Origin of the sequence: Amycolatopsis keratiniphila subsp. keratiniphila (genome assembly GCF_001620365.2) — a bacterium.
GTDB classification, from domain to species: Bacteria; Actinomycetota; Actinomycetes; order Mycobacteriales; family Pseudonocardiaceae; genus Amycolatopsis; species Amycolatopsis keratiniphila.
The window spans coordinates 1-113,440 of the sequence record NZ_LQMT02000019.1 but is presented as its reverse complement, the minus strand read 5'-3'; the positions used below and the strand labels follow the sequence as shown (position 1 = coordinate 113,440).

At 69.3% G+C, this 113,440-nt stretch carries 105 protein-coding genes and 1 pseudogene; 53 read left to right on the top strand and 53 right to left on the bottom strand.

Translation table 11 applies throughout. The features are described 5' to 3' along the window. Positions 1-351: 351 nt before the first annotated feature. Positions 352-1,584 (bottom strand): acetyl-CoA hydrolase/transferase family protein, encoded by a 1,233-nt coding sequence (locus AVR91_RS18575; RefSeq protein ID WP_063273920.1) that lies wholly within the window; start codon positions 1,582-1,584, stop codon positions 352-354. A 257-nt stretch (positions 1,585-1,841) separates the two neighbouring features. Here AVR91_RS18575 and AVR91_RS18570 point away from each other — a divergent pair, with 257 nt between their 5' ends. The 5 genes from AVR91_RS18570 to AVR91_RS18550 all read left to right on the top strand — a co-directional run bounded on the left by AVR91_RS18570 (position 1,842) and on the right by AVR91_RS18550 (position 8,353). Further along, positions 1,842-4,712 carry a type 2 lanthipeptide synthetase LanM family protein gene (locus AVR91_RS18570; protein ID WP_063273919.1) on the top strand — a complete coding sequence of 957 codons (2,871 nt, stop codon included), beginning with the start codon at positions 1,842-1,844 and terminating at the stop codon, positions 4,710-4,712. A 13-nt stretch (positions 4,713-4,725) separates the two neighbouring features. Next, entirely contained in the window at positions 4,726-4,920 is a 195-nt protein-coding gene (locus AVR91_RS18565; RefSeq protein WP_016334466.1) for a hypothetical protein, read from the top strand. 89 nt (positions 4,921-5,009) lie between these two features. Beyond that, the gene (locus tag AVR91_RS18560; protein WP_063273918.1) at positions 5,010-7,898 is read left to right on the top strand and encodes a helix-turn-helix transcriptional regulator; all 2,889 of its coding nucleotides are present in this window, start codon (positions 5,010-5,012) and stop codon (positions 7,896-7,898) included. Between the two features lie 3 nt (positions 7,899-7,901). Further along, positions 7,902-8,141, top strand: coding sequence for a glutaredoxin family protein (locus tag AVR91_RS18555; protein WP_037338316.1), 240 nt, complete (start codon positions 7,902-7,904; stop codon positions 8,139-8,141). Then, a complete protein-coding gene (locus AVR91_RS18550; protein WP_063273917.1) occupies positions 8,138-8,353 on the top strand; it encodes a putative acetyltransferase in 216 nt (71 codons plus the stop codon). The genes AVR91_RS18555 and AVR91_RS18550 overlap by 4 nt, the downstream gene beginning before the upstream one ends. 297 nt (positions 8,354-8,650) lie before the next feature. On the opposite strand, the gene AVR91_RS18545 is transcribed toward AVR91_RS18550, so the two are convergent. Both AVR91_RS18545 and AVR91_RS18540 read right to left on the bottom strand, forming a co-directional pair. Continuing rightward, complete coding sequence (locus AVR91_RS18545) at positions 8,651-9,532, bottom strand: manganese catalase family protein (protein ID WP_063273916.1); 882 nt, start codon at positions 9,530-9,532, stop codon at positions 8,651-8,653. A 32-nt stretch (positions 9,533-9,564) separates the two neighbouring features. Continuing rightward, a complete protein-coding gene (locus AVR91_RS18540; protein ID WP_063273915.1) occupies positions 9,565-10,020 on the bottom strand; it encodes a DUF4383 domain-containing protein in 456 nt (151 codons plus the stop codon). A 166-nt stretch (positions 10,021-10,186) separates the two neighbouring features. Between AVR91_RS18540 and AVR91_RS18535 the strand changes: the two genes are divergently transcribed. After that, the gene (locus tag AVR91_RS18535; protein WP_063273914.1) at positions 10,187-10,855 is read left to right on the top strand and encodes a catalase family protein; all 669 of its coding nucleotides are present in this window, start codon (positions 10,187-10,189) and stop codon (positions 10,853-10,855) included. A gap of 1 nt (position 10,856) precedes the next feature. Here the strand turns inward: AVR91_RS18535 and AVR91_RS18530 are convergent, their stop codons facing one another. From AVR91_RS18530 to AVR91_RS18520, 3 genes are all read right to left on the bottom strand, one after another. Beyond that, the gene (locus AVR91_RS18530; RefSeq protein ID WP_076857371.1) at positions 10,857-12,182 is read right to left on the bottom strand and encodes an aldehyde dehydrogenase family protein; all 1,326 of its coding nucleotides are present in this window, start codon (positions 12,180-12,182) and stop codon (positions 10,857-10,859) included. Between the two features lie 182 nt (positions 12,183-12,364). Beyond that, the gene (locus AVR91_RS18525; protein ID WP_063273899.1) at positions 12,365-14,698 is read right to left on the bottom strand and encodes a chitobiase/beta-hexosaminidase C-terminal domain-containing protein; all 2,334 of its coding nucleotides are present in this window, start codon (positions 14,696-14,698) and stop codon (positions 12,365-12,367) included. Positions 14,699-14,889: 191 nt separating this feature from the next. Beyond that, entirely contained in the window at positions 14,890-15,345 is a 456-nt protein-coding gene (locus tag AVR91_RS18520; protein WP_063273900.1) for a hypothetical protein, read from the bottom strand. Positions 15,346-15,515: 170 nt separating this feature from the next. Here AVR91_RS18520 and AVR91_RS18515 point away from each other — a divergent pair, with 170 nt between their 5' ends. The 3 genes from AVR91_RS18515 to AVR91_RS18505 all read left to right on the top strand — a co-directional run bounded on the left by AVR91_RS18515 (position 15,516) and on the right by AVR91_RS18505 (position 17,915). Further along, complete coding sequence (locus tag AVR91_RS18515; RefSeq protein WP_063273910.1) at positions 15,516-16,340, top strand: hypothetical protein; 825 nt, start codon at positions 15,516-15,518, stop codon at positions 16,338-16,340. 121 nt (positions 16,341-16,461) lie between these two features. Further along, entirely contained in the window at positions 16,462-17,085 is a 624-nt protein-coding gene (locus AVR91_RS18510) for a cyclodeaminase/cyclohydrolase family protein (RefSeq protein WP_063273901.1), read from the top strand. After that, positions 17,082-17,915 (top strand): bifunctional 5,10-methylenetetrahydrofolate dehydrogenase/5,10-methenyltetrahydrofolate cyclohydrolase, encoded by an 834-nt coding sequence (locus AVR91_RS18505; protein WP_063273902.1) that lies wholly within the window; start codon positions 17,082-17,084, stop codon positions 17,913-17,915. Before AVR91_RS18510 ends, AVR91_RS18505 begins: the two co-directional genes overlap by 4 nt. Positions 17,916-18,079: 164 nt before the next feature. Here AVR91_RS18505 and AVR91_RS18500 read toward each other — a convergent pair whose 3' ends face one another. Further along, positions 18,080-18,652: a TetR/AcrR family transcriptional regulator gene (locus AVR91_RS18500; protein WP_063273903.1), complete on the bottom strand. Its 573-nt coding sequence runs from the start codon at positions 18,650-18,652 to the stop codon at positions 18,080-18,082. 113 nt (positions 18,653-18,765) lie between these two features. On the opposite strand from AVR91_RS18500, the gene AVR91_RS18495 reads away from it, so the two are divergent. After that, positions 18,766-19,506, top strand: a complete 741-nt coding sequence (locus tag AVR91_RS18495; RefSeq protein WP_063273904.1) for a class I SAM-dependent methyltransferase — start codon at positions 18,766-18,768, stop codon at positions 19,504-19,506. Between the two features lie 44 nt (positions 19,507-19,550). On the opposite strand, the gene AVR91_RS18490 is transcribed toward AVR91_RS18495, so the two are convergent. Together AVR91_RS18490 and AVR91_RS18485 are read right to left on the bottom strand one after the other, a co-directional pair. Then, a complete protein-coding gene (locus tag AVR91_RS18490) occupies positions 19,551-21,002 on the bottom strand; it encodes a cellulose binding domain-containing protein (protein ID WP_083737633.1) in 1,452 nt (483 codons plus the stop codon). Beyond that, entirely contained in the window at positions 20,999-23,323 is a 2,325-nt protein-coding gene (locus tag AVR91_RS18485; protein WP_228709233.1) for a cellulose binding domain-containing protein, read from the bottom strand. Before AVR91_RS18485 ends, AVR91_RS18490 begins: the two co-directional genes overlap by 4 nt. Positions 23,324-23,501: 178 nt before the next feature. On the opposite strand from AVR91_RS18485, the gene AVR91_RS18480 reads away from it, so the two are divergent. Continuing rightward, entirely contained in the window at positions 23,502-24,527 is a 1,026-nt protein-coding gene (locus tag AVR91_RS18480) for an ArsR/SmtB family transcription factor (RefSeq protein ID WP_228709232.1), read from the top strand. Here AVR91_RS18480 and AVR91_RS18475 read toward each other — a convergent pair. Further along, positions 24,513-24,878 carry an RNA-binding S4 domain-containing protein gene (locus tag AVR91_RS18475; protein ID WP_007029562.1) on the bottom strand — a complete coding sequence of 122 codons (366 nt, stop codon included), beginning with the start codon at positions 24,876-24,878 and terminating at the stop codon, positions 24,513-24,515. The genes AVR91_RS18480 and AVR91_RS18475 overlap by 15 nt on opposite strands. A gap of 110 nt (positions 24,879-24,988) precedes the next feature. On the opposite strand from AVR91_RS18475, the gene AVR91_RS18470 reads away from it, so the two are divergent. After that, positions 24,989-26,593: a GMC oxidoreductase gene (locus tag AVR91_RS18470; protein WP_455577838.1), complete on the top strand. Its 1,605-nt coding sequence runs from the start codon at positions 24,989-24,991 to the stop codon at positions 26,591-26,593. A gap of 42 nt (positions 26,594-26,635) precedes the next feature. Here the strand turns inward: AVR91_RS18470 and AVR91_RS18465 are convergent, their stop codons facing one another. Then, positions 26,636-27,115, bottom strand: a complete 480-nt coding sequence (locus AVR91_RS18465; protein ID WP_038513161.1) for a carboxymuconolactone decarboxylase family protein — start codon at positions 27,113-27,115, stop codon at positions 26,636-26,638. Beyond that, positions 27,112-28,191, bottom strand: coding sequence for an NAD(P)H-dependent amine dehydrogenase family protein (locus AVR91_RS18460; protein ID WP_063273912.1), 1,080 nt, complete (start codon positions 28,189-28,191; stop codon positions 27,112-27,114). The genes AVR91_RS18465 and AVR91_RS18460 overlap by 4 nt, the downstream gene beginning before the upstream one ends. Before the next feature lie 373 nt (positions 28,192-28,564). Here AVR91_RS18460 and AVR91_RS18455 point away from each other — a divergent pair, with 373 nt between their 5' ends. The 3 genes from AVR91_RS18455 to AVR91_RS18445 all read left to right on the top strand — a co-directional run bounded on the left by AVR91_RS18455 (position 28,565) and on the right by AVR91_RS18445 (position 30,658). After that, positions 28,565-29,722, top strand: coding sequence for a Cmx/CmrA family chloramphenicol efflux MFS transporter (locus AVR91_RS18455; protein WP_063273908.1), 1,158 nt, complete (start codon positions 28,565-28,567; stop codon positions 29,720-29,722). Next, positions 29,713-30,312: a formylglycine-generating enzyme family protein gene (locus AVR91_RS18450; RefSeq protein WP_063273909.1), complete on the top strand. Its 600-nt coding sequence runs from the start codon at positions 29,713-29,715 to the stop codon at positions 30,310-30,312. The genes AVR91_RS18455 and AVR91_RS18450 overlap by 10 nt, the downstream gene beginning before the upstream one ends. An 82-nt stretch (positions 30,313-30,394) precedes the next feature. Next, on the top strand, positions 30,395-30,658 hold the full coding sequence (locus tag AVR91_RS18445) for an amphi-Trp domain-containing protein (RefSeq protein WP_016334492.1): 264 nt from the start codon (positions 30,395-30,397) through the stop codon (positions 30,656-30,658). A gap of 136 nt (positions 30,659-30,794) precedes the next feature. On the opposite strand, the gene AVR91_RS18440 is transcribed toward AVR91_RS18445, so the two are convergent. Continuing rightward, entirely contained in the window at positions 30,795-31,520 is a 726-nt protein-coding gene (locus tag AVR91_RS18440; RefSeq protein ID WP_063272548.1) for an SDR family oxidoreductase, read from the bottom strand. A 92-nt stretch (positions 31,521-31,612) separates the two neighbouring features. Here AVR91_RS18440 and AVR91_RS18435 point away from each other — a divergent pair, with 92 nt between their 5' ends. Then, positions 31,613-32,281, top strand: coding sequence for a TetR/AcrR family transcriptional regulator (locus AVR91_RS18435; RefSeq protein WP_063272547.1), 669 nt, complete (start codon positions 31,613-31,615; stop codon positions 32,279-32,281). 1 nt (position 32,282) lies between these two features. On the opposite strand, the gene AVR91_RS18430 is transcribed toward AVR91_RS18435, so the two are convergent. Both AVR91_RS18430 and AVR91_RS18425 read right to left on the bottom strand, forming a co-directional pair. Beyond that, a complete protein-coding gene (locus AVR91_RS18430) occupies positions 32,283-33,128 on the bottom strand; it encodes a fructosamine kinase family protein (RefSeq protein ID WP_063272546.1) in 846 nt (281 codons plus the stop codon). Then, positions 33,125-33,961: a helix-turn-helix domain-containing protein gene (locus tag AVR91_RS18425; RefSeq protein ID WP_063272545.1), complete on the bottom strand. Its 837-nt coding sequence runs from the start codon at positions 33,959-33,961 to the stop codon at positions 33,125-33,127. Before AVR91_RS18425 ends, AVR91_RS18430 begins: the two co-directional genes overlap by 4 nt. 57 nt (positions 33,962-34,018) lie before the next feature. Between AVR91_RS18425 and AVR91_RS18420 the strand changes: the two genes are divergently transcribed. Further along, positions 34,019-34,882: an alpha/beta fold hydrolase gene (locus tag AVR91_RS18420; protein WP_063272544.1), complete on the top strand. Its 864-nt coding sequence runs from the start codon at positions 34,019-34,021 to the stop codon at positions 34,880-34,882. Here AVR91_RS18420 and AVR91_RS18415 read toward each other — a convergent pair. Beyond that, positions 34,879-35,256 carry a hypothetical protein gene (locus AVR91_RS18415; RefSeq protein ID WP_063272543.1) on the bottom strand — a complete coding sequence of 126 codons (378 nt, stop codon included), beginning with the start codon at positions 35,254-35,256 and terminating at the stop codon, positions 34,879-34,881. The two genes, AVR91_RS18420 and AVR91_RS18415, sit on opposite strands and share 4 nt — an antisense overlap. 161 nt (positions 35,257-35,417) lie before the next feature. Here AVR91_RS18415 and AVR91_RS18410 point away from each other — a divergent pair, with 161 nt between their 5' ends. Together AVR91_RS18410 and AVR91_RS18405 are read left to right on the top strand one after the other, a co-directional pair. Further along, entirely contained in the window at positions 35,418-36,173 is a 756-nt protein-coding gene (locus tag AVR91_RS18410) for a thioesterase II family protein (RefSeq protein WP_063272552.1), read from the top strand. A gap of 96 nt (positions 36,174-36,269) precedes the next feature. Next, positions 36,270-37,286, top strand: coding sequence for an alpha/beta fold hydrolase (locus tag AVR91_RS18405; RefSeq protein ID WP_063272542.1), 1,017 nt, complete (start codon positions 36,270-36,272; stop codon positions 37,284-37,286). On the opposite strand, the gene xylA is transcribed toward AVR91_RS18405, so the two are convergent. Continuing rightward, positions 37,283-38,452 (bottom strand): xylose isomerase, encoded by a 1,170-nt coding sequence (xylA, locus tag AVR91_RS18400; protein ID WP_063272541.1) that lies wholly within the window; start codon positions 38,450-38,452, stop codon positions 37,283-37,285. The two genes, AVR91_RS18405 and xylA, sit on opposite strands and share 4 nt — an antisense overlap. A 93-nt stretch (positions 38,453-38,545) precedes the next feature. On the opposite strand from xylA, the gene AVR91_RS18395 reads away from it, so the two are divergent. After that, on the top strand, positions 38,546-39,721 hold the full coding sequence (locus AVR91_RS18395) for an ROK family transcriptional regulator (protein WP_063272540.1): 1,176 nt from the start codon (positions 38,546-38,548) through the stop codon (positions 39,719-39,721). On the opposite strand, the gene AVR91_RS18390 is transcribed toward AVR91_RS18395, so the two are convergent. The 4 genes from AVR91_RS18390 to AVR91_RS18375 all read right to left on the bottom strand — a co-directional run bounded on the left by AVR91_RS18390 (position 39,678) and on the right by AVR91_RS18375 (position 42,334). Further along, entirely contained in the window at positions 39,678-40,139 is a 462-nt protein-coding gene (locus tag AVR91_RS18390) for a hypothetical protein (protein WP_016334506.1), read from the bottom strand. The two genes, AVR91_RS18395 and AVR91_RS18390, sit on opposite strands and share 44 nt — an antisense overlap. Positions 40,140-40,242: 103 nt before the next feature. Then, complete coding sequence (locus AVR91_RS18385; RefSeq protein ID WP_143254029.1) at positions 40,243-40,647, bottom strand: hypothetical protein; 405 nt, start codon at positions 40,645-40,647, stop codon at positions 40,243-40,245. A gap of 64 nt (positions 40,648-40,711) precedes the next feature. Further along, entirely contained in the window at positions 40,712-41,629 is a 918-nt protein-coding gene (locus tag AVR91_RS18380) for a hypothetical protein (RefSeq protein WP_063272538.1), read from the bottom strand. A 99-nt stretch (positions 41,630-41,728) separates the two neighbouring features. Beyond that, on the bottom strand, positions 41,729-42,334 hold the full coding sequence (locus tag AVR91_RS18375) for a LysE family translocator (protein ID WP_063272537.1): 606 nt from the start codon (positions 42,332-42,334) through the stop codon (positions 41,729-41,731). A gap of 82 nt (positions 42,335-42,416) precedes the next feature. Here AVR91_RS18375 and AVR91_RS18370 point away from each other — a divergent pair, with 82 nt between their 5' ends. After that, complete coding sequence (locus AVR91_RS18370) at positions 42,417-42,881, top strand: Lrp/AsnC family transcriptional regulator (RefSeq protein WP_063272536.1); 465 nt, start codon at positions 42,417-42,419, stop codon at positions 42,879-42,881. A 140-nt stretch (positions 42,882-43,021) separates the two neighbouring features. Here the strand turns inward: AVR91_RS18370 and AVR91_RS18365 are convergent, their stop codons facing one another. Continuing rightward, positions 43,022-43,504 (bottom strand): Lrp/AsnC family transcriptional regulator, encoded by a 483-nt coding sequence (locus AVR91_RS18365; protein ID WP_063272535.1) that lies wholly within the window; start codon positions 43,502-43,504, stop codon positions 43,022-43,024. 135 nt (positions 43,505-43,639) lie between these two features. Here AVR91_RS18365 and pdhA point away from each other — a divergent pair, with 135 nt between their 5' ends. From pdhA to AVR91_RS18335, 6 genes and pseudogenes are all read left to right on the top strand, one after another. Continuing rightward, the gene (gene pdhA / locus AVR91_RS18360; RefSeq protein WP_063272534.1) at positions 43,640-44,728 is read left to right on the top strand and encodes a pyruvate dehydrogenase (acetyl-transferring) E1 component subunit alpha; all 1,089 of its coding nucleotides are present in this window, start codon (positions 43,640-43,642) and stop codon (positions 44,726-44,728) included. Next, positions 44,728-45,726, top strand: coding sequence for an alpha-ketoacid dehydrogenase subunit beta (locus tag AVR91_RS18355; protein WP_063272533.1), 999 nt, complete (start codon positions 44,728-44,730; stop codon positions 45,724-45,726). Before pdhA ends, AVR91_RS18355 begins: the two co-directional genes overlap by 1 nt. Next, the gene (locus AVR91_RS18350) at positions 45,719-46,912 is read left to right on the top strand and encodes a dihydrolipoamide acetyltransferase family protein (protein ID WP_063272532.1); all 1,194 of its coding nucleotides are present in this window, start codon (positions 45,719-45,721) and stop codon (positions 46,910-46,912) included. Before AVR91_RS18355 ends, AVR91_RS18350 begins: the two co-directional genes overlap by 8 nt. 81 nt (positions 46,913-46,993) lie before the next feature. Beyond that, positions 46,994-48,382, top strand: a complete 1,389-nt coding sequence (locus tag AVR91_RS18345; RefSeq protein ID WP_083737630.1) for an MFS transporter — start codon at positions 46,994-46,996, stop codon at positions 48,380-48,382. Beyond that, positions 48,291-48,566: pseudogene (locus AVR91_RS18340) on the top strand (VOC family protein); the annotation flags it as partial. The gene AVR91_RS18345 and the pseudogene AVR91_RS18340, both read left to right, overlap by 92 nt. 78 nt (positions 48,567-48,644) lie before the next feature. After that, positions 48,645-49,418: a PE-PPE domain-containing protein gene (locus tag AVR91_RS18335; protein WP_016334513.1), complete on the top strand. Its 774-nt coding sequence runs from the start codon at positions 48,645-48,647 to the stop codon at positions 49,416-49,418. Positions 49,419-49,530: 112 nt separating this feature from the next. On the opposite strand, the gene fusA is transcribed toward AVR91_RS18335, so the two are convergent. Together fusA and AVR91_RS18325 are read right to left on the bottom strand one after the other, a co-directional pair. Continuing rightward, positions 49,531-51,570, bottom strand: coding sequence for an elongation factor G (gene fusA, locus AVR91_RS18330; protein ID WP_063272530.1), 2,040 nt, complete (start codon positions 51,568-51,570; stop codon positions 49,531-49,533). 481 nt (positions 51,571-52,051) lie between these two features. Next, complete coding sequence (locus AVR91_RS18325) at positions 52,052-53,188, bottom strand: serine hydrolase domain-containing protein (protein WP_063272529.1); 1,137 nt, start codon at positions 53,186-53,188, stop codon at positions 52,052-52,054. A 211-nt stretch (positions 53,189-53,399) separates the two neighbouring features. Between AVR91_RS18325 and AVR91_RS18320 the strand changes: the two genes are divergently transcribed. Continuing rightward, positions 53,400-53,894, top strand: coding sequence for a hypothetical protein (locus AVR91_RS18320; protein ID WP_063272528.1), 495 nt, complete (start codon positions 53,400-53,402; stop codon positions 53,892-53,894). Here AVR91_RS18320 and AVR91_RS18315 read toward each other — a convergent pair. Continuing rightward, positions 53,891-54,241 (bottom strand): hypothetical protein, encoded by a 351-nt coding sequence (locus AVR91_RS18315; RefSeq protein ID WP_063272551.1) that lies wholly within the window; start codon positions 54,239-54,241, stop codon positions 53,891-53,893. The two genes, AVR91_RS18320 and AVR91_RS18315, sit on opposite strands and share 4 nt — an antisense overlap. A gap of 70 nt (positions 54,242-54,311) precedes the next feature. Here AVR91_RS18315 and AVR91_RS18310 point away from each other — a divergent pair, with 70 nt between their 5' ends. From AVR91_RS18310 to AVR91_RS18300, 3 genes are read left to right on the top strand one after another with little or no spacing between them, the layout of a single operon-like run. Beyond that, positions 54,312-54,707 carry a GntR family transcriptional regulator gene (locus AVR91_RS18310; RefSeq protein WP_063272527.1) on the top strand — a complete coding sequence of 132 codons (396 nt, stop codon included), beginning with the start codon at positions 54,312-54,314 and terminating at the stop codon, positions 54,705-54,707. Then, on the top strand, positions 54,704-55,720 hold the full coding sequence (locus tag AVR91_RS18305; RefSeq protein WP_063272526.1) for a DUF1648 domain-containing protein: 1,017 nt from the start codon (positions 54,704-54,706) through the stop codon (positions 55,718-55,720). The genes AVR91_RS18310 and AVR91_RS18305 overlap by 4 nt, the downstream gene beginning before the upstream one ends. A 23-nt stretch (positions 55,721-55,743) precedes the next feature. Further along, entirely contained in the window at positions 55,744-56,121 is a 378-nt protein-coding gene (locus tag AVR91_RS18300) for a DUF5997 family protein (RefSeq protein ID WP_063272525.1), read from the top strand. Between the two features lie 172 nt (positions 56,122-56,293). On the opposite strand, the gene AVR91_RS18295 is transcribed toward AVR91_RS18300, so the two are convergent. From AVR91_RS18295 to AVR91_RS18270, 6 genes are all read right to left on the bottom strand, one after another. Then, the gene (locus tag AVR91_RS18295) at positions 56,294-57,046 is read right to left on the bottom strand and encodes a LysR family substrate-binding domain-containing protein (RefSeq protein WP_063272524.1); all 753 of its coding nucleotides are present in this window, start codon (positions 57,044-57,046) and stop codon (positions 56,294-56,296) included. A 453-nt stretch (positions 57,047-57,499) separates the two neighbouring features. Beyond that, positions 57,500-60,223 (bottom strand): AbfB domain-containing protein, encoded by a 2,724-nt coding sequence (locus AVR91_RS18290; protein ID WP_063272523.1) that lies wholly within the window; start codon positions 60,221-60,223, stop codon positions 57,500-57,502. Between the two features lie 10 nt (positions 60,224-60,233). Beyond that, complete coding sequence (locus AVR91_RS18285) at positions 60,234-61,226, bottom strand: ABC transporter permease (RefSeq protein WP_063272522.1); 993 nt, start codon at positions 61,224-61,226, stop codon at positions 60,234-60,236. Next, entirely contained in the window at positions 61,223-62,179 is a 957-nt protein-coding gene (locus AVR91_RS18280; RefSeq protein WP_063272521.1) for an ABC transporter permease, read from the bottom strand. The genes AVR91_RS18285 and AVR91_RS18280 overlap by 4 nt, the downstream gene beginning before the upstream one ends. Before the next feature lie 34 nt (positions 62,180-62,213). After that, positions 62,214-63,689, bottom strand: a complete 1,476-nt coding sequence (locus tag AVR91_RS18275; RefSeq protein WP_063272520.1) for a sugar ABC transporter ATP-binding protein — start codon at positions 63,687-63,689, stop codon at positions 62,214-62,216. A gap of 2 nt (positions 63,690-63,691) precedes the next feature. Then, the gene (locus AVR91_RS18270) at positions 63,692-64,759 is read right to left on the bottom strand and encodes an ABC transporter substrate-binding protein (RefSeq protein ID WP_063272550.1); all 1,068 of its coding nucleotides are present in this window, start codon (positions 64,757-64,759) and stop codon (positions 63,692-63,694) included. 161 nt (positions 64,760-64,920) lie between these two features. Between AVR91_RS18270 and AVR91_RS18265 the strand changes: the two genes are divergently transcribed. From AVR91_RS18265 to AVR91_RS18245, 5 genes are all read left to right on the top strand, one after another. After that, positions 64,921-65,919, top strand: a complete 999-nt coding sequence (locus AVR91_RS18265; RefSeq protein ID WP_063272519.1) for a LacI family DNA-binding transcriptional regulator — start codon at positions 64,921-64,923, stop codon at positions 65,917-65,919. Between the two features lie 48 nt (positions 65,920-65,967). After that, entirely contained in the window at positions 65,968-67,071 is a 1,104-nt protein-coding gene (locus AVR91_RS18260; protein WP_063272549.1) for a sensor histidine kinase, read from the top strand. After that, a complete protein-coding gene (locus AVR91_RS18255; protein WP_063272518.1) occupies positions 67,068-67,709 on the top strand; it encodes a response regulator in 642 nt (213 codons plus the stop codon). Before AVR91_RS18260 ends, AVR91_RS18255 begins: the two co-directional genes overlap by 4 nt. Positions 67,710-67,975: 266 nt before the next feature. Then, positions 67,976-68,374 carry a hypothetical protein gene (locus AVR91_RS18250; protein WP_063276548.1) on the top strand — a complete coding sequence of 133 codons (399 nt, stop codon included), beginning with the start codon at positions 67,976-67,978 and terminating at the stop codon, positions 68,372-68,374. A gap of 2 nt (positions 68,375-68,376) precedes the next feature. Next, the gene (locus tag AVR91_RS18245; RefSeq protein WP_063276547.1) at positions 68,377-69,774 is read left to right on the top strand and encodes a DJ-1/PfpI family protein; all 1,398 of its coding nucleotides are present in this window, start codon (positions 68,377-68,379) and stop codon (positions 69,772-69,774) included. Here the strand turns inward: AVR91_RS18245 and AVR91_RS18240 are convergent. The 3 genes from AVR91_RS18240 to AVR91_RS18230 are packed head-to-tail and all read right to left on the bottom strand — an operon-like array spanning position 69,726 to position 72,040. After that, positions 69,726-70,085: an antibiotic biosynthesis monooxygenase family protein gene (locus AVR91_RS18240; RefSeq protein WP_063276546.1), complete on the bottom strand. Its 360-nt coding sequence runs from the start codon at positions 70,083-70,085 to the stop codon at positions 69,726-69,728. The genes AVR91_RS18245 and AVR91_RS18240 overlap by 49 nt on opposite strands. A 57-nt stretch (positions 70,086-70,142) precedes the next feature. Beyond that, positions 70,143-70,793, bottom strand: coding sequence for a response regulator transcription factor (locus AVR91_RS18235; RefSeq protein ID WP_063276552.1), 651 nt, complete (start codon positions 70,791-70,793; stop codon positions 70,143-70,145). Beyond that, positions 70,790-72,040 carry a sensor histidine kinase gene (locus AVR91_RS18230; RefSeq protein WP_158077408.1) on the bottom strand — a complete coding sequence of 417 codons (1,251 nt, stop codon included), beginning with the start codon at positions 72,038-72,040 and terminating at the stop codon, positions 70,790-70,792. The genes AVR91_RS18235 and AVR91_RS18230 overlap by 4 nt, the downstream gene beginning before the upstream one ends. A gap of 119 nt (positions 72,041-72,159) precedes the next feature. On the opposite strand from AVR91_RS18230, the gene AVR91_RS18225 reads away from it, so the two are divergent. The 4 genes from AVR91_RS18225 (at position 72,160) to AVR91_RS18210 (ending at position 76,725) form a co-directional block, all read left to right on the top strand. Beyond that, complete coding sequence (locus AVR91_RS18225; protein WP_063276544.1) at positions 72,160-72,933, top strand: ABC transporter ATP-binding protein; 774 nt, start codon at positions 72,160-72,162, stop codon at positions 72,931-72,933. Continuing rightward, positions 72,918-74,495: a hypothetical protein gene (locus AVR91_RS18220; RefSeq protein WP_063276543.1), complete on the top strand. Its 1,578-nt coding sequence runs from the start codon at positions 72,918-72,920 to the stop codon at positions 74,493-74,495. The genes AVR91_RS18225 and AVR91_RS18220 overlap by 16 nt, the downstream gene beginning before the upstream one ends. Positions 74,496-74,556: 61 nt before the next feature. Continuing rightward, positions 74,557-75,324: a DUF1206 domain-containing protein gene (locus AVR91_RS18215; protein ID WP_228709230.1), complete on the top strand. Its 768-nt coding sequence runs from the start codon at positions 74,557-74,559 to the stop codon at positions 75,322-75,324. Positions 75,325-75,375: 51 nt separating this feature from the next. After that, the gene (locus AVR91_RS18210; protein WP_063276541.1) at positions 75,376-76,725 is read left to right on the top strand and encodes a DUF2252 domain-containing protein; all 1,350 of its coding nucleotides are present in this window, start codon (positions 75,376-75,378) and stop codon (positions 76,723-76,725) included. 18 nt (positions 76,726-76,743) lie between these two features. On the opposite strand, the gene AVR91_RS18205 is transcribed toward AVR91_RS18210, so the two are convergent. The 3 genes from AVR91_RS18205 to AVR91_RS18195 form a co-directional block, all read right to left on the bottom strand. Further along, the gene (locus tag AVR91_RS18205; protein WP_083737626.1) at positions 76,744-79,311 is read right to left on the bottom strand and encodes an ABC transporter permease; all 2,568 of its coding nucleotides are present in this window, start codon (positions 79,309-79,311) and stop codon (positions 76,744-76,746) included. Positions 79,312-79,315: 4 nt separating this feature from the next. Beyond that, positions 79,316-80,056: an ABC transporter ATP-binding protein gene (locus AVR91_RS18200; RefSeq protein ID WP_063276540.1), complete on the bottom strand. Its 741-nt coding sequence runs from the start codon at positions 80,054-80,056 to the stop codon at positions 79,316-79,318. A 112-nt stretch (positions 80,057-80,168) separates the two neighbouring features. Then, positions 80,169-81,575: an amidase gene (locus AVR91_RS18195; protein WP_063276539.1), complete on the bottom strand. Its 1,407-nt coding sequence runs from the start codon at positions 81,573-81,575 to the stop codon at positions 80,169-80,171. Between the two features lie 160 nt (positions 81,576-81,735). Between AVR91_RS18195 and AVR91_RS18190 the strand changes: the two genes are divergently transcribed. Together AVR91_RS18190 and AVR91_RS18185 are read left to right on the top strand one after the other, a co-directional pair. Next, entirely contained in the window at positions 81,736-83,058 is a 1,323-nt protein-coding gene (locus AVR91_RS18190; protein WP_063276538.1) for an MFS transporter, read from the top strand. Next, positions 83,055-83,603, top strand: coding sequence for a nuclear transport factor 2 family protein (locus tag AVR91_RS18185; RefSeq protein WP_063276537.1), 549 nt, complete (start codon positions 83,055-83,057; stop codon positions 83,601-83,603). The genes AVR91_RS18190 and AVR91_RS18185 overlap by 4 nt, the downstream gene beginning before the upstream one ends. A gap of 71 nt (positions 83,604-83,674) precedes the next feature. Here the strand turns inward: AVR91_RS18185 and AVR91_RS18180 are convergent, their stop codons facing one another. The 5 genes from AVR91_RS18180 to AVR91_RS18160 form a co-directional block, all read right to left on the bottom strand. Beyond that, a complete protein-coding gene (locus AVR91_RS18180; protein ID WP_063276536.1) occupies positions 83,675-84,316 on the bottom strand; it encodes a response regulator transcription factor in 642 nt (213 codons plus the stop codon). A gap of 13 nt (positions 84,317-84,329) precedes the next feature. After that, a complete protein-coding gene (locus tag AVR91_RS18175) occupies positions 84,330-85,541 on the bottom strand; it encodes an amidase family protein (protein ID WP_063276550.1) in 1,212 nt (403 codons plus the stop codon). Positions 85,542-85,546: 5 nt separating this feature from the next. Beyond that, positions 85,547-85,807 carry a hypothetical protein gene (locus AVR91_RS18170; protein WP_063276535.1) on the bottom strand — a complete coding sequence of 87 codons (261 nt, stop codon included), beginning with the start codon at positions 85,805-85,807 and terminating at the stop codon, positions 85,547-85,549. Continuing rightward, positions 85,804-86,304: a flavin reductase gene (locus AVR91_RS18165; protein WP_063276534.1), complete on the bottom strand. Its 501-nt coding sequence runs from the start codon at positions 86,302-86,304 to the stop codon at positions 85,804-85,806. Before AVR91_RS18165 ends, AVR91_RS18170 begins: the two co-directional genes overlap by 4 nt. A gap of 70 nt (positions 86,305-86,374) precedes the next feature. After that, on the bottom strand, positions 86,375-87,862 hold the full coding sequence (locus tag AVR91_RS18160) for a PAS domain-containing sensor histidine kinase (protein WP_063276533.1): 1,488 nt from the start codon (positions 87,860-87,862) through the stop codon (positions 86,375-86,377). A gap of 159 nt (positions 87,863-88,021) precedes the next feature. Between AVR91_RS18160 and AVR91_RS18155 the strand changes: the two genes are divergently transcribed. The 7 genes from AVR91_RS18155 to AVR91_RS18125 all read left to right on the top strand — a co-directional run bounded on the left by AVR91_RS18155 (position 88,022) and on the right by AVR91_RS18125 (position 94,384). Beyond that, a complete protein-coding gene (locus AVR91_RS18155; protein ID WP_063276532.1) occupies positions 88,022-89,161 on the top strand; it encodes an acyl-CoA dehydrogenase family protein in 1,140 nt (379 codons plus the stop codon). A gap of 38 nt (positions 89,162-89,199) precedes the next feature. Continuing rightward, on the top strand, positions 89,200-89,571 hold the full coding sequence (locus AVR91_RS18150) for a hypothetical protein (protein WP_016334550.1): 372 nt from the start codon (positions 89,200-89,202) through the stop codon (positions 89,569-89,571). A gap of 5 nt (positions 89,572-89,576) precedes the next feature. Further along, a complete protein-coding gene (locus AVR91_RS18145; RefSeq protein ID WP_063276531.1) occupies positions 89,577-90,872 on the top strand; it encodes an aromatic ring-hydroxylating oxygenase subunit alpha in 1,296 nt (431 codons plus the stop codon). Further along, positions 90,865-91,359, top strand: coding sequence for an aromatic-ring-hydroxylating dioxygenase subunit beta (locus tag AVR91_RS18140; RefSeq protein ID WP_063276530.1), 495 nt, complete (start codon positions 90,865-90,867; stop codon positions 91,357-91,359). The genes AVR91_RS18145 and AVR91_RS18140 overlap by 8 nt, the downstream gene beginning before the upstream one ends. Then, positions 91,356-92,105 (top strand): SDR family NAD(P)-dependent oxidoreductase, encoded by a 750-nt coding sequence (locus AVR91_RS18135; protein ID WP_063276529.1) that lies wholly within the window; start codon positions 91,356-91,358, stop codon positions 92,103-92,105. The genes AVR91_RS18140 and AVR91_RS18135 overlap by 4 nt, the downstream gene beginning before the upstream one ends. Positions 92,106-92,120: 15 nt before the next feature. Next, complete coding sequence (locus AVR91_RS18130; RefSeq protein WP_063276528.1) at positions 92,121-93,074, top strand: PDR/VanB family oxidoreductase; 954 nt, start codon at positions 92,121-92,123, stop codon at positions 93,072-93,074. 86 nt (positions 93,075-93,160) lie between these two features. Continuing rightward, a complete protein-coding gene (locus AVR91_RS18125; protein WP_063276527.1) occupies positions 93,161-94,384 on the top strand; it encodes a cytochrome P450 family protein in 1,224 nt (407 codons plus the stop codon). Positions 94,385-94,810: 426 nt separating this feature from the next. Here AVR91_RS18125 and AVR91_RS18120 read toward each other — a convergent pair whose 3' ends face one another. Next, a complete protein-coding gene (locus AVR91_RS18120; protein WP_063276526.1) occupies positions 94,811-96,316 on the bottom strand; it encodes an FAD-dependent oxidoreductase in 1,506 nt (501 codons plus the stop codon). Position 96,317: 1 nt separating this feature from the next. After that, on the bottom strand, positions 96,318-97,226 hold the full coding sequence (locus AVR91_RS18115; protein WP_063276525.1) for an AurF N-oxygenase family protein: 909 nt from the start codon (positions 97,224-97,226) through the stop codon (positions 96,318-96,320). Positions 97,227-97,335: 109 nt separating this feature from the next. Here AVR91_RS18115 and AVR91_RS18110 point away from each other — a divergent pair, with 109 nt between their 5' ends. Continuing rightward, positions 97,336-98,199, top strand: coding sequence for an alpha/beta fold hydrolase (locus AVR91_RS18110; protein ID WP_083737622.1), 864 nt, complete (start codon positions 97,336-97,338; stop codon positions 98,197-98,199). On the opposite strand, the gene AVR91_RS18105 is transcribed toward AVR91_RS18110, so the two are convergent. Continuing rightward, positions 98,183-98,509 carry a putative quinol monooxygenase gene (locus tag AVR91_RS18105; protein ID WP_063276524.1) on the bottom strand — a complete coding sequence of 109 codons (327 nt, stop codon included), beginning with the start codon at positions 98,507-98,509 and terminating at the stop codon, positions 98,183-98,185. The two genes, AVR91_RS18110 and AVR91_RS18105, sit on opposite strands and share 17 nt — an antisense overlap. 75 nt (positions 98,510-98,584) lie before the next feature. Here AVR91_RS18105 and AVR91_RS18100 point away from each other — a divergent pair, with 75 nt between their 5' ends. The 3 genes from AVR91_RS18100 to AVR91_RS18090 all read left to right on the top strand — a co-directional run bounded on the left by AVR91_RS18100 (position 98,585) and on the right by AVR91_RS18090 (position 101,061). Then, positions 98,585-99,784 carry a sensor histidine kinase gene (locus AVR91_RS18100; RefSeq protein WP_063276523.1) on the top strand — a complete coding sequence of 400 codons (1,200 nt, stop codon included), beginning with the start codon at positions 98,585-98,587 and terminating at the stop codon, positions 99,782-99,784. Then, complete coding sequence (locus tag AVR91_RS18095; RefSeq protein WP_016334561.1) at positions 99,772-100,419, top strand: response regulator transcription factor; 648 nt, start codon at positions 99,772-99,774, stop codon at positions 100,417-100,419. Before AVR91_RS18100 ends, AVR91_RS18095 begins: the two co-directional genes overlap by 13 nt. A 447-nt stretch (positions 100,420-100,866) precedes the next feature. Next, positions 100,867-101,061, top strand: coding sequence for a hypothetical protein (locus tag AVR91_RS18090; protein WP_063276522.1), 195 nt, complete (start codon positions 100,867-100,869; stop codon positions 101,059-101,061). Positions 101,062-101,102: 41 nt separating this feature from the next. Here AVR91_RS18090 and AVR91_RS18085 read toward each other — a convergent pair whose 3' ends face one another. From AVR91_RS18085 to AVR91_RS18050, 8 genes are all read right to left on the bottom strand, one after another. After that, positions 101,103-104,414, bottom strand: coding sequence for a serine hydrolase (locus AVR91_RS18085; protein ID WP_063276521.1), 3,312 nt, complete (start codon positions 104,412-104,414; stop codon positions 101,103-101,105). Then, positions 104,411-105,394, bottom strand: a complete 984-nt coding sequence (locus AVR91_RS18080) for an ABC transporter ATP-binding protein (protein ID WP_063276520.1) — start codon at positions 105,392-105,394, stop codon at positions 104,411-104,413. Before AVR91_RS18080 ends, AVR91_RS18085 begins: the two co-directional genes overlap by 4 nt. Continuing rightward, the gene (locus AVR91_RS18075; protein WP_063276519.1) at positions 105,391-107,277 is read right to left on the bottom strand and encodes a dipeptide/oligopeptide/nickel ABC transporter permease/ATP-binding protein; all 1,887 of its coding nucleotides are present in this window, start codon (positions 107,275-107,277) and stop codon (positions 105,391-105,393) included. Before AVR91_RS18075 ends, AVR91_RS18080 begins: the two co-directional genes overlap by 4 nt. 1 nt (position 107,278) lies before the next feature. Next, entirely contained in the window at positions 107,279-108,259 is a 981-nt protein-coding gene (locus AVR91_RS18070) for an ABC transporter permease (RefSeq protein WP_063276518.1), read from the bottom strand. Next, positions 108,259-109,857 carry an ABC transporter substrate-binding protein gene (locus AVR91_RS18065; RefSeq protein WP_063276517.1) on the bottom strand — a complete coding sequence of 533 codons (1,599 nt, stop codon included), beginning with the start codon at positions 109,855-109,857 and terminating at the stop codon, positions 108,259-108,261. The genes AVR91_RS18070 and AVR91_RS18065 overlap by 1 nt, the downstream gene beginning before the upstream one ends. A 195-nt stretch (positions 109,858-110,052) precedes the next feature. Next, the gene (locus AVR91_RS18060; protein ID WP_063276516.1) at positions 110,053-110,955 is read right to left on the bottom strand and encodes a serine hydrolase; all 903 of its coding nucleotides are present in this window, start codon (positions 110,953-110,955) and stop codon (positions 110,053-110,055) included. Further along, positions 110,952-112,340: a serine hydrolase domain-containing protein gene (locus AVR91_RS18055; RefSeq protein ID WP_063276515.1), complete on the bottom strand. Its 1,389-nt coding sequence runs from the start codon at positions 112,338-112,340 to the stop codon at positions 110,952-110,954. The genes AVR91_RS18060 and AVR91_RS18055 overlap by 4 nt, the downstream gene beginning before the upstream one ends. Before the next feature lie 121 nt (positions 112,341-112,461). Next, the gene (locus AVR91_RS18050; RefSeq protein WP_063276514.1) at positions 112,462-113,373 is read right to left on the bottom strand and encodes a serine hydrolase; all 912 of its coding nucleotides are present in this window, start codon (positions 113,371-113,373) and stop codon (positions 112,462-112,464) included. Between the last annotated feature and the right edge of the window lie 67 nt (positions 113,374-113,440).

Genomic DNA, 113,440 nt, shown 5'->3' with positions numbered 1-113,440 from the left:
AGGAAGATTCACGACCCGACGAAAGCCCGGGAAATCGTTTTTTGACAGGGTGCCAATGTGGTGAAAATCTTCGATCGCTCCTCGCGAGAGCACAACCGAACACGAAATCCGAACAAGGAGCCCCTCAATGCAGATGTTCACCCAGCACGTGCACCACGGTCACGACCTCATTTCGGGTCTGCTCGCGCACCTGGCCCACGTGCTCGGATGGCTGGTCTGACGCTCTAAGCACAGGGATTGACGGGGGCCAATCTGTTGGCGCGGGTCGGCCCCTCGTGTTTGCGACCCGGTAAAGGGGCACGTTCGTGTCCCTTTACCGGGTTCCGGTTTTCACGCCGGAATGGAATACCGCTAAAGCGCGAACCCCAGTTCCCGGCCCCGCGCCACGAGTTCTTCCCTGGCCGACGGATGCGCGACCTGGCCGACGATCTGCCGCGCCTGCTCGCTCGCGTCGTTGCCCCAGATCGTCGCGACACCGTGCTCGCTGACCACGAAACTGTGCTGGAACGAGGTCACCGGACCGGTCAGCCGGGGCACGACCGTCGAAACGTCGGCCTTCGGATGCCACGACGGCAGCGCGATGATCGCCCGGCCCCCGGGTGAATGCAACGCCCCGACCACGAAGTCGGTCTGCCCGCCGAATCCGGAATAGATCGCCCCTCTCACCCGGCTCGCGTTGGCCTGGGCGTACAGGTCGACCTCGAGGGCGCTGTTGACCGACACCAGACCGCGCTGGCGGGCGATCACCGCGGGATCGTTCGTCTTTTCCGTGCGGAGCAAGCGAATCCGCGGATTGCGGTCGAGCCAGCGGTACAGGTCCGCACTGCCGAACACGAACGACGCCGTCACCGGTTCCGCCGGATCGAGTGCCCCTGCGCGGTCGAGCGCGAGCACACCGTCGCTGAACATCTCCGACCAGATCGCGAGCCCACGCCGTCCGGTCACCGCTGCCAGGGTCGCGTCGGGGATCCCGCCGATGCCCAGCTGCAGGGTCGCGCCGTCCTCGACCAGCCCGGCCACCCGCTCACCGATGGTCCGCGCCGTCTCCCCCACCGGCCGCGGGACCGGCGACAGCAGCGCTTCCACGACCTCGATGCCGTAGTCGATCTCGTCGACCGGCACGAGACCGTCGCCGTAGGTGAACGGCATCTCGGGATTGAGCTGCGCGATGACCAGGCCGCCGCGGGCCCGCACCGCCTCGATGGCCGCGGGCAGGATGTTCACCTCCGTACCCAGCGACACCACGCCGTCCACCGGGGCCGAGGTGTGCAGCAGGACGACGTCCGGCGGCAGCGAGTGTTTGAGCAGCTGCGGCACCAGCGACAGCCGGGACGGGAAGTACCGCAGCCCGGGACGGCCGCGCATCCCCGCGCCCACGAACGGCGTCTCCAGCAGAACACCCTCGCGGTCCGGCATGCCCGCCTGGGCGTTCAACGCGAACAAGCGGTACTCCGCCAGCGCCGCGTCCAGCACCTTCAGCGCCCGCATCGGCGTGGCGAAATTGCCGCTCACCACCACTCGCGGGCACGTAGCGGGCACGCCCGCGAGAACGGAACCGAGCTGGCTTTCCGACAAGACGCGCATGATCCGATCATGCCCGAGGAGCCCCTTGCCGGCGCGGGCCGGACCCCCAGGGAAACCGGCCCGCGCCCGGCACCTCCTCACCATGGTGCGACGGGGCCGGTGCCCGCACATGGGTACCGGGACCCCATATTCCGGTGCGGCACCGGACGGCCACCGTCCGTGCCCGGTGGTCACTCTCCGGACATCTTCGTGCGTGCGCTGAATGTGGGGGTGCCGCCCCCATGTGCGTACCGCGCCGAGCTGAAAGCATTACCGCCGTGACGCCCCAACCATCGGCGACGTCCCTGCCGCCGAGGTGGTGGGAGCACGGCCGGACCCCGCGCGAACGGTCAGCGGACAAGCCTCTCTGGGCCGACTTCGCCGAACACGCCATCACCACGCTTCTGCCGGAGCGCCCCCCAGTCGGTGACTGGCGTGCGGCGTTCGCCGGGGTCTTCAGGTCTCTCGTCGACGCCGCCTCGCGCGACGCGGTCCCGGACGATCTCCCCGGCGCCGACGTCGATGCGCTTCGTCAGGGTTTCGCGGCCAATCTCGACCAGCACCTGCTCAACCTTTCGGTCCGCACGCTGGTCCTCGAACTCCACCGTGCCCGCAAGGCCGGAACCCTCGAGGGCGCGACACCCGAAGAACGCTTCTCGGATTTCGTGCGGCGTCAATCGACGCCGGCCGGGCTCACCCGGTTGTTCGGCGAATACCCGGTGCTGGCCAGGCTCCTCGCCCAGGCCTGCCTGTACGCCGCCGAAGCCCACGCCGAAACGCTCGCCCGGTTCTCGGCCGACGCGGCCTTGCTGCCCTGCACGGTCGTCGACGGCGAACTCGGCACGCTCGTCGAGGTCGCGGGCGGATTCGGTGACTCGCACGCAGGTGGACGTTCGGTCAAACTGCTCCGCTTTTCCAGCGGCGCCAAGGTGATCTACAAACCCCGCCCGCTGATCCTGCACGAGCGTTTCACCGACGTCGTCGAACAGCTCAACAAGCGGCTGCCGGGCCTTGAACTGCGGACCGCCGACGCGCTGCCGCGTGACGGCTACGGCTGGCTCCGGTTCGTCGAGCACCGGCCGTGCGCCGACCTCGGCGACGTCGACCGCTTCTACCGCAGGCAGGGCATCCTCCTGGCGCTCCTCCACGCGCTCGACGCCACCGACGTCCACTACGAAAACATCATCGCCTGCGGCGACCAGCCGGTGCTGATCGACATCGAGACCCTGTTCCAGCCGTCCCCACCCGTTCCGCCGGAGGGCGACCCCGCGGCGGCGATGCTGGCGCGTTCGGTACAGCGCACGCTGCTGCTCCCCCAGCTCTTCGCCGGCGAGCACGGTGCCGTCGACATCTCCGGTCTCGCCGGCCGCGGCGGCAAGCTGCCCACCGACCGGGTCGATTGGGCCGACGCGGGGACCGACCGCATGCGCCTGGTCCGAGTGCCCGGAGAACTCGCCGGAAGCCACAACCTGCCGCGCCTCGACGGCCGCGACGTCGCTCCCGCCGAACACAGCGCGGCGCTGCTGGCCGGGTTCCGGCTCGGCTACGACGCGATATCCTCCGGACGGGACGAGCTCGCCGAGCTCCTCCGGCGCTGCGCCGAGGATCCCATCCGGGTGCTCATCCGGCCGACGAACTTCTACTCCCGCCTCCTGGACGAGACCACCCACCCCGACCTGCTTCGCGACGCCGCCGACCGCGACCACGCGTTCGACCTGCTCGAAGAGGACTCGGTGCGGGAGGAGAAGCTGCTCCGGCTGGTGCCGCACGAGCGGGACGACCTGTGGGCGGGCGACGTGCCGATGTTCACCTCGAACCCCGGCTCGACGTCGCTGCTGGACTCGCGTGGCGACAGCGTCGAAGGGGTCGTCGAGCGGCCGTCGCTGGACACCGTGCTGGCGAAGGTCGCCGACATGGATCCGCTCGATCAGCGGGATCAGGAGTGGCTGATCACCGCCACCCTCGCCATCAGCACGGCGGCCGACGGCCACCACGGCGACGGCGAGACCGCGGAGACGGCGGTGCCGAATCAGGCGCCCGACGCGGAGCGGCTACTGGTCACCGCGTGCGGGATCGCCGACCAGATCGTCGCCAGCGCCTTCTCCGACGAGCACCGCTCCAACTGGCTCGGCATCGAGCTCGTCGACGACCGCTACTGGACCGTTCTCCCGATGGGCGCCGGGCTCGGCGAGGGCTACTGCGGTGTGGCGTTGTTCCTCGCCCAGCTCGCCGAGCTGACCGGGATCGCGCGCTACCGCGATCTGGCCGCGTACGCGATCAGCCCGCTCCCCGGCCTTTTCGCCACCCTCCGCGCCGACCGCGAATTGGCCGCCACCGCCGGCTGCGGCGGGCTGCTCGGGCTCGGCGGCGTCGCGTACACGATCGCCCGGCTCAGCACGCTGGTCGGGCTTCCCGCGGGCGATCTCATCGAGCAGGCCGTCGACCTGATGCCCGAGGCCACCGCCGAAACACCCTCCGGTTTCACGACCGGACTCGCGGGTGGCGTCGCCTCGATGCGTTCGGTGTATGTCCAAACAGGACTGGAGACGGCGCTGGCACGGGCGGACCGCTACGCGGCACAGCTGTTCGAACGCGAACGTCCCGTGGAGAAGTCCTTCGCCCGCGGTTCGGCCGGGATCGACTGGGTCCTGCGGGCACACGAACGTCCCGGCGAAGAACCGCCCGGAAAGGCGGACGATCGGACGGAAAGCACCGGCGGGTGGTGTGACGGCCTCGCGGGCGACGCCCTCGGAACGGCCGCGCACCTGCCGGATCCCGAGTACGCCAGGGATCTGGACCGGACGATCGGACGGCTGACCGACAGGGCACCGCTGAAGGATCTCAGCCTCTGCCACGGCGAGTCCGGAGTGCTGGACGTGTTGTGCGTGCTGGCGGAGAACGGGCACACTGGCGCCGCGGCCGCGGTACGCCGCCGGACCGGTCATCTGCTCGCCGCCATCGACCAGCGCGGTGCCCGCTGCGGCACACCCGGCGCGGTTCCCTCGCCAGGGCTGCTGAGCGGCCTGGCGGGGATCGGCTACGGCCTGCTGCGGCTGGGATTCGGCGACCGGGTCCCCTCCGCGCTCCTGCTACGCCCCGACCGGCCGCATCCCGCGGCCACCGTTTTTCCGCCGGTAAACCGAGTATGAGGAGAAGAACCACATGTACGAAAGAGATCTGCCCGCCACCGAAGACGTCCTCGGCGCCGTGAACCTGCCGCGTGCCCTCGAGGTCGGCTCGCGCAACCACGCGCTGGCGGGCAGCAAGCCGCGGCTGAGTGCCAACCCGCTCGCCACCCTGTCCACGGACACCGGTTCTCCGTCCGTCGTCAGCGTCTTCACCGGCGGCTGGATCTGAGTAACGCTCACGAAGGCGGGTTCGCGCCGCCCGCCTTCGTGATCGACTTTTGGCCGTGACAGCGGAATCCGCTCGCTATAGTCACGGCGGTGGGTATCCGTTCGTCGCGGATGATCGGCCGCGACGCCGAACTGGCCGAGCTCTCCGGAGCTCTCGATCGCGCCATCGCGGGTCGCGGCGGCGCGATCTTTCTCGTGGGCGAGGGTGGCGTCGGCAAATCGCGGCTCGCCATCGAAGCCGCATCGCGAGCGGTCGCCGCCGACGTCCCGGTGTTGCAGGGCAGGGCCAGTTCGATCGGCCCGCTCGTCCCGTTCCGGCCGCTCACCCAGGCACTGCTGTCGCATTTTCGCGGCGGAGGCCCGCCGGAGGCGACCGAACTCGACCCGTTCGTCCCCGTGCTCGCCCAGCTCATCCCCGATTGGAGCCGAGGAGACCGGCCTCGCGAGTCCGGCTCCCTGATGGTGCTCGCCGAAGCGGTGTTCCGGCTGCTGGCCGTCACCAGCCGCGACCGCGGTGCGCTGCTGGTGCTCGACGATCTCCAGGACGCCGACGCCGAGACGCTGTTCATCCTCGAATACCTCGTCGACAACCTGCCCGCGGCGCACACCTTGTTCGTCGGCACGCTCCGCAGCGAACCCTCCGACGCGCTGCGCCTGGCGACCTCCGGAGCACAACGGATGAGCTGCGCCGTCGTCGAACTCGGCAGGCTCGGCCTCGCCGACACCCACGCGCTCGCCGCCGCCTGCCTCGAGACCGAGCCGGAGCGGCTGCCGTCGGCCGCGACGGAACTGTTGTGGCGCAACAGCGCCGGCCTTCCGTTCATCGTCGAGGAACTGCTTCACGGCATGGTGAACGACGGCCTGCTGGTCGAGGGCCGCGACGGCTGGCGCGTCATCGGTGAACTCCGCGCCCGCGTCCCCGCCGCGCTGGTCACCAGTATCGGCGTCCGGATGGAGCAACTCGGCGAGCAGGCGGGTGAACTGCTTTCGGTCGCGGCGATCATCGGCCGTCGCTTCCCGCTGACGGTGGTGCAGAAGGTCACCGGGACCAACGACCGGACGCTGCACAATCACCTTGGCGCCGCGGTCTCCGCCAACCTGGTGACCACCGACGAGATGACACCCGGCTGGTACGCCTTCCGTCATCCGCTGACCGCGGAAGCGTTGCTGGCCCGCCAGTCACCGGCGCGAAAGGCGGAACTCGCCCGTCAAACCGCCGACGCGGTCGAGGAACTGTACCCAGGCCTGCCGGGCGACCTGTGCGCGCTCGTCGCGTCGCTCCGGCTGACCGCCCTGGACGAGCGGGCTGCGGGCCGCTTGTTCGCGGAGACGGGTCGTCGCGCGCTCGACGCCGGAGCCGCGGACTCCGCCGTCACGATGCTCACGAAGGCCCTCGACCTGCTCGCCGGTGCCGACGCGGGTGATCGGGCCGAGGTGCTGGAGACCCTGGTGCACGCGCTCGGGCAGACCGGTCAGTTCGACCGCGCCGTCGAACTTTCCGCCGCGTTCGGCGAGATCGGCACGCTCGAACGGGCCGCGAAACTGCGCACCCAGCTCGCCTGGGCGGCCTACATCGCGGGACGGCACGACGAATGCCTCGGCCAGATCGAACGCGCCCGCGCTCCACTGGGGTCGGCGATCTCACCCGCCCAGCAGGCGGCGCTCGACGCCGTCGAGGCGAACCTCTGGCTCGACGTCCCCGGCCGGACCGGGACCGCCGAGCGGCTCGCGCGTCAGGCGTGGAAGGTGGCCGAGGCGACCGAGCAGCCGTTCGTCGTCTGCCAGGCGTTGCAGGTGCTCGGGATGCTCGCGCTGTCACGGGACCTCAGCGAATCCGAGCACTACATGCAACTCGCGCGGCGGACCGCCGAGGACAACCATCTGCACCATCTCCGCACCCAGGCGCTGGTCCGGCTCGGCGGACATCGCGTGCTCATGAACGGCGACGAGCAGACTCTGTTGCTGGCCCGTGCCGACGCCCAGCGGACCGGGTCGATCACGCTGCACTGCGCGGTCGATTCCGTGCGCACCATGCACGCGATCCTGCGCTGCGATTTCGGCACCGCGCACACGCTGCTCGCGGAGAACCTCGCCGTGCTCGGCAGGCTCCGGTTGACCGCGTTGCTGCAGTACGCGCATATGACCAGGGCGATGTCGGCCGGGCACCGGGCGGACCGTCCGGCGATGGAGCAGGCACTCGACGACTTCCGCGAAAGCGGCGGCGAGAACGCGCAGGAGATGGTGCTCAGCATCGGGCTGGCACGCGTCTTCTGTTCGCTGCTCGAAGAGGACTTCGACCGGGCCCGCCGCGAACTCGGCCAGGTCATCGAGCTGGAGGACCGGCGGCCCAGCCGGTTCCACCTCGCAGGCCAGCACGGGCTCAGGACGCTCGTCGACACCCTCGGCGGAGCGCCTTGCCCGGACGGCGGATCCGCGGTGAGCGGAATGCGCTGGAACCGCCAGTTCGTCGAATTCGCACAAGCAGTCGAGCACGGCAGACGTGGCGACGCGGCCGAAGCCGAACGAGCGCTGGCCTCCGCGCTGGAGACGTCGGCGCCCTATCCCCTTGCCCGCCATCTCGGGCTCCGGTTGATCGCCGAACCGGCCGCCGCCGACGGCTGGGGCGATCCGGCCGGCTGGCTCAAGGAGGCCGAAGAGTACTTCCACGGCAGGGACATCCAGGCGGTGGCGGCCGCCTGCCGGACGCTGCTCCGCAAGCTCGGAGCCCCCGTGCGGCAGCGGCGGTCCGGCGTCGACCGGGTCCCCGGCGACCTGCGCGCGGCCGGGGTCACCGTGCGTGAATACGAGGTGCTCGTACTGCTCGCGGAGCGGATGGGGAACAAGGACATCGGCACCCGCCTGCACATCTCGCCCCGGACGGTCGAGAAGCATGTCGCGAGCCTGCTCGCCAAGACCGGGTTCGCCGACCGCGCCGCCCTCGCCGAACACGCCGCCGGACCGCGACCTGGCATGCTGTGAGCCATGAGCGACCTGATCGTGTACGGCGCCGGCTGGTGCCCCGACGTCAAACGCAGCCGGGCCCTGCTGGACTCGAAGGGCGTCGAGTACGACTACATCGACGTCGAAGCGGACTCCGGCGCGGAGGAGACGGTGCGCGCACTGCAGAACGGTGAGCGGCGGATCCCGACCATCGTCTGGCCGGACGGCACCCACCTGGTCGAGCCGAGCGACGACGAGCTCACCGCGCACCTGAACCGGTGACCCTCCCGGACGTCCCGGTCGGCACGAGGGTCGTCGTGCGGTACCGGATCGAAGGCGGGTTCACCGACGCCCTCGGCTACCTGCGCTCCCGTGACGAGACCGAATGCACGGTGGAGACCAAACGCGGCCTCGCGACGATCCGGCTGGCGGACATCGTCCTGGCGAAGACGGTCCCGCCGCCTCCGGCTCCGCGCAGGCCTCGTGAGTGGTAAGGACGGTTAGAGCCAACCGTGTCCTGGTACCTACTGGCGATCTCGCGTGATCGGGCGGACGACACGCGTGATCAGACGGACGGCTCACGGCGAAAGCTCCGCCGCGAGCGTGTCGTCCGCCTGATCACGCGTGGCCCGCTCTGGGCTAGGCGACTCGCCGGTCCCGCTGGGTGCCGGCCTTGACCCGAGGGGTTGCGAAAGCCACTTTCGCAACCTTCAACGTTGCGAAAGTGGCTTTCGCAACGTCGGTCGTGGCCGGGCCCGGTGGGTAGCCAAGACACCCACTCACGAGTCGGGCTAGCTCTTCCGTGACTTCGTGGCCTTCTTCTTCGCGTCCTTCGCCTTCCCCTTGATCGTCCCGACGGCGTCCTGCAGCGGCGCGTACGTGCCGTACAGCGCGGGATCGGGTTTCGGAGCGGTGCCCGGACCGCCGAGTGCCTCCGGCTCCATCAGGTACTCGATCCCGTCTTCGCCGAAGCTCCAGCCGCCCTTCGCGCCGTCCGGCCCGTCGGACAGATGCCACACGGTGTTGTTGTGGTCCTGGTTCTCCTCGTCGAACAACGCCGTCGGCGCGATGTCGCTTTCCAGGCCGTCCGCCTTGAGTTCCTCGATCGCGGCGAGCCACTGCTTCTGGTGCACCGTGTCGCGGGCGAGGTTGAACTGCAGCATCGCCTTCACACCAGGGTCGTCGGTCATGTTGTACAGCCGGGCCGTCTGCAACCGGCCCTGTGCCTCGGCCGCGGCGTTCGCCCGGAAATCGGCCAGCAGGTTGCCCGACGCCACGACGTAGCGGCCGTTCCAGGGGTAGCCCTGACTGTCGCTCGGCGTCGCGCCGCCGCCGGAGATGATCGCCTGCTGGGGATCCATCCCGCCCAGGATCGCCGCGGTGGCCGGATCCTTCGCCGCCTCTGCCACCGTGGTGGCGGGTGCCCCTTCCAGTAGGCGGGCGACCATGGTCGCGAGCATCTCGACGTGCCCGATCTCCTCGGTCGCCGTATCCATGATCAAATCCTTGTACTTGCCCTCGATCCGGCAATTCCAGCCCTGGAAGAGGTACTGCATGGTGACGGTCATTTCCCCGTAGGCGCCGCCGATGAGTTCCTGGAGCTTACGGGCGTACAAGGCGTCCGGCTTTTCCGGTTTGGCCTCGAACTGGAGAGATTTGGTGTGACGGAACACTGATTACCTCCGAATAATGGGGAACGAACGGATCAGCGCGAGTCGGCTATCGGCGCCTTCGAGCCGGAGAGCGGAATGAGCCCGAGCGCGATCATCCCGACGGCGAGCCCGAGGTGCAGCCAGTTGTCGGCGCTGTTGACCGGCACGAAATTCGCCGCCGACCCGTGGTCGATCAGCAGTCCGTACAGCCACAGCACGAGATACACCACCCCACCGCCGACGAGGAACGCCTTCGCGCCGCTCACCGTCCGGGCCAGCAGGATGCCCGCCACACCGAACGCGAGATGGACGATGTTGTGCAGGATCGACACCTGGAACACGCCCAGCAGCAGCGCGCCGGACTCGTGCCCGGCACCGCTCAGCTGCTCGTAGTTCGTGGTGATGCCGGGGATGAAGCCGAGAATGCCGACGAGCAGGAAGACCGCGCCCACGCCGAGGGCGATGAGCTGGCGCGGAGCCCGCCGAACGGTGGCCGGCGATGCAGTCATGATTTCCTCCGATCCAGGTGGAATGAGCTTCCGGAAGGTCGAGTACCCGCGCCGGAGCCGGTCACACCGGGGAATCGGCGATTTCGAATTCGTGGGAATTCCCGTGTAATCCGGTGCTGCCGGGGTAGCCAGCGCGGAGCACTCACATGACGAGGAGGCGGAAATCGTGGCCGAGCGCGACGCACCGCAGGCAGGGCCGACCGGCAGGCTTTTCCGGGCCGGTTTCCACGCCCTCTCCGCGCTCCGTGGCGCGCGAGCGTTCCACCCGAACGGCCTACTGCTCAAAGGTGAACTTCACGCCTTGAGGAGCGACGAGATCGCACTTCCGCCGGAGCCGGTGCGCGTCACCGTGCGCATGTCCAAAGGGGCCGGTCTTCCCGGGCGCGTGCCGGACGCGCTTGGACTCGCCGTCCGGATCCCCGCCGTGGACGGCGCCCCGTGGGACCTCACCCTGACCACTTCCGCCGGCCGCGTGCTGCCGCGGCCGGCGCGATCCTGGACCGCAGGCCGTTACAGCTCATTGCTGCCTTACCGCACGAACGACGAACTGGTTTGGCTGTCGGCCCGCGCGGAAACACCACGGCACGCCGAAGCGTCGCTGGACGCCCTGAGCCGGCTGGTCAAGGAAGGGCCGGTGACCTATCTCCTCGAAACCGTCCGCGCGAACGGGCATCGGAAGTCCTGCGCGACGCTGACCCTCCACGAGGTGGACGAAGACGCCTCACGACCGGCCTTCGATCCGATGCTGAACGCTCCGCCGGGCTGGGAACTGCGGCCCCGCTGGCTCACCGGCCTACGCGAGCGCGCCTACGAGGGCAGCCGCGAGGGCCGCTGACTCATCCCGCGAGCGGCTTGTCCAACACCGCCTTCACGTGGCTGAAGTTCTCGATCGAGTAGCGCCCGTGATAGCGGCCCATCCCGCTCTCCCCCACGCCGCCGAACGGCAGTTCCGGCGCCACGAGGTGGATGATCGCCGCGCCGAACACCAGCCCGCCCGACGAGGTCTCCGTCTCGATCCTGCGCTTCGTTTCCTCCGATTCGGTGAAGGCGTACAGCGCCAGAGGCTTGTCGCGTTCGTTGACGAACTCCAGGGCCGCGTCGACGTCGGGGACGTCGATGATCGGCAGGATCGGGCCGAAGATCTCGTCCCGCATCACCGGTGCGTCCGGCGAAACGTCCGTGAGCACGGTGGGCGCGATGTACTTCTCGTCGCGGTCGGCCTGGCCGCCGACGACCACGGTTCCGTTGTCCAGCAAGGCGGTGAGCCGGTCGTGGTGCCGGGTCGAGATGATGCGGCCGTAGGACTCGCTGGTGGCCGGGTCGTCGCCGAACATCGCTTTGACGGTCTCGGCCAGGTGTTCCGCCAGTTTCGGGCCGGTGTCGCCGATCGCGAGGACGTAGTCGGGCGCGACGCAGGTCTGGCCGGCGTTGGCGAACTTGCCGTAGGCCAGCCGCTGGGCGGTCATGGCGAGATCCGCCCCCGGCTCGACGATCGCCGGGCTCTTCCCGCCCAGTTCCAGCGTGACCGGCGTGAGATGCTTCGCCGCCGCAGCCATGACGATCCGGCCGACCGTCCCGTTGCCGGTGTAGAAGATGGTGTCGAACTTCTGCTCCAGCAACGCCGTCGTCTCGGGGACCGCGCCTTCGACGACACGGACACCCTCGACGTAGTTCGGCAGATGCTCTGCGATCGCGGCCGAGGTGTTCGGGGACAGCTCACTCGGCTTCACGACCGCGCAGTTGCCCGCCGCCAGCGCCCCGACCAGCGGTGCGAGCACCAGCTGCAGCGGGTAGTTCCACGGCCCGATGATCAGCGCGACCCCGAGCGGCTCACGAACGACACGGCCGTCGGCCGGTCGCAGCGGGTACGGCAGGCCGGCGGGCTCCGGGCTCAGCCAGGAGTCGAGGTTCTCCAGCGTGTGGTCGATTTCGTTCCGTACGAGCGCGATCTCCGCGCGCTTCGCCTCGGCGGTGTTCTTGCGCAGATCGGCGTAGAGCGCCTTGAGGAAGACGTCGGCCTGCTCGGACAGGAGCTTCCGCAGGCCGGTGAGCTGCGTTCGCCGCCACTCCACCGGCTTCGTGACGCCGGAACGGAAGAGCATGCGTAGTTCGTCGACGACGGCGGAGGCATCGCTGCTGGTCATGGATTCGAGCCTAGCCATGGTCCGCGGCGGATGCCCAACGTTGCGCGGTATAGAGCGTTATACAAGAAGCTGAAGGCTCCCTTCGTCGCATTAGACGCAGCGAAAGGAGCCTTCAGCCCGGCTGGATACGGGTCGTGAGTGGCGATTCGGGTTAGACACCCGAATCGCCACTCACGAGCAGCTGTACCGACAGCCCGCCGTTACGGGTAGCTCACCAGGTTGCTCGGCCGCGTGTCCGGCGGCGTCACCGCCCCGGCGTCGTTGATCACGTGGGTGATGGTCCCCTTGTAGTTCAACGAGACGGTCACCAGATTGTGGAACCGGACGCCGGAGCGGTTCGGCACCTCGAACGCGTGATACAGGTTCACCGACGGGTTGTCGTTGAAGAAGCAGTAGCTGCCCAGGCCCCACGCCTCGTGCGTGGTCACGTTGTCCCCCACCTTGTAGGCGGCGTAGCCGTTGAGCCCGTTGGGACTCCTCCAGCCCGCCTGGTCCGGGACGTCGTACGGGATCTCGTTCTGGAAGAAGATCGTCCTGCCGTTCTGGCCGTTCCAGATCACCTGGTACTTCTGGTAGTGCTCGACGAACAGGCCGGTCGCCAGCACGTTGTCGCCGTTGACGACCACGCCGGTGTCGCCGGTGTTGATCGTCCAGCCATAGGTACCCGCGTTGCCGTGGTCGGCCCGCCAGGCCCAGATGTGGTCGATGATCGTGTCACGGCTGTTGACGATCAGGCTGTTCGTCGCCTTCCCCGCGATCTGACCGCCGATCCGGAAGAACACGTCCTGCAAGGTCGTCGGGTTCGCCGCGTGGTTCGCGGTCGAGCCCGCCTGGCCGACTGTGAGCAGCGACTGCGAATTGGTCGTTCCGGCATCGAACAGCAGGCCCTTCAGCCGGACGCCGTCCACGTCTGCCACCTTCATGGCGTCGACACCGTTGTCCGGCACCAGCGTCGGGTAGCCGACACCGAGCACGACGGTGTTCGCCCTGGTCACGTTCAGCGTCTGGTTCAGGTGATAGACGCCCGGCGTGAAGAACAGGTTGCAGCCCTGGGAGAGGGCGTTGTTGATCGACGACGCCGTGTCCCCCGCCTTCACGACGTAGAACTGGCTCATCGGCAGCGAGGAACCCTGGGTGCCGCCGTTGGCCCAGCTCGGCCCGGAGGCGTTGGTGCGCAGGGAAGGCAGGAACACGCGGTACTTGCCGGAGCCGTCGAGGTAGAGATACGGGACGTCGCGGGACACCGGCGTGGTGCCGAGCGTCGTCTCCGGCGGGTTCGGGAAGGTGTTCGCGGGAGCGCCGCTCGTCCCGGAGAAGACCATGTTCCAGACGCCGCCGTCCCAGCTGCCGTAGCTGCTGTCCCGGGTGTACCACTGCTGCTGCGAGATCGACGCGGCCTGACCGGAGACCTTGGTGTCGGCGGTGTAGCCGCCGCTCGCGAACCCGTAGCTGGCCGGATAGAGCTGGAGCCCGCCACGGATGTCCATCCGGCGGAACGGCGCGGCCTGCGCGACGGCCCAGCGGGTCGAGCCGCTGCTCGGGACGACGGCGAGGTTCTCCGCCGAGCGCCAGAAGTTCTGCAGCGCCACGCCCTTGTCCGACTCGTTGAACGCGTCGACGGTGACGTCACCGTTGATCACCACGTCGCCCGGGTTCTGCCCGAGTCCTGCGACCGACGTGTAGTAGCCGACGTTGTCGTGGATGCCGTTGTACACACCGGGCTTGAACAGGTGCGCGTACCGGCGCTCGGTGAACTGCGCGGTCAGGGTGTCCTTCTGCGCGTTGAAGTCCGCGTCGAGCCGCGACTGGATCGACGCCGCGGACATCCCGGGGTCGAAGATCCGCACGTTCGGGCCGAAGTCCGGGACCTCGGCCTGAGCCGGGCAGGTCCCCTGTGTCGATCCGATCGTGTAGGTCGCCGAGGACACCGGGGAATTCGCCGAGCCGGCCTTCAGCGCGATCGCGGAGATCGTCGAGGACGCGGAGACCGTGATCGGCCCGGTGTACACAGTGGACGACGCCGTCGGCGTGGAACCGTCCACTGTGTACCGGATGGTCGCGCCGGCGGTCGCGCTCGACAGGGTCACCGAACGGGCGCTCGGGTAACTGCCGCCTGGCGGATCGAAGGTCGGCGACGCGACGGTCGTACCGCTGCCGCCGTGGGTGTACGTGAAGTGCGGGGTGTCGTATTGCGGCCCGTTCTTCTCGTAGGTGAACCAATAGTCGAGCACCGTGCCCGCCGACAGCGAGCCGACGGTGTGCCGCCACGTGCCGCCGTTGTCGGTCATGCGGACGTTTTGCTGCCCCACGCCCGGAACGCCGGTGTAGTGGATGTCGACGTAACGCGCCGGGGTCGCCGGCGTGAAGGAGAACTGCGCCTGGGTCGCGTTCAAGGACGCGGCGCTCTGGCTGTAGTCGGCTGCCGCGGCGGTGGCACCGCCGAACCCGGCCGCGATCAGCAGTGCGGAAAGGCCGAGGGCGAGCGCGCCCCGGACCCCTTTCCGGCGCTTGGGCTGCACAAAGATCCGATTCACGTCGTGACACCTCCGGCGTTGGAAATCCACGGGCGAAGCAATTCGTTGCGCGCCACAACAAAGTAGCCGTCCGTGCGATATGTCCAGATCACGCTTCGGTAACACTGGTGGTCCAAACCACTGACTACGCCGGGCAGACCACGACGACAGGGCCATTCGGCACCACCGGACGGGGCGTTCGGTGGTGCCGATCAGCGGTCCGGGACGACGTAGAGCGTCGACGCTTCCCCACCGTGCATCGCGCTCAGGCTGGTCCGGCACGCGCGGAGGACCTCACGGTTCGCGACCGAGTCCGGTGGGACGCCACAGCCGTCGCAGAAGAGCTCGACCGTTCCCGGGAAGGTCTCGTCGACCCGGACTTCGACCGTGCGATCGCAGCGGCGGCACCACCGATGCCCGGTGACGATCAGGATGTGCATCGGATCCGAGATGCACTGATGCACCCAGCGGCGGTGTACGTAACAGGTCGTCCGGATGTGCGCGCTCAGGCCGTGTTCCTCCGCCACGTCCTCGGCGGCGAGGATCGCGGCCAGCCGCCGGTCGGCGATCTCGCCGTACCGGTCCCGGCGCCGGGCGGGAGGGGACGTGTCCGCCGCCGCGAGCAGTCTGAGATGAGCCCTTGAGGGTGGCGGAGTACGTAGCACCATGTGGGTCTCGACCTTTCGGCGTCCACCGGAAGTCTTATCAGCTCACCCCCGGTTTCGCCGGAGTGACACCCGACCGGGCGACAACGGCCTGAGAAAGGTTCGTTTGTACGGCCCTTGTATTCCCGCTGCTCATGCTGCCCGGACAACCGGATCCGTTCAGGAGGCAGGAATTGTTGACCAAGGTAGCCGTGCTCGCGACAGCGACCGCGCTCTCCTTCGGCGTGGCCGCACCGGCCGGCGCCGAAGTGGCCGCGTTGCCCGCGGCCAGCATGGAAGCGGTGCTCAAGGCCGCGCAGATCGACCCGCGCCGCGCCGACAGCGCGTTGACCCCCGGGGCCAAGGACAGTGTGCTGCTGGTGGAGCAGGCACTGGCCGCCAAGGGGCTGCTCGACCAGCAATACGTCGACGGCCACTTCGGTACCTCGACGATCACGGCGTACTCCAGCTACCAGAAGTCGCTGGGCTACACCGGGATCGACGCATCGGGCCTGCCAGGGAAGACGTCGCTCGAGAAGCTGGGCGAGAACCGCTACACCGTCACCGCGGTGGTCTCGGCGGGTAGCCGCCTGACCTACCACGGCAAGACGATGAACACCCGGACCAAGGCGATGCTGGTGAAGGCCGAAGGTCTGCTCGGCAGGCAGCTGACCATCACGCAGGGCTCGTACAACCCCGGCGGCGTCGGTGCTTCGGCCGGGACGCACGACGGCGGCGGCGCGCTCGACATCGGCGTCGAGGGCATGTCCTCGACCACGCGGACCGACGTCGCGCGGAAGCTGCGCCAGGTTGGCTTCGCGGCTTGGGTCCGCACTCCGGCCCAGGGCTTCGCCTACCACATCCACGCCATCGCACTGTCCGATCCGGACCTGTCGTCCGGCGCGCAGCACCAGGCAGGCGACTACTACCTCGGCTACAACGGTCTCGCCGGCCGCGGTGCCGACGACGGCCCCGCCGTCACGCCGAAGCTCACTTGGGAGGAATACCTGCGCTCCTGAACACGCTTTCCGAAGGCCGCCTTCACCGACGTCGATCGTCGCGAAGGTGGCCTTCGGGCTGTCTCGGAACCCCCGGGTAGGCTTCGGCGCGACGGTGAAATCAGCGGGAAGGGAACATCGCGTGGAGGCTCAACCGGTCGGTCAGTGGCTCGACGAGCTGGCATCGAAGGCCTCGACGCCCGGTGGCGGCGCGGGTGCCGCGATGAACGCCGCGGTCGGTGCCGCCCTGGTCTCCATGGTGTGCAACCTGACCATCGGCAAGCCGAAGTACGCCGAGCACGAGGCCACCATGACCGAGGCGCTCGCCAAGGCCGAAGACCTCCGTGCGCGTGCGCTCGGCCTCGCCGCCGACGACGCCGCCGCGTTCGACGCCGTGGTCGCCGCGTACAAGCTCCCCAAGGCCACCGACGAGGAGAAGCAGGCCCGCACGGCCGCGATCCAGTCCGCGCTGGTCGGCGCCGCCGAGGTGCCGCTGCGCACGGCCGCCCTCGCCGCCGAGGTCATCGACGTCGCCGCCTCGATTCTCGAGGGCGCCAACACCAACGTCATCTCCGACATCGCGGTCGCGGCCTCGTCCGCGAAGTCCGCGCTCGAGTCGGGCGTGGTCAACGTCGAGGTCAACCTCGCGTCCATGGCGGACGAGCAGCTCCGCAAGGAGACCGAGGCCCGGCTCACCGAGTTCACCCCCGCGGCCGGGCGCGCCGACGCCCTGATCGCCCAGGTTCGCGAAAGGCTCGCCCGATGACCCTGATCGACGGGCGCGCGATCGCCGCCGCCATCACCGCCGAGGTCACCGAGACCGCCGCCAAGCTCCGCGAATCGGGCACCGCACCGACGCTGGCCGTGCTCGTGCCGACCGACGACGACGCCACCGCCTGGTACGTACGCTCCATCGAGCGCGCCGCGAAGAAGGTCGGCGTCGACTGCCGGGTGGTCCAGCTCGAGAAGCCGACCGGCGCGGACGTCACCCGCGAGCTCGACAAGCTGTCCGCGGACCCGTCGGTGCACGGCATCATCTGCCAGACCCCGCTGCCCGAAGGCGTGACGCTCGACGACGTCGGCGCGCACATCGACCCGCGCAAGGACGTCGACGGCGCGAACCCCGTCAGCCTCGGCCGCCTCACCGCCGGCCTCCCGACTTACGCGCCCGCCACCGCCGCCGCGGTGCTGGAGATCCTGAAGCGCGAGCAGGTCGCCCTGTCCGGCGCCCAGGTCGCCGTCGTGGGCCGCTCGACGATCGTCGGCAAACCCGTCGCGCTGCTGCTGCTCGGCGAGCACGCGACGGTGACCATCTGCCACTCGCGCACCAAGGATCTCGCGGCGGTCACCAAGGCCGCGGACGTCCTGGTCGTGGCCGTCGGCCGCGCGCACTTCATCGGCGCGGACCACGTCAAGCCCGGTGCCGTGGTGATCGACGTCGGCACGAACCCGACTCCCGAAGGCGGGCTCGTCGGCGACGTCGACCAGGCCGCGGTCGAGGAGATCGCGGGTTCGATCACGCCGGTCCCCGGCGGCGTCGGCCCCGTGACGACTTCGCTGCTGCTGCGGCACACCGTCACCGCCGCGCAGTCCTGAGGCACTGAAGGAGGCGGCGAGTCCACTGAGGACTCGCCGCGCACGGGCCCGGCCCCGTGATCAGACTCCGCACTCACGTGATTGAAGGCGGAACTCGCGTGATCAGAGGCGGAACTCGTGAGTTCCGGCTTCAATCACGCGAGATACGTCTCTGATCACGCGAGTCACGTCCCGATCACCGTCTCCACCACCTTCCGCACCTGCGCGATCTCCGGTGCGGGAGCGGTGCGGTCCGCGTACAGCAGATGCGCGGCGCCGATGAGCGTGGCGGCCAAAGTCTCGACGTCGGCGTTTTCGGCGATCCGGCCCTGGTCCCGTTCCGCCTTGAGATAGCCGCCGATCATGACGGCGGCCTGCGTCAGCACCGGAACCCCGGCGGGCCATTCGCGACGTAGCCGCGCCCGAAGCTCGTCGCGGAAGATCACGAGCGGGACGATCGCGACCGCGACCGACTCGAAGACCGCCGCCAGCGCCGCGGTGAGGTTGTCCACGACCGTCCCGGTGCCGACGGCGTCCCGCAGGCCCTTCTCGTCGAGCTTCTCGATCCGGTCCAGCACGAACTCGGCGAGGAAACCGTCGAAGTCGTCGAAATGCCGGTGCAGCACGCCTTTCGCGCAGTCCGCCTCCGTGGTCACCGCCCGGCTGGTGAGCCCGCTCGGGCCGTCCCGCAGCAGTACCCGCTCGGCGGCGTCGAACAACTGCGCGCGGACGGCCCGCAAAGCCACTCCTGTCGGCATCCGACTCCCTTACGTTGACGAGTGGGCAAGCGCCCACTTAAGGTGGGCGCATGCCCACTCTACCTTCACGGCAGGAGCCTCATCGCTATCGACAGGCCGCGGAATCCTTCGGCGTGGACGTCGAACGCTACGACCGGACCCGCCCCGCCTATCCCCCGGAACTAGTCGGCCACCTCATCGCCGCCGCTCCCGGCCGCGAGACCCTCGACGTCGGCGTCGGTACCGGCATCGAAGCACGCCAGTTCCAAGCCTCGGGCTGTCGCGTACTGGGCGTCGAGCCGGACGCGAGGATGGCCGAATTCGCCCGGCAGAGCGGGATCGCCGTCGAAGTCGCGAAGTTCGAGGATTGGGAGCCCGCCGGACGCCGGTTCGACCTGCTCGTTTCCGGGCAGGCCTGGCATTGGGTCGACCCGGTGGCGGGCGCCGTCAAGGCCGCCGAAGTCCTACGGCCCGGTGGGCTCTTCGCCGCGTTCTGGCACGTACCCGAACCGCCGGAAGAGGTCGCGGACGCCTTGGCGGAGGCTTACCGGCGGCTCGTGCCGGACGCCCCGATCGACCTCAAGAGCGTGCCGAAACAGTCCGCGGACCCGTACGGGCCACTCATCGTGAAGGTCGCCGACGGTCTGCGCGAAGCGGGCGGGTTCGGCGAGCCGGAACGAAGCCGTTACGACTGGGACCGGGTCTACACCCGGGACGAATGGCTGGACCAGCTCCCGACGTTCGGTTCGCTGACCTGGGTCGAATCCACAGTGCGACAAGAGATCCTCGCTGAAGTCGGGGCGGCGATCGACAGGATGGGCGGCCGGTTCACCACGCGCTACGCCACCGTCGCGATCACCGCGGTCCGCGACTGACCCGCCGGTGACGGGAGCCGCGCCGCTCCCGTCACCGGCGCCCGTCAAGGCGTGACGGGGACGTTGGTCAGCCCGTTCACCGCCCTGGACACGGTGTTGGACGCGTAGACGACGTTCGGCCGTTCCGAGCATTTCGACGTCGACGTGATCTTGATGGCGTACTGGCCGACGCCGCCGAGATCGGACTTGTTGTCCCGCCACACGTTTCCGCAGCCGTTCGGGAACGACGGCGTGGTACCGGGATTGTGCGTCTCGTAACCGTTCGCGAAGGTCCCCGGCGAGGCGAAGGTGCCGGTGTTCCCCTCGATGACGTATCCGAATCCCTTGACGTCGACCCAGGAATCGGCCGAGTTCTGCCCGGAAACCCCTTGACCGTCGAAGGTGTTGCCCCGGATCACGCCGCCTTCGGTGCCCTCCTTGACGTCGATACCCTCCGCGGCCACGTACGGTCCGATGTGGTTGTTGAGCACCTGGATCCGGTCGCTTCGGTCGACCCCGCCGGAGTTCCCGTGGCAGGCCCAGTTCGAGTTCGCCGAGCCGAGGTAGACACCCTCGCCGTAACCGGCCTGCACGAGCCCGGTGTGGCTGATCGTCGAATCACGGATGACGCTGTCGGCCGAGGAACGGCGGAAGTGCACGGCCTCCTCGTCGATCCGGTGCACCCGCACACCTTCGATCACCGTGTGGTGCGAGTCGTCCGCGACGATCCCCTTCTTCGACTCCTGCACGGTGAAGCCCTTGAGATGCCAGTACGGCGCCCCATAGAGCCAAAACCCGTACCCGGAGTCCCAACCCGCCGTCGGAGCCGGACAGGAAGGCGCCTCACCGGACGGTCCGTCGTTGATCAGGACCGCCGTCGACGGTCCGGTCACCGTGATCGGCGCCGCCGCCGTGCCGGGTTTCGTCGCGACGAACGAGCCCCGGTACGTTCCCGCGGCCAGCCGGATGGTCCGGCCGGGGCTCGCCGCGGCCAGCGCGGCCCGCAGTTCCGCCGCGGTGGCCACGTCGACGACGTCGCCGGACGGCACGCTGGTGGTCGTCGTCGGCGAAGTGGTCGTGCTGGTCGGCGACGGCGGAGTGGTGGCCGTGGTCGGCGCCCCTCCCCCGCACGGGCTGCCGTTGATCGTGCACCCGGTCGGCAGGCCCAGTCCCGTGGTGTTGAAGCCGAAGGACGCCGTGCCGCCGGGTTTGATCGTGCCGTTGAAGGCGGCGTTGGTGACCTTGTAGTGCTGCCCGGTCCTGGTGAGCACCGAGCTCCACGACGTGGTGATCGCGGTGCCCTCGGGGAGATCGAACTCGATCGTCCACTGTGTACTGTTCGCGTTCCCCGCGTTGGTCAGCGTGTACTTCCCGCCGTAACCGCTGTCCCAGACCGAGCCTTGCGTGAACGTCGCGGTCAGGCTCGGCGCGGCGGCCTCCGCCGTGACGACGGCACCGAACAGTCCCGCCGCCGATGCCGTGGCCGCGATCGCGGCGAGCAGTCGTTTCCTGGTCATTCCGTGCCTCCGCATTTCGTTCCGGCGATCGAGCAGGCGAACGGCAGTCCCTGGCCGGCGGCGTTGAAGCCGAACGTCGCCGTGCCGCCGGGTTCGACGCTCCCGTTGTGGGTGGCGTTCCCGAATCGGTAGTGCTGTCCGGTCCTGGTCAGCACCGAACTCCAGGAACCGGTGATCGTCGTGCCGGCGGGCAGGTCGAACTCGACGGCCCACGAGCCCACGGAGGCCGAACACGTGTTGCTGATCGTGAAGCCGGCGCCGTAGCCGCTGTCCCACACCGACTTGCGGGTGAAGGTCGCGTTCAGGCAGGCACTGGGGTTCTGCGTCGTCGTGGTGGACGTCGGCGTGGTCGTGGTCGGGCTCTGGCTGGTCGGGGACGACGGCGGAGTCCCGTCGACGGACTTCAGGAACAGCGACGACGAGGCGTCGGTCTTGGAGGCGTCCACCCCGTGCCCGCCGGTGTAGTCCCGCTGCTCGTTCTTCGCCCAGTCGGCGATCGGGGTGCCGCCGATGTCGAGGTGCTTGTAGGCGGTGCCGTCCCACCCGAAGGAGTAGACGCGGCGCCGGTCGGCGTAGAAGTCGTTATACGGCCCGTTGTCCGCGAGCTGTTTGGTCATGGCGTTGTTGAAGAACACGTTGCGGTAGCCCGAGGCACCCGACCACTTGACGGCCTTCTTGCCCGCACCCCACCAGATCGGGAACCAGTTCGAGTCGTCGGGACCGCCGCCGCCTTCCTCACCGCAGTTGGCGCGGCAGTTCCCGGAACGGTGCGCGTACGGAATCTTGACCGTGTTGAGCTCGAAGAGGTTGTTGCGTTCCCAGCCGCCGTGGAGGTTCAGGTCGGAGTCGAACGAGTTGCCGATCACCACGTTGCCCGCGGCGGACCACTGGAAGGTGAAATGCCGCAGCAGGGTCGAGGTGTTACCCGCGTAGAGCGAATCCCAGACCCGGGAGCCGCGGAAGTAACCGTTGCCGCCCTTGCCCTTGTTCCACGAACCGTTGAGCTCGTTGTCGACGATCTGGAGGTTCTTCGCCTCCTCGGTGACGATCGGGTGCGAACCGGTCATGTCCGCGCGGATACCGCGGACCCAGGAGTTCGCCGCCCACTTGAACACGATCCCGTGCATCTCCGCGGCGGGTGCCATGTTCCCGTAGTTGTTGTTCGCCTCCGCGGGGTTCAGGCCCGGCATGTCCTGGGTGAAGCCGAGGTTCTCGAATCCGACGCCGAGCACCGGGTCGACCAGCGGTGCCGCCTTCGAGTCGTAGGTGGCGCCGTCGATCGGGGCCGAACCGTCCGAAGTGGAGTTCACCGGGACGTCGTACTCGAGCGGCTTGTCGAGGGTGATCGTGCGTGCCGTGGTGTCGAGCGCCGCGATCGTGAAGATCTGCTGGCGCATGTGCATGTTCAGCAAGGGGAACGTCGTCGGCGTCGCTTGTTGCTGCTCGTAGAACTTCCGCGAGTTGGCCGCTCGGATGTTGACCAGGTTCCCGGCGGCGAGGGCGGTCAGGGCACCGCTGCTCGCCAGGTGGACGACCTTGTCCCCCGTCCGCGCGGCGAACGCGGTGTCGCCCGGCTTGCCCCGCAGCTTCACCCCGGCCTTCCAGTGGACGTTGACCGTGCCCTCGAAGATGTCCTTGCGATTCGCGGGCGCGGCGGCGTAGTCACTCGCGTAGGACGTGTGCACTCCCCTGGACTGGACGCGGAACAGCCCGCGGCCCGGCCATAGCCAGCCACCCTTGCCCGCGCCCGAGGTCATCCCGTCCTCGTCCCAGTCGGAACCGTCCGGGGTGAGGGTGTCGTAAAGGGTGTTCGCGTCCGGCTTGTAGACGAACTTCGTGGCGTCCTTGCCCGCGCCGCGCAGGATCAGGTAGTCGGCGTCGACGTGGATCTCGTGCGTGACGTCGAACCGGCCCGCCGGGAAGGTGATCGTGCTCAGCTTCGTGTAGCTCCCGGACGGCGAGCACGCGCTCTTGATCCCGTCGATCGCCGCCTGGATCCCGTTCGTGTCGTCGGCGCCGTCGTCGGGCTTGACGTTGTACTGGCTCGCCAGTTCGGCCGCGGTGACCTGGCAGGTGGCGTTCGGATTCACTTCGCCCGAGCCGGGTAGCACGGCACCACCGCGATACCCGGCTTTGGACCAGTCGTAGAGGCCCGCGACCGGCGCGCGGCGATTGGCCGCGCCGAGGTCGAGGCCGGTCAGCGCGCCTGGTCCCGGCGCCGCGTCCGCCGCTGTGGGCGGTACCTGCAGGAGTGCGGCGGTGGCGACCACGGCGGCGACCGCCGGTAGGACGGCACGACGAAGAGGACTTTTTCGGGACACCCGAAACCTCCGTGACGGACTGACGGAAGGTGTTGCGGCGTGTACACCCGGACCCCGTCTTTATAGTTCACGTCCCTGGCGTCCGTCAACGGATGTGAATCACGTCCATGTATGTGAACGACTGACCGTCTAGATGTGGGCATGGAAGGCCTCGAGATAACGGCGGAGGAACGCTTCGGTGCCCTCGTCCGCCACCTTGCCGTTGTCCGTGATCAGCCCGTCGGTGTATCAGTCCGGCGACGCGCCGATCACCGCGGCGGGCTTCCCGTCGAGCGAGTTCGCCAGGCTGCGGTTCGCGTTCTCCCCCGCTTCCGAGGCGATCACGAGCCTGCGGCTACTGCAGGATCCCGGGCGCTGCTGCGCGAACTCGACCTGCGCCTGCTTCTTCGCACTGGTCCCGCTCGGCGCCTATTTCGCGGAATTCCTGACCCCGCCACCGGCCAGCCCGGTCCCCGACCTCGACGCCGAGCTCGACCGGATCGCCCGCGCAGACCTCGACGAAGCCGTCGCGGAAGCCTCCCCGGTGCCCGCCGCCGAGAGCGACGTCGTGCAGCGGTTCCTCGCCGACCCCGCCGCCGGGGTCGCGCGGGCGGCCGACGAACTCCGGCTCTATTGGGACACGGCGCTGGCCAGATTCTGGCCGCAGATCCGGGGCCTGTTCGAAGCGGAGATCGTCCGGCGCTCGCGCCAGCTGGCCCGCGACGGGGCTGGGGCGCTGTTCAACGATCTGCACCCGAACATCTCCTGGGACGACGGGCGCCTGAAAGTGCGCACCCGCGCGTGGAAACGCCGCGGGCCGCTCGGCGTAGACGGCCTGATCCTGATCCCCAGCGTCTTCCACTGGCCCGACACCGCGGTGATGGCCGAGCCGTACCAGCCGATCCTCGTCTACCCCGCTCCCGGGGTCGCCACCGTCTGGGCACACGACATCATCCCGACCACCGGCGCCCTCGACGCCCTGATCGGACGGACCCGTGCCCGCGTCCTCGTGGCACTCTCCGAGAGTGTGACGACGACCGCGCTGGGCAGGCGGCTGTCGATGGCGCCCAGGCGGCTGTCGATGGCGCCCGGCGCGGTCAGCCAGCATCTGAAGGTCTTGCACGACAACGGACTGATCACCCGGCATCGCAGCGGGCGAGAGGTCTTCTCCGCGCGCTCGGCGCTCGGTGACACCTTGTGCGCCAACGGGTCAGCGCTCTCCTGAACGGAACCGGTCGAGCACGCGGCGTTCCCGTTTGGTCGGACGCCCCGCGCCCCGCTCCCGCCGCGCGACCGGCACGGCGGCCTCGGGCGGCGGCGCCGGTGTCCGGTCGATGAAACACGTGGCCGCGTCGGCGGCACCGACCCGCTTCTGGATCACCCGCGTCACTTCCAGGATCCGCGTCGTGTCGTGCACCCGCGCACGGACCTCGTCACCCGCCACGACGGTGGTCGCGGGTTTGGCCGGTTTGCCGTTCACGCGGACATGGCCGCCACGGCACGCCGCTGCGGCGTCCGGACGCGTCTTGGTCAGCCGGACGGCCCACAGCCAGCGATCAACTCGAGTGGACTCCACAGCAGTACATAGTGGCCTATCCGCCGTCTTTATTGCCACTCGGTATAGACGCAGGTATAACTTGTTCTAAATCCCTCAACGGTGAGGAAGATCACGTGAGCGACGAAACCATGCGGAGAAGCGCTTCCGGACAGTTATCCCGCCGCCTCTTTATTGCTGGAACTGGTTCTATCTTGGGAGCCGCCGCCCTCGGCGGGACCGCTTCCGCGAAAAGTTCGATCGCCGACGCCGCCCGAATCCCGGCGCTCGTCATCGGTTCCGGATACGGCGGCTGTGTCGCCGCGCTGCGGCTCGCCGAAGCCGGTGTCGACGTCCACCTCGTCGAACTCGGCATGGCATGGGACACCCCGGGCACGGACGGCAAGATCTTCGCCAACACCACCAAGCCCGACTATCGCTCCTTCTGGCTGCGGACGAGGACCAAGCAGCCGCTGAGCAACTTTCTCGGCTTCCCGCTCGACAAGGACGTGCCACGGCACACCGGGATCCTCGACGCCGAAGAGTTCGGCGGCATCACCGTCTACCAGGGCCGCGGTGTCGGTGGCGGCTCACTGGTGAACGGCGGGATGGCCGTCACGCCGAAGCGCGAGAACTTCGGGTCCGTCCTGCCCACGGTCGACGCGGACGAGATGTACGGCGTCTACTACCCGCGCGCCAACGCCGGCCTCGGCGTCGCCACCATCGACCCGGACTGGTTCGAGACCGCCGAGTGCTACCAGTACGCGCGAGTCGGCCGGAAACACGCGCAGCGGTCCGGTTTCCCGTTCCTGTTCGTCCCGGACGTGTACGACTGGGACTACATGAAGAAGGAACAGGCTGGCACGGTGCCGAGGTCCGCACTTGCCGGGGAGATCCTCTACGGCAACAACGCGGGCAAGAAGTCGTTGCAGCAGACCTATCTCCCGCGGATCAAGGCGACAGGGCGGGTGACGATCTCGGCGCTGCACCGCGTCACGTCGGTCACGCCCGCGTCCGGTGGCGGCTACACCGTGACGATGGAGCAACTCGATACAAGCGGCACCGTGACGGCGACGAAGGCGGTCACCGCGGACAAGGTGTTCTTCGCGGCCGGCAGCGTCGGCACGAGCAAGTTGCTGGTCAAGCTCAAGGCGACCGGCGCCCTCCCCAACCTCGGCAACGAGGTGGGAAAAGGCTGGGGCGACAACGGAAACGTCATGTGCGGCCGCGCGAACCACATGTGGGACGCCACCGGCGCGCTGCAGTCGTCCATCCCCACCGCGGGTATCGACAACTGGGCGGCGGGTGGCGCGTTCGCCGAGGTCGCGCCGCTGCCGACCGGCATCGAGACCTACGCGTCGTTCTACCTGTCGATCACCAAGAACCCCAATCGCGCGACGTTCTCCTGGAACCCGAGCGCGAACAAGGTCGACCTGAACTGGCAGACCGCCTGGAAACAACCGTCGATCGAGATGGCGAAGACGATCTTCGACAAGATCAACTCCAAGGAGGGCACGATCTACCGGACCGACCTCTTCGGCGCGTACAAGATCTGGGGCGACCATCTCACCTACCACCCGCTCGGCGGCGCGGTGCTCGGCAAGGCGACCGACAATTACGGCAGGCTCCACGGCTATCCGGGCCTTTATGTCATCGACGGCGCGCTGATTCCGGGTAATACCTCGGTGAACCCGTTCGTCACCATTACCGCGCTCGCGGAAAGGAACATCGAAAAGATCGTCGCCACCGATCTGTGACGACGATCCGAAATAGGCCGGGGCCGCCACCCCGGCCTATTCTCATATCTTCGGAAGAACGCAGACGGTGTCGATGCCCAGGACGTGGTTCAGCCGTCCGAAGGCGAGCCACGAACCGATGCTCATGCTCAGTTCGACGATCTCCTTCTGACTGTAGTGCTCGGCCATCCGCTTCCAGAAATCGTCGTCGATGCCGTGGTGGTCGAGCGCGTAGCGTTCGGCGTACTCGGCGGCCAGCCGGGTCCGCTCGTCGAACGCGTCGGTGGTGCGCCACTCGGTCACCGCGTCGGCGAACTCCTCCTCGACCTTCACCCCGTCGCGTTCGGTCCGCCAGTCCAGGCAGAAGACGCAGCCGTTGATCTGCGCGATCCGCAGCCGGGCCGCCTCGAACTCGCGGAGCCCCAGCGTGGTGTGCGAGTACACCGCGAGCGAGAGATTCGATGCCGCGACACCGATCCCGGGCACCATCTCGCCCCAGACGTAGCCGATCGGGTCCTTGCCCTCGGGAATGTCGATGTTCATCGCGCGCTCCTTCCGAGCTTGCCGGTGGCCGGTCGCAACGGGACGTCGAGTGCGTCGTAGAGGCCCGGTTCGGCGTCGACGAGCCAGTCGATGGCCCCGACCAGCCTGCCGACCGCGGTCGCGTTGCCGCCGGCGGACCGGTTCTCGCCCTCGTCGGTGGCCTCGACCGAGACCTCTATGCGGGGACGGCCTTCGATGATCACCTTGTGCGCCCCGTCGCCGCTGGGCGGCATCGGCCAGTCCAGCGCGCACGAGGCGTGGATCCGGGTGACGTGCTCGACGACGATGCGGGGTTCGCCGTCCACGATCCCCTGCACTTCGAACCGGACGGCGCCCTGCGTGCCCGCTTCGAACTCGCCCATCGCCCGCGTGGTCACGGTTTCCTCGAGCGGGCGGCGGTCGAGCGTCTCGCGGATCTCGTCCAGTTCGACGCCGAGGCCGCGGGCGATGAGCCGCACCTGCCCGCCCCACACCATCGTGGGTACCGACGGGGCCAGCATCGGCGGCTGGTAATCCATCGGCTGCCCCATCCCGACCAGATAGCGGACGGAATCCGGCTGGTCGTAGGTGGAGTAGTCGAAGATCTCCTGGCAGCGGACCGCGTCCACGGTGGTGCCGAGCCCGCTGATCAGCAACGGCAGGATGTCGTTGCCCCAGCCGGGATCCACACCGGAGACGAACAGCGAGCCGCCGCCCTCCGCGATCGCCGCGAGCACCGGCTCACGGAGTTCGTCCGGCGCGTTTCGCTGGTCGTACAGCGCGTAGAGCGCGGGCGTCACCACCACCGCCCCGGCCCGGACCGCGCGGACGATGTCGGCCAGCGCTTCGGCGGGCCGGATGTCGCCGGACGCCGCGTACACCACCGCCCGCGGACCGGCCGCCAGAACCGTTTCGACGTCATCGGTCGCCGCCACACCCAGTTCGCCGTCGATCCCCGCGAGCGTCGCCGCGTCACGGCCGACCTTCGCGGGATCGTGCACGAGTACGCCGGTGAGTTCCAGCGCCGGATGCGCGTCGACGGCCCGGATGGAGGCACGACCGATGTTGCCCGTACCCCAGACGACCGTGGGAATCATGAAGTCGAGGTTAACCGAATCCGAGTTCGGTTCCCAGTACCGAAACAATCACGAAAACGCAGGTCAGAGCGCATTACTCGGGTTCATTCGAGTGGGCAACGAAAGCGTTCCGGTACGCGGAACGAGCGTCGTTTTCCCGGTGTCCGGCAATACCCGTTGGACCGTTCGCGCGGCGTCTGTGTAGTGTGCGCTCTCGTGACGAGCCCCGAGTCGGACAGAACCCCGCCGCCGGTCATCCGGCGGCGAGTCTTCCTCTCCTGCCGTTAGGTCCTCTCGCCTCCCGGTGACCGGAGCGCTGTTCCGTGCGTCCGGCCGGGTTTCCTCCTGTCCAGCGCACGGCTCCTCCTGTTCACTTTCTCTTGGGAGTCGTCCGTTGCCCCTGTTCGTCTATGTCCTCGGCCTTGCCGTGTTCGCGCAAGGCACCTCCGAATTCATGGCCTCCGGTCTAGTGCCAGGGATCGCCGGTGAACTGTCCGTCCCGGTGGGCGCGGCCGCCGCGCTGACGTCGGCCTACGCCGTCGGAATGATCTTCGGCGCCCCCGCGATGGCCGTGCTCAGCGCGCGCTGGCCTCGACGGCGAGCGTTGGCCGGGTTCCTGACCGCCTTCGTCGTCGTGCACGTCATCGGCGCCGTCACGACGAGCTTCCCGGTGCTGTTCGGCACCCGGATCGTCGCCGCGGTGGTCAACGCCGGCTTCCTCGCCGTGGCGATGCCGGTCGCGGTCGCGCTGGCGCCACAAGGGAAACAGGCGCGGGCGACCGCGATCCTGTTGTCGGGTATCACGCTGTCGTGTGTCGCCGGAGTGCCCGCGGGCGCCGTTCTCGGTGATCTCGCGGGCTGGCGGTCCGCGTTCTGGGCGGTCGCCGCGCTCTGCCTTCCCGCACTGGTGCTGGTGTTCCGTTCGGCACCGGCCGGCGCGGCGAGTCCGTCCGAAGTCTCGATCAAGCGCGAAATGTGCGAGCTGAAATCACCACCCGTGCGGCAGGCGATGCTCCTCGGCGCGCTGGTCAACGGCGCGACCTTCACGACGTTCGCCTTTCTCGCCGTCATCGCGACGGACGTCGCCCACCTTCCCGCCGAAGCGGTTTCCGGCCTGCTGGCGGCGTTCGGCGTCGGCGCTTTCCTCGGTGTCACGGTGGCGGGCCGCAAGGGGAACGGCGAACTCCGGCGCGGTCTGGTCCTCGGGTTGTGCGCCCTGCCGGTCGGCTGGGCGGCGCTGGCCATGACCGGGACTCAGCCGGTCGCGTTGTTCGTCCTGGCGACCGTCCAAGGTGGACTGTCGTTCGGCTGCGGTTCCGCGCTCATCGCGCGGGTCATGCACGTGGCTCCCGGAGCCCCGGCCCTGGGTGGTTCGTTCGCGACGGTCGCGTTCAACGTCGGCGCGTTCGTGGGACCGGTGCTCGCCGGTTTCGTCACGGAGTCGACCGGTGACTACCGCGACGCCGTCTGGATCAGCGCGGCGATCGCCGTCGTCGCGCTTCCGCTCGTGCTGTGGCGGGGCTCGGTAACATCGGCCGGACCATGGAAATGATCACCGTCCCGGCGGGCCCGGTGAGGCTGACCGACCGCCGGACGCAGCGGAGCTGGACCGTCGACGTCGCGTCCTTCCTGCTCGCCCCCGTTCCGGTCACCCAGGAGGAGACCGGGACGCTTCCTCTCGTCGACGTCTCCTGGCAGGACGCCCTCCGCTTCTGCAACACGCTGTCCGCGCGTGAGGGGCTGACTCCCGTCTATGAGCTGGAGTCCTCGACGTGGGACCGGTCCGCGAACGGCTACCGCCTGCCCACCGAAGCGGAATGGGAACACGCCTGCCGCGCCGGCACGACCGGTCCCCGCTACGGGCCGCTCGACGAGATCGCCTGGTACCGCGAGAACTCGGCGGAGTCCCGGCACGACGTCGGCGGGAAGACTCCCAACACGTGGGGCCTGCACGACATGCTCGGCAACGTCTGGGAGTGGTGCTGGGACGTGTACGACGCCGAGGTGTACGGCGAGTACCGGGTCCTGAAGGGCGGTGGCTGGTTCGACGAGCACTGGAGCTGCCGGGCCTCGGTGCGGCGGCGCAGCCACCCGACCTTCCGGGTCGACGACGTCGGCTTCCGCCTCGCCAGGTCACTGTGACCCCGGCCTCTCGTGCGTGTTGATCACCCGATTGAATGACGCCAGGACACCCGGCCAGGGTGTCGGACCTCTGGAGGAAACCGTGACCGGAACCGCTCCCCGAGACGTCGAACGCGTCTACTCCACCGCCGACGTCGTCGCGAAACTGCGCCGGCTCGCCGACGCGCTCGAGTCCGAGACCTCGTTCCGCATCCAGATCGCCGGGGAACGGTTCCGCGTCCCCGCCCGCGCGCAGTTCTCGATCGAGCACGAGCGCGGCGACGGTGAGGAAGAGGTCGAGTTCCAGCTGAAGTGGAAGATCGAAGAGACCGATTCGGACGACGACGCCGAAGGCACCGTGGTCTGATCTTTCCGTCCACAAAGGACAGGCGGGCGTCGGCGGCGTAACCTCCGCTGACGTTGCGAAAGCCACTTTCGCAACCTTCAACGTTGCGAAAGTGGCTTTCGCAACCCGCCCCTTTCGCCTTACCAAGCGGGCAGTCTCAAACGATGCCGCCGTTGGCGCGAAGCACCTGCCCGTTGACCCATCGCGCCGGACCGGCGAGGAACGAGACGACCTCGGCGATGTCGGACGGGGTGCCGAGGCGTTCGAGCGGGGGCTGCGCCGCCATGCTCGCGATGGTCGCCTCGTCCTTGCCGTCGAGGAACAGCGCCGTCGCGGTCGGACCGGGAGCGACCGCGTTCACGGTGATGTCGCGGCCGCGCAGTTCGCGGGCGAGGACCAGGGTGACGGCCTCGACCGCCCCCTTCGTGGCCGCATAGGCCGCGTATCCCGGCAGGGCGAGGCCGAGCACCGACGTGGAGAAGTTGATGATCGCGCCGCCGTCGCGCACGCGGCGGGCGGCCTGCTGGTCGACCACGAAGGTGCCGCGGATGTTGGTGCGGTGCAACCGGTCCAGCCGGTCGAGATCGAGTTCTGCGACCGGCGCGAGATACATGATGCCCGCCGCGTGGACCACGACGTCGACCCCACCGAAGGTCTTCTCCGCGGTGTCGAACACGGCCTCGACGGCCTGCTCGTCGGCGACGTCGGCCTGGGCCGCGATCGCCTGGCCACCGGCGGCGGTGATCGCGTCGACCGCGGCCTGCGCCTCGTCCTTGTTGCCGCCGTACACGACGACGACCGCGAACCCATCCGACGCGAGCCGCTCGGCGGACGCCCTGCCGATGCCCCTCGATCCGCCGGTGACGATCGCTACGCGTGCCATGAGATGCTCCCATCAGGCGTTTCCATTGGTAACAAACTAACCGTATCACCGATATCGAACCAGTGCTACCAGCTGGGTGTTATCGTCGATACATGACGACGAAAGACCGGTTGGTCCGCGCGGCGGCCGAGCTTCTGCGGGAGGGCGGGCGCGAGGCGTTGTCGACACGTGCGGTCAGCGCCGCCGCCGGCGTCCAGGCACCGACGCTCTACCGGACCTTCGGCGACAAGGACGGCCTGCTCGACGCCGTCGCCACGTATGGCTTCAAGAGCTACCTGGAGGGGAAACACGCCCTCGGCGAGACCGACGACCCGGTGGGTGATCTGCGGCGAGGCTGGGACCTGCACGTCGAGTTCGGGCTGCAGCAGCCCGCCTTCTACATGCTCATGTACGGCGAGCCCCGCGTCCGCGAAGCCCGCCGTGAAGCGGACGCCATCCTCCGCCGGATCGTCGGACGCATCGCCGAGGCCGGCAGGCTGCGCGTCCCGGTCGAACAGGCCGCGCAACTGGTGCACGCGACCGGGATGGGTGTGATCCTCTCGTTCCTCTCCAGTCCGCCCGAGCAACGCGACCCGGACCTGATCGACGCCGCGCGCGAACACGTCATCGCGGCCATCACCACCGACAGCGCGGACGACGCGTCGAACATCCCCAGCCGTGCGATCGCGCTCAAAGCCGCGCTGGAAAAGGAACCTGGCGACGCACTGACCGCGGCCGAGCACACCATGCTGGCCGAATGGCTCGACCGCCTCGCGCGGTGACCTACCGGCCGACGGCCTTCGCCGCCGCGACCGCCTGTCCGGCGTAGGACCGTCCGAAAAGGACGGTGTGGACCAGGAGCGGGAACAGCTGGTGCGCGCCGATCCGGTCGGTCCAGCCGTCGGCGAGCGGGGCGACCTCCTGGTAGGCGGCGAGCACCCGGTCCAGCAATGGGCAGCCGAACAACTGCAGCATGGCGAGATCGGTTTCGCGATGGCCGCCGTGCGCCGCCGGATCGATGAGCGAGGCTTCGACGGGTCCCCACAGCACATTGCCGTTCCACAGATCGCCATGCAGGCGCGCCGGAGGTTCGGCCACTTCCGGGAGCCGCACGCAGGCGCGCTCGATGACGGCGGCTTCGTCAGCGGTCAAAGTGCCCTCGTCGACGGCGCGGCGGACATAGGGCAGGACTCGGTGCTCGGCGTACCACCGCGGCCAGTCTTCCCCTGGCGTGTTCTTCATCGGGGCCAGGCCGATCCACGCGTCGACAGGACCGTCCGGCGGTGCCGCGCCGAACGCGGGTGCGCCCGCCGCGTGCAGTGCCGCGAGCCCTCGCCCCAACCGCTCCGCCGCGTGATGCGTCGGCCGTCCTGCGCCGACCAGGTCCGTGACCAGCCACTCGTCGTCGTGACCGCGAACCTCGGGCACCCGCACGGCGCCGGGCTCTCCCAGCCATCGCAGGCCCGCCGCCTCCGCGGGTGTCGCGTTCCGCGCATGGCCCCGTTTGACGACCACCGTGTCGCCGCTGTCCAGCACTACTTCGGTCACCCCGCTGGAGAGGCTTCTCTGCTCGGAAACCGAGCGTCCGGTGATCCTCGTGGCAGCCTCTGCAGGCGAAACCTGGGTCATGTCCGCAACCTACCTCCGATCGGGTGAATGAACAGCCCCGCCGGTTTCCCGACTTCGGTCGGGCTGCATCCGGTCAACGCCCGGAACTCACGGACGAGATGCGCCTGATCGCTGTATCCACCCAGGTGCGCGACGTCGGCCCACGAGAGGGACGACGCCCGGTCCAGCAGTCTCAGTACGCGATTGAGCCGCGCGATCCGCCCGGCCGTGCGGGGACTCAGCCCGATCTGCTCGCGAAACCGGGCGTTGAGATGCTGCCTGCTCCAGCCGATCTCGCCGGCGAGGGCGTCGACACGGACCGGGCCCGCCGAAAGCCGGTCCCACGCGTGCCGGACCGGATCCGCCAGTACAGGGCCGCGAGCCAGCTTCGCCGCGAGATAGTAGTCCAGCAGCCGGAATCGCTCCGACCAGTCCGCCGCCTCTGCCAGCCGTTCGGTCAACGGCCCGGCCGTCAGCAGATCGGACGCCGCGACCACGGAATTTGTCAGCTCCCTCAACGGAATCCCGAACAACGCGTACGAACCGAGCGGGGTCAGGGTGACGACGATCCCGCGCGAAGCCCCGGCCTGTTCGACGCGCAACGGCCGGTCCCGCAGCCCCAGCACCGGCGAATCGGGGATCCCGGCACCGCGAGCCGGAGCGTCGAGGTCGATCACCCAGGTGAGCACGGACAACGGAGTGATCTGCCAGGAATTCGCGCCCGCGTCGGGAAGATCGTGCGCCACGTAGCTCGCCACATGGGCGGCCAGCGCGGGATGCGGCCACCTGAGCATCCGCTCGCCGGGCGAACGGGTGATGTCCCGCCGCGGCACCACGAGACCCCACCCGCCCATGCCTCCACTTTACTTTCGTTCAAGACCGGGACCGTGGCTCCGCCTAGCGTTCGGCGCATGCGGAAAATCGGGGGATTCAGAAATCCGGCGGCCGAGAAGCGCTATTTCGCCGCCTATGACCGAGCCATGGCCGAGTGCCCGGAGCCGGGTGCGGTCTTCGACGTCGAAACGCGTCACGGCACCACACGGGTCTACCGCTACGGCGACGGCGGCACGCCGATCGCCCTTCTGCCAGGGCTCATGGCCACCTCAGCCTGTTTCGCGGCGCTGATTCCCGCCTTGGCCGAGCGGCACGCGGTCTACGCGATCGACACTCTCGGCGAAGCGGGCCGAAGCGTGCACAAGGTTCCTTTCAAAGACCTTCGTGACCGCGCGAGTGATCTCGACGCCGTCTTCGAGAGCCTCGGGTTGACGAATGTCCATCTCGTGGGCGGTTCGACCGGCGGCTGGCACGCGGTCAACCAGGCCATCCACGCGCCCGGCAGACTCGCGTCCATCGGCTTGCTCGACGCCACCACCGTTTCGGCGCCGTTCTCTCGGCGCGTGGTCTGGTACGGCCTGCCCGCGGCCGTGCTCGACAGCGATCGCCTGTGGCGGCGGTTCACGGCGTGGTCCGCCGGGGAGGACGTTCTCGACCAGCCCGCCGCCCGGCTCGTTCTCGCCGGGATCCGGTGCTATCGCGCCCGGATTCCGTTCCAGGTCCGCCCGGGCGAGGACGCGCTGCGGTCCATCGAAGTGCCCACGCTCGCCCTGTTCGGCGGGCGCAGTGTCGTGCACGACCCGGTCGCCGCCGCCGCACGACTCGAAAGCCTGCTCCCCCATGCCGACGTCGAGATCCTCCCGGACGCCGGGCACTACCTCTATCTACGCCCGCGGGATCGCGACCGGATCATCGAGCGTGTCCTCGCGTGGGCAGGCTAGGCCGCCAGCGCACGGGAACGGCGGCGCGCGGCGGCCAGGCTGGCCCGGCACGCGGCGATCAGCCGGGCGGAGGCGGCGCTTTCGCCGTGGCCGCACCGAGGGCAGAACATCGTGACGTCACCGGACAGTTCGTCGATGGAGACGGTCAACGCGGTCGCGCACGAACGGCACCAGCGATGCCGTGTGACGGGGTTGACGTGCAGCGGCGAGGCCACGCACTGGTGGATCCAGCGGCCGTGCACGTGGCAGGTCAGGCGGTCGTCCGGGGACAGGCGGCCGACGTCTTCCGCGTCGTCCTCCATCGCCAGCAGAACCGGCAGGGTGCGGCTCACCGGGTTCAGCCGCGTGGTCGAGGCCAGTGTCGTGGTGTTCATCGCTTTCTCCTTCCGGCTCTTATCAAGACGTCGAACGGGGAGTGCCAGATACGACACGGCCGGGCATCTTTTCCCGAAGAGCTCCCCCTCGCGGGTGAATTGATCTTGGTCGAATCCGAACCGTTACCCCATTCGGGTTAATGGCGCGTATCTTTCGGATCATGACGGCCACACTCGTTTCACTGTCCACATCAGACAGTCGTGGCCGCGGCTACCTGCTGTTTCCGCCCGCCGGCGGCACGCTCCAGGCATTCGAGCCACTCGCCGGCGCGGCGGACGCGGACGTTCGAGGCATCGAATACGCCGGGCACGGGGGAAGGCTCGCGGAGCCACCGGCTTCCTCCGTCGAAGAACTCGCCGCGCACTCGGCGGCCGCGATGCCGACGGCCTGGTTCTCCCGTTCCGTGACGATCGCCTTCGGCATGGGCGCTTTCGTCGCTTTGGAAACGACTCAACGGCTGGGTGTGTCGCCCCGCGCGCTGATCGTCGTGGACGCGTGCGCGCCGCAACGGCGTTCACCGGACAAGAACGCCAAAGCGGGCGCCTCGGCGATGGGGCGGGTGTTCGGCCGTACCGGGCTCACCCCCGTCGCGGGCTACCGCGCTTCGCCCGAAAGCTGGGAGTACGCCCTGGACCTGCTGCTCGGCGATCTCCAGCTCCTGAACGCGTACCGGGGGCCTGCCAGGGCCCAGCTCTCGTGCCCGATCGCGGCGATCCGCGGCGCCGACGATCCCGCGTCCGCTTCGGGCGACGACGCCACGGGCGGCTGGCGGGTGTGGACGTCCGGCCCGTTCGTGGGCCGCGTCGTCCCCGGCGGTTACCTGGGCGTTCTCGAATCCGGCCGGGAGGCCGAGTTCTGGGCGCGGATCCACCGGCTGGAAGAGGCCTTCGTGGCCGCCCACCCCGAGGTGGCCTAGGGCGACTTACACCGGTGACGTCGTCCGACGGTCGCCGCGTCCGGAGCCGCCCGCCTAATTTCGTCCCGTACCAGGCGTTTCGCGGGAGGAATCAGGATGCTCAGCAGGAGAAGGTTCGCGCAGGCCGTCGTCGCCGCGACAGCGGGTGCCACCGTCGTGGGCTGCTCGGCCCCACCCGCGGCGGCCCCGGCAGCGGCGCCCGCCACGACCGGCGGGAACACCTCGTTCGGCCCGCTCAAGCAGATCGACGCCGGGGAACTGAGCATCGGTTACGCCGAAGCCGGCCCCGCCGACGGACCGGTGGTGGTCCTCCTGCACGGCTGGCCCTACGACATCCACAGCTACGTCGACGTCACCCCGCGCCTGGTCGCGGCCGGCTACCGGGTGATCGTGCCGTTCCTGCGCGGCTACGGGCCGACGCGGTTCCTGTCGAAGGACACGTTCCGCAACGGCCAGCAGTCCGCGATCGCCGCCGACATCGTCGCGCTGCTGGACGCGCTCAAGATCGAGAAGGCCGTCTTCGGCGGCTTCGACTGGGGCGCCCGCACCGCCGTGATCATCGCCGCGCTGTGGCCGGAGCGGTGCAAGGCGCTCGTGTCGGTGAGCGGCTACCTGGTGACCAACCGGGAGACGAACAAGCAGCCGCTCTCCCCGACCGCCGAGCTCGGTTGGTGGTACCAGTACTACTTCGCCACCGAGCGCGGCATCCTCGGCTACACGAAGAACCGGCACGACTTCAACAAGCTGATCTGGAAGATCGCGTCGCCGAAGTGGTCCTTCGACGACGCGACCTACGACCGTTCGGCGGCCTGCTTCGACAACCCGGACCACGTGGCCATCGTGATCCACAACTACCGGTGGCGGCTGAGCCTCGCCGAGGGCGACCCGAAACTCGACGCGCTCGAACAGAAGCTCGCGCAGGGACCGGCGGTTTCGGTGCCCACCATCACGATCGGCAGCGACTTCGACGGCCCGAACACCGACGGCAAGGCGTACCGGTCGAAGTTCTCCGGCAAGTACGAGCACCGCGTCCTCGACGGGATCGGCCACAACGTGCCGCAGGAGGCGCCGGAGGCGTTCGCCAAGGCCGTCATCGACGTCGACCGGTTCTAGCGGGCTCCGGTGAGGTGTTCGAGGGCCAGCTGGGACAGGCGGATGAAGCCGTAACCGCGTTCCGCCGCCTTGTCCGGGTCGAAGTCCTCGAACGCCGACCGGTCAGCCAGCAGATCCGCCACCGTCTCGCCTTCGTTCAGGGTCGGCGTCGCGAGCTCGGGGACCAGAGCGGCGTCCAGCGCGGCCCGTACCTCGGGATCGGCACGGAAGGTGCGGGCACGTTCGGCGAACAGCAGATAGCTGGCCATGTTGGCCTCGGCGCTGGCCCACACGCCGTCCATGTTCTCCGTGCGCAGCGGTTTGTAGTCGAAGTGGCGCGGCCCGTCGTAGCCGCCGTGCTCCAGCAGGTCGACCAGGAAGAACGACGACAGCACGTCGCCGTGGCCGAACACGAGGTCCTGGTCGAACCGCGGGCCCCGCTGGCCGTTGAGGTCGATGTGGAACAGCTTGCCCTGCCACAGGGCCTGCCCGATGCCGTGGACGATGTTGAGCCCGGCCATCTGCTCGTGCCCGACCTCGGGGTTCACCCCGACGATCTCGTGGTTGTCGAGCGTGGAGATGAAGGCGAGCGCGTGGCCGATGGTCGGCAGCAGGATGTCGCCGCGAGGTTCGTTCGGCTTCGGTTCGAGCGCGAGCCGGAGGCCGTAGCCCTGGTCGAGGACGTACTGGGCGAGGAAGTCGATGCCCTCGCGGTAGCGGTCCATCGCCGCGCGGACGTCCTTCGCGGCGTCCGTCTCGCTGCCTTCGCGGCCGCCCCAGAGCACGAACGTCGACGCGCCGAGCTCGGCGGCGAGGTCGAGGTTCCGAAGCACCTTCCGCAGCGCGTAGCGGCGGACGTCGCGGTCGTTGCTGGTCAGGCCGCCGTCCTTGAAAACGGGGTGGCTGAACAGGTTCGTGGTCACCATCGGGACCACGAGGCCGGTCTCGGCGAGCGCGCCCTGGAAGCGCTTCAGCTGCCGCGCGCGGTCCGCGTCGGCCGAACCGAACGGAACGAGGTCGTCGTCGTGGAAGGTGATCCCCCAGGCACCGAGGTCCGAGAGGCGGTGCACGGCCTCGACCGGATCGAGCGGAGGACGGCTCGCCGGACCGAACATGTCGTTCGCCTGCCAGCCCACGGTCCACAGCCCGAAGCTGAACTTGTCCTCACGCGTCGGTGCCTGAGCCATCTCGCCTCCTATTAGTTTGATGCCTGAACTTATCGACGCCCGGCCCGGCGGGTCAAGGCTTTCGTTCAGCCATCGAACGAATACAATCGCGCGATGATCGGCACGCGCCCGGCGGGACAGCACACCGTGCGGCAGCACAACGCCGCGCTCGTCCTCGGGGCGATCGCGGACGGTCCCGGCACGTCGCGGGCGGGCCTGGCCGCCGCCACCGGCCTCACGAAGGCGACCGTGTCGAGCGTGGTCGACCGGTTGATCGCGGCGGATCTCGTGGCCGAAGGCGAACCGGAACAACGCGTCGGCCCCGGACGGCGCGGCACCGTCGTGTCGCTCTCCCCCACCGGCCCGCACGGACTCGGCATCGAGATCGGCGTCGACTACCTGGCGTCCTGTCTCGTCGATCTGACCGGCGCCGTCCGGGCGCAGGAGGTCCGATACGCGGACAATCGCACCCCGCGGGTTTTCCAGCGCGTGTCGGCGTTTCTGCGTAAAGCCCGGAAGCAGGCGGACACGCTGGGCGTCCCGGTCGGCGGCGTCGGTATCGCGGTGCCGGGCCTGGTCGAATCCGGCCTCGTGCGGCTCGCCCCCAACCTGGGCTGGCGCGACGTCGACCTCGCGGACCGGCTCGGCGGGACGTTCACCGTCGCCAACGAAGCGAACTTCGCGGCACTCGCCGAACTCTGGCACGGCACGGCGTTGCCGGATTTCGTCCACGTGTCGGGCGAGATCGGGATCGGCGCGGGGATCGTGCTGGACCGGGCCCTCTTCGAAGGCGTCCGAGGCGCGGGCGGCGAGATCGGCCACCTGCCGGTGGCGCCCGACGGTCCGCCGTGTTCCTGCGGCGCGAACGGCTGCCTGGAACGCATGGCGGGCCAGGAGGAGATCCTTCGGCTCGCGGACGCGGACACTGTGGACGAGCTGGTTTCCGCACTGGAGTCCGGCGACGACGCCGCGCTTATCGCGGTGACCACCGCCGCTGGACACCTCGGCGTCGGACTGTCCACTGTGGTCAATCTGATGGACGTCCCGGCGGTGGTGCTAGGCGGAACCTACGCGCGGCTGGAGCCGTGGCTGCGCGAGCCACTCCTCGCCGAACTGGAACGGCGAGTGCCCAGCACGGCGTGGTCGCCGGTGCGCGTCGTCCGCTCGGCGCTCGGCACGGGAGCCGCCGTCCGCGGCGCCGCCGGCTCGGTGATCCGCGGCATCCTCGCCGACCCCGAGCACCATCTCACGACTCACTCGCCATCCGATCAGGACGCTCGGGATCGGTGACCCCGGGCAACGAGGCCTCGATGGACAACGCACGCTCCTCGATGTCCGCGCGCTGAACTCGCCGGGCGTAGGCGATGAGTTCGTCGCGGTCCGCGTGCGGGAGCCAGCCCTGTTCGCAGCCGGTCTCCAGCCGCACGAGGTAGCGCACCAGCTCCGCCGACTCGGCGCCGAACTCCCGCATGCGGCGCGTCAGCAGTTCCGCCGCGGCGAGGTAGCCGTTGTTCCACGCGTGGACCGCCAGCAGTTGCGCGGTCGCGGCGAGGATGTCGCCGAGGTGGAACCCGCCCTCCGCGGCTAGATGCCCGGCGATCCGGAAACTACGTCTGCCCTCGCCGACGGGTCCCTCCTCGCGAATCGCTTCGAGCAGCGCCCCGATCTGCCGCGTCAGGTAGTCCTGACCCGCGTCCTCCACCGTCACCGCATTCCTCCACCCAGTCGCCGCGATCGTAGGAAGGTGTCAATGGGGTGAGCGTCAGATACATCGAATGCCGAACCGTTATCACCCGAATGGCGTGTGCCGGTCAACAGGGTGCCACCGCTCCGGTCTCGCCCGCGGGGCACCAACCCGGATGCTCGCGGAGCCATTTGTCGCGCTGTTTCTCGACGTCGCGTTGCGTCATCCCGCGTCCGGCGTCGAAACAGCCGCCGGTCTGGCATTTGGTGTTCGTCCCTGGCTCGTAGCAGTGATTCTCGTCCTTGCGGCAGGCCGCTCTCCGCTGGTCCGTCTTCGTTTTGGCGGGAACCTTGCTCGTGGTCGGTGCGGTGGTGACCGAGGTGGTCATCTCAGTGCTCGGCGGATCGGTCGCGGACGACTCGACGCTCGTCGTGACCGTGGTTGCGGGACGCGACGCCGGTTCCGACCGCGCGCAGGCAGGCGTCGCGAAGACGACCGCCGCGACCGCCATCAGGGCCAGCACACGCGCCACGATTCCTCCGCCTCCGCCATCGAACCCGCCTGTACTCGGCGGAAGCGCGGAGAGCGTTACACCGTCAGCTCGTGGTGGCGGTGTTGATCGCCCGTGCGTAGTCGGCGGCCGTGCCTTGCGCCGAGCACTTCTTGATGTCGTCGTACAGCCACATGAAGCCGCCCGGAATCCCCGCGGACGACTTCCATGCCCTCATCTTGCTCTCCACTTGGGCAGGTGAATCCCCCGAGGTGCAACCGGAGCCGTTCTTGCTCCAGAGTCCCGGATCCACCGGCATACCGAGCGACCGCGTCCAGGCCGCCGGGTCGTTGCCGCTGCCACCCGCGTATGCCTGCAGATACACGCGATCGACCAGTCCACCGAGCCCGTTCTTCACGCCCTGCCAGTACGAGACGGCGGTGTACGGAGCGAGCGTGAAGTTCCGGTAGCCCATGGCGTTCGCCATCCGCGCGAAGGTGACGGTGGAGTCGACGTCGTAGTGCGCTTCGTCGTCGTTGTTGATCGCGTCCGCGCCGGTGGCGTTCTTCAGCGCCAGGAAGTTGCGGTACAGCACGGTTCCGCTACCGGTGCCGTCGCGCGTGATCAGGTTGTCGATGGCCTGCCAGTCCGGTGTGCCCCACGCGCCGACCGAGACTTCGATCCGATCGACCGACGCCGGCGCCTGCTTCAGCGTCCGCAACCGCGCGGGCCACCCCGCGTCACCGACGTACTGGCCGTCTTTGACCACGAGATGGTCGTTGTAGTACAGGTCCCCGTTGTCATGGACGTGGATGCTCCACAGGATGACCGTGCTGAAACCCGACGACCGCAGGACGTCCATGACCTCTTGTCCGTCCTGATAGAACGGTCCCCCGCCGTAGATCGCGGACCGGCCGGCCGCGGTGGGGCTCGCCTGCGCTTCGGCCGTTTCCGGTCGACTCGTTTGGACGATCGCCGCGGCGACCACCAAGGCCATCGCCGTACGCACCCAGGTCCACCGCATCAGGTCAGCTCCCTTCGTCCTGCCTCGGAGGGTATGAGATTTTCCAACGGTGAGGCCAGGTTTGTTCGGCGACCTGTCCGGTGGAATGGACCATTCGGCTCACGCCAGCAGTCGCTCCGCGACCAGGAGCGTGCCCACCACGATCATCGAGGCACCGGAAATCCGGGAAACGAAGCGGGAAACGGCGGGACGGGCGCGCAGCAGGGCGTGCGCTCCCGCGCCGACACACGGGTAGACCATCGCGCAGGTGCCGACGAAGGTGAGGCCGAGCACGGCCAGCTGGACCGGCATCGGCCAGCGCGCGGACGGGTCGGTGAACTGCGGCAGCAACGCGACGAACACCAGTAGTCCCTTGGGGTTCAGCCCACTGACGGCCATCCCTTCGAGCAGCGTTCCGCCCCGGCCCCCGACGGGAGCGCTGCCCGGCGTCGACGGATGACGCACCGTCTTGAAACCCAGCCAGATCAGGTAGAGCCCGCCTGCGACGGTGAGCGCGAGCAGCGCGACCGGCGTCGACGCGACGAGGACGCCCAGCCCCGCGGCGACCACCAGCGTCATGGTCAGGTAGCCGAGAACGATGCCACCGGCGGCGGGCAGGACCTGGCGGCGCAGTCCGGCGCTGATCGCGAAGGCCCAGTCGGCGCCGGGCACCGCGATGAGCAGGGCGGCGACGCCCCAGAAGGCGAGAACAGATCCGAGAGGCATGCTCGAAAAGCTATTCGCGATCCGGCCAAAGGTGCTTTTGACTTCTGCCACGGAGTACGTCCGACGTGGAAGAATCTTCCCCATGGACGCTGTCGACCGGAAGATTCTTGCCATCCTGCAGGAGGAGGGACGCCTGACGCTCACCGAACTGGCCGAGCGGGTCCAGCTGAGCGCGTCGCCGTGTCACCGCCGGCTGCGCGCGCTGGAACGGAACGGCACGATCAGCGCGTACCGGGCGGTGGTCGATCCCGCCGCGCTGGGGCTGAACTTCGAGGCACTCGTGTTCGTCACCATGCGGCAAGAGGACCGCGAGACGCTGCTGAGCTTCGAGGACGCCGTCACGCGGATCCCGAACGTCCTGCTCGCGCAGCGGCTCTTCGGCGACCCCGACTACCTGCTGCGCATCGTCACCGCCGACCTCGCCGCGTATCAGCGGCTCGAGGACGACGTACTGTCCGCGCTGCCCGGGGTGCAGCGGCTGAACTCGACGCTCGTGATGAAGCAGGTGGTCAACGACCGGCCGCTGCCCACCACGACCAGTACATGAAGGCCCCCGTCCTTGCGCCTGGGCGGGCTGAAGGCTCCCTTCACCGAGTCTGATGCGACGAAAGGAGCCTTCGCCCCCGTCGGCTACGGGGAGCGGCGGTCTGGTCGCAGGTGCCGCCTCGTGAGTGCGGTGCCACATCCTCACCACTCACGAGGGGCGACACCCGGCTGCTCCTCGAAGATCAGCCAGGTCCGCGTCGAACGCACGCCGTCCAGCGCCTGCAACCGTTCCAGGACGACGTCCCGCAGCGAAGCGTTGTCCGGCGTCCGCACCAGCAGCAGGATGTCGAAATCGCCACCGACGAGCGAGACGTGCTCGACGAACGGGATTTCCCGCAGTTCGGCGGACATCGTGCGCCACGACGTCTGCTCGACGGTGATCAGGATGTACGCGCTCGTTCCGAGCCCTGCCCGCCGCGGATCGATACGGGCGCCGAAGCCGGTGATGACGCCTTCGGACATCAGCCTGTCCAGCCTCGCGTAGGCGTTGGTGCGCGAGATGTGCAGCCGTTCCGCCAGTGCCCGGACGGCGAGCCTGCCGTCCGTGGTCAGCTCGGCGAGGATGGCCCGATCGATGTCGTCGAGGGCAAGGACCGTTCGTCCCGGATCCGGCCCGTGAGCCACGCCACTACTGGACGTTCGGTCCGACTGAACCGATTCCGCGGACAGTTTGTCGCTCATTTCGCCCGCCTCTTGAACACTGGGACTCCGGAAACCACCATCTCAGCATCATATGTCTGTGAAAGGTGGTGCTGCGCCATGTCGCGGGAGACCCCTGCCGCCGCGTTGCTGCCGTCCGGAACCCCGGTGCGGTTCCTCGCCGAGGACGGCACACGCGTCGACGAGCACGGTGGCTATACCGTGCCGCCGTCCGAACGGCTCGTCGAGGCCTACCGGTTGATGGTGCTCGGCCGCCGGTTCGACGCGCAGGCGACCGCGCTGACCAAGCAGGGCCGCCTCGCCGTGTACCCGTCCAGTGCCGGCCAGGAGGCCTGCCAGGTCGCGAGCGCGCTCGCCCTCACCGACGCCGACTGGCTCTTCCCCACCTACCGCGATTCGGTCGCACTGGTCGCTCGCGGCCTCGAACCCGGCGAGATCCTGACGCTGCTCCGCGGAGACGCGCACTGCGGCTACGACCCCGCCAAGACACGGGTCGCTCCCCAGTGCACCCCGCTGGCGACGCAGACCCTGCACGCCGCCGGACTCGCCCACGCGATGCAACGGCGGGGTGAGGACGCCGTCGCGTTCGCGCTCATCGGCGACGGCGCCACCAGTGAGGGCGACTTCCACGAGGCGCTCAACTTCGCCGCCGTGTTCAAGGCGCCGGCAGTGTTCTTCGTGCAGAACAACGGTTTCGCGATCTCGGTGCCGTTCGAGAAGCAGAGCGCCGCGCCCGCGCTGGCGTACAAGGGCGTCGGTTACGGCGTCCGCTCCGAGCAGGTCGACGGCAACGACGCCCTCGCCGTCCTGTCCGTGCTGGACGACGCCGTCGCGCACGCGCGTTCCGGTCGCGGGCCGGTCCTGGTGGAGGCGCACACGTACCGGATCGACGCGCACACCAACGCCGACGACGCCACCCGTTACCGCGACCAGGCCGAAGTCGAGAAATGGCGCGCGGCCGACCCGGTTCGCCGCCTCGAGGCCTACCTGACCAACGAGAACCTGTTGTCCGACAAGGACATCGAGCGATTCCGAGCCGAGGCCGAGACGTTCGCCGCCGGAGTGCGCGACACCCTCAACGCCGACGTGGAGCCGGATCCGTTGTCGCTGTTCGAGCACGTGTACGCCGTCCCGACCCGTCAGCTGGCCGCCCAGCGGGCGCTGGTCGCGGCCGAACTGGAGGCCTGATGTCCGAGCTCTCGATGGCACAAGCGCTCAACGCCGCCCTGCGTGACGCGGTCAAGGACGACGACCGCGTGCTGATCTTCGGCGAGGACGTCGGCCCGCTCGGCGGCGTGTTCCGGGTGACCGACGGCATCACCGCCGACTTCGGCGAGGAACGCTGTTTCGACACGCCCTTGGCCGAGTCCGGCATCGTCGGGTTCGCGGTCGGGATGGCGATGGGCGGATTCCGTCCGGTGGTCGAAATGCAGTTCGACGCCTTCGCCTATCCCGCCTTCGAGCAGATCACCTCGCACGTCGCGAAGCTGCGGAACCGCACCCGCGGTGCCTTGTCGCTGCCGATGGTCATCCGGATCCCCTACGCGGGCGGGATCGGCGGCGTGGAGCACCACTGCGATTCGAGCGAGGCCTACTACACCCACACGCCCGGCCTGCGCGTCGTCACACCCGGTACTCCGCAGGACGCCTACGACCTCCTGCGCGACGCGATCGACTCGCCGGATCCGGTGATCTTCCTCGAACCCAAATGCCGCTACTGGTCGAAGGAACCCGTGTCCTTCACCCGGGAGGGCGCGGCCATGGACCGCGCGGTCGTGCGCCGCGAGGGCAAGGACGTCACGCTCATCGCGTACGGCCCGATGGTCGCCACCGCGCTGGAGACCGCGGAGGCCGCGACCGCCGAGGGCTGGGACGTCGAGGTGGTCGATCTGCGGTCGCTGAGCCCGTTCGACGACGAGACCGTCGCCGCCTCGGTGCGCCGCACGGGGCGCGCCGTCGTCGTCCACGAAGCCGCCGGGTTCGGTGGCTACGGCGCCGAGGTGGTCGCCAGGATCACCGAGCAGTGCTTCCATCAGCTGCACGCGCCCGTCCTGCGCGTGACCGGGCTCGACATCCCTTACCCGCCGCCGAAGCTGGAGCGTCATCAGCTTCCGGACGTCGACCGGATCCTGGACACCGTCGCCCGGCTGCAGTGGAACGACGAACCGGTGGTGGCCGGTGCCTGACTTCCTGCTCCCCGACCTCGGCGAGGGCCTGACCGAGGGCACCATCGTCACCTGGCTCGTCGCGGAAGGCGACACCGTCGGCGTCGACCAGCCCGTCGTCGAAGTCGAGACCGCGAAGGCGGCCGTCGAGGTGCCGGTGCCGTTCGCCGGCGTCGTCACCCGCCTCCACGGCGAACCCGGCCAGTCGCTGCCCGTCGGCGCTCCCCTGCTCACCATCGGACCCGGGTTCACCGAACCCGGCGTGACGACCGCGAGCGAGGGCAGCGGCAACGTCCTCATCGGCTACGGCACGACCACCACGACCAGGCGGCGCCGGACACGCACCGTCGTCGCCACCCCGGAGAAGCCGTCGAAAGCGCCGGGCGTGATCTCGCCGTTCGTCCGCAAAATGGCCGCGGACAACAAGATCGACCTCACGAAGCTGACCGGCAGCGGCCCGGGCGGCATCATCCGGCGCGCCGACGTCGAAGCGGCCCTCGCCGTCCCGGAGCAGCGAGACGGCGAGACACGGATCCCACTGACGGGCGTCCGCAAGGCGGTCGCGGACAAGCTGACGACCTCGCGGCGGCAGATCCCCGAGGCGACGGTCTGGGTCGACGTCGACGCGACCGGACTCGTCGCCGCGCGGAAGTCGCTCAACGCCTCCGCGCCGGATCGGCCGGTCAGCCTGCTCGGTCTCGTCGCCCGGTTCGCCGTCGCGGGCCTGCGGAAGTTCCCCGAGCTGAACTCCCGTGTGGAAGGCGACGAGATCGTCCAGCTCCGGGACATCAACCTCGGTTTCGCCGCGCAGACCGACCGCGGGCTCGTCGTACCGGTCGTCCGCGACGCGGGCTCACTGTCCACAAGGGAGCTTTCGGCGGCGATCGGCGATCGGACCACACAGGCCAGGGAAGGAAAGCTCGGCCCGGCAGGCCTCACCGGCGGAACCTTCACGGTCAACAACTACGGGGTGTTCGGGGTGGACGGCTCGGCCGCGATCATCAATCACCCGGAGGCGGCGATCCTCGGCATCGGCCGGATCATCGACCGCGCTTGGGTGGTCGACGGCGAGCTGGTGGCGAGGAAGATCTGCGAGCTGACGCTGGCGTTCGACCATCGGGTGTGCGACGGCGGGACCGCCGGCGGGTTCCTGCGGTTCGTCGCCGACTGCGTCGAATCGCCGGTCACCGCGCTCGGGGAGCTCTGAGCGGGTCGCACAACCCGCGGTTGTGACCCGCCAACGACCCGTTGTTCGACTCCGGGGCTCCGGCTTGCTTTGATCTCGCGTGTGGGTGGGAGATCGCTGGGGCGACGGTTCGGCTGGCTGTGGGCGGCATACGCGGCGAGCGCGTTCGGGACCAGATTCGCGTTCGACGCGTTCAGCCTGATCGCGATCGTGGTGCTCGGCGCGGGCACCGCCGAGGTCTCGCTGCTGGCGGCCGCCGGCCTCGTCGTCGGCGCGGTGGTCGCGCTGCCGCTCGGCCCATGGGTCGAGTTCCGGTGCAAACGGCCGGTGATGATCGCGATGGACCTCGTCCGGTGCGGGGCGCTGCTGACCGTGCCGGTGGCGTACGCGTTCGGGCTGCTCGGTTTCGGCCAGCTTCTCGCGGTGTCGGTCGTCGTCGCGGCGGCCGACATCACATTCCTGGCCGCCAGCGGGGCTTTCCTCAAAACCCTGCTGCCCCGCGAGGACTTGCTGGTCGCGAACGCCAGGTTCGAATCGACGACCTGGACGGCGACCGTGCTCGGGCCGCCGCTCGGCGGTTTCGCCGTCGGCCTGTTCGGGCCGGTGGTCACGATCGCCGCCGACGCGGTCAGCTATCTGCTTTCGGCGCTCGGGATCCGTGCCGTGGGCGGTGCGGAACCGCCGCCCGCGAAGCCGGTAGGTACCCGGCTGACCGGCCGCGACCTGCGGGAGGGCTGGCGGTTCATCCTCGCCCATCCGTTGCTGCGGCCCCTGTTCGTCAACACGATCGTGGTCAACGGCCTGATCATGGCGACCGCGCCGCTGTTCGCCGTGCTGATGCTCGGGCAACTCGGCTTCGCGCCATGGGAGTACGCGGTCGCCTTCGCCGTGCCCTGTCTCGGTGGGTTGATCGGGGCGCGGCTCTCCCGGCCCTTGGTCGCGCGGTACGGCCGGGACAAGGTCCTCTTCGTCTCCGGTTGGCTGCGGGTCTGCTGGCCCGTTTGGCTCGTCTTCATCCAGCCTGGTGTGCCCGGCCTGATCCTGGTCATCGTCGTCGAACTCTGCTTGATCACCTGTATCGGTGTGTTCAACCCGGTGCTCGCCACCAGCAGGCTCGAACAGGTGCCCCTCGACCGCGCGGCCCGCACGCTGTCGGCCTGGTCGATCGCCGGGAAGCTCACCACCGCCGGCCTGACCGCGCTGTGGGGTCTGCTCGCCATGTTCACCGGCCCGCGCGCCGCGGTCGGCATCGCCGGGGCGCTCATGCTGGCGACGCCGCTCCTGCTCCCCCGAAACCGTCGGACCCCTGTGCCAGTATCCGGACATGCCGATCAAGAGAGTGGTCACCGACCTCGAGACACGGACGCTGGAGGAGGCGAAGACCTTCTACGTACAGGTTCTCGGCTTCGAGGTGGTGATGGATCACGGCTGGATCGTGACCCTGGCCGATCCGGAGCGGCCGGAGGTCCAGCTGAGCCTCATGACCCATGACGAGACGGCGCCCGTCGTGCCGATCGCTTCGATCGAGGTCGACGACGTCGACGCGCGCTACGCGGCGGCCAAGGCCTCCGGTGCGGAGATCGTGCACGAACTGACCGACGAGCCGTGGGGTGTCCGGCGGTTCTTCGTCCGGGATCCGAGCGGCCACGTGATCAACGTCCTGTCCCACCGCTGATGTCCGAAGGGGGTTTCATCAAAATTTCATGACTCGTCCCTAGCGTTCGACCACGCACCGTAGTCGAACGAAAGGACGATGAATGTGAAGAAGCTCAGGGGGGTCCTGGCGGCGGCCGCACTGGCCACCGGCTTGATCAGCGTCATGGCGCCGTCGGCCCAGGCCGACCAGGCGCGCTACTACATCCTCGTCGGCGGCACTTGCGACGGGGCCGCGACCGTGTACAACGACGCCTGGTTGCGGGGCGGGATCAAGAAGGTGGTCCACTACCCGGCAGGGGCCGCCGGAGCACCGAACTGCGACCAGACGCCCATGGACCAGAGCGTCGCTCGCGGACACGAAGAGGCCCGGCGTGTCGTCCAGAGTTCGTTCGACGAGAACCCCGGGGCGGAATTCACCGTCGTCGGCTACTCGCAGGGTGCCCTCGTCGCGAACCTGGTGCTGAACGACATCGCCGACGGGAAACTGGCTGTGGACAAGTCGCGGTTCCGGGCGAAGATCTTCGCCGACCCGATGCAGCCCGTCGGTCCGCCGGGACGCGGGATCAGCGCGGTGCTCCCGGCGGGTACCGGGGCGCCGTCGCCGTTCGGCGGCTACGTGTCGTTCGGGCCCGGGCGCACCGACTTCGGCGGTATCCCGTTCATCCGCTACTGCATCGAAACCGACGGTGTCTGCCACTTCGACACCATCGAGGCGCCCGGCGGCTATTTCGCCCAGCACCTCTGCTACCAGTGGGCCCGTCCCACCGATCACCGTTCGATCATGGAGGACACGATCGCGGACGGCGTGTACACCAACGGATCACACGCGCTGCCGCGGCAGAACTGCCGTCCTCCGTGGCCTTCGGTGTGACCGGCTGAGACGGCTGTCGCCCGGCGCCCGATAGCCGGGTGACAGCGATTCGGGCGATGGCCCGCCCACAGCGTCGTGGGCGGGCCATCGTCGGACTTCGGACCGGCGCCAACTACCGGACCGGCAGGCCCTCCGGTGCCGGAGCGTGGCCGACCGGCCGCGCGGTGAACGTGCCCCGCCCCTGGGTCCGGCTGCGGAGCCGCGTCGCGTAGCCGAAAAGTTCGGCCAGCGGCACGGTCGCGGTGACCACGGTCGTTCCCGCGCGCACCACCGACCCCAGCACCCGGCCACGCCGGGCGGCGAGGTCGCCCAGCACCACGCCGACGGCGCTTTCGGGCACCGTCACGGTCACTTCGGCGATCGGCTCCAGCAGTGTCATCCCGCCGGCGGCCAACGCCGCCCGGAGCGCGAATCGCCCGGCCGCCCGGAACGCCAGTTCCGAAGAGTCCTTCGGGTGGGTCGCCCCGTCCGTCAGCGTGACCCGGACACCGGTCACCGGATGCCCGCCGAGCGGGCCTTCCGCCAGCGCGTCACGGCAACCCGCTTCGACGGCACGGACGTATTCCCTCGGCACCCGCCCACCGACCACAGTGGACTCGAACTCGAATTCCCCTTCCTCCAGTGGTTCCGTGTCGATGACGACGTGGGCGAACTGCCCGGCACCGCCGTCCTGTTTGACATGCCGGTGCACGAATCCGGACACCCCACGCGCGACGGTCTCGCGGTAGGCGACCCTGGGCCGCCCGACGCCGACGTCCAGCCCGTGGTCGCGCCGGATCTTCTCCACCGCCACCTCCAGGTGCAGTTCGCCCATGCCCGACAGCAGGGTCTGACCGGTCTCGCGATCGGTGCGGGCGAGCAGCGACGGATCCTCCTCGACCAGCCGTGCCAGCGCCGACATAAAGCGTTCGGTGTCGGTACCCGTCCGCGGTTCGACGGCGACCGACACGACCGGATCGGCCGTGACGGGCGGCTCGAGCAGGAGCGGTTCCGACGGCGTGCACAGCGTCGCGCCGGGACGGACCGTCTTGAGCCCGACCACCGCGACGATGTCGCCCGCGACGGCGCTGTCGACCCTGGTGTGCCGGTCGGCCTGGACCCGCAGGATGCGGCCGATACGCTCGATACGCCCGCTCTCCACGTCCATCACCGCCTCCGAAGTCCGGATCGTGCCCGAATACACCCGCAAGAACGTCAAGCGCCCGGTGGCGGTCGAGGTCACCTTGAACGCCAGTGCCGCGAACGGCGCCGACGGATCGGCGGGACGTTCCTGGGTCGTGCCGTCGTACTCGCCCCGAACCGGCGGAACATCCGACGGCGCGGGCAAATACGCCACCACGGCTTCCAGCAACGGCTCCACCCCGCGGTTGCGGTAGGCCGAGCCACACAGGACCACGACGCCGTCGCCGGTCCGGGTCAGCTCGCGCAGCGCCGAGACCAGCGTCTTCGTCGACACCGTCGACGACACGCAGAACTCCTCCAGCGCGCCCGGGTGGGCTTCCGCCACGGCCTCGTCGAGCAGACGCCGTCGGCGGTCCGCTTCGTCCACAAGGGACTCCGGAATCGGTCCTTCCTCCGCGGTCTCGGCACCATCGGCCCAGACGAGTGCCCGCATCCGCAGCAGGTCGACGACGCCCACGAAGCCGTCTTCCACCCCGATCGGCAGCTGGACCACCAGCGGACGCGGATGCAGCCGCTCCCGGATGGACGCCACGGCCGCGTCCAGGTCGGCACCCGCCCGGTCGAGTTTGTTGACGAACGCGATCCGCGGCACGCCGTGCCGATCGGCCTGACGCCATACAGATTCACTCTGCGGCTCGACCCCGGCGACACCGTCGAACACCGCGATCGCGCCGTCGAGTACCCGCAGCGACCGTTCGACCTCGTCGGAGAAGTCGACGTGGCCGGGGGTGTCGATCAGGTTGACGCGATGGCCGTCCCACGAGCAGCTGACGGCGGCGGCGAAGATGGTGATGCCACGGTCTCGCTCCTGGGAATCGAAGTCGGTCACGGTCGTGCCGTCGTGGACCTCACCTCGTTTGTAGGTGGTGCCGGTGACGTACAGGATCCGTTCGGTGAGGGTCGTCTTGCCGGCGTCGACATGGGCGAGGATGCCAAGGTTGCGGACGGCGGACAGCGGGACGGTGCGCATGGCGCGGGCCTTTCGGGATGAACTGGCGAAAACTCCGACGGCGCGATTCGGCGAACGCGGACAGGCGCCTCTCACCGGTGCGGGGCAACGGGAAGAAGGGTCAGGCGTTCGTGAGACGGACCGGTGCTAGCCGCGCGGCAGGCACCGGGTGTGCGGAGACACCAGGATCACCTCGTAGCGAGCCGAGGGGACGACGACGGCGTGGTGATGACGCACGGTCCTGTCCTTCCTCGCCGGGGTGATTTCGTGGCGAGTGTAGCCACTCCGATGCGGACCGCGAACCGGTTTCCGCGATTTCGGGGAACTCGTGGACCGGCTGCCGGCGACGGGAGCCGTCTGCAGCAATCTGGAGGACACCGATCACCGGTCCGGCTTCTATCGTGCGGCGCTGGAGGGATTCCGCACCGCGATCGGGAATCTAGCGGGATGAGGCGTTGCGAAAGCCACTTTCGCAACCGTTGCGAAAGTGGCTTTCGCGTCGTCACTTGCAGAACGCGGTGTCCACAGTGGCCATGACGGCGTTGGAGCCCTTCTCCCCGTCGCCGAAGGTCCCCGGCATCGCGGTCACCGCGAGCCCGACGGTGCGGCCGTCTTCCGTGGCGCCACCGCGGGTTTCGAACCCGTGGATGTCCCCGCCGTGGCCCCAGTACACACCGCCGCAGCTGAGCGGGTTGCTCATCAGGCCGAGGCCGTACTTCGTGCCGGGGAACAGGGGCGCGTCGACCGTCTTCCGCATTTCGGTCAGCTGCGCGGCGGGCAGCAGCCTGCCTTCGAGCAGGACCCGGAAGAACTCGCCGAGGTCGCTGGGCGTCGAGATCAGCTGACCGGCGGCGCCGCCCCAGGACGGATCCAGCTCGGTCGCGTCGATCACCTTGCCGGTGGCGGAGTTGCCGATGGCATAGCCCTGCGGGTGCCGTCCCTGGATGGTCTGGTCACCGACCTGCGGCCAGGAGGTGTTCTTCAAGCCCGCCTTCTTGATCACGCGTTCGGTGATCTGCTCCGGGAGCGGGCGTCCGGTCACCTTCTCGATCACCATGCCCGCCAGCAGGTACCCGGTGTTGCTGTACTCCCATTTGGTGCCGGGCGCGAACTTCGCCGGGTGACTCAAGGCCGCGGCGAGCAGTTCGTGCGTGGGGAAATACCGGTGCTGCACCTGCTCGAAATCCTGCAGTCCCAGGTACTCGGTGTAGTTCGGCAGCCCGCTGGTGTGCTGCAGGAGATGCCGGATGGTGATCTTGGTGGCGTCGATGCCCTCCCCGCGCACGATGCCGGGCAGGTACTTCTCGATCGGCGCGTCCAGTTCCACCTTGCCCTCGGCCACCAGCTGCAGGACGGCGACCGCCGTGAACGTCTTGGTGTTGCTGCCCGCCCGCACCCTTCCGTCACGCGGGACCGGAACCTGGCGGTCGATCCGCGACGAGCCCGCGACCAGCGACGTCGTCCGCCTGCCGTCGCTCACGGCGACCAGCGCGGCGGGGAATTTCTCCTGACGCACCAACGAGTCGAGGCTCTTCCGCAGTTCCGCCCCCTTGGCCGGGGCCGCGTCCGCCGCCGTCGTCCACGCCGCGCCCAACAGCCCCGCCACCGTCAGGACCACCACACCCTTGCGTACCGTCATTCGCACTCCTTCTCCGACGAGATCGACACTGACGACCTTGGCCGAACCGGGTGCGAAGATCAGGAGTGCAGGCTCCCGAATCCGGGGTGGTGCAGGCGCTACCCCACGAAAATTTTCGACCGGAATTCGTCCCACCATTGTCCGGGCGGGACGCGGCTGGCTAAGGTCAGTTCGGTAAGTGGACTAGACCACCCGAGGCCGGGAGGCGACGATGCCCCTCGACGAACAGCAGACCTGGGCACTGCTGCGAGAGCTGGACGAACCCGGCCACTGGGACGTGCCGCACGACTTCGACGGACCGGCCGCACGGGCCCGGTTCGAGCGGCTGGCCGAACGGCTCGAGCGACTGTTCGACTGTTCGTGCGAAGTCGACCGTCATGTCCAGGACGCCAGCCACCTCGGCCGGATCGTGATCCCGGCGGACGCGACCGCCGCACTGGACCAGGTGACCGTGACGGTCAGCAACTTCGGCGGTCTCGTCGCGGTGACCTTGGGAAATCCGGGCAGCTACGACGAAGACGAGGAACGCGAGTACTTCCCGGCACCGGTGCGAAGACGGCTCGAAGACGAGCTGGAAGCACTCGGCTACCTGCCCGTCTCCGAACACCCGCTCTGGACCAAGTACACCGGGATCAGCGGTTTCGACGCCCTCTATCCGCCGGACCGGCCGCCTTCGTGGTGGGACCGGTTCTTCGACTATCTCTAGACGAGCACACCGACGAGATCCGCCGCATTCGGCACGCTGACGAGTACCTCGTCGAACGGGAGCCCGGCGACCGCGCGGTCGATCTCGATCCGCAGCCCCGGAACACCCCTGCGCGCCGAGACCAGCTGGCGCGTTCCCGTCCCCAGCCCCCAGTAACCCACCTTCAGCACTCCGCTGATCAGCGCCCCGGCCCGTCCCCCACGCGTCCGTCGCAGCGGCTCTTCGACGAGCTCGACGGCCTTGATCGCCGACGGTGGCACGACCACTTCGTCGCGCCACACGGCCAGCCGCTCCCAGGACGAGAACCTCACCCGCATCCCGCCATCGGCGATGTCGATCGTCGCCATCATGACCACCTTCCGCTCAAGCCAGCTGATGTAGTTGTTATAGCAAGTGTATAGCAGATATCCTTGGTGGGTGTTGCTGACTCTCGACCTCGACAGCGAGGTTCCGATCTACCAGCAGATCCGCGACCGGATCGTCGAAGCCGTCGCCGACGGCACGCTCAGCGAGGGCAGCGCCCTGCCGTCCACCCGGCAGCTCGGCGCCGACCTGGCGATCAACTTCCACACCGTCAACAAGGCCTACGACCTGCTGCGGACGCAGGGGTTCATCCGCATCAACCGCAAGACCGGCGCCGTCGTCCGGCGGGACGCGACCTCCGGTCCGGCCGACGACGGTTACGCGGACGAGTGGCAGGAGCGCCTGCGCACCCTGCTCGCCGAGGCCGTCGCTCTCGGCGTGGGCCCGCGCGAAGTGACGAAGCGATGCGAAGCGGTCTTGGACTCCTTCGCGGTCAGCGCGCGGCGATGATCTGGCTGCACCTGGCCCTGATCGCGTTCATCGCGGCGGCCTTCGGCTCCGCGCCAACGCTCGCCCGGCCGACACTCCCCTTCGGTGTCCGGATCCCGGCCGGCCGTTCCGGAGAGGCCGTCATCCTTCTCGCTCGCCGTCGCTACAACCGGGGTATCGGGCTGGGTGCGATCGTGGCCTGCGCCGTGGTGCTCTTCGACTGGCTCACGCCCGAGGTCGTCGTGCTCGCTCTCGCCGCCGTCTACTCGCTGCTCGGCGGCCTGGCTCACCGCTCGATCGCCGCCGCGAAACGCGAGGAAGGCTGGTATGCCGGCGCTCGGCAGGCGGTCTCCACCGACACCTCGCTGCGCTCGGATCCTATCCGTCCACAGTGGATCCTTCTGACACCTGCGGTGGTGCTCGCGGGCGCCACGGTGGTCAGCGGATGGTTCACCGGTGCGGCGGGCTTCTCGACGGTCTTCGCGCAGGTCGCGGTCATCGTGCTGACCTCGCTCATGGCCGTCGCGATCGCACGGGCCAGGCCGGAGATCGATGCCGCACAACCTGCGGTTTCAGCATCTCGGTACCGGGAGTACCTGCACGGCGTGCTCGCTCTGCTGCTGATCTCGGCCGGCTGCGTCAACGCGACCCTGCTCGTCGTCTCGCTTCAGCGGTGGGGTGTCGTCGAAACGACGGTGCCGGTGACGATCGTGGCGTACCTCCCGCTCGCCGCCGCCTTCATCGCGTGGCTCGGTTTCACCGTCCGGACGGGCGACGCCGGGCATCGGTTGCCGCGCGCCGGCGACGAACCGGAGACCCGCTACGAACAGCGCGACGACGACCGCCACTGGTACGCGGCCGGGATGGTCTACCTGAACCGGAACGATCCGGCGCTGCTGGTACACCGGCGGGTCGGGACCTACTGGACACTCAACCTCGGGCATCCGATCGCCTGGGTCGTCCTCGCCGTGGTCGCGGTGGCCGGGGTGCTCACCGCGCTCGGCATCGTCACACTGCCCGAGAAGGGCACCTGATCACAGGGCGTTACCCTGAGGCAATGACGTCGCAGAAAACCCCTCAAACGATGAAGCCCGCGACAGCGGCGAAGAAGCTGGGTGTGTACCTGGAGGCGACCCCGGCGGAGTTCCAGGAGGGTGTCGTCTCCCGCGACGAGCTGAACGCACTGCAGACCGAGCCGCCCGAGTGGCTGCGGGACCTGCGCCGCAACGGGCCGCATCCGCGTCCGGTCATCGCGGCGAAGCTGGGCGTCTCCATCAGCGGTCTGGCGCGCGGCGGGATCACCGGCGCCCTCACCACCGAAGAGATCGACGCGATCAAGTCCGAGAACCCCGACTGGCTGCAGCGGGAGCGCGAGACCCAGGCCGAGGTCCGCAAGGAGGAGGCGCGCCTCAAGGCCGCCCGCAGCGAGAGCTAGCCGCGACGACGGGGCTTGCCGAGCCGGCAGGGGTTGCGAAAGCCACTTTCGCAACGGTGAAGGTTGCGAAAGTGGCTTTCGCAACCCCTTCTTTGGCCGGCCCCGCTAGTTCGGCGACCGCGTCGCGAAAGCCTCTTTCGCGACACCCTCCGTGACCCGGCGCGGGCGGAGGCTAGCCGCGACGACGGGGCTTCCCGCGTTTCCCGCCCTGGGAAGCGCGGCGATTCCCAGGCTGCGGTTTCCGGCCGCCGGCCTGGGGACGGTTGCTCTTGACCGGGCTCTTCTTCACCGGCGCTTGCTTTTCCTGGGCCTGCTGCCGTCCGCGCGTGCTGTTGACCGTCCGGCCGCGGACGATCCCGATGAACTGCTCCATCAGATCGGTGGTCTCGTCGTCCGGCCAGGACAGCGCGACACCCGACTCCGGAGTGCCGGAGATCGGCCGGTAGGTCAGGTCACGTCGATGGTGCAGCCGCGCGAGCGACTGCGGGACGATCAGGAGCCCGACCCCGGCGGCGACCAGTTCGATGGCGTCCGCGGTGGTGGCGGGCCGCTCCAGCGCGGGCTTGCCCGGCGGCGTTTCCCAGTCCAGCGTGTCGTCGAGCGGGTGCAGCACGACCTCGTCGGCGATGTCGTCGACGGAGACCTCGTCCGCGGCGGCGACCAGGTGGTCCTTCGGGACGACCACGACCGTCGTCTCGGTGTAGAGCGGGATCGCGTGCAGCCCTTCGCGATCGATCGGGAGCCGCAGCAGGACGGCGTCCACCTCACGCTCCCGGACCAGCGCGACCGCGTCGGCGGCCGTCGTCTGGACGAGCTCGAGCGGGGCGTCGGGCGACCGCTCGTCCCAGATCCGGACCCACTTCGAAGGCGTCACGCCGGGGACGTACGCGAGTTTGAAGGAGGCGGGGGTGTCCGGGCCGGTCATGGGGGCAAGGTTACCGGGCGTGGTCGGCAGGGTCGTGAGTGGCGATTCGTGTTCTAGCCAAGGGTGTCTTGGCTACCTACCGGGCCCGGCCACGGCCGACGTTGCGAAAGCCACTTTCGCAACCTTCAACGTTGCGAAAGTGGCTTTCGCAACCTTCGGGTCAAGGCCGGTGCCCAGCGGGACCGGCGAGTCGCCTAATCACCACTCACGAGCACGTAGCACCGCACTCGCGTGATCGAAGCCGGAACTCGCGTGATCAGAGCCGGAACACACGAGTGCGGCCTCCAATCACGCGAGTCACGCCTTCGATCACGCCGCCCCTGTGTGCCCAGTCCGTGAAGGCCTCCTTGAGGGATCCAGAGTCCCTCAAGGAGGCCTTCACGGACTTTCGACCAGCAGGAACAGAGGACGCGGTTGGCGTTGACCGTCCCTGCCACTCACTCACGAGACCGGCTACGGAGCCCAGGCCCCGGAGACCGCCCACGTGACGTCCTGGTCGTACGAGACCGGGTTGTCGAACGGGTGGCCGCCGCCGCTGGTGGCGACGTAGACCTCCTCGGCGTAATGCCGCATGTTGGTGCCCAGTTCGTTCACCGACGCCAGCCGCACGCCGCCGGCCCCTGGCTGGGCGCAGAACGTCGCGTCCTTCCGGAACAGGTCGGTGTTGTCGTTCCCGCCGAGCCGCACCCGGAAGTCCGCGTGCCGCAGGAAATTGCCGGGATAGTTCCGCGCCTCCAGCGAGTAGCAAGAGGGGTCCGCGAGACCGCGCCGCACGACGAACGTCGCGTCCGCCTTCAGCAACGCCGCGCTCCCCGCGTTCACCACGTCCGTCCGCGCGAGGCCGTCACGGTGCCGCAGGAAGCGGTCCGTGAAGCCGGGCGTGGTCACCTTGAACGACCGCGCCTGGTCGAGCGGCAGATCCGCGCCACTGCGCCAAAGCGGGACCGACGCCGCCCACGTCGTGTCCGCCGCGAAGCCGGACGGCGTGTCCCACGGGTTCGGCCCACCGCTGCGCGCGAGATAGACGGTCGCGGCGTAGTGGCGGATGAAGGCGCCACGCTGGTTGAACGACTCCAGCGCCGTTCCTCCGGCGCCTTCCCTCGCGCAGAAGGTCGCGTCACCGGCGAACGACGCCGAACCGTCGTTCGCGTCCTTGCGGATCCGCGACGACGCGTGCCGCAGGAAGTGCCCGGGGTAGTTCCGCGACTCGAACGACAGGCACGACGCGTCGGCCAGTCCCTGTCGGGCCCAGAACGTCGCGTCCTTCTTGCCGAGGTCCGCACTGCCTTCACCGAGGACGTCCGTGCGGACGAAGTCGTCCTGGTGCCGCAGATAGCGATCCGTGTACCCGGCCGTCGTGACCCGAAGCGACAGGAGTTCGCCTCGGCCGACCTCGGTGCCCTTGGCGATGGCGAGCACCTTCTGGTTGATCTCGCGTACCCGCGCTTCGGTCATCTTCAGCACACGGCGGTCGTAGGTGTAGAAGCCGTTGACCTCGTTCTCCACGTCGTACGGCTCGGTGTAGACCGACGCGGAAAGCCCCCGGCCGTGCACGAACCGCCCGACCTGCTTGGTGATCTCGACGTACCGGTTCGTCAGCGACGTCTCGTCCGGGTACAGCGCGCCGTATGCGAAGCCCTTGCCCGGTTCCCATTCGTGCCCGGTGACGCGCCGCCCGAGGCCGCCGTACTCCCCCAGCACCGCGATCCTTCGCGCGTCGGGTTGCCTCGTGCCGGTGGAGACCTGATACGCGTGGTCGTCGATCACGTCGCCGTTGCCCGGATCCGGATCGGACACGCAGCAGTTCGATCCCGAGTTGTGGTTGATCAGCCGGGTGTCGTCGATCGAGCGGACCAGATCCACGATGCGGCCGGCGTCGTACTCGCCCCAACCTTCGTTGAAGGGCACCCACTGCACGATCGAGGTGATGCCCTTGTGCTGCTCGATCATCCGCCGCAGTTCGGACTCGAAGTTCGCGCGCCCGTTCGGGACCTCGTCGATCGAGTCGAGCGACGGCATGTCCTGCCAGACCATCAGCCCCAGTTTGTCGGCGTGGTAGAACCACCGCGCCGGCTCGACCTTGATGTGCTTGCGGACCATGTTGAAGCCCAAGGCCTTCTGGCGTTCGAGGTCGAACCGCAGCGCCTCGTCGGTCGGCGCGGTGTAGATGCCGTCCGGCCAGTATCCCTGGTCCAGCGTGCCCAGCTGGAAGACGAACTTGCCGTTGAGCAGCGGCCGCATCACGCCGCCGACCATCGCCTTGCCCAGCGAACGCATGCCGAAGTACCCGGTGACGACGTCGCCGCCCGGCAGCCGCACCCGCAGGTCGTAGAGGAACGGATCGTCGGGCGACCACAGCCGCGCGTTCGGCACCGGAATCCGCAGATGGGAACCGACGGCACCGGTGGCGGTGCCGACCACTTGGCCGCCCGAAAGCACTTCGGCGGTCGCCTGCTGCCCGGGAGTGCCCTGGACGACGAGGTCGAGCGCGCCGCCGGGGACATCCGGCGTGGTGTCGAGGCGCGTGATGTGCTCGGTCCGGACCGGTTCCAGCCAGACGGTCTGCCAGATTCCCGACGCCGCCGTGTAGAAGATGCCACTGGGCGACTTGCGCTGCTTCCCCACCGGATACCGGCTGCCGTCGACCGGCGACGCGACGCCGACGACGATCTCGTTCTCCCCAGCCTTCAGTGCCGGGGTGATGTCGAAGGAGAAGGCGTCGAAACCGCCGGTGTGGCTGCCGATCGAGGTCCCGTTGACCCAGACTCTGGTCTCCCAGGTGACGGCGCCGAAGTTGAGCTTCACCCGGCGACCGTCCCAAGTGGACGGAACGGTGAACGTCCGCCGGTAGAACATGTTGTCCTCATGCCGTTTGATCCCCGAAAGCATCGACTCGATCGGGTAGGGCACGAGTACGTTTTCGCTCAACGGCCCGCCGATCGGCGGCGAATTCAGGTTCGGCGCGCCGGTGAAACCCCAGGTCCCGTTGAGGTTGAGCCATTCCGAGCGCACCAGCTGCGGACGCGGATACTCGGGCAGCGCGTTCGACGGTGAGACCTGGTCCGTCCACGGCGTCGGGAGCGGGACAGGAGCGGCTTGGGCTACGGGGACGAGTGTCGTCGCGGCGGCCAGCAGGCCGGCCACGACGCTCAGGGCCCGCGCGGTTCTTCGGTGCATGCGATCTCCCCTATCTCCGGGCGGTCGTGCGGGCCAGCGACCGCTGCAGCACAACGACCACCAGCAGGAACGCACCGCTGACCACCGATTGGTAGTTGCTGTCGAGAGTTCCTATCTGGTTGATGACGTTCTGGATGACCGTTCGGATGCCCACGCCGATGACCGTTCCGAGAATCGTGCCCATCCCGCCGGTCAGCAGGGTGCCGCCGATGACGACGACGGAGATGGCGTCCAGTTCGAGGCCGACCCCGATCACCGTGACACCGGATTGCAGATAGGCCGCGGTCAGCGCGCCCGCGAGCCCGGAGAGCACCCCGCTCATCACGTAGACGGTGACCTTGGTGCGCCCCACCGGCAGCCCCATCAGCTTCGCGGACTGCTCCGAGCCGCCGGTCGCGAACACCGCTTGCCCGAACCGCGTCCGCCGCAGCAGGAGCCCGCCGATCAGGCACAGCGCCGCCGCGATGAACACCGGATAGCCGAACCCGAACAGCGTGCCGCGCCCCAGTTCGACGAACGCCTCGCCCTCCGGGATCTTGTACGTCGTCGCGCCCTCGGTGGTGATCGCGAGCAGCAGCCCGCGGGCGAACAGCAGCGACGCCAGCGTGACGATGAACGGAGCCATCCCGGTCTTCGCGACGAGCAACCCGTTGATCAGGCCGATCAGCCCGCACACCGCCAACGGCAGCAGCAGTGCGACGAGGAATCCCCATTGCGACCCGTAGGCCGCGAGGACCCCGCCGAGCGCGTAGACCGAACCCACCGAGAGGTCGATCCCGCCGGTGATGATCACGAACGTCATCCCGAGCGCGATGATCGCGAGGAACGAGCTCTGCAACGCGATGTCGCGCAGGTTGTCCAGGCTGCCGAACCGCGGGAACAGCAGCCACGCGACGGCGACCATGAGCACCAGCGCGATCGCCGCGCCCTGTTTCTGCAGGACCCCGGTCATGAGCTCGCGCCGGGTCGAGTCCTGGGCGGCCATCGTGGGCGCCGCGGTCATCGGCTGCTCCGTTCCCGTGCGACGTACACCGCGCCGACGATGATCGCGGCCTGGATCATCTGCGCGGTCGAATCCGGCAGGTTGTGCTTGATGAGCGTGGCGCGGACGAGCTGCATGAGCAGGACCCCCATCACCGTGCCGAGGATGCGGACGCGGCCGCCGGTCAGCGGGGTGCCGCCGACCACGACCGCGGTGATCGCAGACAGTTCCATCAGCAACCCGGCGTCCGCGGGGTCACCGGCGCCGAGCCGCGCGGTGGAGAGCACCCCGGCCAGCGCCGCGAGCAACCCGCAGATCGCGTAGACGCCGATGAGGACGCGGTTGACCGGCAGCCCGGCGAGCACGCTTGCCCGCCGGTTGCCGCCGATGGCGACGAGCCGCCTGCCGAACGCCGTCTTCCCGACCAGCGCCGACACCAGCACGGCCAGTACGGCCGCGATGAGCACGCTCACCGGGATCCCGAGTACGTCGCCGTTGCCGAGGGCGAGGAAATCCGGGTCGTGCAACTGGATCAGCTGGCCGTCGGCGAGGACGAGCGCGAGCCCGCGCCCACCGACGAGCAAGGCGAGTGTCGCCACGATCGGCTGGATCCCGACCTTGGCGACGAGGACGCCGTTCAGCGTCCCCGCGGCCAGCCCCGCCGCGAGTGCGACGGCCACCGCCGGCAGGGTCCCGGCGCCGAGGTACAGCGGGACGAGCGCGGCCGAGAGGGCCATCACCGCGCCCACCGACAGGTCGACGCCTTCGGTGCCGATCACCAGCGCCATCCCCAGCGCGACCACCAGCACCGGCGCGGCCTGGATGAGCTGGGTGCGGAAGTTGCCGACGGTCAGGAAGTTCGCCGTGAACGCGATGTTGAACAGCACGAGCGCGACGACGGCGACGTACACGCCGTACTCCTGCAGCCACCGCGCCACCCGGGTCCGGTCCACCGTTTTCGCCGTATCCGTCATGGTGGGCCCCGGTTCCTCCGTTCTCCGCTGGGTGCTAGTCATCCGTGCCGCCCGAAGCGATCGCGGCCAGCACGTGGTCCTGCGTCAGCTGCTCCCCCGCGAGTTCCCCGACCACCGCGCCGTCCTTGAGCACGATCAGCCGGTCGGCCCCGTCGAGAAGCTCCTCCATCTCCGACGAGATCAGCAGGACGGCGAGCCCTTCTTTCGCGAGTTCGTCGATGAGCGCCTGTACCTCGGCCTTCGCGCCGACGTCGATACCCCGGGTCGGCTCGTCGAGTAGCAGCACCTTCGGCTCGGTGCACAGCCAGCGGGCCAGCAGCACCTTCTGCTGATTGCCGCCGGAGAGCTCGGCGACCTTCTGATCCGGGCTCGACACCTTGATCCGCAGGCGTTTCACGAACGTGTCGACGATCCTGTCCTGCCGGGTCCGGCTGACCAGGCCGAAGCGGGACAACTTCGGCAACGCGGCGAGCACGATGTTCTCCCGCACCGAAAGATGGGGAATGATCCCTTCGATCTTGCGGTCCTCGGCGAGCATGCTCACGCCCGCGCGCATCGCGGCCGCCACATTCCCCTGCGGGACCTGCTTTCCGCCGACGAGCACCGTGCCACCCGACAGCGGCAGGTCGCCGACGATCGCCCGCGCGGTCTCCGTGCGGCCCGAGCCGAGCAGCCCCGCGAGGCCGACGATCTCGCCGGGTTTGATCTCCACCGAGACGCCGCCCAGCCGGTTGCCGCTGGTGAGGTTCTCCGCGCGCAGCACCGGTTCCCGGCCGGCCTCGTGGTCGCCCTCGAAGGCTGTCGCGCCGTGGCTGCGGATATCGCCGACGCTGCGGCCGAGCATCATCGAAACCAGCTCCAGCCGCGGCAGATCGGCGAGCGGTCCGGTGTGGACTCGCTTGCCGTCCCGCAGCACCGTGACACGTTCGCAGATCCGGTACAGCTCGTCCATGCGGTGGCTGACGTACACGATCGCGATCCCGCGTTCGTGCAGCCTGCCGATGACCTCGAACAGCGTCTCGACCTCGCGCGGTTCCAGCGAGGACGTCGGCTCGTCCATGATCACGACGTCGGCGTCGACCGACACCGCGCGGGCCAGCGCGACCATCTGCTGCGCGCCGACCCCGAGTGTCCCGAGTGGACGGCGGACGTCGGTGTCGATGCCGTAATCCGCCAGCAGCGCCGCCGCGTCGGAGTTCATCCGCGCCCGGTCGACCAGCCCGAACCGCTTCCTCGGCTCACGGCCGAGGTACACGTTGCTCGCCACGCTCATCAGCGGGATGAGGTTGACCTCCTGGTAGATCGTGGAGATCGCGCCCCGCGCGTGGACCGTGCCGGAATCCGGTTTGTGCACGCCGGTGAGCACCTTGATCAGCGTCGACTTGCCGGCGCCGTTCTCGCCCACCAGCGCGTGCACCTCGCCCGGCCGCAGCGCGAACGACACGTCGTCGAGCGCGCGCACTCCGGCGAACGTCTTCGTCACGCCTTCGACCTCGAGAACCGGTTCCATCGTCAGTACGCGTTCCCGAGCTTCTGCGCGGCGTTCGCCGAGTCGTACTGGTCGTCGGAGATCACGACGGTCGACGGGATCTCCTTGCCCGCGGCGAAGTCCTGCAGCGTGGAGAAGGCGAGAGGGCCGAAACGCGGGTTGGACTCGATCACCGCGTTGTAGCTGCCGTCGGCGATGAGCTGGACGGCGTTGCGAGTGCCGTCGATCGAGACGATCTTGACGTCCTTGCCCGGTGTCTTGCCCGCGGCCTTGAGCGCGGTGACCGCGCCGATGCCCATCTCGTCGTTCTCGGCGTAGACCGCGGTGATCTCGGGGTTGCTCTGGATGAGCTGCTCCATGACCGCCTGGCCCTTGGACCGATCGAACTCGCCGGTCTGCTCGGCGACGACCTGGATGCCCGGCGTCGCGGCGATCTCGTCCTTGAACCCCTTGGTGCGGTCGGTGGTCACGTTGTTGCCGGACGCGCCGAGCAGGATCGCGACCTTTCCGGTGCCGCCGGTGGCCTTCACCATCTCCTGTGCCGCTCGTTTGCCCTGCTCGACGAAGTTCGAGCCGATGAAGGTCAGGTAATCGGTGCACGGCTGCGAGGTCACCTTGCGGTCGATCGTGATGACCGGGACCTTCTTGGCCTTCGCCGCGTCGAGGGCGGGCTGGAGGCCGTCGGAGTTCAGCGGGGCCACGATGAGCAGCTGCGCACCCCGGTCCAGCAACGACTTGATGTCGCTGACCTGCTTGTTGAGATCGCTCTGCGCGTTGGTGACCAGGAGTTTGTCGTCCGGGACACCGAGTTTCTTCGCTTCGTCCTTGATGGACTGTGTCTCGGCGATCCGGAACGGGTTCGCCTCCTTCTCCGACTGGGAGAAGCCGATGACCGCGTTCTTCACGTCCACCTGCGGGTAGCCGGTCTTCTCGCGGGCGCAGCCCGGCCCCGCGGCCTGGTTCGGCGCCGCCGAAGCGGCGGGCCCCGCCCCCGACGGGGCGGATTGCTGGGTCTCACGGCTGGTGCAGGCCGTCAGCGCGAGCGCGAGGCCGGTCGCCAGGAGCAGGGTGCGGCGAATGGGCAGGGACATCGATCGCTCCTCGGGGAAGTCGAGCACACGGATCTGCGGTGACCCATGTCACTCATAGGGACGATGCCAGATTTACATCGTTGGTACAACGTTGTAAATCCGCCGTTCGCGCGGCTAGGCTGTGCCGGATCGGTACCGGAGCACTGCGGAGGGGAGCGAGGGTGGCCACGCTCAAGGACGTCGCCAAGCTTGCGGGCGTCTCGGTCAAGACCGTGTCGAACGTGGTCAACGGCTACGACTTCGTCAAGCCGGAGAACCGCAAACGCGTCGAGGAGGCACTGGCGTCGACCGGGTATCGACCCAATCTCGGTGCCCGCAACCTCCGCCGCGGGCGCACCGGGTTCCTCGGGCTGATGCTGCCCGAGCTGAGCATCCCGTACTTCGGCGAGTTGGCGGGCCTGGTACTGCAGGCGGCGCAGGAGCACGAGTGGAACGTCCTCATCGAACAGACCCTCGGCACCAGGGAACGTGAGCGCAACGCGCTGTCCGCACTGGGCCCGCATCTGATCGACGGGGCGATCATCAGCCCGGAAGCGTTGCACACCAACGATTTCGAGGACCTCGCGCCGGGTGTGCCGCTGGTGATGCTCGGCGAGCACGTCGTCGACGTCCCGATCGACCACGTCGGTATCGACAACGTCCAGGCCGCGCGGATCGCGGTACGGCATCTGATCTCGCTCGGCCGCCGGCGGATCGCCGCGATCGGTGCGCATCCGCACCGGCACACCGCCGCTCAGCGTTTGGAGGGTTACCACTCCGCGCTCGCCGAGGCGGGGCTCGCGCCCATCCCGGAACTGGTCCTGCCCGCCCTGCGGTACCACCGCGCCAACGGCGCCGAGGCGATGGCGCATCTCCTCGCGCTGCCGGAACCGCCCGACGCGGTCTTCTGCTTCAACGACCTTCTCGCCATCGGCGCCCTTCGCGCCGCGGCCGAACGCGGCGTCCAGGTGCCGTCGGACATGGCGATCGTCGGCTTCGACAACAACGAGGAGAGCGCGTACAGCCTCCCGTCCCTGACGACGATCGCGCCGGACAAGGCGGCGATCGCGCGGGCCGCCGTCGACCTCCTGCGCCGCCGGATCGCCGGCGGGAGCGACCTCGAACCGGAAGACGTCCAGACCCCCTTCTCGCTGGAGATCCGGAACAGCACGATCGCCTGATCCCCGCATTTCGTCCTCTGAATGCGGGAGGCGTGGCATGGTGTGTCCGTGAACCGGGCCTTGGCGGTGCTGACCCTCGTCGCGTACGTGACGTTGCCGCTCGGCTCGGCCAAGTACGAGACGCTCGTGCTGCCGACGCTCCTCGCCGGGCTGGTCTACGCGGCGATCGCGATCGTGGGCTTCCCGTGGGTGCAGAAGCACGGACGCGTGTGGGCGATCGCGTACGTCTGCGTCCAGTTGCCTCTGGGCTTCACCCTGTTCTCGCTTTCGGGCGCCGCCGTCGGGGCGGTCCTGCTCCTCGTGGTCCTCGTCTGCCACACCGTGTTGCTGCTGCCGTTGCCGGTGGCCTTCGGGGTCGCGGTCGTGATCCCGCTCATCCACCTGCCGATGGCGCCGATGGACGGGCTCCGTGAGGGGCTCGGAACGCTGGCGGTCATGGTCTTCGCCGCCGTGGTGACCGAACTGGTCGTCCGGGAGAAGCGGGCGCGCGAGGAGCTGGCCGAGGCGCATGAACGGCTTCGCGACCACGCCGCGCAAGCCGAACAGCTCGCGACCATCCAGGAACGCAACCGGCTCGCGCGCGACATCCACGACGGGCTCGGCCACCACCTCACGGTCGTCCAGATGATGTTGCAGGCGGCCCGCGCGGTGATCGACGCCGGGGACACGGAGCGGGCCGACGGGATGCTCGCCAAGGCGCAGGATCAGTCGCGCGAGGCGCTGGCGGAGGTCCGCCGGTCGGTGTCGGCGCTGCGGGAGCCGCGCTCCGAGCCGCTCACGGACGCGTTGCGGGCCCTGGCGGACGAGGCTTCCGCGGCGGGCGTGCCGACCGGGTTCGAGGTCAAGGGCACCGCACGGGACACCCGCGCCGACGTCGAGGAGTCGCTGTTCCGGGCGGCCCAGGAGGGACTGACCAACGTGCGCAAGCACGCGCGGGCCAAGGCCGCGACCGTGGTGCTCGACTACGCCGTCGCCGATCGTGTGCGCCTCGAGGTTCGCGACGACGGTCTCGGGATCGCCGCGGATTGCCCACCCGACAAGGGTTTCGGGCTCGTCGGACTCCGCGAGCGGGTCGCCGGGCTCGGCGGCCGGGTCTCCGTCGACTCCGCCGAAGGGCAAGGCCTGACGCTCACCGTGGAGGTGCCGGGATGACCGTCCGCGTGCTGATCGTCGACGACCAGGCGTTGTTCCGCGAAGCGCTGGCGACCCTCCTGGAAGTCCAGCCCGAGATCGACGTCGTCGGCGAGGCGGCGAACGGCGAGGAGGCCGTGCGGCTCTGCGCCGAACTCCGCCCCGACGTCGCGCTGATGGATCTGCGGATGCCTGTGCTGGACGGGATCGCGGCCACCGCACGGCTTCGCGCCGAGCAGCCCGGCGTGCGCGTCCTGGCGCTGACGACGTTCGACGACGACGAAGACGTCTTCGCCGCGTTGCGCGCGGGCGCCGTCGGCTATCTGCTCAAGGACGTCTCGTCGACGCGGCTGGTCGAAGCGCTGGTGGCGGCCCAACGGGGCGAATCGGTGCTGCAGCCTTCCGTCGCGGCGAAACTCGTCGCGCGCGTGGCCCGGCTGCCCGCCGAGACACCCCGGCCGTCGGTGACCCCGCTTTCGGACCGGGAACTGGAGGTCGTCCGGCTCCTGGCGGACGGCCGCAGCAACCGTGAGATCGCCAAGACGCTGTTCCTCGCCGAGGGCACGGTGAAGAACCTCGTGACGAGTGTCCTGTCCAAGCTCCAGGTGCGCGACCGTACCCAGGCCGCGCTGCGCGCGAAGGAACTCGGCCTGTTCTGAGCGTCGGCCTCGTGAGTGGCGTGTCGGGTTAGGGCGAAGGGTTCCGTGAGTACCTGCCGGACTTTGGCCGCGGCTGATCGCGGGTCCGGTCCGTGAAGGCCCCCTTCCCTCGGCTCAGCCGAGGGAAGGGGGCCTTCACGCGCTTCAGGAACCCAAACCGATCCGAAGACCCGGTCACATGACCTCGCACATGACTTCCGGCACCTGCGTTCGTGCCCCGCCGCGACCGAACATTGCTCCCGTCGCAACGACCGAGGGAGCCGGAAATGAACCACACGACCGAACAGAAGACCCGCAAGCAGGCCGTCCTGCACTTCACCCGCCACGCCGTGGAGATGCTGATCTCGATGGTGGCCGGGATGATCGTCCTCGAACCGGTCTGGTCGTTCCTGTGGCCGGGCCTCGCCGGGAACGTGACCGCGAACGCGCTGGTGATGGCGACGAACATGTCGATCGGCATGGCGCTGTGGATGCGGATCCGGCGCCACGGCTGGGCTTCGATCGCGGAGATGTCGGCCGCGATGTACGTGCCCTATCTGCTGTTCCTGCCGTTCTTCTGGACCGGCCTGATCTCGGGGTCGACCCTGATGACGGCCGGCCACGTGCTGATGGTGCCCGCGATGCTCGCCGCCATGTTCCGCCGCCGCGCCGAGTACGGAGCCTGACCATGCGCTCCATCGTCCGTGTCACGCTGACCGTGCTGGCGTTCACCGTCGCCGCGCTGGCACTCCCGGTCACGCTCGGCGCCGTCACGCTCGACGCCGGCTTCGAGAATCGCTACACATCGAGAACCGATGGCATCGCGCCGCCGCCGGTACGCAAGGCGCACGATCCCGCCAAGCCGACCGCGGTGGTCGTCGTCGGCAACGAAGGCGCCGTCGTCTCCGACACGCTCGCACCGTACGAGGTCCTGGCGGCGTCCGGCGCGTTCAACGTCTACACCGTCGCGCCGCAGGCCCGGCCGGTCACCCTGACCGGCGGGCTCGATCTGAGCCCGGACCTGGACTTCGCCGAACTCGATCGGCTGCTCCCGGCCAAAGCCCCGGAGGTCGTGGTGGTACCCGCGTTGCCGGATCTCGGCGAGCCGACCACGCGACCGGTCACCGAGTGGCTGAAGCGGCAGTCGTCGCGGGGCTCGCTGCTCATGAGCGTCTGCAACGGTTCGGGCGTCCTCGCCTCGGCCGGGCTCCTCGACGGGCGGAAGGCCACCGCGCACTGGATCCGCATCGGCGGCTTCGACGACGAATTCCCCGCCGTGGACTGGATCCGCGGCACTCGCTACGTCGACGACGGGAACATCGTGACCACGGCGGGGATCCTCTCCGGGATCGACGGCGCGCTCCGCGTCACCGAGCGGTTCGCCGGCACCGAAACCGCGCGGAAGGCGGCCGAAACCGTCGGCTGGACCCACTACTCCCCCGGATCGAGCGCACCGATGACGCAAAACGGCTTCGAAGCGGCGGACACCGTCGTCGGGTTCAACACCGCCTTCCGGTGGGACAAGCCGATGCTGGGGGTCCTGCTGACTCCCGGGATCCGGGAACTCGAACTCGCCGCGGTGTTCGACACCTACGGCCAGTCGCTGGCGGTCGAGACGACGGCCGTCGGTCTCGACGGCTCGCCGATCCGGTCCCGGCACGGACTGACCTTCGTCCCACGCGGCACGCCGGCGCCGGAAGACCGGCTCGTCGTCCCCGGCGCGGACGCCGCCGCGAGTCACGCCGCCGACCGGTACTCCGCGCTCTCACCGGTGTACCTGCACACCGGCCCCGGGTTCCCGTTCGACGCCGTACTCGAAGACCTGGCGCGCACCACCGACACCGCGACCACGCGGTGGACGGCCAGGACACTGGAGTACGGGACGGAACATCTCGCGCTCGACGGCGGAGCGTGGCCGTGGAAGGTCACGCTCCGCCCGTTCGCGCTCGCGGTCCTCGGCCTGCTCGTGGCCCTCGGCCTCCGAGCCCGCTACCGCCGTGCCCGCCGTCCTCTTCGGACCGGACTTCCGGCCTCGGGTCAGTCAGCGGTCCGCGGGCCGGGGCCGGTCTCCCGGACGACGCGGTAGCGGGGATTCGCACTCGCCAGCGACTCCACCTCACCGGGCAGGCCGTCGAGCGCCGCCTGGATGGCCGCGAGCCGTCCGGCGGTGTCCGACGTCTCCTCGAAATGCCGGTAGTCCGCCTCGCTCGCCCAGCTGACGACGTTGACGACCCGCGTGCCGTCCACACTCGCGTGGAAGCGAGCCGAGACGTATCCCGGATAGAACCGGACCCAGCGGTCCTGGATGGCGGCGAAGGCCTCCACCAAAGCCGTTTGGGTCTCCGGCCCGTCGACCGCGTACTCGATGATCGAGTAGAAACCCTTGTCCTCGCTCATGTTCACTCCTCGAAACCGATGGTGAACCCGAGCCTTCACCCTCCACCTAGGTGGAGATCAAGTACGGCCCGCCTCATGGGCGACGATCGCCAGCTGGATCCGGTTGGTCAGGCCGAGCCGGGTCAGCGCGCTGGAGATCGTGGCCTTGATGCTGGACCGCGAAAGGTGCAGCCGCTCGGCGATCTCCGCGTTGTTCAGCCCTTCCGCGACCGCGTCCGCGACTTGGCGTTCCCGTTCGGTCAGCAGGTCCATCCTGGTTTTCGCGGCACCGGGGTCCGGCCCTTGCCGCGCCGCCATGGCGATCACCGTCCGGGCGACGTCCGGCGACAGGACCGGCTCCCCCGCCGCCGCGCGCCTCACCGCGTCCACGATCTGCTCCGGCGGGGTGTGCTTGAGCAGGAAACCCGCCGCACCCGCGCGCAGGGCGGCGAGCACGGTCTCGTCGGCGTCGAAGGTCGTCAGCATGACCACGGCGGGTGCCGGGCCGCCGGTGCGCTTGCCGACGGCGGCGGTGGCGGTGATGCCGTCGAGCACCGGCATCCGGACGTCCATCAGCACGACGTCCGGGCTCAGCCGGGACACGGCGTCACTCACCTCGGCGCCGTCGGCCGCTTCGCCGACGACCTCCACGTCGGTCGCCCCGCCCAGCATGAGCCTGAGCCCGCCACGGACCAGAGGATCGTCGTCGACCACGAGCACCTTGATCACGACGGGCACGGTATCCGGGCCCGCAGGCGGAACTCGCCGTCGGTGATCTCCCTGGAGAGTTCCCCGCCGTGCAGGGCGACCCGCTCGGCCAGCCCGGTCAGACCCGCTCCGGCACCGGGGATCTCGCTCGTGGTGACGCCGATCGGGGCGACGTTGACCACCTGCACCACCACTTCGCCTGCCGCGGCGTCGCTCACCAGCACCTCGACGGCCGCGCCGGGAGCGTGTTTGCGCGCGTTCGTCAGTCCTTCTTGGACGATCCGGTAGATCGTCCGCTGCACCTGCGGCCTCAGGTCGCCGAGTCCTCCGGAGAACCCGGCCCGGACCTGCTGTCCGCTGAGCCGGGCTTCGTCGACGAGGGCCGGGAGCCGGGCCACTGTCGGCTGAGGCGCCTCACGACCGTCTTCGCCGTCGGGCCGCTGACGCAGCAGGTCGAGCACCTCCCGCAGTTCCTCCAGAGCCTGATTGGCGTTGGACCGCACGACCGCCACCACGTCACGGACCTCGGCCGCCGAAGGTTCCGGCGCGGCCCCGCGTTCCGCCTGCGCGGTGCGGTACTCCAGGGCACCGGCGTGCACCGCGAGCAGGGAGATCCGGTGTGCGAGCACGTCGTGCATCTCGCGCGCGATGCGCTGGCGTTCGGCGCGGCGGCTCTCCTCCAGTTCGCGCGTGTGCTCTCGCCGCTCGGCGTCCGCGCGCATCCGCAAAGCCAGTACGACCTGGCGGCGGGCGCGCACCCCGATCCCGGTCGTCACCACGAGCGCCGCCCCGAGCACCAGGCTGATCAGCCACGGCAGCGGCCTGCCCGCCGCGCCGGGGAAGTACGAGTGGATGTAGGGGACGCTGATCAGCACCGCCACCGACGTGATCGGCACCGCCGGTTTCCAGCCGCGGTGCAACGCGAGAGAGAACAGCAGCAGGATCATCGCGGCCGCGGCGGTGTTCGCCAGCGCCCCGGCCGTCGCCGCGAGCAGACCGCCTGCCACCGGGAACCGTCGCCGCCACCAGATCGCCAGGCAGACCACCGCGCCCGCGACCGGGTCGGCCACGCGCGCCCAATACGGCAGGTCCAGCACGTTCGGCAGCACGAAGTACTCGAATTCGAGAAACCAGACGAGCGCCGCGATCGAGAACATCGTGACGTCCACGGCCCAGTCCCGGGGCGTGCGCCTGCCGGACGACTCCCCCTGCTCGTCGGCGCGGGCGAGCTCGCCCGGCAGCATCCAGCGGTCCACCGTCACGGCCACCCTCGCAGTGTAGGCAAGGGCGGGCAGGCCGGGTGGCCACGATTTTCCAGGCCATCCGGCCATCGGTTCCGTCCCGGGGACCGCGGTGCCACCCGCGTGGCTCAGGTCATCGTGGCCCCATGCAGACCGAAACCGCGCCCGCCCTGAGGCTGGACGGGCTGACGAAGACGTTCTCCGGGAAGACGGCCGCCGACCGCGTCACCCTCGCCGTGCCGACCGGGTCGCTGACCGGGCTGGTCGGCCCGAACGGCGCGGGCAAGACCACCTCGCTCGCGATGGCGGTCGGGCTCCTCCGCCCGGACGCCGGGACCGCCGTGGTCCACGGCGTCGACGTCTGGGCGGAACCGGTGAAGGCCAAGGCGATCCTCGGTGTCCTGCCCGACGGCCTCGCCCTCCCGGAACGCCTCACCGGTGCCGAACTGCTCACCTACTGGGGGTTGCTCCGGGGTATGGACGCCGCCGTCGTCCGCTCCCGGACGGCCGAACTGCTGCGGCTCCTCGAACTCGACGAAGCCGAGGAACACGGGGTGCTCGTCATCGAGTACTCGACCGGGATGCGCAAGAAGATCGGTCTGGCGACGGCGTTGCTGCACGCGCCCAAGGTGCTCGTGCTCGACGAGCCGTTCGAGGCCGTCGACCCGGTCTCGGCGCGGGTGCTGCGGGGGATGTTGCTGCGGTTCGTCGCCGCCGGTGGCTCCGTCGTCATCTCGTCGCACGTGATGTCGTTGGTCGAGGACCTGTGCGACCGGGTGGCCGTCATCGCGGACGGCCGGGTGGTGACCAGCGGCACGCTCGCCGAAGTACGCGGCGAGTCGACCCTCGAGGACGTCTTCGTCCGGCTCATCGGCGAGCGCGGTATCGGGGAGGAGGATCTGCTGTGGTTGGCGACTTGATCCGGCTGAAGCTCGCGATCCAGCGGCACACCCTCGGCTGGAAACGAGTACTCGGCCTCGTCGCCGGGGTCCTGGCGGCCGCGGTCACCTGGGCGGTCGTGTTCGTCGCGGAGCCCGCCGCCCGCACGGACGTGCTGCTGCTCGTCCTGGCATGCTGGACGGCGGGCTGGATGATCGGCCCCGTCCTCACCTCCGGCGCCGCGATGCTGCGCCCGGAGTACTTCACCCTCCTGCCCCTCCCGCGGCGCGGGCTCGGGGCCGGTCTCCTGGCGGCCGCGTTCGCCGGGGTCGGCGGCGTGGTGACGACAATCGCGGCCTTGGCGCTCGTCCCGTACGCGCTCACCGAAGCGGACGGCACCACGGCGATCGCTTCGGCCGCCACGGCGATCGTCGGAGCGGCCCTCCTGGTCGTGTTCGTGGTGGCGCTTTCCCGGACCGTCTACGCCTTGCTCGGCGCGGCGATGCGCACACACCTCGGTGTCGAACTGGCGGCCGTCCAATACGGCCTGCTGCTGTCTTCGATGACGGCAGGCTGGGCCGTCGTCCGGCCGGTGCTGGAGTCGGTCCCGGTATTCCTGCGTGAGGGCTTCGGCGCGATCCCCGCCCGCACGGTTCTGGAATGGACGCCTTTCGGGCTTCCGCTGCGAGCCGCCGGTGAGATGGGGGCCGGACGGCTGTTCCCCGCGCTCGGCTCGCTGGCCATCCTTGCCGCCGCGACGGCGGTCGTGGTGGCGGCCGCGATCGCGCTGTCGACCCCGCAGGTCGGGAATCGGACGGTGCGGCGCCGCCGTCGGCCACTGGGCAGCCGCGTCCTCACACGGGCCCGGCGCCTCCCCTCGAGCCCTCTCGGCGCCGTCGTCGGCAAGGAACTCCGCACCTGGTGGCGGGATCCGTGGCGAAGCCTGGAGGTGCGTTCGGCGATCTGGTTCGGCGTGTTCATCGCGGTCTACGGTGCGATCGCCGGGGTGCCCGAGATCGCCGGGCTGGCCGGGGTCGCCGTCGCGCTCACCGTGGCGCTCAGCGGCGCGAACCTCTACGGCCAGGACGGCACCGCGCTGTGGCAGCTCGTGGTGGCCGAGAGCCCGACGGCCGTCCGCGCCGACGTCCTGGGCCGCCAGCTCGGTCTAACCGTCCTTTTCGGACTCCCCGCGCTCGTCCTGTCGGCGGCGATGATGGCCGTGACCGGGATCTTCGCCTACGCGGTGCCGATCCTCGCGGTACTGATCGCGCTGCTCGGCGTCGGTTGCGGCACCGCGCTGCTGATGTCGGTGCTCGGCGCGACACCCGGAGTGGATCCGCACCGGCGCGTCAACGCCACGGACGCCGGGGAGAACACCGTCGGGATCTTCGCCGCGTTCCAGATCCAGCTGTGGGCGACCGCGCCGACGTCCGCGATGGCCGCGGTGCTGACCTTCGCCGGAGACTCGCTCCCCACCTGGTTCGGGGCGGCGACGATCGCGGTCGCGCTGCTCAACGCGGTGGCGGGCGCCTGGCTCGGCGGTGTTCTCGCGACCCGCAGGCTCGCGGCACGGCTTCCCGAGACCTTCGCCAAACTGCGGTGAACCGGACAGGTTGCTCCGGCCGGGCCTGGTGAGCGGACACCGGCTCGGCGAGGATCGCCCGATGCGCGACAGCAAGGTGTTCGGCCTCATCGCCCGGGGTGGGCTGGTCTGCTACGCCGTCGTGCATCTGCTCGTGGCGTGGCTCGCGGCGCAGGTCGCGCTCGGCGACCACGCGCGGGCGGACAAGGCGGGAGCACTGCAGATCGTCGTCGCCGAAGGAGGCGCGTGGCTGCTGTGGCTGATCGCGGCCGGTCTCGCCGTGCTGGCGATGTGGCAGCTCGGCGAGGTGATCACCGGGCACCGGCACGTGAAGACGCGGCGGCGGACCGTGCGCAGGTTCGTCAGCGGGATCGAGGTGGTGTTGTACGGCCTGGTCTCCTACAGCGCGGTGAAGATCGCCCTCGCGGGCGCCGACGACGGCCAAAGCTCCCTCGTGGCCGGGATCCTCGCGGAGTCCTACGGGCCCGCACTGGTGACCATCGCCGGAGTCGCCGTCGTCGCGGTGGCGGTGTTCCTCGCCCAACGCGGACTCCGGAAGACCTTCGTGCGGGAGCTCGACTTCGGCGGCGCCGCCGGGACGGCCAGGACACTGACGATCCGGCTCGGGCAGATCGGCTGGATCGCGCTCTCCGCCGCGTACGGGACCATCGGCGTGCTGACGATCATCGCCGCGGTCACCTTCGACCCGGCCAAGGCGAGTGGCCTCGACGCGGCGCTGAAGACGCTCTCCGCTCAGCCCTACGGCGGCCCGATGCTCCTCGCACTCGCGGCAGGCATCGCCGCGTTCGGTGTCTTCGCGCTACTGGACGCGCGTTTCCGCAAGATCTGATCTGCCCGGCGAACCGACCTGTGGCACCGTGAACGACGTCTGGAGGTCGTGATGGCAGGTGTGGTCGAGTCGATCCGTCAGCAGGGCGAGGACGCTCGTCAGGCGCGGATCGTCGAGGTGCTGGTGGAGGCCTTCGAGGACCTCATGCGCGCGGACACCGACGCGTTCCGCCGCAAGTTCCGCAAGATGGCCGCCGCCCCGTTCGCCTTCTACCGGGGCTCGGCGTGCCTGTTCTACGCGGACATGGCGAACGAGGACGACCCGTGGTCGAACGCCGAGACCGGTCGCGTGTGGATCCAGGGCGACCTGCACGCCGAGAACTTCGGCAGCTACATGGATTCGTCCGGGACGCTGGTGTTCGACGTCAACGACTTCGACGAGGCCTACCTCGGCTGCTTCACCTGGGATCTCAAACGGCTGGCCGCCAGTGTCGCGCTGCTGGCGTGGAGCAAGGCGATCTCCGACGACGACATCGAGGCGCTGATCGGCACCTATCTGCGTGCCTACGTCAAACAGGTCCGCGAGTACGCCGAGCGCCCCGGCGACGAACTCGTCCGGCTCCAGCTGGACAGCACCGAGGGCGTCCTGCACAACGTCCTGCTCCGGGCCCGGCTCAAGACCCGGATCGATCTGCTCGACGAGCTGACCACCGTGGAGGACTACGACCGCAGGTTCCGGCACGGGCCGGGCGTCCGGGTCCTCGACCGGGCCGAGCGCGAGATCGCGACCAAGGCCTTCGAGTCCTATCTGGATACCATCCCGGAGAACAAGCGGTTCGGCAGCATCACCTACCGGGTCAAGGACATCGTCGGCCGGACCGGATTCGGCATCGGCTCCGCCGGGTTGCCCGCGTACAACATCCTCGTCGAAGGCCGGACCCAGGCGCTCGAGAACGACGTCGTCCTGTCGATGAAGCAGGGGAACGTCGCGGCACCGAGCCGCATCGTCGCCGAGGAACGCATCCGCGGCTATTTCACCAACGAGGGGCATCGCACCGCCGTCTCCCAGCGCGCCTTGCAAGCGCACGCGGACCCGTGGCTCGGGCACACGGAGATCGACGGGACCGGATTCGTCGTCTCGGAGTTGTCGCCCTACGTCGACGACCTCGACTGGTCGGAGCTGACCGAACCGTCGGAGATGGGGCCGGTCCTCGACTATCTCGGCCGCGCCACCGCGAAGATGCACTGTGTGTCCGATTCGGACTCCGAGCAGACGCTGGTCGATTTCCAGAGCGAAGAGGCCATCGCCGGGGTCATCGGCGACCGCGAGGACGAGTTCGTCCGCACGCTGACCGAGTTCGGGATGGCCTACGCCGAGCAGTCGCGGGACGACCACCGCTTGTTCGTGGACGCGTTCCGCAGTGGGAAGATCCCCGCCGTCCGGCCGGCCGCGGAGGGCTGACCGGACGACGAGGACCGGCTATTCGCGGAGACCGATCGCCTCGATCGGCTTCGACCGCAGCGCCACACGGGTGGCGAGGCCGAGCGAGAGCAGGCCGAGCAGGAGCGCCCCGGCGATGACCCCACCGAAGACGGTGACCGTGCCCGACGGCAGCGGTGTCCCGCGCAGGCCGAGGTTCAGCAGCATCAGGGGGATCCCCGCCACCACGGTGCCCAGCAGGGCCGCGACCCCGACCGTCGCCAGCGCCTCGAACCGCATCATCCGCACCACCTGGCGTTTCGTGGTGCCGATCAGGCGCAGCAGCGCGAACTCCCGCGAGCGCTGCGCCGTGCTCATCACCAGCGTGTTCGCCACCGAGATCACGACGTAGCCGAGGATCACCCCGACCGCGACCAGGTTCACGTAGAACTGGGCGTCCTGCTGCCCGTTCGCGGGCGCGGCCACCGCCGACCCCGGCGTCACGGCCAGGCCGGGATAGCGGGCCCCGAGTCGGTTCAGCGCGGCGGTCACGGCGGCGGGATCCGCGTCGGGTTGCCGCCGCACCAGCACCGAATCGTCCATCCGGTCGCCGGTGTGCGCCCTCGCGAGCTCGGCGGGCAGCACGTACCGGCCGAAAGCCTGGTCGCGGGTGTAGGTGGCGACCAGCCGCAGCTTCGCCGGAGCGCCGTCACCGAAGAAGAACTCGACCTCGTCGCCGATCTTCTTCTCGTACCAGCCGGCTTCCGATTCGCTCATCGCCACGGTGTTCCCGGTCAGGTCGGTGATCTTGCCCGACACGACGCCGAGGTCGACGTTCCCGCGGACCTGCGCGCCGTCCAGTCCCTGCGCCGGGTACCGCTCGACGCGCAGTTTGTCCTGCTCCTGCACCGTGTTCAGCACCTCGGTGCGCACGACCGGCGTCGCGGCGGCGACACCGGGGACGCGCCGTGCCGCCTCGGCGACCTCCGGGGACAGCCCGCCGGCGCCGCTGGCGAGCACGTAGTCCGCCGTGGTCGACTCGACGGTCTCCTCCTGGCGCGCGGCGGCCGCCGAGGTCTGGCTGTAGAACATCGTCAGCGCGAACGAGACCGCCAGCATCACCGGCGTCACCGCGGCCGCCAGCCGTCGCGAGTTGGCCTGGCTGTTCGCGGCGGCCAGGTAGCCGCTGATCCGCGAAGTCCGGTTCAGCACCGGGGCGATCAGCCTCGTCATGAGGGCGACCACCTTCGGGCCGAGCACGCCCAGTCCGATCACGATCACCAGCGCCGAACTGCCCGAAGCCGCCAGTCCCGCCTCACCGCGCACGAAGATCGGGACCATCGACCCGGCGAAACCGGCCGCCACCAGCGCGAAGCCGACGATGAGGCGCACTCGGCCGAGTTCGCGCCGCTCCACCGCGGCCTCGCCGAGGGCCTCCACCGGGCGGATCGACGACGGACGCCGCGAAGCCGACCAAGCGGCCAACCGTGCCGTGCCCAGGCCCAGCACCAGCGCGGCGACGAGCGGGATCGGGCTGATCGCCAGTTCGAAGTCCGGCGGGATCACCCCGATGGCACCGAAGGCGTTCCGCAGGCCGAAGCCCACCGCCACCCCGAGTCCGCTGCCCAGCACCCCGGCGACCGAGGCGACCAGCATCGTCTCGGCGCCGATCAGCTTGCGGATCTGCTGCGGTGTCGCCGCGATCGCCCGCAGCAGGGCGAACTCCCGGCGACGCTGGTTGATGACGAGCGCCAGCGTGCTGGCCACGACGAACACCGCGATGAGGAGCGCGAAACCGCCGAACGAGCCCGCGAGCGCCATCAGCAGCATCCGGGTCTGGCTGACGTCGAGGAATTCGACCGTGCTGCGCTCGACCCCGGTCGCCACCGTCACCTTGTCGCCGACCGCGGCGCTGATCTTCTCGGCGAGGTCGCCCGGCGTGACACCGGGCTCAGCCAGCACGCCGATCGCGTGCGCCTGCCCGGGCGTCCCGGCGAGTTCGACGGCCTTCTCCGGCGAGAAGAACAGCGCGGACTGCCGTGTGAGGCCGTCGCCCGTCTTCGGGGCGGCGATCCCGGAGACCCGGAACTCGACCGGTGCCGAACGGACGGCGATCTTCACCCGCTGCCCGACCGACACGCCGCTCCGTGACGCCAAGTCCGCGTCCAGGACCACCTCGTCGGCACCGGCGGGCGCGCGGCCGTCACGCAGGGAGAACGGCGCCAGCACGGCGGCGTCCCAGTTGTGACCGAGCGACTGGCCGCCTTCCGGCCCGTTCAGCGCCCGGCCGTCGGCGGTCACCACGGTGGCCGGGAAGCTCTGCTCCGCCACCACACCACGGACGCCGGGCAGCGCGGTGATCGCCCCGGTGAGCGTCACCGGCACCGACGCCTGCTCGGCGACCTGCTGGCTGTCGAGTGCTCCGGTACCGGGCGGTGCGACCGTCTGCCCGCCGCCCACGACGACCGCCGCGTCGGCGTACCGCTGGGTGGGGACACCGGCGCGCAGACCGGATTCCATCAGGACGCCGCAACCGGCGACCAGCGCCGTCCCGCACAGGATCGCGACGAACGCGCCGACGAAACCGCTCAACCGGGTCTTCGTCGTCTGCCAGGCCAAATCCCACATGACGTCACCACTCCCCGAGGTGGGTCATGCGCTCGGCGACGCGGTCCGGCGTCGGCGCCGGGAGGTGACCCGCCAGCTTGCCGTCGGCGAGGAACAGCACGCTGTGCGCGGCCGACGCCGCGACCGGGTCGTGGGTGACCATCAGCACGGTCTGCCCCATACCGTCCACAATGGAGCGAAGAAGGTCGAGGACCTGTTTCGCGGTGCGCGTGTCCAGCGCCCCGGTCGGCTCGTCGGCGAGGACGACCTCCGGCCGGGTGACCAGCGCGCGGGCGATCGCGACCCGCTGCTGCTGGCCACCGGACAGTTCGGACGGCCGGTGTTCGAGCCGCTTCGCGATCCCCACGCCCTCGACGATCTCGCGCAGCCACTGCGGGTCCGGCTTCTTCCCGGCCAGCCGCATCGGCAACGTGATGTTCTGCAGCACGTTCAGCGACGGCAGCAGGTTGTAGGCCTGGAACACGAACCCGATGCGCGTCCTCCGCAGCTCTGTGAGCGCTTTCTCACGCATCCTGCTCAGTTCCGTGTCCCCCAGCAGCACCCGGCCCGAGCTCGGCTTGTCCAGCCCGGCCGCGCAGTGCAGGAAGGTGCTCTTGCCCGAGCCCGACGGTCCCATCACCGCGGTGAACGTGCCCCGGCGCACTTCGACGGTCACCCCGTTCAACGCCGTGACCGCGCCGTCGCCGGATCCGTAGACCTTGCTCACGGATTCCAGCGTCAAGGCGCACGCGCCCCCTGAATTCATCGTTTCCCCTTAGCGGTGGTGATCTCTCCCGCCAAACGTACGGTCGGCGAGGGCTCGGATCGATCCCGCGTGAGGGAAGACTCGTGGTAGCGCTGGCACCACCACGAGCCGGTCAGACCGGCCTGCGAGCGGTGTGACCGTTCGCCTTCTCCAGCGCGTGCGCGATCCCGAGCGCGCGAAGATCGGCATGGTGCGGCGTGACCACCTGGACCCCGACCGGCAGCCCACCGGCGGTGAAACCCGCAGGGACGGCCGTGGCCGGGCATTCCGTGGCCGAAATCAGATAGGCCGCCCGCATCCAGTGCAGGTAGTCCTCGACCTCGGTCCCGCCCACGCTCTTCGGGTACTCCAGCTCCGCGTCGAAGGGAAGGACCTGGCTGGCGGGGAGAACGACGGCGTCCACTTCGGAGAAGAACGCGCGGACGCGGTGGAACAGTTCGGTGCGCAGCCGGTTGGCGGTCGCGATGTCCGCGCCGGTGAGCGCGCGTCCTTTCGCGACATTCCAGCGGACGGTCTCCTTGACCTTGTCCGGTTCACCGTCGACGAGATCACCGACGGACTGCGCGTAGTTCAGGGCGCGGAAGGTACGGAAGACCTCTTCCGCCCCGGTCAGATCCGGACAGCCCGAGACGACCTCGGCGCCAAGGCGGCGCAGGACGTTCACCTGGTCTTCCACGACCGCCGCGACCTCGGTGTCGACGGGCACCCGGCCGCCGAGATCGGGCGACACCGCGATGCGCAACCCGTCAAGCCGGGTCGGCAATCCGGCCGCGAACACGCTGCCGGATTCGGCCAGCGACAGCGGGGCGCGATCGTCGGGGCCCGCCTGCACGGACAACAGCAGGGCCGTGTCGGCGACCGTGCGTCCCATCGGGCCTTGGACACCGAGGGTGAACCAGGCGTCCCGCGCCGGCCAGGTCGGGACCCGCCCTGGGCTCGGGCGGTGGCCGACGACGTTGCAGAACGAGGCGGGATTCCGCAGCGATCCGCCCATGTCGCTGCCGTCCGCCAGCGACGCCATCCCGGCCGCGAGCGCGGCGGCGGCGCCCCCGCTCGATCCGCCCGCCGAACGGTCCGGCGCGTAGGGATTGCGGGTCAGGCCGAACACCGGGTTGAAGGTGTGCGAGCCCGCGCCGAACTCGGGGACGTTCGTCTTGCCGAAGACGATCGCGCCCGCGGCGCGCATCCGGGCGACGACGAGTTCGTCGGCGTCGGGAACGTTGTCCGCGAACGCGGGCGAGCCGAAGGTGGTGCGCATCCCGGCCGTCGCGTGGAGATCCTTCACGGCGAGCGGAAGCCCGTGGAGCGGTCCGAGCGACCGACCGGCCGCCCGTGCCTCGTCGGCCGCCGCGGCGGCGGCCCGCGCGCTCTCCTCGTCGATGCTGACGACGGCGTTCAGAACCGGGTTCAGCTCCGCCACGCGGTCGAGAGTGGCGTCGAGCAGTTCCCTCGCCGACAACTCGCCGGTGGCCAGCAACTCGGCCTGGGTGGTGGCGGGCAGATCGTTGACGGCGCTCACGCGCGGACCTCCTCTATGTCGGGAACCGGGTAGGGAAAACCTTCAGCCGGGGAACGGGTTCCTCCACTTGGCGCGGTACTTCGACCTTCCTACCTTGAGACGAACGTTGCCGGGAGGGGTGCAACGTCGACCGCCCGTCACCGTTCAAGGAAGAGCGCGCATGACAGCATCCACCGCTCCATCCACGACCACCTCGACCCAGACCCGCCGGCTCGCGATCGGCGCGGGTGCCGGGACCTCGCTGGAGTTCTTCGACTTCTCCATCTACACCGTCGCCTCCGCGCTGGTCTTCCCCAAGGTGTTCTTCTCCGGCGACACCGATCCCTGGTTCGCCTCGTTCATGAGCCTGGCGACCTACACGATCGGCTACGTCGTCGCGCCGCTCGGCGCGATCGTGATGGGCTGGGTCGGCGACCGCTACGGCCGCCGCCGCGCCATGCTCATCACCTTCTACCTCATGGGCGCGGCCACCGTCCTCATGGGACTCTTGCCCGGCTACGCCACCATGGGTGTCGCGGCGCCGTTCCTGCTCGTCCTGTTGCGCCTGGTGCACGGCTTCTCCCGGGGCGGTGAGCTGGGCGGGGCGTCGGTACTCGCCGTCGAGCACGCGCCGCCGTCACGACGGGCGGCGTTCGGCGCCTTCGTCGCCTTGGGTTCACCGCTCGGCGCGCTGCTGGCGAACCTCGCCTTCGTGCTGATCTTCTACTTGCCGCAAGGGGTCGTCACCAGCTGGGGCTGGCGGATCCCGTTCATCGCGGGCGCGGTCGTCCTCGCCATCGGTGTCTGGGCGCGGCGGGCGCTGGAGGAATCGCCCGTGTTCCAGGAGCTCGCGGCCAGCAAACTGGACGAGAAGATCGTCAAGATCCCGATCTGGAACGTCATCCGCGACAACTGGGGCAGGCTGCTGCTCGCGGCCGGTGCGAACACCGGGCTCAACGGCGTCATGTTCGTCCTGGCCGGGTTCATGCTCTCCTACGCCGCCGGCCCCGCGCCGAAGGGTCTCGGCCTGGACATCCAGGACGTGCTGTGGTGCACGCTGCCCGGCCTCGCGATCCACGCGGTGACGGTGGTGCTCGGCGCCCGGCTCTCCGACCGGCTCGGCCGCAAACCGGTGATGCTCGCGGCGTCGGTCGCTGTCCTGGCGTACATGTTCGTGCTCTTCCCGATCGCGCGGGTCGGCACGCTGACCGCCTGGGCGCTCGCCATCGCCGGCGGTTTCGCGCTCACCGGATTCCTGTTCGGCCCGCTGATCACCTACCTGACGGAACTGTTCACGCCCGAACAACGGCAGTCCGGCGCCGGGCTCGCGTACCAGATCGGTGCGGTGCTCGGTGGCGGCCTCGCGCCGTCGATGGCGAACCGGCTCATCGAATGGACCGGCACCTCGACGTCGGTCGGCTACTACCTGGCGGGCGGCATGGCCCTGACCGTCGTCTGTCTGCTGGCTCTTCCCGAAACCGCACCCGTGAGGACACACCGATGAACGACGAACTCACCGAACTCCGGCGCCGCGTCGAGATGCTGGAGGCCGAGGCCGAGATCCGCCGCGTGCAGGCGCGCTACATGTTCCTCTGCGACACGCCGTGCCCGGAGTACGGCGTCACCGACGACGACCGGCGCATCGACCTGATCCTCGACCTGTACGCCGAGGACGCGGTCTGGGAGGGCGTCGGCGAGTACTACGACGGACAGTTCGGCCGTGCGGTGGGCAAGGACGCGATCCGGGCGCATTTCGGGCGGTTCTGGGGTGAGAAACGGGACCCGGCGCTGGTCCTCAACGCGCACTACCTGACCTCGGAGCAGATCCACGTCGACGGCGATCGGGCCGACGGGCAATGGATCCACGTCCAGCCCTGGCTGTACGCCGACGGGACGGGGCTGCTGCGATCGAGCAGGCTCAACAACACGTTCCGGCGTCAGGACGGGCGTTGGCTCATCACCCGCACGCGGACCGAGAACGTCTTCATCGCTCCGCTGCCCGCGGGGTTCGCTTCGGACTTTCCGACGGCTTCGGTGCTGATGGCTTGATCGCGTGTCGTGAGTGGCGATTCGTGTTCTAACCCGAATCGCCACTCACGACCACCTGGACCGATCGGCACCTACACCGTGACCTGGTGCTGAAGCACATCGCGCACCAAAGTGCCGAGGCTGTCCGACTCGGTCTTGGCCTTGATCCGGGCCCGGTGCACATCGACGGTCTTCACGCTCGTGCCCAGCTGCCGCGCGATCAGCTGGCTGGGCAGACCGTCGATCACCAGCCGGAGCACCTCGCGTTCGCGCGGGGTCAGCGTCGCGATCCGCTCGGTGACGGCTTTGCGGCAGGCGGCTTCAGAGAACCGTTCCGCCGCGACCACCAGCTGCGCCTGGACGACCTCCAGCATCCGCTGCGGCTCGTACGGCTTCTCGAGGAAGTCGACGGCGCCGAGGCGGAGCGCCCGTACCGACATCGGGATGTCGCCGTGCGCGGAACAGAAGATCACCGGGGCCGGGAATTCGCGGGCGACCAGTTTCTCCTGCAGTTGCAGGCCGCTGAGCCCCGGCATCCGGACGTCGACGATCAGCACGCTCGGCTCGTCCGGGTCGAACTCCTCCAGGAACGTCGGCCCGTCCGGGTAGACGAGCGCCTGGATGCCGACGCTCTCCAGCAGGAACACCAGGGATTGGCGGATGGCCTCGTCGTCGTCGACGATGTAGACCACCGGCGACGTCTCGCCGCCGGACGCGGAATCGGTGGTGACCATGGAGAGCTCCCTATCATGAATCCCCGGCGAGCACCCGCTCCGCCCAGCACGCGTGGCCGAGCAGTTCGTTCTCCCCGCCGTGGCGGCCGACGAGTTGCAGACCCAGCGGCAGCCCCGCCGTGTCGGTGAATCCGGGCAAGGCGACCACGGGCAGGCCGAGTGCCTGCCATCCCCGGCTCAGCACCGGGTTCCCCGTCGCCTCCAGTCCGGGTGGCGCCGCGCCGGGCGCGGCCGGGCCGAGCACGACGTCGAACATCTCCGCGAGCCGCACCGCGCCGTCGGCGATGGTCGCGCGGGCGGCCTCGTACTCGTCGGCCGAGGTCGCGGCACCGGCCCGGAGCAGTTGCGCCAAGGGCGCGCTCAACCGCTCGGCCACGGCGAGTTCCGCGGCCCTTTCCCGCGCAGCCTCATAGGCCATCACGACCGGATGCGCGGCCGTGAGCTCGGCCATCAGCCGTTCGTCACAGAACGGCTCGACGATCGCCCCTGCTTCGTGCAGACGCTTCGCCGCCTGGTTCAACGCATGCCGCATCGGTGTTTCGACGACGTCGAGCGCGTCGGCGGACCACACCAGGATCCGCGGTGGACGCGCTTCCTGCGCGGGCTCTTCGGTCAGCGCGGCCCACGCGATCGCGAGGTCGGCGGCCGTGGCCGCGAAGACACCGTGACTGTCCAGGCTGGGGCTCAATCCCGTCACACCGGTGACCGGGTACCGGCCGTGGCTCATCACCAGCGACGCGACCCCGCAGTACGACGCCGGCCTGGTGACCGACCCCGCGGTCTGCGAACCGAGCGCCAACGGTACCTGCCCGGACGCGACCGCGGCGGCCGACCCGCTCGACGAGCCGCCCGGGGTGTGACCGGGAGCAGCGGGATTTCGGGTCGGGCCAGGGGCGAAGAACGCGAACTCGGTCGTGACCGTCTTTCCGAGCGGAGCCATTCCGGCCGCGCGCCACGCGGTCACGATCGCCGCGTCCGAAGCCGCCGGAGCGGCTTCCGCGCGCAGCGTCGAACCGCAACGGGTGGGCACACCCGCCAGATCTATGATGTCTTTGACTCCGAGTGGCACACCCGCGCCCGGCAGGAAGTCCGTCCGGTCGACCCAGGCGCGCAGCTCCGAGTCCGTCTCGGCGATCCGGGCGAGCGCGCGTTTCGCGGCCGCTTCCGGAGTGGTCCGCCCCAGCCGCAGGTCCTGGACGAGTTCCCGCAGCGACCACGGGCGCATGAGGTTCACTCGTCCTCCCACGCGGCATCCGCTTCCCAATAGTCCACGCCGCCCGCGCTGACCCCGTGCCGCCACTCCGACGTCCGCTTCAGCCGGGCTTCGACCCGCGCCGTCACCTCGTCGGCGGCCTCGGGACCGTCGGCCGGGGCCTGCCAATGGACCCAGTTCAGCTCACGGCCCTCGGAGTCGTGCACGAACAGGTCCACATGGCGCCAGCCGTAGCCGTGGTTGTCGTTGTAACACATCAACGTGGTGCGCTCACTCATGGCGCGATCCGGTGGAATTCGCGCCGGAAGTAGGCGAGACCACCGGCCTCCTCGTCGACGAAGACGTCTTCGACCTCGACGAAGAGCACCGTGTGCGTCCCTTGGGTGAACTCGGCGCCGACTCCTCCGATGAGGACGGCGGCCGCGTCGCGGACCACGGGGATGCCGAACCTGTCGTGATCCCAGACCTCGAACCGGAACCGGTCGAGCATCGGCACGTCCGTCGCGCCGGCGAACTGCAGGGCGAGATCCTCGTGCTGCGCGGCCAGGACGTTGATGGCCATCCTGCCGTTGGTCCGGAAGATGTCGTGTGTGTAGCTCGACTGGTTGACGCAGACCAGCAGCGTCGGCGGCGAGTCGGTGACCGAGCAGACCGCGCTCACCGTGATGCCGGCGCGGCCGCTGACGCCGTCGGTGGTGACGATGTTGACAGCCGTCGAAAGGTTCGCCATCGCCGCGCGGAACCGTCGCTGGGTGGTGGTCAGCTCATCGGGCATACCCCGACGCTAGAGCCGTGGCCGAAACCGGCGATATCCCGAGTTCCACCGCGCCGCCTGAGGATTTCCCTTACGTGGCCAGCGGCAGGGCGAAGCCGAACCGCGAGCCGCCGCCGTCCCGCCGCTCGGCCCAGATGCTCCCGTGCTGCCGGGTGATGATGCGATGGCTCAGCGCCAGCCCGATCCCGCTGCCACCGGGTTTGCTGGTGAACGACTCGGCGAACGGATCCCTGGCGACGCCGCGGCCGTGATCGTCGACGGTGAGGACGCCGACCCCCTCCTTGGCCCGGGTGCCCACCGTGATCCGCCGCTGCACGGGTTCGCATTCGGTGGTCTCGTCGATCGCGTTGAGGCAGAGGTTCATCACCACCTGCCCGGTGAGGACGCGTTCGCACCGCACCAGCACCGGCGCCGGATCGAGCCGGACCTGCACGGTGACCGAGTTCGGCGCGGCGCTCAGCTCGACGAAGTACAGGCATTCCCGGACGATCTCGTTCAGGTCGACCACCTGCTCGACCTGTTCCAGATGCCCGACGAACGACCGCAGTGAACCGACGATGTCCTTGGCCCGGTCGATCTGACGGGCGACGCTGTCCAGGCCGTAGCCCATCTGCTCACGGACGTCGCCGCCGTCCGCCATCGTGGCCGCACGCGCCCGGATACCCGCGATGAAGTTCGCGGCGGCGGCCAGCGGCTGCCCGAGTTCGTGCGCGATCGCCATCGCCATGTCCCCCATGGCGTTGTAGCGCGCCAGGTAGTTCTCGTGCCGCAGCTCCAGCTCTCGCCGGGCTTCGCCGCGGACGCGTTCGGACACGTCGTGCAGGATCATCAGATACGCGTCGACCTTGGACTCGGAAAGCCGCTCCAGGCTCCCTTCCAGCCAGGTCGAGCTCTCCCCCGGCAACTCCAGCTGCACCGGCCCGACCGGATCGGCACCGGCGACCACCTCGGCCCAGCGCACCGGCCTGCCGCCCAGGTACAACCGCGCGTACGCGGTCAGCGGCTCGCCTGCCAGGCGGTCGTCGTCGCCGGTCAGGCCGAGGAAGGTCAGCGCGCTGTCCGTCGCGAACCGGACCGCGCCGGCGGCGTCGAGCATGAACGCCACGGTCGAGGTGTGCCGGGCCAGCGCGTCGACGTACGACGTGGTCAGCTTCAGCTCTCGTTCGATCTCCTCCGCGCGCTGGATGTCGCGGAACTGGACCATCACCGCGGGGCCGCGCTCCAGCTCGACCCGGATGGCGACCGCGTCGGTGGGGATGACCCGGCCGGATTTGCTCCGGTAGTGCCACACGATCCGGCTCGAACCGTGTTCGACCGCCGCCTGGAGCCAGGCCCGTCCGATCACCCGGTCGTACTGCTGGGCGGAGCTGCTCATGTGGTTGGCCTTGAGCGGGCGCAGCTCGGAAAGACTGAATTCGAGCATTTCGCACGCGGCGGGATTGGCCCACAGGATGTTCTTGGTCGCCGCGTCGTGGACCAGCACGCACACCTTCGAGGCGTTCATCATCGCCACGAAGTCGCCGGTGGCCAGCTCGGGCGCGATCGGGTCGACCTCCACGGGCTCAGCATAGGAGTTCGCCGCCGGACCCTCCGGTAAGGATTTCCCCTACCCCTCTGCGTGGGAATCCCCGGCCACCGGCAGGCAATGACCAATGGCCACGCGCGGCGGTGATCCCTAGCGTCGGAGACATCTTCCCTACGACGCGAGGAGCGCCCGATGGCCCAGATCCAGGAGAGCCCGGCCGTGACACTCGACGACGTCCTGGCCGAACTCCTCGAGCGCCGTCAGGAGTTCCGCGACCAGCGGTACGTCTCCCGCGACTTCGTCGGCAGACTCAAGGCGGCAGGCGTCTACCGGTCCGCGACGCCCGAACGGTTCGGCGGCAGGCCCCTGCCCCCGGCGGAATTCCTGCGGACGGTGGAGCGGATCTCCGTCGTCGACGGGTCCACCGGCTGGGTGGCCAGCTTCGGCTCCGCGCTGGTCTATCTCGCGGCGCTGCCCGTCGAGACGCAGGCCGAGCTCTACGCCGACGGTCCCGACGTGTGCTTCGCCGGTGGGCTCTTCCCCGTGCAACGAGCCGAGCCCACCGCCTCCGGTTTCCTGGTCGACGGGCGCTGGAAGTTCGCGAGCGGCTGTATGGGCGCGGACGTCCTGGGCGTCGGCATCCCGGGGGACGACACGACCGCCGGAAAGCCGCGCACCGCCCTGCTGCGGCCCGAGCAGGTCGAGATCGTCCAGGAGTGGGACGTCGTCGGGATGAAGGGCACCGGTTCCTTCGATCTGGTCGTCGACAAGGTCGAGGTGCCACGCGAATGGACGTTCATCCGCGGCGGTGAGCCCACCATCGACGAGCCGCTGTACCGCTACCCCACGCTCGCGTACGCCTCCCAGGTGCTGGCGGTCGTCGGCGCGGGGGTCGCCCGCGCGGCGCTCGACTTCGCGACCGAGGTCGGCAGCGGCCGTTCGGGCGTCACGGGTGCGCCGAAACTCGCCGACCGCGCCTATTACCGGATGGGACTCGCCGAAGCCGAGGCGACGATGCGGTCCGCGCGGGCGTACTTCTACGAGGTCACCGACGGGGCGTGGCAGACCGTGCTGGACGGCGATCCCGTCGCGCCGCATCAGAACGCCCATCTCCGGCTCGCCTCGACCCACCTCGCGAAGACCGCCGCCGAGACCGTCAACCGGGTCATCGGCTTGTCCGGGACGGGTGCCATCGCCACGGACCATCCGCTGCAGTGGCTGCTCGGCGACGCCCTGGTCCCACAGCAGCACGCCTTCCTTGGGCCGGCCATGTACGACGCCGCGGGTGCCGTGCTGATGGGCCATCCGCCCACCGTTCCCGGCTTCCAGTGACCCACCACCGACCGCTGACGAGGAGTTGGACCACCACCATGAGCGATACCCCGCTGCGCGTGCTGTTCTGCATCGGTATCAACCAGAACTTCTTCGACCTGCCCGAAGGCGGCGTCGCCGCTGGAGACGTCTGGACCGCCTTCGTCGCATTGATGGACGGCATCAAGGGCTTGCCCGGCGTGGACTTCATCGGCGACATCGACGACGACTCGCATATGGTCGGCCCGTCCGACGGCTGGCCGTGGACCTGTTACCTGCTCTGCGACGTCGACACGCAGGAGACCGTCAAGAAGGCGTGCGACTTCCTGCGCACCACACCGGTCGGCGACAGCCCGTGGAAGCTGTGGAAGTACGCCAAGATCGAAGCGCGCATCGGCCGCGCCCTCACACCGCGCGAATACCGGGGCTGATCGCGATGACCGAATTCACCGCCGCCACCGTGTACGACCTCCCGCCCGCGGACCTCGTCCTCGGCGACCGGGTCGCCGGCCGGATGTACACCGATCCCGCGATCTTCGACCAGGAGATGACGAAGATCTTCGAGCGGTCCTGGATCTGGGTCGCCCACAAATCGGAGCTGCCCAAGGCCGGCAGCTTCAAGTCGACCCACGTCGGACGCCATCCGGTCATCGTCACCAAGGACCGTAAGGGCGAGATCCGCACGCTCGTGAACCGGTGCCGCCATCGGGGCGCGTCGCTCTGCGAGAAGAAGACCGGCCACGCCAACGGATTCACCTGTCCGTATCACGCCTGGTCCTACGGCCTGGACGGCAAACTCCGCGGTATCCCGTATCCCGACGGGTACGAGGGCGTCATGGACAAGGCCGATCTCGGGCTGAAGACCCTGCGCACCGAGTCCTACGGCGGGATGATCTTCGCGACCCTGAACACCGAGGCCGAGCCGCTGGCCGACTTCCTCGGCGACGTCAAACTGTGGATCGATCGCTTCATGGCGCAGGGCGGCGGTTACCCGGTGAAGGTGCTCGGCACCCACCGGTTCACCTATCGGGGCAACTGGAAGATCCAGCTGGAGAACACCACCGACGGATACCACTTCCCCATCGTGCACCGCTCCTGGATGGCCTCGGTCGACGCGGAAACCGCCGAGATGATGTCGTTCATGACCGATCCGACGGCGGTCACCCACGATCTGGGGAACGGCCACTCGGTGATGCAGATGGTCCCCGAGCACTCCGATCTGGACGCTGACGACGGCAGCGAGCCGCTCCAGCCGCGGTTCGACGGCCTGGTCGCCAGCCTCGAAGCCGCGGGGGCGGACGAGGCCGAGATCCGCAGGCTCGTCCGTGCCGTGCACGGCACGGGGTTCAACCTCAACCTGTTCCCGAACGTGTCGATGTCGATCTCGTTCTTCCGGGTGCTGCGGCCGATCAGCGTCGACGAGACGGTGATCGAGCACGTCGCCCTCGGCAGCGACGGCCCGGCCGAGATCGTCGGGCCGGTCAACCGGGAGCGACTGCGCGCCCACGAGCATTTCCAGGGGCCGTTCGGATTCGGCACCCCGGACGACTCCGAGGGCTGGGACCGGGTGCAGCGCGGCGCCCAGGGCGCACCCGAACTGCCGATCATGGTCAACCGCGGTCTGGGTCGCGAGAAGCCCTCCGCCGAGGGCTGGCCGACCAGCCATGTCACCGACGAGACCGGGATGCGGGCGGCGTACGCCCAATGGAAACGGATGATGAGCGATGACTGAGACCCTCACCGATCCCCGTGTGGTCCGCGCGATCGAACTGGCGTGGCGCGAGGCCGCGCTGCTGGACGCCAAGGAATACGAGACCTGGCAAGGGCTTTACGCCGAAGACGCGAGGTACGTCATCCCGATCGAACGCGACGCCGAGGATTTCGACGACGTCCTCAACATGGTCAACGACGACGCCCGGATGCGCGGACTGCGCGTGCGGCGGATGACCGAGGGCTACGCGATCGCCGCGGTGGACTCGGCGATCACCGTGCGGACCGTCTCGCGTTTCATCCCCACGAGCGTCGACGACCGGTCGGTCACGCTCAGGGCCGCCCAGATCATCGTGGCGTACAAACGCGGCCGTCACGACCTGTGGGCCGCGGACGTCGACTACGTCGTCCGCCTCGGCGCCAGTGCGGGCGAAGACCGCTTCGCCCGCAAAGTCGTCCGGCTGGTCAACGCCGACGAAGCCGTCCCCGCCGCGGGATTCCTGCTGTGAGCGGCAACGCGCCGGTCGCCGTGGTCACCGGCGGGGCGACCGGGCTCGGCGAGCAGATCGTCCGGCGCCTGCACAGCGGCGGCCACCGGGTGGCGATCGCCGACCTCGACGAGGCGGCCGCGAAACGGCTCGCGACCGAATTGGACCGGACGGGGGCGCACGCCCAGAGCTACCGGGTCGACGTCGCCAGCCGCCCGGACATCGACCAGCTGCTCGCGTCCGTGCTCGGTGACTTCGGCGGGGTGCAGGTGCTGGTCAACAACGCCGCCCGCACCCAGGCGCGACCGTTGCTGGAGATCACGCCGCAGGAGCTCGACGAGGTGATGGCGGTGAACTTCAACGGCACCTTCCACGCCTGCCAGCTGTTCGGCGCGCACATGGCCGAAGCCGGATACGGCCGGATCGTCAATCTGGCCTCGCTGGCAGGGCAGAACGGCGGCACCTCGACGGGCGGGCACTACGCGTCCTCCAAGGGCGCGATCCTGACCGCGACCAAGGTGTTCGCCCGCGAGCTCGCCGCACGGGGAGTCACGGTGAACGCGGTCTCCCCCGGACCGCAGGACAGCCCCATGGTCCACCGCATCGTCGGTGAGGAGAACCTCGCGAAGCTGACGGCCGGCATCCCGGTCGGACGGCTGGGCAGCATGACGTTCATCGCCGAGATGGTGGCGCTGCTCGCCTCCCCCGAAGCCGCCTCCGTCACCGGCGCCTGCTGGGACGCGAACGGCGGCCTGTTCATGCGCTGACCAGGAGGCACCCAGATGACGAACGTCCTCTTCCGCGTCGTCGAAATCACTGACGAGACACCGGAAATCCGTACCCTGCGGCTGGTGCGGCAGGACGACGAGCCGCTGCGCGTCCGTTATCGGGCCGGGGCGCACGTCGACGTCGTCGGCCCGACGGGGGTGCTGCGGCAGTATTCGCTGTGCGGCGCCCCCGACGACCCGCGCTCGATCCTGATCGCGGTCAAACGGGAACCGGACTCGCGCGGCGGGTCCGTGGCGATGCATCAGGTCTCGGTCGGCGATCACCTCAAGATCAGCGAGCCGCGCAACCTGCTGGCCGTCGCCGAAGACGCGGACCGGCACGTCCTCGTCGCCGGCGGTATCGGCATCACGCCGCTGCTCTCGATGGCCTACGAGCTCTACACCTGGGGCAGTGAATTCGAGCTGCACTACTTCGCGCGCTCACGGGAAACCGCGGCGTTCGTGGAACTTCTGGAAGAACGGGTCGAGTTCGCCGACCGGATCCGGCCGCATTTCGGCGTTCCCCGCACTGAACATCCCGCCGTGCTGCGGACGATCGCCGAGGGCCTTACCCCGTCGACCCACATCTACACCTGTGGCCCCGACGGTTTCATGCGACAGGTCGGCGACGTGCTCGGCCCCGTCGTCGGCGCCGACCACGTGCACGTCGAACATTTCGAAGCCGCCGAAGTGGACACCTCGGGCGACCGTCCCCTCACCGTCGAACTCGACACCGGCGAGGAATTCGAGGTACCGGCCGGGAAATCGATCCTGGCGGTGCTCGAGGACAACGGCATCGAGGTCTTCAAGTCCTGTGAGGAAGGGATTTGCGGCTCGTGCGTGTCCGGCGTGCTCGAAGGTACCCCGGACCATCGGGACAACTGCCTGACCGCCGCCGACCGTGAAGGCCAAATGGCGCTGTGCGTCTCACGCGCGCTGACCGACCGGCTCGTCATCGAGCTGTACTGAGCGACCACCGTTTGGCGAATAGCCGGGTGACGGGCACCGCTGGCACGCTGGACCCGGTCCGCTCCGCCGAGAAAGGGTGATCCCCGGTGACGCGTCCCCTGGTTCTGGACCCGAACGGCCAAGACATCCACGCCGAGAACGCACGACTGCGTGAACGAGGCCCGATCACCCGAGTCGAGTTGCCGGGCGGTGTCGTGGCCTGGTCGGTGACGGGTTACGAGCTGCTGCGTGACCTGCTCAGCGATCCGCGTGTTTCCAAGGACGCCCGGCAGCATTGGCCGGCGCTTGCCGAGGTCAGCGCGGACTGGCCGTTGCTGGTGTGGGTCAACGTGCGGAACATGTTCACCGCTTACGGCGCCGACCACAAACGGCTCCGGTCCCTCGTCACGCAGGCCTTCACGGCACGCAGGATCGCCACGCTGGAGCCCTGGATCACCCGGATCGTCACCGATCTGCTGGACGGGCTCGCGGCCCTGCCCGAGGGCGATCCCGTCGACCTGCGGGAGAACTTCGCCTATCCGGTGCCCATCGAAGTGATCTGCCACCTGTTCGGCGTACCGGACGCGGCCCGCGGCAGACTGCGGCATTCGGTCGACGTCTTCTTCCGGACCTCGGCCAGCCAAGAAGCGATGCTGGCCGCCTACCAGGAAATCCACTCGATCTTCACCGAACTCGTCGCCGCCAAGCGGGAGAACCCGGGCGAGGATCTCACCACCGCGCTCATCGCCGCACAGGACGACGGCGCCCGGCTCGACGAAACGGAACTGATCGACACCCTGATCCTGTTCATCTCGGCCGGTCACGAAACCACCGTGAATCTCCTCGACCAGGCCATCACCGCGCTGCTGACCCATCCCGATCAGCTCGCTCTGCTCCGCGCCGGACAGGCCTCCTGGACCGACGCGATCGAGGAAACCCTGCGCTGGCAGGCTCCCGTGGCGAACCTGCCGTTGCGCTACGCCGTCGAAGACATCGCCGTCGCCGACGTGGTGATCCGGCAAGGCGACGCGATCCTGGCCGGCTACGCCGCCGCCGGACGGGATCCGGCGCTGCACGGGCAGGACGCCGACGCTTTCGACGTGTTGCGGAAGGACAGAGCGCATATCGCGTTCGGGTACGGCGCGCACTACTGCATCGGCGCGCCGCTGGCCCGGCTCGAGGCGGCGATCGCCCTTCCGGCCCTGTTCGAGCGTTTCCCGGACATGACGCTCGCGGCCTCGCCGGACGCTTTACGGCATCTCGACTCGTTCATCTCCAACGGCCATCGATCGCTGCCGGTCTCGCTCAAGCGCCCGGCGTCAGCCCCGTAGCCCGGGTGCCAGCACGCTGCTCCCCCATGGTCGCCGCGGCGTAGCGGACGTACAGCGAGCGGTCGGTATGACCTTGATCAACGGAGGATGGGGGACATTGAGTGTCCCCAATCCTCCGTTGATCAAGGTCCGAAACCAGAGCAGCGCTCGACGATGTAGGAATCAGGACACTCAACGTCCCGATTCCTACATCGCCGGCCTGGCACGCCGAGCTGATCGCCCTGTGCCGCGGCACCGCACTCGCGTGATCGAAGGCGGAACTCGCGTGATCAGCGGCGGAACACGCGAGTGCGGCCTCCAGTCACGCGAGTTACGTGCCTGATCACGCGAGTCACGCCTTTGCGCACGCCGCGCCTGACGGCTCTGACCCGAATCGCCGCTCACGACCCATATTCACCCCACGCACGACAGCAAGGAATCGTCGCGTCACCGACCGCGGAAGCGCGCCGCCAAAGCGGCCACCGGCGACCGCCGCGCCCGCACCGGAAGCGCGCCGGAAGTGATGTCCTCCAGCAGCGTCGCCACGGTCTCCCGCGCACAAGTGCGGTTCGCGCCGATCCCGCCCGAAGGACCGCGTTTGATCCAGCCGACCACATACGCGCCACGGCGCCCGTCGACGCGACCGGCCGTGTTCGGGATCGTGCCGCGGTCGTCGTCGAACGGAAGCCCCGGCACCGGGACTCCGCGATAGCCGACAGCGCGGACGACCTGACCGGCGGCGATCTCCACCGGCCCGTCCTGTCCCGTGACGCGCAGGCCGCGCACCTGGGTGTCGCCGACGATCTCGGTCGGCGCGGAGTGGAACCGCAGGACGATCCGGCGAGCGTCCGACTCCGGAGGAACGGTCCAGTCGACGGCCTCGCGGTCGAGTTCCCGCAGCAGCGCCGCCTTGCCGCTGCCCGCGTCGATCGCGGCCGTGGTGCGCGGGTCGGCGTCATCCACGACGAGCGGCACACCAGCGCGTCCCGCCAGCGCGAGCAGCTCCGGCGACGTGTACGCGGCGTCCTCCGGCCCGCGCCGGGCGAGCAGTACGACCTCCCGGATCTTGCTGGTACGCAAGCGTTCCAGTGCGTGCGGGGCGATCGTCGTCCCGGCGAGGTCGTCGGGGTCGGCGGTGAGGATCCTGGCCACGTCCAGCGCGACGTTCCCGGTGCCGACCAGTACGACACGTTCCGCGGACAGGTCGACGGCGTTCGCGGGCACGTCCGGATGGCCGTTGTACCAGGCGACGACGGTGGTCGCGGCGATGCTGCCGGGCAGCTCCTCGCCGTCCAGGCCGAGCCGGCGCGCGGACGAGGCACCGACCGCGTAGACGACGGCGTCGTGCCGCTCGGCCAGCTCGTCCACCGACACGTCGCGGCCGATCTCGGTGCCCAGGCGCATCTTCAGCCGAGGATGCTCGTGAAGCCGCGAGAAAGTCTCTCCGATCCGCTTCGTGGCCGGGTGGTCCGGGGCGACGCCGTAGCGGACGAGGCCGCCCGCGACCGGCAGCCGGTCGATCAGCGTGACCCGCGCGTTCGTGTGGAGAAGCAGGTCCTCCACCGCGTACATCCCGGCCGGGCCGGTGCCGACGACGGCGATGTCCGGCGGCGCGAAGTCGCTCGGGATGGCCCGGTCGAACGTCGGCGGGCCCCACCGGTGGAAGTTCGGCGCCGGATCCACCGAGGCGGCGGGCTCGCGGTCGGCGTAGAAGGCCGCGTTGATTCCCGCGTAGACCTGCAGCGGTCCGGTCAGCAGATCGGCGGGGAAGATGGCGTCCACCGGGCAGGCGTCCGCGCAGGCCCCGCAGTCGATGCACGTGGCGGGATCGACGTAGAGCATCTCGGTGGTGCCGAAATCGGGCTCGTCCGGCGTCGGGTGGATGCAGTTGACCGGGCAGACCGACACACAGGTGGCGTCGTTGCAGCAGGTCTGGGTGATCGCGAAGGCCATGTCAGATCAGGTTCGCCCGCTTGTAGAACACCAGCGCGGGCCGGGTCAGCAGACCGCACGAGCCGAGGAACTCCATCAGCCCGGCGCAGCTGGACCGCATCATCGACTTGTGGTGCTCGTTGGCCTTCGCCTCACGCAACGCGCGCTTGGTGTCGAGCCCCGCGTGTTTGTACACGTCGCGGTTGATCATGCTGCTGACGATGAAGTACGACGCGATCGCGATGACCAGCGCGTTGATCCGGCGGCGCAGGAAACCCGCGCCCTCCAGCTGCTCGCGCGTCTCCTCCCTGGCGAACTTCATGTGCCGGGACTCTTCGACCACGTGGATGTTGTTGATGGTGCGCACGAACGGGACCACACGCTCGTCACGCATCCAGTCGCGCTGCATGACGTCGAGGACCTCTTCGGCCACCAGGATCGCCGCGTATGCCGCTTCGCCGGTGGCCGTCGCCTTGAAGATCCGGCCGAGTTCGACGGCGAGCTTGCGCGGGCGGTACGGCGGCGCGCCGAGCTTCGCCGCGCCGCGGGCGAACATGATCGAGTGGCGGCATTCGTCGGCGATCTCGGTCAGCGCCCACTGGAACGCCGGATCGGTCGGGTCCTTGGCGTAGAAATCGCGCAGCACCATCTGCTGAAGGATCATCTCGAACCAGATGCCGGTGCTGGCGACCGAAGCGGCTTCCTGGCGGGTGAGCTCCTTCTGCTGCTCCGGGCTCATCTCGGCCCAGTAGCTCGTGCCGTAGAGCGTGCTCCACTCCGGGCTGGCGCCGTGGAAGTCCTTGTCCAGCGGCGTCTCCCAGTCCACCTCGGTGGCCGGGTCGTAGGACAGCATCGCGGACGAATCGAGGAGCCGCTGCGCGGTCTCGTGGCGGCCTGCCCCGGCCGTTCGTGGCACATCGGTGCTGGTCATACGGACCTCCCTGACGACGTCGACAGAGTGCGCGGCTACCTGTTACCGCGATTCACTGTTACTCAAGGTAACATATAGGAGCAGTCCACGAAAGAAGGGGAACCCGCCCATGACCGCGCCCCGCCGTATCGCCACCTTCGACCACGACGGACTCATCTTCGACGTACGGGACACCGGCCCGCTCGATGGCGACGTCGTCGTCCTGCTGCACGGTTTCCCGCAGACCGGCACCTCCTGGGCCGACACGGCCGAGCTGCTCCACCAGCGGGGATACCGCACGATCGTGCCCGACCAGCGCGGCTACTCGCCCCGTGCACGCCCGCGAGGCCGCTTCGCCTACCGGGCCGGCCGTCTCGTGGCCGACACCGTCGCCCTCATCGACACCCTCGGCTCAGGGCCGGTCCACCTCGTCGGACACGACTGGGGTGCCGTCGCCGCCTGGTCGACCGCGGCCCGGCGGCCCGACCTGGTCAAATCCCTGACCACCGTGTCGGTCCCCCATCCCGCGGCGTTCCTCCGCGCGATGCTCGGCAGCGACCAGCTCGTCCGGTCGTACTACATGTTCCTGTTCCAGCTCCCCTGGCTGCCCGAACTCGCCATCCGGAGCCGGCCACGCGTACTGGAACGCACGCTGGCCGGCACCGGCATGACACCCGCCCAGATCGGCCAGGTCCGCCAGGACATCATCGACGGCGGCGCCCTCACCGGCGGCTTGAACTGGTACCGCGCGATGCTCTTCCAGCACCCGGCCGCCCTCCGCGCCCGGGTCACCGTGCCGACCACCCACGTCTGGAGCGACGGCGACACCGCCCTGTCCCGGCGCAGCGCCGAGCTGGCCGGCCAGTACGTCGACGCGGCCTACCGGCTCGAAATCCTGACCGGCGTCAGCCACTGGGTCCCCGAAGAGGCGGCCACGACCCTGGCCGCCATCATCGACCGCACCGCTACGGACGCCGTCAGTCGACCGGCGTGACCTCGGCCATCTCCGACCACGCGTCGCCGTCGAGGTTCTGGTAGTTGATCCGGGGCTTCTCGGCGACGACGGTCGACATGAACGGGAAGAAGTCCTGAGCGTGTTGGGTGGCGACGTGCGCGTCACCGGCGGCGCTGTCGGCGAACACCTCGACGAGGACGAATTCGTTCTCGTCGCCGGCGTTCTGGTAGTAGTCGAACGAGATGTTGCCGGGTTCGCTGCGCACCTGTTGCGTGTAGCGCTCGATACCCTCGAGCCATTCGGTGCGCTTCTCGGGGCGGATCTGTGCTTTGAGAACGATCAGGATCATGGTCCGAGTATCGCAAAGCGGGTCTTCGCGCGCTCCGCTCCGACGCCGCCGAGGGCGGGATGAAAGACTGACGGGGTGATCACCCGGCTCCGGTCCTGTTGGTCCGCGATCCGGTACCTGGCGGTCGGCGCGGCCTCCTCCATGTTCGCCTGGTTCGTCCTGGTCGGCATGCTGTTCGTGCTGCTGATGTGCCCGTTCGGCGTCGGGATCCCGGCGTTGCCCGTCGCGCTCCAGCTGATCCGGCGTCCGGTCAACTTCGAACGGCGCCGGGCCGCCCGCCTGCTCGGTGAGCCGATCCCCGAGCCGTACCGGTCCGGGAACCCGGTGACCGACCCGGCCTCGCGACGGGATCTGGGCTGGCTCGTCTTCCACGGCGCCACCGGTTTCGTCATCGGCATCTTCGCCGTCGCCCTGCCGCTCGGCGGGCTCCGGCAGATCGTCACGGCGTTCATCTGGCCGACGGTCCCCGGCGGGGTGGAAAGTTCCCTCGGGTTCATGGTCACGTCGTGGCCGCTGGCGGCGCTCAGCGCGATCACCGGCGCCGGCATGATCGCGCTGATCTTCCTGTTCCCCCGCGTGGCCCGCTGGCAGGCTTCCATCGCGCGCAGGCTGCTCGCGCCGGCGCCCGGGGTGGTGCTGACCGACCGCGTCGTCGAACTGGCCGCGTCGCGGGCCGCGGCGCTGGAGGCGCACGGCGCCGAGCTCCGTCGCCTCGAACGCGACCTGCACGACGGGACGCAGGCGAGGATCGCCGCGGTGGTCCTGCAGCTGGGGATCGCCGATTCGCTCTTCGACAAGGATCCGCAGCGGGCGCGGGAACTGCTCGGCAAGGCGCAGGACACCGCGACCGGCGCGCTCGCCGAACTCCGGACCGTCGTGCGCAGCATCCATCCGCCGCTGCTGAGCGACCGGGGCCTCGACGGCGCCGTCACCGCGCTGGCCGACCGCTGCCCGGTTCCGTGCACTGTGGACGTTCGCAGCAGCAGTCGTCGTCCCGCCGCCGTCGAAGCGGCCGCCTACTTCGTCGTCGCCGAGATGCTGGCCAACATCACCAAGCATTCCGGCGCCGAACACGCCTGGATCACCCTCGACGGCACCGCCGACACCCTGCTCATCGAAATCCGTGACGACGGCCACGGCGGCGCCGACGAGTCGGGCGGCAGCGGTCTGTCCGGGATCCGCAAACGGGCCGAGGCCTTCGACGGGACCTTGAAACTGTCGAGCCCCGCCGGTGGGCCGACCGTACTGAAAGTGGAGTTGCCATGCGGGTCGTGATCGTCGAGGACGACGCGCTGCTGCGCGAAGGCCTGGTGATGCTGCTGAACACCTCGGGCATCGACGTCGCCGCCGCGGTGGACGATGTGGAGGAGTTCCTCGAACTGGTCGCCAAGGACCGGCCCGACGCGGTGATCACCGACGTCCGGCTTCCGCCGACCCACACCGACGAAGGCCTCCGCGCGGCCGTCAAGGCGCGAAAGATGTACCCCGGGCTGCCCGTGCTTGTGCTCTCCGCGCACGTCGAAACCGGCTACGCGGCGGAACTCCTGGCCGATGGCAAGGGGGCTGTCGGATATCTGCTCAAGGAGCGGGTGGGGAAGGTCGAGAAGTTCCTCGACGCGCTGGACCGGGTCGTCAAGGGCGGGACCGCCATGGACCCCGAGGTGATCACCCAGCTCATGGCGCACCGCCGGGCGACCGATCCGCTCGAAGGGCTGACCGCGCGCGAGCGCGAGGTGCTCGGGCTGATGGCGGAGGGTTACAACAACACGACCATCGCCGAGCTGCTGGTGGTGAGCGACGGCGCGGTGCACAAGCACATCCGGAACATCTTCGCGAAGCTCGGCTTGCCGGAGGACAGCGGGCATCGGCGGGTCTTGGCGGTGCTGGCTTACTTGGGCGGTAAGGGCTGAGGCCCACGTAAGTGGCAAGGTCGAGTGGGGAGGATTGGGACGTGAATGTCCCGATTCCCGCATCGTCGAGCGCCACACGGGTCTCGGAGCTTGATCAACGGAGGATTTGGNNCCAAATCCTCCGTTGATCAAGGTCTTGCCGGGTACCCGAGCGCAGTGGACCGGAGATCGCGCAGGCTCGGGCACTATGGCCTTCGGCCGATGGAACTTCGCCAGCTCGCCCCGCCCAGGCCGCCCGGTATCCGCAGCATGGCGACATCCTGGCAACGCCCGCGTAAGGTCCCAAAGCGGAGGGTTGCGAAAGCCACTTTCGCAACGCTGAAGGTTGCGAAAGTGGCTTTCGCAACCTCCAACGACCGGTCCGGCAGGCGCGGTAGCGCAGGCACCACCCCACGACGGGGGTCACTCCCCTGGTTCCCCGATCCGCCGGACCATAGCGTCTTTCCCATGAACGACACCAAAAACGCCGGCGGCGCGCTCGTCACCGCCTCCCTCTGGCTCGCCCTCCTCGTCAGCTCGGCCATCAACGCGATCGGCCAGTTCGCGGGGCTGGACTGGACGTTCCGCACGATCGCGGGCGCCGTCGCGGTCGTGTGCATCGTGTTGCTGATCGTCCGTTACGTCGCCCGGCGCAGGGCCTGAACAACTCGGCCCGCCTGGAGGTCCGGGCGGGCCGAGTGCTTTCAGGACACCTTCGGCGTCGCGCGCACGCCGTGGTGCATGTACGGCTCCCCTGTCGACAACGTGTAGAACGTGACCGGCATCCAGGTCTGCGCGCCCGGCTCACGGCACACGTAGAGCGAGTCGGTGACCGGGACGAGGTCGAACTCCATCGTCTTCTCCGGCATCAGCTCGGCCAGCGGTCCCGTTGCGGTCTGTCGCAGCCGGAGACCGTCCTTTTCGGACAGTACCTCCATCAGCGCCCCGGCCCGCTCGTAGACACCGACGTGCCTCGAACCGTCGACGGTGACCGGAGGCGAGGGCGGCGTCAGCGGTCGCGGCATCGCCACGTCCGCCAGTTCCGCGAAGATCTCCCGGTACAGCTCCTCGAACAGGTCGCGGGTGTTGCCACCGTTGGTGAGCAACGTGACGGCGAGTCCCTGATCGGGCAGCAGCCGCAGGAACGCGGACTGCCCGATCGTGTTGCCGTCGTGACCGATGACCCGCCGTCCACTCCACTCGTCGCGGATCCAGCCGAGGCCCCAGGAATCGCCCAGGGAGTGCTTGTCGGGGAGGTCGGCGTGCTTCTCGGCCATCGCGGCGGCGGACGCCGTGGTCAGGATCCGCTCACCGGACAGGGTGAGCCCGCCGGTCAGATGCAGCCGCGCGAAGCCGAGCACGTCCTTGGCGGTGGCGGTGATCAGGCCCGCGGGGCCCATGTTCCGCGGCAATCCCCACACCGGCGCGGGCTTCGGGTCTTCGTCCGCGCCACCGACGTGCCCGACGGCGGCACGGAGCAGCAGCGCTTCCTCGGGCAGCGTCACGGTGTGGGTGAGACCGAGCGGCGCGAACAGCTTCTCCCGCATCGCGGCGTCCCAGGTCTGCCCCGTGAGCTTCTCGATCACGCGGCCCATGAGCACGAAACCCGAGTTGCAGTAGGAGAAGGTCTCGCCGAGGGGATGGTTCTGCGCGGCCTGGTCGAGGATTTCGACGTAGCGTTCGAGGCAGTCGTCACCTCGGCCGGTGTCGGTGAAGACGTCTCCGTCGATGCCGCTGGTGTGTGTCAGCAGATGCCGCATGGTCACCTGCTTGGCGACGTCCGGATCGGCGAGCCGCAGTTCGGGGACGACGTCGGCGATCGGCGCGTCGAGGTCGAGAAGGCCCTCGTCGACCAGCTGCATGACCACGGTCGCGGTCCACACCTTGGAGATCGAGCCGATCTGGAACACCGAATCGTCGGTGACCTCGACCCCGGACTTCGTGTTCAGCACGCCGTAGGAAGCCAAAACCTCGGCGTCGTCGCCGACCCGCGTGATGCCCAGCGCCGCTCCGGGAACGCGGTGCTTGCGCGCGAGTTCGGCCAGTCGTCGCCGCCAATGCGCCGCTTCGATCGGCACCCGCGACACCCCGTCCGCGGGCGCGGCGTACTGCTCGACCCATTCGAGGACGCGCCGGTTGAAGTCGACGCGCTGCGAGGGCGGCCCGTCGAGAATGAACAGGTGCGAGGCGTCCGGGTACAGCACCAGCCGCGACGGGACACCCCGGACGCGTAGTGCGCTGAACCACTGCTCGGCCTGACCGACCGGGCACCGGTCGTCGTTCGCGCCCTGGACGACGAGCGTCGGCGTCCGCACGTCGGCGACGCGGGCGAACGGCGAGAACCGCTCGTTCGCCTTGTCCCACGCCGGACCGCCGAGTTCACCGACGGCCAGGTAGTGCCCGGCGTCGGACGTGCCGCCCATGCTGGTGAGGTCGCTGACCACACCGCCGGCGACAGCGGCGGCGAAGCGGTCGTCCCGGCTGGTCAGATAGCAGGTCATGAACCCGCCGTAGCTGTAGCCCGCCACGGCGAGCCGGTCCGCGTCGGCGATCCCTTCGGCGACCAGGTGGTCGAGAGGTTCGAGGAAGTCGGCCGCGTCGGCGACACCCCACCCTCCCACGGCGCCCGTGTAGAAGTCCTCGCCGTAGCCGTCGCTCCCGCGCGGGTTGAGCAGCAGCACCGCCCAGCCTCGTGCCACGAGTTCCTGGTGATAGAGGTGGATCGAGTCGGCCGCGCCGTTCCAGGCGTTGTGCGGTCCGCCGTGGATGTCGAGCAGCAGCGGGGCGGCGCCGGATCGCGCCGGGTCCCGCAGCAGCCAGCCGTGCACGACGGTGCCGTCGCCGATGGTGAATTCCCGTTCCTCATGACGAAAAAGCTCGATATCGGACTCGCCGTGTTTCGTCCGCACGTCGACCGCGCCGGTGGCCGGGTCGACGACGGTGACCTCCCCGAACGACGTGCCCGTGGCCAGAACGACCACGACGCGCCCGCCCGCGATGTCCATTCCGGACACGACGCGGTCCGCGCCCGCCAGCACCGCGCGCGGCTCCCCGCCCTCGGTGTCCACTTCGTACAGATGGGTGCAGCCGCGGTCGCGGACGCCGAACAGCACGGCGCCGTCGGCCGTCACCTGCGGCAGGGCTCCCGGATAGCCTGGGCCGCCCGACATCACGTTGCGGTCCAGCGCGGCGGCCAAGTCGACCGGATCGCCACCGTCCAGCGGCACCCGCCACAGCCCCAGGTGCCCGACCTCGGTGTCGGGCCTGCCGACCACCAGCAGCGCGGTGCCGTCGGCGGTCCAGCCGACCGTGCCCGCCATCCCTTCGCCCGAGCCGATCAGCTGCGGCTCGGAGGTCTTCGTGGTCACGTCGAGAACGTAAGCACCGGAGCGGAACGTCAGATCCGCGTCACCGTCACGACCGGCGGAGAAGGCCAGCCGGGTTCCGTCGGGCGACCAGGCCGGGTCGCCGGCGTGCCAATCGCCGAAGGTCACCTGCCGGACTTCCCGGGTGGCGACGTCGAGGACGTGCAGATGCTTGCGGACGGTCTTGATCAGCCCCGCACCGTCGGCCTTGAAGTCCAGGCGGTCGGCCACCACCGGGGCGTTCGGCGCCGCTTCCCCGCCCGCCAGGTCGACCGCGGCCGAGAACGCGATCTTGCCGCCGTCCGGGCTCCACACCGGGGCGCCCGCACCCAGCGGGAGTTCGGTGATCCGCTCGGCCTCCCCGCCCGACGACGGCAGGAACCACACCTGCGGCGGCCCGTCCTGGGCACGGAGGAACGCGATCCGCGTGCCGTCCGGCGCCCATTTCGGTGCCATGTCGGCGGTTCCGCGCGTGAGCTGCCGTGCTTCGCCACCGGCCGCGCCGACCTCCCAGAGCGTGTGGACGTTCCGGTCCTCGTCGCGGTCGGCGGTGCGCAGGACGTAGACGATCCGGTCGCCGTCCGGGGAAAGCGAAGGCTGGCTGGGGACGGCGATGTCGTACAGGTCGTCGAGACCGAGACGTCGGGTCATGATGCGCTTGCTCCTCTGGAAATCGTGAGCTCGTTTTCGCTGAAGTGGCAGGCCGCCGAATGACGTCGGTATGCCGCGTCGTCAGCGGGATCCGCCTGGAGGCAGAGTTCGCGGCCGGTACGCACGAGCGGGCCGACCGGACAGCGGGTGTGGTAGCGGCATCCGGCCGGTGGATGGTGCGGGTCGGCGGGTTCGACGTCGGCGGTCTCGCTCGCGTCGCCGAGGTCGAGCAGTGAACCGGTCGCCGACGGCGCCGCGGCGAGCAGGTCACGGGTGTACGGGTGCTGTGGGTCCGTCAGCACCTGTTCGGCCGGGCCGACCTCGACGATCCGCCCGAGGTACATCACCGCGACGATGTCGCTGAGATAGCGGATCACCGCGAGGTTGTGCGAAATGAACAGCATCGATAGGCCCAGCCGCCGTTGCACCGACCGGACGAGATTCAGTACCGCGCCTTGAACCGACACGTCGAGCGCCGAGGTGATCTCGTCCGCGATCAGCACTTCGGGTCGCCCGGCCAGCGCGCGGGCGAGCGCCACCCGCTGCCGCTGGCCGCCGGAAAGCTGCCCCGGCAGATGCCCGGCCCGATCCGGGTCGAGGTTGACCAGTTCCAGCAGCCGGGCGACCTCGTCCCGGCGTGCGCCGCGGCCGGGCAGGACGCCGCGCGGGATCGCTTCGGTGATCGACTCCCCGATGCTCATCCGGGGGTCCAAAGAGGAATACGGATCCTGGAACACCATCTGCAACGGAGGACGCCGGGGTAGCTTGCGCACGTCCACGCCGCCCAGCAGGACCCGTCCGGCGCTGATCGGCGAGAGCCCGACGGCGGCGCGAGCCAGCGTCGATTTCCCGGAGCCCGATTCGCCGACGAGCCCCACGACCTGTCCGGAAGGGACGGTCAGGCCGACCCGGTCGACGGCGGTGAGCCCGCGCCTGCCGCCGTACCGCACGCTCACCGCGTCGAACACGAGATCGCTCACTCCGCACCTCCGGCGGTCACGGTTTCCTTGGCGGGTTGGGAAAGCGGCGCGGGATACCAGCACGCGACGCGATGCTCGGCCCCCACGCGCTCCAACGCCGGGTCTTCGAGACGGCACCGGTCGGTCGCCGACGGGCATCGGTCGGCGAAGGCACAGCCGTTGGGCACGCGATCCGGCTCCGGCGGACGGCCCGGGATCACCGCCAGCGACGCCTCACGATCGGTCTCGAGGTCGAGCGTCGCGGCCATCAGGGCCCGTGTGTAGGGATGCCGCGGCGTCGCGGCGGACGGCAGATCTTCCACCACCCGGCCCGCGTACATGACCAGCATCCGTTCGCACGTCTGCGAAACGACCGCGATGTCGTGGCTGATCAGGATGATCGCCGTATTCCGCTCCGCCCTGGTCCGCGCCAGCAGGCGCAGCAACTGCCGCTGCACCGTGACGTCCAGCGCCGTGGTCGGCTCGTCGGCGATGATGAGCTTAGGGTCGCCCATCAGGCCCATGCCGATCATCGCGCGCTGTCGCATCCCGCCGGAGAATTCGTGCGGGTACTGCCGCGCTCGGCGTTCGGCGGCGGGGATCCGCACCGCGCGCAACCGGTCGACGGCCCGCTCGAAGGCTTTGGCACGCGGGAGTCCCTGGTGCTGCTCGGCGACTTCGGCCAGTTGACGGCCGATCCGCCTGGTCGGGTTGAACGACGTCATCGGATCCTGGAACACCATCGCCAACGAGGTGCCGAGCAACCCGCGCAACTCCCGTTCCGGGGTCGTCAGCACCGGTTTCCCGGCGAATTCGAGCTTGTCCGCGGTGACCACGGCCGGCGATTCGACGAGTCGTGACACCGCCAGCCCGGTCAGGCTCTTGCCCGAGCCGGACTCGCCGACGACCCCGATCGCCTCGCCCGCGCGGACGGTGAAGCTCACCCCGCGCACCGGAACGGTCCAGCCCGCCGGACGCGGGAACGCCACCTGGAGGTTCTCCACCACCAGCACCGCGTCGTCGCGGACGTCGGCGGCGTCCTCCCTCGCGGGCGTGACCGGCCGCGGGGCGAGTTCGCGCAGGCCGGTGCGGACGCCGATCACCCCGGCGACGGTCTCACCGACCAGGTTGAAGGCGAGTCCCGCCAGCACCACGGCCACGCCCGGCGCGAGCGCGGCCGCCGGGTTGACGTAGATCCCGTTGAGCCCTTCGCCGAGCAGCCGTCCCCAGTCGTAATCCGGTGCCTGCACACCGATGCCGAGGAACGACAACCCGGAGAACGCCAGCAGGCAGGCACCCGCGCCGATGGTCGCGTTCACCACCAGTGGTTCGCCGATATTGGGGAGGATGTGCCGGAGCAGCAACCGTATCCGGCCGACCCCGGAGATCCGCGCGGCGGACACGAAGTCCTGCCCCGCGACGGAGGCGGACAGCGTCTGCGCGAGCCGCGCGAACGCCGGCGCGAGCGCGAAACCGACCGCGAACACCGCGCCGTGCGTCCCGACCCCGAAGATGACCGAGAAGAACAACACCAGCAACAGCCCCGGGAACGCGACCGCGATGTTCACCGCGGACGTCACCAGCCGTGCCGCGGGGCGCGGCAGCAGCGAGGGCAACGTGCCGAGCACGAGTCCGGTCACCACCCCGATCACCGTCGCGAGCACGGCCAGCAGGACCGAAAGCCGGGTCGCGACCAGGACGCGGAAGAGGATGTCGCGGCCGAGGTCGTCGGTACCGAGCCAATGCGCCGCCGACGGTCCCTGCCCGATGGCGTTCGTGTCGATCGCGAAAGCGTTGTCGTGCCACAGGATCGGGGCGAACACCGCGAGCGCGAGCACCAGCGTCAGCAGGGCCGCCGCGAACCCGCCCACCGGGGTGCGCAGCGCCGCGAACCATTTCGCCATCTCAGTTCTCCCGGATCGTCGAACGCGGATCGAGAACGGCCAGCAGCACGTCCACCGTCAGGTTCACCAGCAGGACCCCGATGCCGTAGACGAGCACGATCCCCTGTACCAGCGGATAATCCTTTTGCAGGATCGACTGGGCGATGGTCGAACCGAGGCCCGGCCAGGCGAAGACGTTCTCCACCAGCACCGTCCCGGCGACCATCCCGGTCAGCATCAGCCCGCCCATGGTGAGCGTCGCGGTCAGCGCATTCGGCAGCGCGTGCCGCAGGTAGACCAGCCGGGCGGGCAGCCGCTTCGCTCTCGCCGTGCGGATGAAGTCGTTGCCCAGCACGGAAAGCGTCTCCACCCGGACGATGCGCGCGAGCACCGACGCCGGACCGAGCGCCAGCGCGATCACCGGGAGCACGAACGAGCTCGCGCCCGCGTTCCCGGCGACCGGGAACCAGCCCAGCTGGACCGAGAAGAACGCGACCAGCGCCACCGCGAGCAGGAACTCCGGGATGGCCGCGAGCAGCACGGTCGTCGAGGTGAACGCCAGCTCACCGCCCCGACGGCGTCCACCTCGGGTCAGCACGGCGAACAGCAGGCCCAGCGGGATCGCGACCGCGATGACCACCACGAAGGCGGGCAACGCCAATTCGAGGGTGGCGGGCAGCCGGTCGCCGATCACCTCGGAGACCGGCTGCCCGCTCGTCATCGACGTCCCGAAGTCACCGGTGACCAGCCCGCCGAGGTAGTGGACGTACTGCAGCCACAGTGGATCGTCGAGGCCGAGCGCCGCCCGCCGAGCGTTCACCAGCTCGACCGGCGCGGTCAGCCCGAGCGCCGCCCGGACCGGGTCGCCCGGGATCAGCTGGATCATCAAGAACGCCGTGGTGATCAGGACCCACAACGAGATCGCGAACCGGCCGAGGCGGCGCACGGCGAACGACAGCCACGGGCTGCCGCGCAACCCGGCCGGGGCGACCGCGACGGCCATCAGCTGTACATCCGGATCGACGACGGCTCGACCGAACCGAAGATGACCTTGAACCGCGCGTTGCTGCCGAAGGTCGGGATGACCGAGTTGACGTAGGGCACGACGTCCAGCCGCTCGATGAGCGCCTGTTCCGCCGCGAGCCAGGTCGCGCAGCCCGATTCACCGGACATCTGCGCCGCCTGCGCGGCCTGTGACGTGTACTTCTCGTTCTCGATGTGGGCGAAGTTCGTGCCCGCCGGCGGTTTCGGTCCCGAGACGAACGGGCCGACCTGGCTCGGCAGCAGCAAGGTCACCGGCGCCAGCGAGATGTCCCACTCACCGGTGTTGAACAGCACCTGGCTGGTCCCCGGACTGTCGAGACCCTTGAGCGTCACGTCGGCGCCGACGGCCTTCCACGACTGCTGCATCAGTTCCGCGGCGGGCGCCATCGTCGGCCCGAGTTGCGTGCCGTAGATGGCGGTCAGCGCGAGCCGTTTGCCGTCCTTGACCCGCACCCCGTCCGCTCCCGGCTTCCAGCCGGCCGCGTCGAGGGTCGACTTCGCGGCGGCGACGTCGAACGCGGGGAGCTTGCCCGCCACCGCGTCCCCGGCACAGGCCCTGGGTTCGGTGGTGACCATTCCCTGGCTGGGTGCCCCCGAGCCGCTGGTGAGCACCTTCCCGATCTGGGCGAGGTCGAGCGCCTGCACCAGCCCGCGGCGCACGGCCTGGTCGCCGCCCGCACGGCCAGGCGCCTGGTTGAAGAACATCTCGCCCATCGGCACGACCTGCTCGCCGTGGAACAGCTTCTGGGCGCGCAGCCGCTGCTGGTCCTGGCCGGTGATCCGGGCGCCGTTGAGCTCACCGGACAGCAGCAGGTTCGCGGCGGTCGTCATGTTCTGGATGACCCGGAAGGTCACCTTCTCCGGCAGTCCGGGCTGCTCACGCTGCCAATCCCCCGGCCCCCACGCGTAATCCTTGCGCCTGGTGAGGGTGTAGTGGTCGTTCGGCACGATCTCGGTCATGGTGAACATGCCGGTGCCGTACTTGCCCTTGGCGAGCGCCTGCCGGTCGGTCACGCCCTTGCCGCACACGATCGGCAGACCGCCGACGTTGCGCAGCAGGAACGCGTCCGGCGCACCGCTGGTGAGCGTGATCTTCCGCGCCGCGTCGTCGGCGGTCGCCTTGGTCCCCGGCGCGACGGTGAGCCCGGACATCGGCGACTTGTTGGCGGGATCGCCGACGAAGTTGATGTTGGCCGCCACGTCGCTCGCGGTCAGCGGAGTGCCGTCGTCGCAGGTGATCCCGTTCCGCAGGGTGAAGGAGGCCGTGGTCGTGGTGGCCTCCCACTTCTCGGCGAGGCCGGCGATCGGCTTGCCCGCCTCGTCGAGGTTGATCAGGCTGTCGTAGAGGTAGCGCCCGATGTCGAGCGCGACCGAGAGCACGGTCATCGCCGGGTCGAGCGCTCCCGGATCGGTGCCGATCGCCATCGTGAAGGTCTTGCCCTCGGTCAATTTCTGGTTCGCGGTCCGGTCCTGCCCGGATTGCGACGTCCCCCCGCACGCGCTCACGGTCAAGGCCACCACGCTCGTGATCGCGGCGGTGAGCCGGGCTTTCTTCATGCGGTTTCTCCTATTGTCCCGAGTCGTTGGTTCGCGTCCTGAGCACTTCTGGTCGTGGGGTGGCTGAAGGGGACTTTCACCGCATGCGACGGGGGCGAAGCGCCCTTCATCACGTGAAGTGAGGGGGTGGTCGACGGTGCCAGGGGTCGTGAGTGATTTGGGCCGTTCTAACGACCCGAATCACTCACGACTTCCTCACGACCCGACGGTCTGCGCACGGAGGTGATCGACGGCGAGGCGGGCGGCCTCACCGAGGGCGGAGTCGACCGCGGGCTGGCGGTCGGCGAGGGATTCGGCGCGGGTGAACACCGCGACGGCGTAGCGGCGACCGTCCACATGGGTCACCACCCCCGCTTCGTTGCGGACGGCGGGAAGCGTCCCGGTCTTGGCCGCGATCGCGACACCCGCGGGGAAACCGGACGAGATCCGGTGCGGCCAGATCTGCTGCGCCATGATCGTCCGGACGCGTTCGCAGGCGGCCGGGTCGCCCGCGCGGTCGGTCCAGATCGCGTCGAGCAACGCGGTGATCTCCCTCGGCGTCGACGACGTCGTGCGTTCCGGGTCGAGCACCGCGAGTTTCCACATCTGCTCTTCGGTCGCCGCGGCGAACACGGCTCCCAGATCGTCATCCGGTTGCGCGCCGAGATCGGCGATCACCGAAGCGAAGAGGTCTTCGCAACAGCCGATCAGCCGCGTCCTGGCGAGGCCAAGGTCGGCGAGGACCCGGTCGACGGCTTCCTGCCCGACCCGGTGGTAGACGACGTCGGTCGCGGCGTTGTCGCTCATCGTCAGCATGAAATGCGCCAGGTCACGCCAGCTCATCTCGACGTCGTCCGCGCAGCCGGCGGTCCCGATCCCGCCGATCCGGTACCGCGCGGTGACGCGGGTCCGCTCGGTCTCGTCGATCCGCCCGGCGACCACCTCGCGGGCGAAGGCGACCGCCACCGGGATCTTGAACACGGACGCCAGCACGACCGGATCGTCCGCGCCGACACCGACTTCGGGACCGTCGGGGACGCCGATCTCGCGCGCGTGCACGAATCCGCGCGCCCCCGCCTCGGCGAAGACGGCCTCGATCTCGTCGGCGATCGCCGTCACTGGCTCACCCGGCGGTCGGCCCGTCCCGTGTGGACGAACAACGCGCGGCCGGTGCCGTCGTCACCGACGAACGCGTGCGGCATGTGCAGGCCGAGACCGTCGTGCTCGGCGACCAGGGTGTCGCCCTTGTAGCCCAGCAGCCTGCTCTTCTCCGGCGCCGAACCGAGGTCGGCGAACATGCCCTTCATCGTGCGTTCCAGCCACAGGCCGCCCTCTTCGTCCTGCGTGACGACGATGTCCGCCACCTGAGACGAGTACTCGCCCACATACCGCGACGGGTCCGCCGGGGCCTCCGCGGCGTTCGGCTCCGGCAGCGACGGGACCTCGACGCCGGCGAGGTCGCCCAGCACCTTCCGGAAGACGTCCAGGTACAGGTGCAACGGTTTGCCGCCGTTGGTCAGCAGGGCCACCGCGACGTTGCTGCCCGGCACCACGCGCAGGAACGCGGACTGGCCGATGGTGCCGCCGTCGTGTCCGATCACCGGGCCGCCGTCCCAGTCGAAGATCATCCAGCCGAGGCCCCACGCCCCGCCCATCAGGCCGAGGTAGGGCAGTTCGACCTGGCGTTCCCACATGGCCCGCGCGGTTTCGGGCCGCAGGACCAGGGTGCCGTCGTCCGCGCGGCCTTCGTTGAGGTGCATGCGCACGAAGGTCAGCAGGTCGCGCGGGCGCATCGCCACATGCGAACCCGCCGGCACGTTGGACCGCGTCAACGCCCAGGCGGGCGCGGCCACCGGCTCGTCGTCCGGCTTCGGCTGGAGGTGACCGATCGCCGCGCGATACCGAATCGCGTCGTAGGGCCCGGCCGCGGCATGGGTCAGACCGAGCGGCGTGAAGAGGTGGTCGCGCAGGCAGTCGTCGTAGGACTTGCCACGCAGGACTTCGATGATCCTGCCGAGCACGCAGTACCCGGCGTTGTTGTAGGAGAACATCTCCCCCGGCTGGAACAGCTGGGGCACGTCGGAGAGCGTCGCCACGAGCTTCGCGACGCAGTCGTCGCCCTGCCCGGTGTCGGTGAAGATGTCGCCCTCGAATCCGGAGGTGTGACAGGTCAGCTGCCGCACCGTGATCCGCGACGCCGCGTCGTCGTCCGCGAGGGTGAACTCGGGAAGGTAATCGCGGACCGGCTTGTCGAGGTCGAGCCTGCCTTCGTCGACGAGCTGCATCGCCAGGGTGGTGGTCCACACCTTGGTGATCGACCCGATCTGGAACACGGAGTCCACTGTGGACTCGACGCCGGTGTTCTTGTTCAGAATTCCGGCCGCGTGGTCGATCACCTCGCCGTTCGCGAAGACCGCGATGGCGGCGCCGGGCACCTGATGCTCGGCCAGAAGAGCGGAAAAGTTCTCCGCGAGCCAGGTATCGATTTCGGAAAGTTTCGACATGCGCACCTCTTGTCCGTGGAAAGGGTGGTCCGGCGGTTCCCGGAATGCTAGGCCGGTGACGGGCGTCACCGGTTCGTGCGGAACGACGAGAGCGGCGGGAAAATTCATCCGGCCGGACGAATCATTCGCGGTCGGCCTCGGGAAGCCTGAGCCATTCGACGGCCTGTGCCGCGGCGAACCCGATGAACGCGTCCCGCTCCGGCACCCGCGACCGCCCGTCGACCGCGTCGGTGAAAATCCCTACCGCGTAACGGCCGCCATCCGGGTACTCGACCACACCGACCTCGTTGCGCACCGACGGCAGCGTCCCGGTCTTGCCGCTGACGCGGATCCCGTCGTCCGGGAACCCGGACCGCAGCCGGTGCGGCCACACCTGGAGGTCCATCCAGCGCCGGACGTCCGCGCACGCCGCCGGAGCCGCCGCCTCGTCGCGCCAGATGAGCCCGAGCAGCCGGGTGATCTCCTCCGCGGTCGTGGCGCAACTGTGCTCCGGTTGCAGGGCGCGCAACGCGGTGATGCGCTCGATCGGCAGCTCCGTCAGCAGCCTTTCGTCGTCCTCGTAGGAGATCCCGAGGTCGTCCCCGATGCCGCGCAGCACCTCTCCGCAGTCCTGTGAAACGGTGGTGTGCTCGAAACCGAGGTCGCGCAACGTCTTCTCGGTCGCTTCCTTACCGACGCGGTCGAGGGTCAGGTCGGTGGCGACGTTGTCGCTGATCCCGATCATCAGGATCGCGAGGTCGTACCAGGACATCGTGATCTCGTGCCGGAAGGTGGCCAGGCCGTACGGGCTCGGCGTGGGATGCCCCGGCGGGACGGTGATCCGCTCGCCGAGGTCGAGCGCGCCCTCGGCACCCTGCTTCGCCAGTTCCAGCGCGATCGGGACCTTGAAGACCGACGCCGTGACGACCGGGGCGTGTTCGTCGACGCCGATTTGCCGGGCGCCGTCGATTTCGGCCGCGTGCAGCCGGACGCGGACGCCGACCTCCTTCGCGCGCTCGTTGATCTTTTCGGTGACTTCGGACGCGGTGGGCATGGGACTCCTTGTCTGCGTTGGGGTCGTGTCTCGTCGGGAGCCGGGGGTTGTTGCGAAAGCCACTTTC

Bases quoted from the DNA above. Each gene is read 5' to 3' on its own strand.
- AVR91_RS18170 (WP_063276535.1), bottom strand. From the start codon at position 85,807: ATGAGTGAGCGCACCACGTTGATGTGTTACAACGACAACCACGGCTAC.
- AVR91_RS18465 (WP_038513161.1), bottom strand. From the start codon at position 27,115: ATGAACATCGACATTCCCGAGGGCAAGGACCCGATCGGCTACGTCTGG.
- AVR91_RS18245 (WP_063276547.1), top strand. From the start codon at position 68,377: ATGCGCTCCATCGTCCGTGTCACGCTGACCGTGCTGGCGTTCACCGTC.
- AVR91_RS18500 (WP_063273903.1), bottom strand. From the start codon at position 18,652: ATGCCGACAGGAGTGGCTTTGCGGGCCGTCCGCGCGCAGTTGTTCGAC.
- AVR91_RS18145 (WP_063276531.1), top strand. From the start codon at position 89,577: ATGACCGAATTCACCGCCGCCACCGTGTACGACCTCCCGCCCGCGGAC.
- AVR91_RS18395 (WP_063272540.1), top strand. From the start codon at position 38,546: ATGATCGGCACGCGCCCGGCGGGACAGCACACCGTGCGGCAGCACAAC.
- pdhA (WP_063272534.1), top strand. From the start codon at position 43,640: ATGTCGCGGGAGACCCCTGCCGCCGCGTTGCTGCCGTCCGGAACCCCG.
- AVR91_RS18250 (WP_063276548.1), top strand. From the start codon at position 67,976: ATGAACCACACGACCGAACAGAAGACCCGCAAGCAGGCCGTCCTGCAC.
- AVR91_RS18575 (WP_063273920.1), bottom strand. From the start codon at position 1,584: ATGCGCGTCTTGTCGGAAAGCCAGCTCGGTTCCGTTCTCGCGGGCGTG.
- AVR91_RS18205 (WP_083737626.1), bottom strand. From the start codon at position 79,311: ATGTGGGATTTGGCCTGGCAGACGACGAAGACCCGGTTGAGCGGTTTC.
- AVR91_RS18440 (WP_063272548.1), bottom strand. From the start codon at position 31,520: ATGGCACGCGTAGCGATCGTCACCGGCGGATCGAGGGGCATCGGCAGG.
- AVR91_RS18355 (WP_063272533.1), top strand. From the start codon at position 44,728: ATGTCCGAGCTCTCGATGGCACAAGCGCTCAACGCCGCCCTGCGTGAC.
- AVR91_RS18255 (WP_063272518.1), top strand. From the start codon at position 67,068: ATGACCGTCCGCGTGCTGATCGTCGACGACCAGGCGTTGTTCCGCGAA.
- AVR91_RS18180 (WP_063276536.1), bottom strand. From the start codon at position 84,316: ATGGTCACCACCGATTCCGCGTCCGGCGGCGAGACGTCGCCGGTGGTC.
- AVR91_RS18300 (WP_063272525.1), top strand. From the start codon at position 55,744: ATGACGTCGCAGAAAACCCCTCAAACGATGAAGCCCGCGACAGCGGCG.
- AVR91_RS18115 (WP_063276525.1), bottom strand. From the start codon at position 97,226: ATGACCAGCACCGATGTGCCACGAACGGCCGGGGCAGGCCGCCACGAG.
- AVR91_RS18130 (WP_063276528.1), top strand. From the start codon at position 92,121: ATGACGAACGTCCTCTTCCGCGTCGTCGAAATCACTGACGAGACACCG.
- AVR91_RS18295 (WP_063272524.1), bottom strand. From the start codon at position 57,046: ATGACCGGCCCGGACACCCCCGCCTCCTTCAAACTCGCGTACGTCCCC.
- AVR91_RS18415 (WP_063272543.1), bottom strand. From the start codon at position 35,256: ATGAACACCACGACACTGGCCTCGACCACGCGGCTGAACCCGGTGAGC.
- AVR91_RS18520 (WP_063273900.1), bottom strand. From the start codon at position 15,345: ATGGTGCTACGTACTCCGCCACCCTCAAGGGCTCATCTCAGACTGCTC.
- AVR91_RS18435 (WP_063272547.1), top strand. From the start codon at position 31,613: ATGACGACGAAAGACCGGTTGGTCCGCGCGGCGGCCGAGCTTCTGCGG.
- AVR91_RS18275 (WP_063272520.1), bottom strand. From the start codon at position 63,689: ATGGAACCGGTTCTCGAGGTCGAAGGCGTGACGAAGACGTTCGCCGGA.
- AVR91_RS18505 (WP_063273902.1), top strand. From the start codon at position 17,082: ATGACCCTGATCGACGGGCGCGCGATCGCCGCCGCCATCACCGCCGAG.
- AVR91_RS18530 (WP_076857371.1), bottom strand. From the start codon at position 12,182: ATGGCTAGGCTCGAATCCATGACCAGCAGCGATGCCTCCGCCGTCGTC.
- AVR91_RS18285 (WP_063272522.1), bottom strand. From the start codon at position 61,226: ATGACCGCGGCGCCCACGATGGCCGCCCAGGACTCGACCCGGCGCGAG.
- AVR91_RS18190 (WP_063276538.1), top strand. From the start codon at position 81,736: ATGACAGCATCCACCGCTCCATCCACGACCACCTCGACCCAGACCCGC.
- AVR91_RS18210 (WP_063276541.1), top strand. From the start codon at position 75,376: ATGGCAGGTGTGGTCGAGTCGATCCGTCAGCAGGGCGAGGACGCTCGT.
- AVR91_RS18065 (WP_063276517.1), bottom strand. From the start codon at position 109,857: ATGAAGAAAGCCCGGCTCACCGCCGCGATCACGAGCGTGGTGGCCTTG.
- AVR91_RS18555 (WP_037338316.1), top strand. From the start codon at position 7,902: ATGAGCGACCTGATCGTGTACGGCGCCGGCTGGTGCCCCGACGTCAAA.
- fusA (WP_063272530.1), bottom strand. From the start codon at position 51,570: ATGCGCACCGTCCCGCTGTCCGCCGTCCGCAACCTTGGCATCCTCGCC.
- AVR91_RS18425 (WP_063272545.1), bottom strand. From the start codon at position 33,961: ATGGGCGGGTGGGGTCTCGTGGTGCCGCGGCGGGACATCACCCGTTCG.
- AVR91_RS18410 (WP_063272552.1), top strand. From the start codon at position 35,418: ATGACGGCCACACTCGTTTCACTGTCCACATCAGACAGTCGTGGCCGC.
- AVR91_RS18370 (WP_063272536.1), top strand. From the start codon at position 42,417: ATGGACGCTGTCGACCGGAAGATTCTTGCCATCCTGCAGGAGGAGGGA.
- AVR91_RS18120 (WP_063276526.1), bottom strand. From the start codon at position 96,316: ATGGCCTTCGCGATCACCCAGACCTGCTGCAACGACGCCACCTGTGTG.
- AVR91_RS18380 (WP_063272538.1), bottom strand. From the start codon at position 41,629: ATGCGGTGGACCTGGGTGCGTACGGCGATGGCCTTGGTGGTCGCCGCG.
- AVR91_RS18470 (WP_455577838.1), top strand. From the start codon at position 24,989: ATGCGGAGAAGCGCTTCCGGACAGTTATCCCGCCGCCTCTTTATTGCT.
- AVR91_RS18290 (WP_063272523.1), bottom strand. From the start codon at position 60,223: ATGCACCGAAGAACCGCGCGGGCCCTGAGCGTCGTGGCCGGCCTGCTG.
- AVR91_RS18320 (WP_063272528.1), top strand. From the start codon at position 53,400: ATGCCCCTCGACGAACAGCAGACCTGGGCACTGCTGCGAGAGCTGGAC.
- AVR91_RS18225 (WP_063276544.1), top strand. From the start codon at position 72,160: ATGCAGACCGAAACCGCGCCCGCCCTGAGGCTGGACGGGCTGACGAAG.
- AVR91_RS18305 (WP_063272526.1), top strand. From the start codon at position 54,704: ATGATCTGGCTGCACCTGGCCCTGATCGCGTTCATCGCGGCGGCCTTC.
- AVR91_RS18105 (WP_063276524.1), bottom strand. From the start codon at position 98,509: ATGATCCTGATCGTTCTCAAAGCACAGATCCGCCCCGAGAAGCGCACC.
- AVR91_RS18335 (WP_016334513.1), top strand. From the start codon at position 48,645: ATGAATGTGAAGAAGCTCAGGGGGGTCCTGGCGGCGGCCGCACTGGCC.
- AVR91_RS18185 (WP_063276537.1), top strand. From the start codon at position 83,055: ATGAACGACGAACTCACCGAACTCCGGCGCCGCGTCGAGATGCTGGAG.
- AVR91_RS18110 (WP_083737622.1), top strand. From the start codon at position 97,336: ATGACCGCGCCCCGCCGTATCGCCACCTTCGACCACGACGGACTCATC.
- AVR91_RS18405 (WP_063272542.1), top strand. From the start codon at position 36,270: ATGCTCAGCAGGAGAAGGTTCGCGCAGGCCGTCGTCGCCGCGACAGCG.
- AVR91_RS18270 (WP_063272550.1), bottom strand. From the start codon at position 64,759: ATGTCCCTGCCCATTCGCCGCACCCTGCTCCTGGCGACCGGCCTCGCG.
- AVR91_RS18050 (WP_063276514.1), bottom strand. From the start codon at position 113,373: ATGCCCACCGCGTCCGAAGTCACCGAAAAGATCAACGAGCGCGCGAAG.
- AVR91_RS18175 (WP_063276550.1), bottom strand. From the start codon at position 85,541: ATGCGCCCGTGGTCGCTGCGGGAACTCGTCCAGGACCTGCGGCTGGGG.
- AVR91_RS18095 (WP_016334561.1), top strand. From the start codon at position 99,772: ATGCGGGTCGTGATCGTCGAGGACGACGCGCTGCTGCGCGAAGGCCTG.
- AVR91_RS18085 (WP_063276521.1), bottom strand. From the start codon at position 104,414: ATGACCCGACGTCTCGGTCTCGACGACCTGTACGACATCGCCGTCCCC.
- AVR91_RS18090 (WP_063276522.1), top strand. From the start codon at position 100,867: ATGAACGACACCAAAAACGCCGGCGGCGCGCTCGTCACCGCCTCCCTC.
- AVR91_RS18565 (WP_016334466.1), top strand. From the start codon at position 4,726: ATGTACGAAAGAGATCTGCCCGCCACCGAAGACGTCCTCGGCGCCGTG.
- AVR91_RS18140 (WP_063276530.1), top strand. From the start codon at position 90,865: ATGACTGAGACCCTCACCGATCCCCGTGTGGTCCGCGCGATCGAACTG.
- AVR91_RS18430 (WP_063272546.1), bottom strand. From the start codon at position 33,128: ATGACCCAGGTTTCGCCTGCAGAGGCTGCCACGAGGATCACCGGACGC.
- AVR91_RS18325 (WP_063272529.1), bottom strand. From the start codon at position 53,188: ATGACGGTACGCAAGGGTGTGGTGGTCCTGACGGTGGCGGGGCTGTTG.
- AVR91_RS18165 (WP_063276534.1), bottom strand. From the start codon at position 86,304: ATGCCCGATGAGCTGACCACCACCCAGCGACGGTTCCGCGCGGCGATG.
- AVR91_RS18315 (WP_063272551.1), bottom strand. From the start codon at position 54,241: ATGGCGACGATCGACATCGCCGATGGCGGGATGCGGGTGAGGTTCTCG.
- AVR91_RS18420 (WP_063272544.1), top strand. From the start codon at position 34,019: ATGCGGAAAATCGGGGGATTCAGAAATCCGGCGGCCGAGAAGCGCTAT.
- AVR91_RS18155 (WP_063276532.1), top strand. From the start codon at position 88,022: ATGGCCCAGATCCAGGAGAGCCCGGCCGTGACACTCGACGACGTCCTG.
- AVR91_RS18490 (WP_083737633.1), bottom strand. From the start codon at position 21,002: ATGACCAGGAAACGACTGCTCGCCGCGATCGCGGCCACGGCATCGGCG.
- xylA (WP_063272541.1), bottom strand. From the start codon at position 38,452: ATGGCTCAGGCACCGACGCGTGAGGACAAGTTCAGCTTCGGGCTGTGG.
- AVR91_RS18540 (WP_063273915.1), bottom strand. From the start codon at position 10,020: ATGACTGCATCGCCGGCCACCGTTCGGCGGGCTCCGCGCCAGCTCATC.
- AVR91_RS18070 (WP_063276518.1), bottom strand. From the start codon at position 108,259: ATGGCCGTCGCGGTCGCCCCGGCCGGGTTGCGCGGCAGCCCGTGGCTG.
- AVR91_RS18280 (WP_063272521.1), bottom strand. From the start codon at position 62,179: ATGACGGATACGGCGAAAACGGTGGACCGGACCCGGGTGGCGCGGTGG.
- AVR91_RS18450 (WP_063273909.1), top strand. From the start codon at position 29,713: ATGGAAATGATCACCGTCCCGGCGGGCCCGGTGAGGCTGACCGACCGC.
- AVR91_RS18150 (WP_016334550.1), top strand. From the start codon at position 89,200: ATGAGCGATACCCCGCTGCGCGTGCTGTTCTGCATCGGTATCAACCAG.
- AVR91_RS18375 (WP_063272537.1), bottom strand. From the start codon at position 42,334: ATGCCTCTCGGATCTGTTCTCGCCTTCTGGGGCGTCGCCGCCCTGCTC.
- AVR91_RS18215 (WP_228709230.1), top strand. From the start codon at position 74,557: ATGCGCGACAGCAAGGTGTTCGGCCTCATCGCCCGGGGTGGGCTGGTC.
- AVR91_RS18460 (WP_063273912.1), bottom strand. From the start codon at position 28,191: ATGATTCCCACGGTCGTCTGGGGTACGGGCAACATCGGTCGTGCCTCC.
- AVR91_RS18200 (WP_063276540.1), bottom strand. From the start codon at position 80,056: ATGAATTCAGGGGGCGCGTGCGCCTTGACGCTGGAATCCGTGAGCAAG.
- AVR91_RS18055 (WP_063276515.1), bottom strand. From the start codon at position 112,340: ATGTCGAAACTTTCCGAAATCGATACCTGGCTCGCGGAGAACTTTTCC.
- AVR91_RS18075 (WP_063276519.1), bottom strand. From the start codon at position 107,277: ATGGCGAAATGGTTCGCGGCGCTGCGCACCCCGGTGGGCGGGTTCGCG.
- AVR91_RS18240 (WP_063276546.1), bottom strand. From the start codon at position 70,085: ATGAGCGAGGACAAGGGTTTCTACTCGATCATCGAGTACGCGGTCGAC.